Below are 112,872 nucleotides of genomic sequence, written 5' to 3'. Positions count from 1 at the left end.
ACCAGGCCCGCGTCGCCCGGCGCCGCGCCGGATGTCGCCAGGGAGGCCAGCGGGGTCATCGCGCAGCCGGCGCCCGCCATCATCACGATCCCGGGCAGCATGATCGTGGTGACGTAGGCGCCGTCCGCGGTCATCGTCGACTGCCACAGGAAACCCGCCGCGGTCACCACGACACCCACCGCCGCCACGTTCCGCGCGCCGTAGCGCGGCATGAGGCGCGGCGCGAACTTCGAGCCCGCGACGACCGCGAGCGAGCTCGGCACCAGCGCGAGTCCGGCCTCGATCGGCGTGTAGCCGAGCACGTTCTGCGCGTACAGCGTCATGAAGAACCACATGGCGAACGAGCCCATGCCGCACACGAACATCGCCGCGTTGGCGACCGCCACCGAGCGCACCTTGAAGAGCGCGAGCGGCATCAGCGGCAGTCGCGTACGGGCCTCCACCAGCAGGAACGAAGCGACCAGCAGCAGCCCGGCCGCCAGCGGCACCAGCGTCGCCGCGTCGCCCCAGCCCCGCTCCTCCGTCTGCACGATGCCGTACGCGAGGACCGCCGTGCCCGCCGTCACGAGCACCGCGCCGGGCAGGTCGAGCCGGCGTTCGCCGCCCGCGCGGGACTCCCGGATCCAGCGGGCCGCCGCCGCGAGGACGACCGCGCCCAGCGGAACGTTGATCAGGAGCACCCAGCGCCAGTCGAGCCCCTCGGTGAGCACGCCGCCGACGAGCCCGCCGGCCGCGCCGCCGCCCGCGCCGACCGCCGTCCACGTCGCGATGGCCCGCGCCCGCGCGGCCCCCTCCGGGACGGCGGAGGTGAGGATCGTGAGGGTCGACGGGGCGAGGACCGCGGCGCCGAGGCCCTGGACCGCCCGCGCCGCGAGCAGCTGCCAGCCCTCGTGCGCGAGCCCGCCCGCGAGCGACGCGAGCGTGAACAGGCCGAGCCCGACCAGGAACATCCGCTTGCGGCCGAAGAGGTCGCCGGCCCGGCCGCCGAGCAGCATGAATCCGGCGAACGCGATCGAGTACGCGTTCACCACCCACTGCAACCCGCTCGCGCTCAGCCCGAGGTCGGCGCGCATCGAGGGCAGCGCCACGTTCACCACGGACACGTCGAGGACGACGAGGAACTGTCCGGCGCAGGCCACGGCCACCACCAGCCAGGCGGGCGGGGCGGCGGGCGCGCGGCCACGGGAACGTATCGCGTCGTCGGAGGCCGCTGCGGAGGCGGCGTCGGAGGGAGTCTGGGCCATGCGTGTCATGGTCTCAGTCGCCCGGCACCCCGTACATCCGGATTTCGCCGCAGCAGGGGTGGGTCGCCGGGCATAGGTCCACAGTCCTAGGTCCCCCGCTCGCGGGCCTCACGCCCGCCGCAGCATCGTCACCACCGCCGCGCCGCCGAGGCCGATGTTGTGCGCGAGGCCGACCCGTGCGCCGTCCACCTGGCGCGGGCCCGCCTCGCCCCTCAACTGCCAGGTCAGCTCGGCCGCTTGGGCGATGCCGGTCGCGCCCAGCGGGTGCCCCTTGGAGATGAGGCCGCCGGAGGGGTTCACGACCCACTTCCCGCCGTACGTCGTCGCGCCCGACTCGACGAGCTTGCCGGACTCGCCCTCCGCGCACATGCCGAGCGCCTCGTACGTGAGGAGTTCGTTGACCGAGAAGCAGTCGTGCAGCTCGACGACGTCCACGTCCTCGATGCCGAGGCCCGACGCCTCGAACACCTGCCGGCCCGCCTCCCGGGACATCGGCCGGCCGACCACGTCGATGCACGATCCGGAGGCGAAGGACTCCTCCGTGTCGGTCGTCATCGACTGGGCGGCGATCTCGACCGCCTTGTCGCCCAAGTCCCGCTCCTCCACGAAGCGTTCGGACACGACGACCGCCGCCGCCGCGCCGTCCGATGTGGGTGAGCACTGGAGCTTGGTGAGGGGCGAGTGGATGGTCTTGGCGGCGAGGATCTCGTCGACCGTGTACGCGTCCTGGAACTGGGCGTACGGGTTGTTCACCGAGTGCCGGTGGTTCTTGGCGCCGACCGCCGCGAGCTGCGCCTCGGTCGTGCCGTACTTCTCCATGTGCTCGCGCGCCGCGTCGCCGAAGATCTGGGCGGTCGGCGGGCTCATCTCGAAGCCGTGGCGGGCGGCCATGATCCCGTAGTGCCGGGCGACGGGCGAGGTCTTGAAGTCACCCCCGTCGGCCCCGCCGCCGAGCGCGCCGCGCTGCATCTTCTCGAAGCCGAGCGCGAGCACGCAGTCACTGATGCCGCCCTCGACGAACTGGCGGGCCATCATCAGCGCGGTCGAACCCGTCGCGCAGTTGTTGTTGACGTTGTAGACCGGTATGCCGGTCAACCCCAGTTCGTACGCGGCGCGTTGGCCGGCCGTCGACGCCTGGAAGCAGTAGCCGACGGGGGCCTGTTCGACGTCCGTGTAGGAGATCCCGGCGTCGGAGAGGGCCGCGCCGCCCGCCTCCTTCACCATGTCCCAGTACTGCCAGTCCCGGGTCTCGGGCTTCTCGAACCTGGTCATGCCGACGCCGACGATGTACGACTTCATGGCTGCGCGCCCTCCTGCCACTGCCTTCACTACCTGACGGTTCACTACCTGACGGTTCGTCAGATAGTGGCAGGGTGAGCCGACGAGCGGAAGGCCTACGCAGCGCCTCCGGGGCCCAGCAGGCGGTCGATCTCCGCCTCTCCGTAACCGATTTCCGCCAGTACCTCCCGGCTGTGCTGACCCAGGGTCGGCGGCGCGGAGCGCACCGGCGGGCGGGCGCCGCGGAACGTGACGGGGAACGCGACCTGCTCCAGCGGTCCCACGTCCGGGTGGTCGACCTTCTGCACCATGTCGAGGGCCGCCGTCTGCGGGCAGTCGTAGACCTCGTCGAGCGTGCGAATGGCCGTGACGGGCACGCCGAGCGGCTTCAGGAGACCCACCCAGTGGGCCACCGGTTCGTCGACGAGGACCGCCTCCAGCTTGGCGTTCAGGGCCGTACGGTGCGTCACCCGGTCCCGGTTGCTCGCGAAGCGCTCGTCGTCCGCCCACTCGGGACGGCCGAGCGCGGTGACCAGGCGCCGGAACAAACTGTCGTTGCCGACCGCGATCACGAAGTGCCCGTCGGCTGCCCGGTACGCCTGGTACGGGACGAGGCTGGGGTGGCCCGAACCGAGGCGCGTGGGCCGCTCGCCCGTCGCGAAGTAGCCGGTCGCCCAGTTGATGTGCAGGGCGAGTTGGGACTCGTAGAGGGAGGTCGTGACGTACTGGCCGCGGCCGGTGCGCTCGCGTTCGACGAGGGCCGCGTTGACGCCGATGAGGCCGAAGAGGGCGGCGCCGAGGTCGCCCATCGCGTAACCCGCCTTGACCGGGGGCCCGTCGGGCTCACCGGTCAGCGACATCAGTCCGGCGCTCGCCTGCGCCACCATGTCGTAGCCCGGTTCGTCGCGCAGCGGTCCCGTGTCGCCGAAGGCCGAGATGTGCAGGATGACCAGGCGCGGGTAGCGGGCGCTCAGCTCCTCGTAGTCGAAGAGGCGGGCGAGGGACGAGCCCGGGCGGAAGTTCTCCACCATGACGTCCGCGTCGGCGAGCATCCGGTGCACGGCCTCCTGCCCTCCATCGGACTTGAGGTCGAGGGCCACGGAGCGCTTGTTGCGGTTGGCCGCCAAGTAGTAGGTGGCGTCGGGGCCGTTGAAGGGCGGGCCCCAGGAGCGGGTGGGGTCGCCGCCCTCGGGGTGCTCGACCTTGATGACGTCGGCGCCGAGGTCGGCGAGCGACATGGTGACGTACGGACCTGCGAGGATCTTCGACAGGTCGACGACCTTCATGCCGGTCAGCGGCGTGGTGTCAGGCACGGTGGGCCTCCTCGGACGAGAGATCGGCGAGCGGGACCCGTCCACCATCGGCGAGCGCGGCGAAGTGGTCCAGGGCGGGGCGGGGCAGCGCGGCCTGGTCGTCGGTCAGCGCCGTGTACGCGCGGGCGACGAGGAGCGCGCGGCCGTCACCGCTCGTACGGGTCTCGTGGTCCGCCTGGTCGTACAGGAGGGTCTCCATGACGGCGCGGGTGAGCTCGTCGGCGTACCGGCCGATCCTCATCTCCTGCTCGTCCTGCGGGAGTTGGAGGAGTTCGTCGCCCTTCTTGCGGAGCAGCGCCCACCGGTCCGCGGTCCGCGGGCGGTCGCCGTAGGTGTCGGCGAGGGTGGCATGGGCGTTCTGGCGGCGCATGCAGCGCAGCACGTCGAGGGCGATGACGTTCGATGAGCCCTCCCAGATGGAGCCGAGGTGGGCGTCGCGGACGAGGCGCGGGTTGACCCAGTCCTCGATGTAGCCGTTGCCGCCGCGGATCTCCATGGCCTCGCCGGTGACGGTGCGGGCGCGCTTGCACAGGGTGTGCTTGGCGAGCGGCGTGAGGACGCGGACGAGCGCGCGGGCGGCCCCGTCACCCGCATCGGCGGCGGTGAGCCGAGCCGCCGCTTCGAGCACGAGGTGCAGCGCGGCCTCCGTGTCGAGGATCATCGGGAGCAGCGTCGCCCGCATCAGCGGCTGGTCGAAGAGCGACTTGCCGAAGACGTGGCGCGCGCGGGTGTGGTCGACGGACTCGCGGACGGCGCGGCGCATCAGGGCGGTGGCGCGCATGGCGTTGGAGAGCCGGGAGACGTTGAGCATCTCGGCCATCTGCCGGAACCCGTTGGCGAGTTGACCGACGGGCGTCGCGTACGCCTCGTCAAGGGTGACCTCGCCGCTGGCGATGGACCGGGACCCCAGCTTGTCCTTGAGGCGGTCGATGCGGATGGCGTTGCGGGTGCCGTCGGGGCGAAATTGGGGCACGAGGAACATCCCGAGGCCGCGCGTCCCTTCGCCCTGCCCCGGTACGCGGGCGAGGGTGAGAATGACGTCGGCGGACGGGTTCGAGGCGAACCACTTCTTGCCGGTGAGGGTCCAATGGCCACCCCGGTCGGTGGCGACGGTCTCGGTCAGCCCTACGTCCGTTCCGCCCTGCTTCTCCGTCATGAACATCGCACCGGTGGACCGGAGTTCGGGGTCCGTGGACGACAGGGCCGCGATCTCGTCGGCGTACCGCTCGGGGTCGAAGAGGCGCAGGATGCGGGCGGCGGAGTCGGTCATGGACAGCGGGCAGGCCATGCCGAACTCGGACTGTACGTAGAGGTAGGACAGGGCGTACTTGACGGTGTGCGGGACCTTGGTGGGCCAGCCGAGGACGCCGGGTCTGTGGGACATCGCGGCGAGGCCGAAGCGCTCGTAGGCGATGGCGGCGGCCTTGTCGTGGGCGGGGTGGAAGGCGACCTCGTCTACGCGTTCGCCGTCCGGCGCGTACTGGACGAGGCGAGGCGGGTTGGCGTCGGCGAGGGCAGCCTGCCGGTCGAGCTCACCACCGGCCAGCTCTCCGAGTTCGACCAGGTGGGGTTCGATCCGGTCGCGGTCCTCGACGGACAGCACGCGGTCGAGGAGGGGGCGGAGGGCGGGGTCGCGATCGGCGAAATTCATGCGTCGACTCCAAGTGTCAGGTTGGAAGTGGTCACGGCCACGGGGCGCTGCCCCGATCTTTCAAGCCCCTCCGGCGATTGAGGAGCGGGGTCCGGGGCGGAGCCCCGTGGCGTCAAGCACGGGTGGGCGCAAGGGAGCCGGTCCGAGCCAAGAGCGGCAGCACCCCCGCCAAGGTGATCGCCGTATACGCCAGACCGAGCCCGACCACCGGCCAGATCGACCCGACGGACGTCAACAGGTACTGCGACACGATCGGCGCGGTACCGGCGAAAAGCGTCGTACACAACTGGTACGACAGCGACATCCCGGTGTACCGCACCTCGACGGGGAAGACACGCGCGAGGATCCCCGCGAGCGCCGCGTAGTACATGGCATGCGGGAACGTGGCCAGCCCCATGCCGAGCACAGCGAGCCAGAAGTTCCCCGTGCCGACCAGCATGAACATCACCGGCAGCACCACGAATTCGGGGAGCAGCATCCACAACACGGCCTTGCGCACCGGCCACTTGCTCGCGAGCACCGCGCCGAAGGGCTGCACGATCACCTGCACCACAAGCGCCAGCGAGATGACGGTGAGGAACGTCGACCGGTCGAAGCCCAGGTCGGACGTGGCCCACGACAACGCGAACGTCGTCTTCACGTAGGTGATGGCGACACCCGCCGTCCCCGCGAGCACCCCCAGGAACACCAGCAGCGGATAGCGACTGAGCACGACCTTGATGGGCAGCTTGACCGGCTTGTTCCGGGCGAGCGCGGCCCGCATCTCGGGCGTCTCGGCGAGCTTGAGCCGAATGAAGAGCCCGACCGCGACCAGCACCGCCGAGAACAGGAACGGCACCCGCCACCCCCACGACTCGAAGGCGGAGTCCGGGAGTTGGGCGATGCCGAGGAAGGAGAGCGTGGCGAGCAGATTGCCGACCGGCGAGCCCTGCTGGGCGAACGCCCCGTACAGCAACTTCCGCTTGGGCGGCGCGTATTCGGTGGCGATGAGCACGGCGCCGCCCCACTCACCGCCCATGGCGACCCCCTGGATCATGCGCAGCAGCACGAGCAGGATCGGCGCGGCGGCGCCGATCCTGTCGTAGCCGGGGAGCAGCCCGACGCAGAAGGTGGCGCCGCCCATCATGGTGAGCGTGGTGATCAGGGCCTTCTTGCGGCCGTACTTGTCGCCGAAGTGCCCGAAGATCAGGCCGCCGAGGGGTCGGGCGAGGAAGCCGACCCAGAACGTGGCGAAGGCCGCGAGCGTGCCGACGGCGGGCGAGGCGTCGGCGAAGAAGATCTTGCCGAGGACCAGCGCGGAGGCCGATCCGTAGATGTAGAAGTCGAACCACTCGATGGTGGTGCCGACGAACGCGGTGACTCCGGCGCGGCGGGCGTCCTTGGCGAGAGCGGGGTCCGGTGCGGAGTCGGTGGCGGGCTGGGCGGGGGCGTCTTGCTGCATGCGAGCGTCCTCTCGGTGCGGCGGGTCCCGCCCTTCCGGCGCGGACACCGCGGCCCGTGCACGCTCCGTCGCGAGACGTGGATCACTCTGCCCGCACGCATTAGGCGCTGTCCAAGACCAATTCCGGGGCCGATTGAGCTGCGATCGCGCACAATCAGCTCCCGGAGGCCGGGGCCACCGGAGCGTCCTCCGGTGTCGGCAGCACGTCCTCCGCCACGCGCAGCACCGCCCGCAGCGCGGCCGACGGATTGCCGGCGCGCCAGCCGAGCGCGATCGGCAGCACCGGCACGTCGTCGTCCCCCGCCAGCGGCCGGAACACCACATGCTCCAGGTGGATGTTGCGCGCCGACCCGACGACGACCGCGACGCCGACACCCGCGCCGACGAGCGCCAGCATGTTGTACGAGTCCGGGGCCTCCTGCGCGATCCGCGGCGCGAACCCGGCGTCGTGACACGCCTGCACCATGGCGTCCCGCACTGCCGACTCGCGGGAGAGCGGGAAGGTGATGATGGGCTCGTCGGCGAGCGCGCGCACGGGGACCTCGGCGCGGTCCGCGAGCGGGTGACTGTCGGGCAGGGCGAGGACGAGACGCTCCATGCGGACGACGCGGGCGGTGATGCCGCGCCGCACCGGCAGCGCCACGAAGCCGATGTCGAGGGTGCCGTCGGTGATCCGCCGCAGCGCCTCACCGCTGTAGGTCTGCCCCTCCAACACCAGCTCGATACCGGGCAGTTGAGACGTGACGGCCCGCGTGAGCAACGGCAACGCCGCATAACTGCTCGCCCCGGCGAAGCCGACCGAGACCCGCCCGACCTCCCCCAGATGCGCGGCCCGCACCGTCCTGCGCACGGCGGAGGCGTCCGCGAGCAACCGCCGGGCCGGCTCCACGAGCGCCTGCCCGGCGGAGGTGAGCCGGACGGTACGCGTGGTCCGATCGAACAGCTTCACCCCCAGATCCCGCTCCAGCAGCTTGATCTGCTGACTGAGCGGCGACTGCGCGATGTGCAACCGCTCCGCGGCGCGCCCGAAGTGCAACTCGTCTGCGACGGCTACGAAGCCGGTGAGATGTTTCAGTTCCACAGGCCCATTCAAGCCCCTGCGGCGATTGAGCAGCGGGGTGCAGGGGCGGAGCCCCGCCGGGTGACCTAATCCCTCGGCAGCCCCAGAATCCTCTCCGCCACCACGTTCAACTGCACCTGCGTCGTGCCACCCGCAATCGTCAGGCACCGCGACAACAGGAACCCGTGCAGCGCCCGCTCCCCCGGCCCCTCGCGGAGCGCCCCCGCCGGGCCGAGGAGTTCGAGTGCCAGTTCCGCGACCTTCTGCTGGTGCGGGGTCTGCACCAGTTTGCGCACCGAGGCGCCGGCCCCCGGCTCCTCCCCCGCGACCTGCTGCATCGTCGTCCGCAGGCCGATGCAGCCCAGCGCGTGCGCCTCCGCCGCGAGGGCGCCGACGCGGGCCCGGTACGCGCCGTCCAGGTCACCGGCCCGCGCGAGCAGCGCCTCAAGGCCGGTGTCGAAGGTCAACTGGTCGGCCATGTGGACGCGTTCGTTGCCGAGCGTGTGCCGGGCGACCCGCCAGCCGTCGTCGACCTCGCCGACCACGGCGTCCGCGGGCAGCACGACGTCGTCGAAGTAGACCTCGTTGAAGAGGGAGTCGCCGGTGATCTCGCGCAGCGGCCGGATGTCGATGCCGTCCGTGTTCTTCATGTCGACGACGAAGTACGTGAGGCCCTTGTGTTTCGGGGCCTCGGGGTTCGTGCGGGCGAGCAGGATGCCGTGGTCCGCCCACTGCGCGGCGCTCGTCCACACCTTCTGCCCGTTGATCCGCCACCGCCCGTCGGGCATCCGCTCCGCCTTCGTACGCAGCGAGGCGAGGTCGGATCCGGCGCCGGGTTCCGAGAACAGCTGGCACCACAGCGTCTCGCCGCGCAGGGTCGCCGGGAGGTGGCGGTCGCGCTGCTCCTGGGTGCCGTAGGAGATGAGGGAGGGGACGACCCATGTGGCGATGCCGAGGTCGCTGACCTTCACTCCGGCGGCCTTCAACTCCTGCTGTACGGCGAGCTGTTGGACCGGGCCCGCGCCGAGTCCGTACGGAGGCGGGAGGTGTGGCGCCGCGTATCCGGTGGGGGCGAGGGCCCTGCGTGCCGCCTTCGGGTCGAGGCCCCGCGCCGCCTCGATCACCGTGCGGGCCGCCTCTCGGTGACCGTCCGCCTCGGCGGGCAGCGCGAACCGCAGCTCGCGGCGCACGCCGGACTCGGCGAGCCGCACGGCGCGCAGCCGGTGCGCGTCCCCGGCGCCGAGCAGCTGGCGGGCGACGACGGCCCGGCGCAGATAGAGGTGGGCGTCGTGCTCCCAGGTGAAGCCGATGCCGCCGAGGACCTGGATGCAGTCCTTGGCGCAGGAGTACGCGGCGTCGAGCGCGGCCCCCGCGGCGAGCGCGGCGACGAGCCCGCGCACATCCTCGGACTCGCCCTCCTCGAAGGCCCGCGCCGCGTCCCACGTCAGCGCCGCCGCCTGTTCGACCCGCACCAGCATGTCGGCGCACAGGTGCTTGACCCCCTGGAACTGGCCGATGGGCCGCCCGAACTGCTCGCGCACCTTGGCGTGTTCGGCCGCGGCGTGCAGCGCCCAGGCGGCGGTGCCGCAGGCGTCGGCGGCGAGCAGCACGCCCGCGAGGTCGCGCACGAGGGTGCCGTCGACGTCGAGGATCCGGTCGGCGGGCACGACGGCGCCGGCCGCCGTGACCTCGGCGGTGGGCCGGGTCGGGTCACCGCTCTCGTGCACGCGCACGGTGAGGCCGGGAGCCTCGGCGTCGACGGCGAGCCACACCACGCCGTCGGCGCTCTCCGCCGCGAGCACCAGCAGATCGGCGTCGGCCCCGGTGAGGACGGGCGGCGCCACGCCGTCGAGCACGAGCCCGTCGGGCCCCGCGACGGCACTGAGCCCGCCGGGCCCGAACGCGACGGCGCCGACCCGCTCCCCTTCGGCGAGAGCGCGGGTGAGCTCGCGCCGCCCGGCCCTGTGCAGCACTTCGGCGGCGAGCACGCTGCCGAGGAACGGTCCGGGCAGCGCCGCGCGACCGGCCTCCTCCACGACCACCGCGAGGTCGAGCAGGGTCCCGCCCCCGCCCCCGTACGACTCGGGGAGGTGCACCCCGAGGAGACCCTGCCCGGCGAGACCGTCCCAGGAGGAGGGGCGGCGACCGGGGGCGGCCGGGGCGTCGAGCAGCTTGCGCACCTCGTCGGGCGGTACGGCGCGCGCGATCCAACCGCGCACGGCGTCCGCGAGTTCCCGCTGTTCCTGCGTGATGGCGATGCCCATGCGGCGCACGGTAGAACACGTTCCAGTAGACCGGAAGAGGAAATCTGACACTGGGTCAGATCGAGGCGGGGCGGACCGGAAACAACCGTTCACCGGCCGGTGACGTAATGAAGAGGTAAAGGATTCCGCTCGTACGACGAACGTCGGAATAGTCGCCCCAGCCGACCGGTTCGACATACACACAACCTGCCCGCACTCAGGCCGTCACACCGACCGCACAACGCGCGCCCCGACCCCGGCGGCGCGCGTTCGCCGTCCCGAATATGGGGACCCAGACCGCCTTCCGGAGGCCTTCCTTCATGTCCCAGCCGACGACTCAAGCCCGCCCGTCAGGCGGCGTCGTCCCCGTCCTCGCCTTCGCCGGCATCACCGTGGCGGTCATGCAGACGCTGCTCGTGCCGGTGATCAAGGACCTGCCCGAGCTGCTGAGCACCGCGCCGTCGAACGCGACCTGGGTCATGACCTCGACCCTCCTCGCGGGCGCCGTCGCGACCCCCATCATGGGCCGCCTCGGCGACCTGGCCGGCAAGCGCCGGATGCTGCTCACCAGCCTCGCCATCATGGTGTTCGGCTCCCTGATCTGCGGCTTCACGGACAACCTGCTCGTCATGATCGTGGGCCGTGCGCTTCAGGGCTTCGCCATGGGCGCCATCCCGCTCGGCATCGGCCTGATGCGCGACATGCTGCCGCGCGAGAAGCTCGGCTCGGCGATGGCCCTGATGTCCTCCTCCATCGGCGTCGGCGGCGGGCTCGCCCTGCCGCTCGCCGCGCTCGTCGCGCAGCACGCCGACTGGCACGCGCTGTTCTTCGGCGCCGCGGGCCTCGGCGTCGTCGCGATCGCCCTCACGCTCGTCTTCGTCCCGGAGAGCCCGCTGCGCGCGCAGGGCACCTTCGACGTCGCGGGCGCCATCGGCCTCACCCTCGGCCTCATCCTCTTCCTCCTGCCCATCACCAAGGGCAGCGACTGGGGCTGGAGCTCGGGCACGACGCTCGGCCTGTTCGCCGCGGCGCTCGTCGTCCTCCTCGCCTGGGGCGCGATGGAACTGCGCCTGAAGGCCCCGCTGGTCGACCTGCGCACGACGGCCCGCCGCGAGGTCCTGCTCACGAACCTCGCCTCGATCATGGTCGGCGTCGCGTTCTACGCGATCTCCCTGGTCCTCCCCCAGCTGCTCCAGCTCCCGAAGGAGACGGGCTACGGCCTCGGCCAGTCGATGGTCGTCGCCGGTCTGTGCGTGGCGCCGCTCGGCCTGACGATGATGCTGACGGCTCCGGTCTACGCCCGGCTCTCCGCCAAGTTCGGCCCGAAGGTCACCCTGCTCCTCGGCCTGCTGATCATCGCGATCGGCTACGGCGCCGGGCTCGGCCTGATGAGCGCCGCCTGGCAGACCATCATCATCGCGGTCCTCGTCGGCGCGGGCATCGGCCTCGCCTACTCCTCCCTCCCCGCCCTGATCATCGGCGCGGTCGACGCGTCCGAGACGGGCGCGGCCAACGGCCTGAACACCCTGATGCGCTCCATCGGTACGTCGGTGTCCTCCGCGGTCATCGGCATGGTGCTGGCCAACACGGCGAACAACGTCGGCGGCGTCGCCATCCCGACGATGCACGGCTTCCGCGTCTCCTTCCTCATCGCCACGGGCGCGGTCGCGGTCGGCGTGCTGCTCGCCATCGGCCTGCCGGGCCGCCGCAAGCCCGCGGTCCAGCTCCGCGCCAGCAGCGAGGAGGACGTCGTCCTCGAGCGCGCGGAGGAGACCCTCGCCGCGCAGTTCCACGGCCGCGTCCTCGACCCGGAGGGCCTGCCGGTCCCCCGCGCCAAGGTCACCCTGATCGACCGTCGCGGCCGCCAGGCGGGCTCGGCCCTCACGGACACCGCGGGCCAGTACGCCCTGACGGTCCCGGCGGGCGGCTCCTACGTCCTGGCCGCCACGGCCACGGGACACGCCCCGCGCGCCTCGGCCGCGACGCACCACGGCGAGAACCGCCCGGTCGGCGTCGACCTGGCCCTCGAGTCGCTCGCCGAGTCGGTCCGGTAGCCGGTCGCGGGGCTGCGGGCAGCTTCGGCGGAGGGCGCGTCACGCGGGTGCGTGGCGCGCCCTCTTCGCATGGCACTCGAACCAGACGGTCTTCCCGCTATGGGGCGCCCGGTGCGGCACCACACCCCACCGGTCGACGACGGCCGCCACGATGGCGAGCCCCCGGCCCGACTCGGCGCACTCACGGCGCTCGCGCGGCTCGGGCAGCGCGGGGTGCGCGTCGGCCACCTCGACCCGCACCCCGGCGTCCGCCCGCGTCATCCGCACGGTGCAGCTCCGCCCCGGCACATGGCGGACGACGTTGGCGATCAGCTCGGTCAGCGCGAGCTCGGCATCGTCGGCGAGCCCCGGCATCCCCCACTCCCCGAGGTGGATCCGCAGGATGCGGCGCAGGTGGCGGGCGCTGTGCTCACCCACGGTGAGACCGAAACCGTAGGACCCGGCAAGTCCCGCCTCCGGGGCATCAGTTGCGTGATTCATGTCACCAGCGTGGGACGGTTCGATTACTCTCGGCTACGTCGTGATCGAAACGCCGCGAGGCGTTGCACGTCTGGGGTGACCGCCCATGCCGAACATCCGCCGCGATCTGGACCCGGGCGCTTCGCCGCTCGACTACTACGGGTTCGAGCTGCGTCGCCGAAGAGAGGAAGCGGGCCTGAGGCTGGGCCAGCTGGGCGACTGTGTCTTCTGCACGGGTTCGCTGATCGGCCAGATCGAGTGCGCGAAGAAGGTGCCCACGCGGGACTTCAGCGAGCGGGTGGACGCGGCGCTGGGCACGGACGGCTTCTTCTCGGGCCTCGTGGGCCTGGTCCTGCGAAGCCAACTTCCGACCTGGTTTCAGGCGTACGCGGAACTTGAGGCGCGGGCCACGTACATCTCCACGTTCCAGTGCCAGCTGGTGTACGGGCTGTTGCAGACGGAGGAGTACGCGCGGGCCGTGCTCTCCGCCGAGGACCAGGGCAGCCTGGAAGGCGCCGTCGCCGCCCGCATGGAGCGCCAACTCATCTTGCAGCGCCCCGAACCACCAGCCCTGTGGGCGGTGTTGGACGAGTCGGTGCTGCACCGGGAGATCGGCGGCCCCGACGTCATGCGAGGGCAACTGGCGCGGCTGCTGGAGTGCCGCGAGCTCCAAGTCCTGCCGTTCGCCTCGGGCCAACATGCGGGCATGATGGGTACGTTCAACCTGCTGCGCTTCGACGGCGACCCGGATCTCTACTACAGCGAGTGCTACATGTCGGGGCACATGACCGCCAACCCGCAAGTAATCAGGGAACGTTCGGTCGGTTACGCTCGCCTTCAGGCGGACGCCCTCTCCCCACGGGAGTCGGCAGCCCTGATCACTCGCGTAATGGAGACCAGGTATGGAAACCACAACGTGGCGTAAGTCGTCCTACAGCGGCAGCAACGGCGGCGACTGCCTCGAAGTCGCCACGCCCACCCCCACCGGAACCGTCGCCATCCGCGACTCCAAGGACCCGGACCTGGGCCACCTCCGGATCACGCCAAGCGCGTTCAGCGCATTCGTGGCGGGCGTCGTCGGCGGACAGGTCTAGCGGAAACCCGCTAACGTCACCGCTCATGAGCTGGCTTCCGCACGACTTCGTCCACCCCACCCACGTACCCGTACCCGGAACCGGCCTGCACCTGAGGCCGATCCGGGAAGCGGACACCGCGATCGACCACCCCGCCGTGATGGGCTCGCGCGAGCGCCTGTGGGAGATCTTCGGCCCGGCGTGGGGCTGGCCCGCGGAGACCATGACGTACGAGGCGGACCGCGTGGATCTCCTGCGGCACGAGAAGGAGATCGCGGCCCACCAGTCGTTCAACTACGCGCTCCTGAACGAGGCGGAGACGAAGCTGCTGGGCTGCGTCTACATCGACCCACCGGAGCGCATCGGCGCCGACGGCGAGATCTCCTGGTGGGTGGTCGACGAACTCGCCGGCGGCGCCGAGGAGCGGGCGCTCGACGCGCTCGTCCCCGAGTGGATCGCCGCCGACTGGCCGTTCCGGCAGCCGCGCCTCATCAGCCGCGAGATCAGCTGGCAGGAGTGGCTGAAGCTGCCGGAAGTCCCGTAGGAGCGTCAGCACCCCACGTCGAACTTCGCCTCCACACCCAGAAGTTCGGACACGTCAGAGCCCGCCGCCAGCTCCCGCGGCTCCGCTCCCCGCCGGAACAGCCGCGCCGCATGCGCGCCCTCCACCGACGCCCGCTCCCCGGAAACCCGCAGCCACGAGCCCTCCCGGAGGCCGAGCACCGGCACGTCGTTCTCCTCCAGGAACTCGGTCAGCCGCTGCTCGCGGGTCTCGCCCTTGTGGGTGGAGGACGGGTCCGGGTCCAGGTAGTGCGGGTTGATCTGGAACGGGACGAGGCCCAGCGTCTCGAAGGACGGGGGCTGCACGATCGGCATGTCGTTGGTCGTACGGAGCGTGGGCGCGGCCATGTTGGTGCCCGCGCTGGCGCCCATGTACGGGAGACCGCCCCGGACCGCCTTCGCCACCGCGTCCCGCAGCCCGGTGCGGTACAGCGCGCTCAGCAGCCGGAACGAGTTGCCGCCACCGATGAACACCGCGTCCGCCGCCGCGAGTTCGGCGAGCGGGTCGTCCCCCTCGTGCACGCCGCGCACCTCGATCCCCGCACCCTCCAGGGCGCCGCGCACCTTCGCCGTGTACGCGTCGTGGTCGGCGAGCGCGTACGGCACGAACGCGAGGCGGGCGTTCGGCGGCAGGAAGCCGGTGACCGTGTCGAGCGCGTGCTCCAGGTAACCCTGGCCGTGCTGGGTGGAGTTGGAGAGCAGCAGAAGGTTCACGACGGGGTCGCTCCGATCAACGTAATCAACAGGCTGTGCACAAAGGTCAGTTGGTGGCGGTACGGGTGCGGCGCGCCGGCTGCGGCGGGTGCGTCAGGCGCCGCTCCAGGAGGCGGGCGGCCTTGCGCAGGACGTCGAGGCGGTCGCCGGGCCCGTCCGGGAAGCGATCCTTCGCGGCGCCGAGGCTGAGGCTCCCGTAGGGCTCGCGGCCGAGGAAGACGGGTACGGCGACCGTGCCGATCCCGGCGTCGTACTCGCCGACCGTCCAGGCGTACCCCTGGGCGCGGACAGTACGGAACTCCCGCTCCAGCTCGTCCGGATCGGTCACCGTGCGCTCGGTGAAGCGGGCCATGGGGCGGCCACGGAAGAGCCGGTGGCGCTGCTCGTCGGGCAGGAACGCGTAGTACGACTTGCTGGTGGCCCCCGCGTGCGCGGGATACAGCTCACCCACCAACGGGTAGTAGCGCAGCGGCCCTTCCTCGCCCTCCACGGCCGCGACGCAGCGCATGTGGAAGCTGTCGGGCAGGCAGAACAGGACGGTGTCGCCGGTCGCCGCCCGCAGTTCCTCCAACACCGGTCCGGCAAGCAGCTCCAGGGACCCCGAGCGCTCCCAGAGCCGACCGAGCCGGAGCACCGCCGGCCCGATCCGGTAGCGCCGCGTCACCGGGTCGGAGACCAGGAAGCCGCGCCCCGCCAGCGTCGAGAGCAGCCGCTGCGCGACCGACGTGTCCCAGCCGAACTCGGCGGCGACCTCCGTCACGCCCCAGTCCGGCCGCGTCCGCTCGAACGCGAGCAGCACGAGAAGGGCCCGGTCGACGGTCTGAAGCGCGCCGGCCGGGGTCTTCCGGTCGAGCGGGATCTCCGGCACGCCATCTCACCATCCAGACCTGTATTGCAAATAACGGGAAATGCTTGCCGACAACGCTATCCGATCCCGAATCTGCTGTCAGTACCGGTGGAAACCGCGACCGGGCGCAGCGCAGTGAGCGCGGCGCGGTGAGCAGTGAGAGGGATCCCGCATGCTGAAGCACGTCCTCGATGTCGTCGATCTGCTGGACGACCCCGACGCCGACGGCAAGCGCGCCGTCGCGTACCTCGACTCGCTCGCGGGCCCGGAGGGCTCCGGCGCCGAGATCACCACGGTCGAGGGCGAGCGCGGCTCGACCGACTTCGTGCTCGTCCGGATCCCGGGCGCCAAGGGCCGCAGCCGGGGCGGCAGCGCCCGCACGCTCGGTGTCGTGGGCCGCCTCGGCGGGGTCGGCGCCCGGCCCGAGATGACCGGCCTGGTCTCCGACGCCGACGGCGCCGCCGCCGCGCTCGCCACCGCCGCGAAGCTCCTCGACATGCGCCGCCGCGGCGACGTGCTCGAAGGGGACGTGGTGATCGCCACACACGTCTGCCCGGACGCGCCGACCGCGCCGCACGACCCGGTGCCGTTCATGGACTCGCCGGTCGACATCGCGACGATGAACCGGCACGAGGTGACGGACGACATGGAGGCCGTGCTCTCCATCGACACCACCAAGGGCAACCGCATCATCAACCACAAGGGCCTCGCCCTGTCCCCCACCGTCAAGGAGGGGTGGGTGCTGCGGGTGAGCGAGGAGCTGGGCGAGCTGCTGGCCGTCGTCACCGGTGAGCCGTTGGTCACGTATCCCGTGACAACCCAGGACATAACGCCTTACGGTAACGGCGCCCACCACATCAACTCGATCCTCCAGCCGGCCACCGCGACCGCCGCCCCGGTCGTCGGCCTCGCGGTCACCTCGGCCTCGGCGGTCCCCGGCTGCCAGACCGGCGCCAGCCACGAGACGGACATCGCGGCCGCGGCCCGGTTCGCCGTCGAGACCGCGAAGGCGTACGGCGGCAGTCGCCTCGACTTCCACGACGCCGAGGAGTTCGACGCCCTCGTGAGCCGCTACGGCTCGCTCGCCCACCTGCAGACCCTCGGCAACGCACCCACGGAGTCGTAAGCCATGGCCACCACCAAGAAGAGCGTGGGCAGCGACGACTACGCGCTGTCCAGAGTCCCGAAGGACAAGCGGCTCGGCTTCTGGACGATGCTGCTGCAGTGGCTCGCCCAGTCCGGCTCCATCTCGCAGTTCACCCTCGGCGCCACCATCGGCGTCGGCATGACCTTCGGCGACGCGTTCTGGGCCTTCACCCTCGGCGCGGTCATCCTCGAAGTCGTCATCTTCCTCATCGGCATGGCGGGCATGCGCGAAGGGCTCGCGACCCCGCTCCTGACCCGCTGGGTCGGCTTCGGCCGCAACGGCTCCGCGCTGGTCAGCTTCATCATCGCGGTCAGCCTCGTCGGCTGGTTCGGCGTGCAGAACACGATCTTCGGCGACAGCGTCTCTTCGCTGGTCGGCGGCCCGTCGTGGCTGTGGTGCATCGCCGCGGGCCTCGCCATCACCGTCCTGGTGATCTTCGGCTTCCGCTACATGGCCATCTTCGCGAAGATCGTCACACCCCTCTTCTTCGCGATGGTCGCCTGGTCGGTCATCGACGCCCTCAGCGACCACTCCATCGGCGACCTCATCAGCTCCCCGCCGCCCGGCCAGGCCATCCCGCTCTCGGTCGCCGCCACCGCCATCGCGGGCGGCTACATGACCGGCGCGATCGTGGCGCCGGAGATGACCCGCTACAACAAAAAGGGGTCGCACGTCTTCCTTCAGACGGCGTCCTCGATGATCCTCTCCGAGTACATCGTGGGCCTGACGGGCGTGCTCCTCGGCCACATGGTCAAGAGCGACCAGGTCTCGCAGATCGTGCTCTCCACGTCCGGCGTCTTCGGCGTCCTCGTCGTCCTGATGTCGACCGCGAAGATCAACGACTGGAACCTGTACGGCTCCTCGCTCGGCGTCGTCAACTTCTTCCAGGTCGTCTTCAAGAAGCGCCTGCACCGCGGCGCCGTCACGATCGCCCTCGGCGTCGCCGGAACGGCCCTCTCCGCAGTGGGCATCATGACCCACTTCACCGAATTCCTCTCGGTCCTCGGCGTGGCCATCCCGCCCATCGGCGGCATCGTCGTCGCCGAGTACTGGGTGGTCCGCAAGATGCGCAAGCCGCTCGACGAGACACGCGAAGCAGGCACCCTCCCGGCCACCTCCCCCACCTGGGTCCCGCTCTCCCTCGTCATCTGGGCCGCCGCCTTCTGCGTCGGCAAGTTCTACGACGGCGGCATCCCGGCCCTGAACTCCCTGGCCACCGCGTTCGTCCTCTACACCGTGCTCGGGCTGCTCGGCTGGATCAGGACGTACGGCACCACGACCCTGGCCGACGACGAGGACACCGTCCCCGGCGCGGCCGAGCAGACCCCCGTAGGAGCGGCATGACCACCCTTGCTTCCGAGGACGCGCAGCACGAAGTCGTCGAGCTGTGCGCCGAATTGATCCGCTTCGACACATCCAACCCGACGAGCGACGAGCGGGCCTGCGCGGACTGGGTCGTGTCCCGCCTCGCCGAGGCCGGCATCACCTCCGAACTCGTCGAGAGCGCGCCGGGCCGCGCCAGCGTCATCGCCCGCATCGAGGGCGCGGACCGCTCGCGCGGCGCCCTCCTCGTCCACGGCCACCTCGACGTGGTCCCGGCCGACGCGACCGAGTGGCAGGTTCCTCCCTTCTCGGGCGAGATCCGCGACGGCTACCTCTGGGGCCGCGGCGCGATCGACATGAAGGACACGGTGGCCGTCATGCTGGCCACCGCCCGCCACTTCGCGCGTACGGGTACGAAGCCGTCCCGCGACCTGGTGCTGGCGTTCCTCGCCGACGAGGAGGCAGGCGGAAAGTTCGGCGCACACTGGCTGGTGGAGCACCGCCCGGACCTCTTCGACGGCGTGACGGAGGCGATCGGCGAGGGCGGCGGCTTCAGCTACGCCCTGGACGACACCCGACGCCTCTACCCGATCGAGAACGCCCAGCGCGGCATGGCCTGGATGGAGCTGACGGCGAACGGCCGGGCGGGCCACGGCTCGTCCCCCAACGACGAGAACGCGGTCACGGACCTCGCCGAGTCCCTGACCCGCATCGGCCGCCACACGTTCCCGGTCCACCTCATCGAACCGGTACGGGCCCTGCTCTCCGAGGCCGCCGTCCTCATGGGCGCAGAGGTCGACTTCGATGCGGCGGACCTCGACGCGGAACTGGCCAAGCTCGGTCACGTCGCCGACTTCATGCAGGTGGTGCTCCGCAACTCCGCGAACCCCACCATGTTCACGGCCGGCTACCAGACCAACGTGATCCCCGGAAAGGCGACGGCCCGCGTCGACGCCCGCTTCCTCCCCGGCCACGAGCAGCAACTCGTCGACGCCATCGACGCGTTGCTCCTCCCGTCCGTCTCCCGCGAGTGGGTCAATCACGACATCGCGATGGAGACGACGTTCGACGGACCGCTCGTCGACGCCATGTGCGACGCCGTGCGCGCCGAGGACCCGGACGGCCACCCGGTCCCGTACTGCAACCCGGGCGGCACCGACGCCAAGGCCTTCACGAAGCTGGACATCCGCTGCTTCGGCTTCAAGGGCCTGAAGCTGCCCGCCGATCTGGATTACGGGCGCCTCTTCCACGGCGTGGACGAGCGGGTCCCGCTGGAGGGGCTGCGCTTCGGGGTGCGGGTGATGACCCGGCTCTGGCAGGCCTGCTGAACGTCTCCGTCGTGCGGGACTGTGGCGTGTGATGACGGTCCCGCCGTCATTGCACGCCACAGTCCTCCCCTACCCCCGGGCCGGGTCGCCGTCCACGTAGGGCAGAGTGAGCGGCATGAGCATCACAAGTCGCAGCCACACCCCCGCCCCGGACGTCCTCGCCGCCTTCGAGGGGGCCAAGGGGTTCATGCCGCGCGGTGAGGGGCTCGCGCTGTACGCCGCCGCCGTGGAGGCCGGGGCGCTCGGGCTGCCGATCCTGGAGGTCGGTACGTACTGCGGGCGGTCCACGATCCTGCTCGCCGACGCCGCGCGCGCCGCCGGGGTGACCGCGCTCACCGTCGACCACCACCGGGGCAGCGAGGAGCAGCAGCCGGGCTGGGACTTCCACGACCCGGAGACCGTCGACCCGGCGGTGGGGCTCATGGACACGCTCCCCACGTTCCGGCGCACGCTGCACGCGGCGGGCCTGGAGGATCACGTGGTCGCGCTCGTCGGGAAGTCGCCGCAGGTCGCGAAGGCGTGGGGCGGGGCGCTCGGGTTCGTCTTCATCGACGGCGGGCACACCGACGAGCACGCGAACGCCGACTACGAGGGCTGGGCGCCGCACGTCGCCGACGGCGGTTACCTCGTCTTCCACGACGTCTTCCCCGTGAAGCACGACGAGTGGACGGGGCAGGCGCCGTACCGCGTGTACCAGCGGGCACTCGCGTCCGGGGCGTTCACCGAGGTCTCGGAGTGCGACTCGCTGCGCGTCCTGCGTCGAAGTGGCGCAGGGATCTGAGCGCACGGTTAAGGTCAGGAACGTGTCGTATGTAGGTCCGGAACCCGATGGCTTCGATCCCGATGGGTGGGACGACCGGAGCGGGGCGGGACGCCGCCGCTTCGGCGGGCGTCCCGTACTCGTCACCTTCGCCGCGCTGGTGCCGACGGCGCTCGCGGCGTGGCTCGTGTGGCAGGTCGTGAGCGGGCCGGGTGACAGCGAGCCGCCGAAGGTGCTGCCCGCGCCCGGCCAGTCCTCCACCACCTCGCCCTCGCAGGGCGGGACGTCGCAGGACGCCAAGGAGTCGAAGGCCGCGAGCCCCGACCCCTCGAAGTCCGCGGCGGCGTCCGCCTCGCCGTCCCAGTCGAAGTCCCGCAAGGCCCCCGCGAAACCGGCCGGCGGCTCGGGCCCCCTCAAGGGCAAGGTCGTCGTCATCGACCCCGGCCACAACCCGGGCAACTTCCAGCACGCCACCGAGATCAACCGGTCCGTGAACGTGGGCAACGGCTCCAAGGAGTGCGACACCACCGGTACGTCGACGAACGCGGGCTACACCGAGGCCCGGTTCACGCTGGACGTGGCGAAGCGGATGCGGACGATCCTCGAACAACAGGGCGCGACCGTCCAATTGACGCAGGACGGCAATCGCGCCTGGGGGCCGTGCGTCGACGAGCGGGCCCGGATCGGCAACGCCGCGAAGGCCGACGCCGTCGTCTCCGTCCACGCGGACGGCTCGGGCGAGGGCAACCGCGGCTTCCATGTGATCCTTCCCGCATCCGTGCGCGCGGGAGCCGCCGACACCACCCCGATCGTGAAGCCCTCGCGGGACCTCGGCGAGCGCATCGCGGGCCTCTACCTGAAGGCGACGGGCCAGGCCCCGTCGAACTACATCGGTGGCGGCACGGGCCTCGACACCCGCAGTGACCTGGGCGGACTCAACCTTTCGAAGGTGCCGAAGGTCTTCATCGAGTGTGGCAACATGCGGGACTCGCAGGACTCCCGGCGACTGACCTCGGGCGCGTGGCGGCAGAAGGCGGCGCAGGGCATCTCTGAGGGAATCGTGAGTTTCCTGGGCGGGTAACTGTCACCCTATGGATCTCGGCAGACACTCCCCGAACCCGGGCGATAGTGTCCTCCGTACGATGTGGGGCCGCCCCTGCGCTTCTGCGTCACCTCCACCCGATGACCAGACGACTGACTGACGACTGACTAAGGACTTGCAGTGAATATCCGCTCCCTCACTCGAGGCGACGGCGTGGTGATCGGAGCAGCGGTATTGCTGTTGATCGCCTCGTTCCTCGATATCTACTCCGTCGACGGGGCACCCGACAGCGTCGAGTTCCCGAATTCCTGGGAGAGCGGCCCGCTTCTCATGAGCGTGGTGCTCGCGGGCGTCATCGGCGCCGTGCTCATCGTTCTCAGCCGCGGTACGGCGCAGCCCCGTAAGGTCGCGGGGATCGACCTCGGCCAGTTCGGCATCGCGGCCACGGTGCTGGCGGCGTGGGCGGCGCTCGGCAACGTCTTCGACCCTGCGGGCGGCATCGACAACGTCGGCAGCAGCGCCTCCGACGGTCCGACCGCCGGTATCGGCCTCATCCTCAGCCTCGTCGCCACGCTGATCATGGCCGCCGCCGCGATCGCCACGCCCCTCGTCCCGGCCCTGAAGGGCGCCCTCCTCGGTGCCCCGCGCCCGCAGCAGCCGCAGCCGTACGGCGGCCAGCCGCAGCAGGGTTACGGCTACCCCGGCGCCCAGCAGCACCCCGGTGGCCCCGGCCAGCAGCAGCCCTACGGCGCGCAGCAGCCCGGTGGCCCGGGTCAGCAGCAGCCGTACGGCGGCCAGCCGCAGCAGCACGCGGGCGCCCCGGCGCCGCAGGCCGCCGCGCAGCCGCCGGCCGCGGACTTCTCGCCGTTCTGGTTCGCCGTGCCGGTGCCGCGCCCGCTCTTCGCGGAGGACGGCTCGCAGGCGCAGATCGCGGAACTGGCGCCCGGCACCTGGTACTTGGCGGTCGAGCAGCGGGGCCCCGGCCTCGTCGCCCAGACGCAGGACGGGCGCCGCGGCGTCCTCCAGGACACCTCGGGGATCCAGCGCGGCTGACCCCCGCCCCGTACAGGGGGATCAAGGCCCCTCGCCCGTCTTCCGGGCGAGGGGCCTTTCGCGTACAGTCGCGCACCGGACCTGAACTGACGGGCCATCAGGTATGGCCATCCGACAGGGGGCGCGCATGCGGCTCGGAATCGCACTCGGCTACTGGGGTCGCGGACCGAACCCCGACCACCTTCAACTCGTGCGCGACGCGGAAGAGTTGGGCTACGACTCGGTGTGGACGGCGGAGTCCTGGGGCAGCGACGTCTTCACCCCGCTCACCTGGTTCGCCGCGCACACCTCACGGATCCGGCTCGGCACGGCGATCGCACAGATGGCCGCCAGGTCACCGACGACGACCGCGATGCACGCGCTCACCCTGGACCACCTGTCCGGCGGCCGGATGATGCTGGGCATGGGCCTGTCCGGGCCGCAGGTCGTGGAGGGCTGGTACGGGCGCCCGTTCCCCCGCTCCCCGCTCACGGCCACCCGCGAGTACGTCGACGTCGTACGGCAGGTGCTGCGGCGCGAGGGACCCGTAGAGGTCGACGGTCGGTTCCACTCGCATCCGTACCGAGGCGAGGACGGCACCGGGCTCGGCAAGGCCCTGAAGCCCATCACGCACCCGCTGCGGTCGGATCTGCCGATCCTGCTCGGCGCGGAGGGGCCGAAGAACATCGCGCAGACCACGCGGATCGCGGACGGCTGGCTGCCGCTGTACTGGTCGCCGACCCGGACGGACGTGTACGAGGCGTCGCTGACCGAGCTGCCGGAGGACTTCGTCGTCGCGCCCATGGCCCGCGTGAAGGTCTGCGACGACGTCGCCGAGGGGCTGCTCCCGGTGAAGGCGATGCTCGGCTTCTACATCGGCGGCATGGGCCACGCGACCCGCAACTTCCACGCCGATCTCATGGCGCGCATGGGGTACGAGGCCGAGGCCCGGCACATCCAGGGCCTGTTCGCCGAGGGCCGCAAGGAGGAGGCGGTGCTCGCCGTGCCGGACGCGTTCGCCGACGAGATCTCGCTCGTCGGACCGCGTGAACGGATCGCGGAGCGCCTGGAGTTGTGGCGCAAGGGCCCGGTGACCGACCTCCTCGTCCTGTCACCGGACCCGCACACGCTGCGCGTCCTGGCCGAGCTGAACTCGTAGACCGACTAAGGCGCTACGAGCCCTTCGTGAGCTGTGACGCCGACGGGATCTTGTTCGTCACGTCGGCGCCCGCGCTCTTGCCCGCGTCCTTGACGCCGTTGATGACCTCGTCGAAGGAGGAGGTCACGTCGCCGAGGCCCTCGCCCTTGCGCAGCTTGGTCGACAGGCCCTTCAGGGACGCGATGCCGGCCGACAGCGGGCCGACCGCCTTCGAGAGCGTCGGGTCGCCCTCGGCATTCTTCGACGCGGCTTTGAGCCGGTTGTACGTGAACGCGCCCGCGAGGCCCGCCTTGACGAGCGCGAACCTGCGGCCGTCCGCGCCGGCCTTGAACTTGCCCGCGCGGTACGGCTTCACGATCCACTGGTACGTGGCCCCGGCCGCGAGCCCCGCGTTCGCCGCGAACCGGGTCTTGGCGAACTTCTGCTTCTCGGCCTTCGTGGTGGCGCTCGACGACGCCTTGGTCGCGGACACCGAGTCGCTGTCGGAGCCGCACGCGGTCGCGCCCGCGAGCAGCGCGCCGCACAGCATCAGGGCCGTGAGCAGGCGTCGTACGGGAAGAGGGGAACGGGTTACCACCGACTACCTCCGTGGCTGAAGTGGCACTCGAGGCAGCGTGACCCGGCCGCTGCGCATGCGCCACTTGAGGAAGCCCGTCCGGGTTTCACGGAGGTCGGCGGGGAAACCCGGAACGACATGTCTGCGAATCGGCATTACCGAGGGACCAACGAGGCCGCCCGGACCGTGGCGATCGTCGCCGATGTCCTGGCCCTGATCCTGGGTCTGTGGATCCTGATGTACCTACTGGGCGCGAACCGCGGCAACGACCTGGTGCAGGTCGTCCACGACACGTCCGCCTGGCTGGCCGGCTGGTCCCATGACCTGTTCACGTTCGACGAGGGCTGGGCCCGCGTCGTCGCCGGCTACGGCCTCGCGGCCGTCGTCTACCTCTTCGTCGGCCACGCGGTGGCGAACCGGCTGCGCCGGTACTGAACTCCTCCCTCAGCGGCAGCAGTCGGGCTCGACGCCGGCCGGCAGCAGTCCGCCGCCGAACACGGAGCACGTGGCCTCGTCGCCGCCGAGGGCCGCCACCGCGAGCAGCACGGAGCCCGCGGTCCACGTGGTCAGCTCCTCCGGCCAGATCGCCTGGTCGTCGAAGACGTAGCCCGTCCAGTACAGGCCGGTCTTCGGATCGCGCAGGTGCTGGATGTCCTGGAGGATCTCCAGCGCCCAGTCGGACTCGCCCATCGCCCAGAGCGCGAGGGCGAGTTCGGCGCTCTCGCCGCCGGTCACCCAAGGGTTGGGGACCACGCAGCGCACTCCGAGGCGGGGGACGACGAACGTGTCCCAGTCGGCCTGGATGCGGGCCTTCGCCTCGGCTCCGCGCAGGGCGCCGCCGAGGACCGGGTAGTACCAGTCCATCGAGTAGCGGCCCTTGTCGAGGAACCGCTCGGGGTGGCTGCGGATGGCGTGCCCGAGCGCGCCGACCGCCAACTCCCAGTCGGGCTGCGGCTCTTCGCGCTGATCCGCGATGGCGAGCGCGCAGCGCAGGGCCTGGTGGATGGACGAACTGCCCGTGAGGAGCGCGTCGCCCACCGGCGTGCCGTCAGGCTCGCGCTTCCAGCCGATCTGGCCGCCGGGCTGCTGGAGGCGGAGCACGAACTCCGTCGCCGCGCACACGACCGGCCACATGCGATCGAGGAACGTGTCGTCGCCGGTGGAGAGGTAGTGGTGCCAGACGCCGACGGCGATGTACGCGACGAAGTTGGACTCGCGGCCGTGGTCCGTCACGTCGTTCGGGTCGCCGTCGCGGTAGGCGGCGAACCAGGCGCCGTCCTCGCCCTGGTTCCTGGCCAGCCAGTCGTAGGCGCGCTCGGCGGCCTCGTGCTCGCCGGCCACGTCGAGGGCCATGGCGGCCTCGGTGTGGTCCCACGGGTCGAGGTGGTGCCCGCGGAACCACGGGATGGCCCCGTCGGGGCGCTGGTCGCCGAGGATCCCGGCGACGGTCTGCGCGGCCTGATCGGCCGTCAGAACGCCGGGGAGTACGAGGAGTTCGGTGCGCTCGGGGCTGCTCACTCAGCGGCCCCGCCGGCCGTCGTCGGCAGGTGCGGCTTGGTGGCGTAGGCGACGAAGCTCTTGCCGACGACGGGGTTGAGGAGGCCCTCGGCGACCCGCGTGAGGGCGGGCTTCTTCATGATGTCCCAGACCAGGAGCTTGTGGTACGCCTTCACCGGCAGCGCCTTGTCGTTGTCGACGCCGAAGGCGCACTTGAGCCACCAGTACGGGGCGTGCAGCGCGTGCGCGTGGTGCGTGCCGTACGGCTTGAGGCCCGCCTCGCGCATCTTGCCGAGGAGTTCGTCGGCCTTGTAGATGCGGATGTGGCCGCCCTCGACCTCGTGGTACTCGTCGGAGAGCGCCCAGCACACCTTCTCGGGCCCGTAGCGCGGCACGGTGACGGCGATCCGGCCGCCCGGCTTCAGGACGCGCACCATCTCGGCGAGCACACCCTTGTCATCGGGGATGTGCTCCATCACCTCGCTGATGATGACGACGTCGAACGACTCGTCGGGGAAGGGGAGTTGGAGCGCGTCACCCTCCATGGCGGTCGCGGTGGCGCCCGCGGGGGCCTCGCCCGCCTCCTTCATCGCGGCGAACCACTTGGCGACCTCGGCGATCTCTTCCTTGTTCTGGTCCAGCGCGACGACCTGCGCCCCGCGCCGGTAGCACTCGAACGCGTGCCGTCCGGCCCCGCACCCGAGATCGAGGACGCGGTCGCCCGCGGCGAGCGGGAAGCGGGTGAAGTCGACGGTCAGCACGTGGCCCTGCTTTCCTGGGGGGTTTCGGTGACAACTGTGTTGCTGGCGGGGGAAGTCGGCCGCGGCGCGGCCGCCATCGCCTCGCGGTAGAGCTCGGCGGTGCCCTGCGCGGCGCGCGCCCACGTGAAGCGTTCCAGGACGCGGGCGCGGCCGTCGGCGCCGAGCCGGGCGCGCAGTTCACGGTCGCCGAGGAGCCGGCCGAGCGCCCCGGCGAGGGCGCCCGCGTCGCCGGTCGGCACGGCGAGGCAGGTCTCGCCGTCGCGGCCGGCGACCTCGGGGATCGCGCCGCCGGTGGTAGCGACGAGCGGGGTGCCGGTGGCCATGGCCTCGGCCGCGGGCAGCGAGAAACCCTCGTAGAGGGAGGGCACGCAGGCGACCTGCGCGGAGCGCACGAGGTCGACGAGCTCCTGGTCGGTGATGCCCTTGACGAACTCGACGGCGCCTTCGAGGCCGTAGCGCGCGATGGCCTGCGCGACCGGGCCCTCCTCGGGCCGCTTGCCGACGACGACGAGATGCGCGTCGGGCTGCTCGGCCCGCACCTTGGCGAGCGCCTCGACGAGGAACACGAGGCCCTTGAGCGGGACGTCGGCGCTGGAGGTCGTCACGATGCGGCCCGGCACCTCGGCGACGGCCGGATCCGGCGAGAACAGGTCGGTGTCGGCGCCGATGTGCACGACGTTGATCCGCCCGGGACGCACGCCCAGGTGCTGGACGATCTCGTCGCGGGACGTGCCGGAGACGGTGACCACGGAGGGCAGCCGGCGCGCGACGCGCTTCTGCATGCGCGTGAAGGAGTACCAGCGGCGCTTGGACATCCGCTGCTGCCAGTTCTCGGCGGCGTCCAGCTCCAGCTGGCGGTCCACGGTGATCGGGTGGTGGATGGTGGTGACGAGCGGGGCGCCGACGTCCCCCAACAGCCCGTAGCCGAGCGTCTGGTTGTCGTGCACGACGTCGAACTCGCCGCGTCTTGCCCGCAGATGCCGGCGGGCGCGCAGCGAGAACGTCAGCGGCTCGGGAAAGCCGCCGGTCCACATGGTGCCGACCTCGAGGGCGTCGACCCAGTCGCGGTACTCGGCGAGCTTGGGTGTACGAAAGGGGTCGGGGCTGCGGTACAGGTCGAGGCTCGGCAGCTCGGTGAGCGAGAGCCCTTCCAGGGCGGCGCCGTCGACGGCCTCGTCGAGCACGGGGTACGGCTGCGAGCCGATGACCTCGACGCGGTGCCCGAGCCGGACCAGCTCCCGCGAGAGGTGCCGGACGTATACGCCCTGGCCACCGCAGAACGGGTTGCCTTTGTACGTGAGGAGAGCGATACGCAAGGACTCCGCGGTCACTCCAGGCCACCCTTCTTCCTGCTTGCCCGTGGACACTACGTGGGGACGCTAATCTAGAACAAGTTTCAGACTTGATCGTTCAAGAGCATCGAATCTACCGGCTGGTAGCCGGGCCGTGAGAGGTGGATCAGGTGATTCACGCCACGGCGGGCTCCACGGGACACGGAAAGCTTTCTGATGACAGCTCCGGACGCGAGAACCACCACCCGCCCGACCCCCGCGCTCACCGAGCGTCAGGAGGCGCGGCGCCGCCGGATCCTGCACGCGAGCGCGCAGCTCGCGGCGCGCGGTGGCTTCGACGCGGTGCAGATGCGGGAGGTCGCCGAGTCGTCCCAGGTCGCGCTCGGCACGCTGTACCGCTACTTCCCGAGCAAGGTGCACCTCCTGGTCGCCACCATGCAGGACCAGCTCCAGCACATGCACACGACGGTCCGTAAGCGGCCGCCGTCCGGCGACACCCCGGCCGAGCGGGTGGCCGAGACGCTGATGCGGGCCTTTCGCGCGCTGCAGCGGGAGCCGCATCTCGCGGACGCGATGGTGCGGGCGCTGACCTTCGCCGACCGCAGTGTGAGCCCGGCGGTCGACCAGGTGTCCCGGCAGACCACCGCGATCATTCTCGACGCGATGGGGCTCGACGACCCGACGCCGGAGCAGTTGTCCGCGGTGCGGGTCATCGAGCACACGTGGCACTCCGCGCTGATCACGTGGTTGTCCGGCCGCGCCTCCATCGCCCAGGTCAAGATCGACATCGAGATGGTGTGCCGGTTGATCGATCTGTCCGCTCCCCGTCGTTCGTAGCCTGCACCGGCATCGGCGTTGCGGCCGCGGGGCTTGATTTTTCAAGCCCCTGCGGCGATTGAGCAGCGGGGTCCGGGGCGGAGCCCCGGGAGCGCAACCATGGTGCAGGCCGCGGGTCAGTCCTCCGGGGGGAAGACGACCTCGCCCGTGTCGGCCAGTGTGAGCGTGATCGCCTCCACGGGGCAGCCCTCCGCCGCCGCGAGGACCTTCTCGTTCGCGTCGGCCTCCGGATCCGTCGGATGCGACTGCCGCGCGCTGTCCAGGCGGAACCCGTCCGGCGCGGCGTTCACACACATCGCCGAGCCGATGCACACACTCCGGTCGACCTCCACACGCCACCGGTCACCCATGCTCAGCTCGCCTCCGGCTCGTACCCCGCGGGCAGGTGGATCATCTTGTGCTCGAAGTACTCGCCGTACCCCTCGGGCCCGAACTCGCGGCCCAGGCCGGAGTTCTTGTAGCCGCCGAACGGCCCGAGCATGTCGAGGCTGAAGGTGTTCACGCTGTACGTGCCCGTGCGCACCTGGCGGGCGATGTCGACGCCGTGCGCGGTGTCGGCGGTCCAGACGCTGCCGCTGAGGCCGTACTCGGAATCGTTGGCGATCTTGATGGCCTCGGCCTCGTCGCCGTACGGGAGCAGGCAGATGACCGGGCCGAAGATCTCCTCGCGGGCGATGCGCATGGAGTTGTCGACGTCGCCGAAGAGGGTCGGCTCGACGTACCAGCCCCGCTCGAAGCCCTTCGGGACCCCGCCGCCGGTGAGGATCTTGGCGCCCTCGTCCTGGCCGATGCGGATGTAGTCGAGCGAGCGCTGCTGCTGGCGCTTGGCGACGAGCGGGCCGAGTTCGGTGGCCGGGTCGAGCGGGTCGCCGACCTTGAGCGCGGAGGCCGCGCCGGCGAACGCGTCGGCGAACTCGTCGTAGCGCGAGCGCGGGACGAGGATGCGGGTCTGCGCCACACAGGCCTGGCCGTTGATCATCCAGGCGAAGGGGACGATGCCGGAGACCGCGGCGCTCGCGTCGGCGTCCTCCAGGATGACGGCCGCGGACTTGCCGCCGAGTTCGAGGGTGACGCGGGTGAGGTTGCGCGAGGCGACCTCCATGACGCGCTTGCCCGCGGCGACAGACCCGGTGAAGGAGACCTTGTCGACGCCGGGGTGCCCGACCAGGTACTCGCTGACCTCGCGGTCGGCCGGAAGAATGGAGAGCACGCCCTCCGGGAGCCCGGCCTCCGTGGCTATCTCGGCGAGCAGATACGCGTCGAGCGGCGTCTCCGGGGACGTCTTCAGGATCACCGGGTTCCCGGCGAGCAGCGCGGGCGCGAGCTTCGCGGCGGCGGTGAACTGCGGGACGTTCCACGGGACGATCGCCGCGACGACGCCGACGGGCTCGCGGCGCACGAGGAGCTTGCCGAGTGCGCCGTCGCGCGTCTCCTCGTACGTGAAGCCGCGGGCGACGTTGATCGCGGAGTCCCAGACCATCATCGCCGCGAGCGCCTGCACCATGACGCCCGAGGTGTACGGGGTGCCGTTCTCGCTGCTGATGACGCGGGCGATCTCCTCGTGCCGGACGGCGAACGCGTCCTTGATCTTCGTGATGATCTCGATGCGCTCGTCGAGGCTCATCCGCGGCCAGGGGCCGTCCTCGAAGGCGCGGCGGGCGACGGCCACGGCGCGGTCGACGTCGGCGGGCGCGGCGTGCGGCACCCGCCCGAAGACCTCTCCCGTGTGCGGCGAGACGACCTCGATGACGTCCTTGCCGAGGGGGTCGGTCAACTCCCCGCCGATGAACAGCTGTCCGTGTTCCACGAGCTCGGTCATGGCTGGCATCCTCACGCACGACATTTCTGACGGTGTTTCAGAACTGATACCAGTTCTAGTTGCGATCCGGAAGGGTGATGCGGTGCCGGGGCGCCCTCGCGGATACGGTTCGCCCGGGCGACCATTGAAACGAGTTCTACAAGTTCCCGTACAGTGGCGGCAGTTCGGGCTGGAGCGGCGGAGGGCGACCGATGGCAGAGGCGACAGAGGCGACAGGGCCCGCGGAGACTCCGCGGGTGACCGACCACGGCGGCGGCGTGCAGAGCATTCGCGTGCCGATCCCCGACAATCCGCTCGGCTACACCCTCGTCTACCTGGTCGACACCGACGCGGGCCCCGTCCTCATCGACACGGGCTGGGACGACCCGACGTCCTGGGACGCGCTGACGAGCGGCCTCACGGCCTGCGGCACCGGCGTCAACGACCTCACCGGCGTGCTGATCACCCATCACCACCCGGACCACCACGGCCTGTCGGCGAAGGTGCGGGAGGCGTCCGGGGCCTGGATCGCGATGCACGAGGCGGACGTGGCGGTGGTCCGGCGCACCCGGGAGAACAAGCCGGCGCGCTGGTACGCGTTCATGGTGGCGAAGCTGGTCGCGGCGGGCGCGCCCGAGGAGCACATCGCCCCGCTGCTCGCGGCCCGCGACTCCGGGAAGCAGCGCGAACTGCCGGGCTTCGCCCCCGCGTTGCCGGACCGCACCATCACCCCCGGCGACCTCCTCGATCTGCCGGGCCGCAGGCTGCGCGCGATCTGGACGCCGGGCCACACCCCGGGTCACGTGTGCCTGCACATGGAGGAGGAACACCCGTCGGGCCTGGCGGGCAACGGCCGCCTCTTCTCCGGCGACCACATGCTGCCCGGCATCACCCCGCACATCGGCCTGTACGAGGACCCGGACGACGCCACCGTCACGGACCCGCTCGGCGACTACCTCGACTCGCTGGAACGGGTGGGGCGGCTCGACCCGGCGGAGGTCCTCCCGGCACACCAGCACACGTTCACCGACGCCCCGGCGCGCGTAGCCGAGTTGCTGGACCACCACGAGGAACGCCTGACCGGCCTGCTCACCCTCCTCGCCTCCCCCCTCACCCCGTGGCAGCTCGCCGAACGCATGGAGTGGAACCGCCCCTGGGCCCAAATCCCCTACGGATCACGGACCATCGCGGTCTCGGAGGCGGAGGCCCACCTGCGGCGCCTGCAGAAGTCGGGCCGGGTGGAGCAGGTTTCGGGCAGCGATCCAGTGACGTACGTAGCTGCCGACTGAGACATTTCAAGCCCGAGTGGCGCTTGAGCATTTCAAGCCCCTGCGGCGATTGAGCAGCGGGGTCCGGGGCAGCGCCCCGCGACCGCAACACCGGCACGGCGAAACAAGAACCCGCCCCGGGAGGATCTTTGCCGCGCCCTGATGGAAGGGGCGCCCGCAGAGGCGTATCTTCGGCCCCCAAGAGCTCGCACGAGCTGGAGCAACAAGGGGGCGCCCGCCGATGACGCCGGACGAGGCAGTGGTCGGCCGAACGGGGAAGCTGGTCGTCGGCACACGTGGGGCCGATGGTCCGGGTGAGGTGTTGGTGCAGGTCAGGGGCGGTACCGAGACCTTTCTCGCGTACTCGGACGACCCCCTGGAGCGGGGCGCCACCGTGCTCGTGATCGAATCCCGCGGATGCCGGCAGGTCGTGGTCATGGCCTGGTCCGATCCTCTTCTCTCCGGTGGCGTGGGCGACGCCCGCTAAGGAGACGTACAGGCATGTTCGGATATCGCGTTCCCGCGCCCGACGAGGCGATGCTGATCTCGGGCGGCAGGCGGGGACTTGGGGGAGCGCCGTTCCGCGTCGTCACCGGGCACGGGAAGTTCGTGCTCCCCGTGTTCCGCAAGACCCGCTTCCTGTCGCTCGCGATGAGCGAGGCGGAGGTCGTCGAGAAGTGCGTGACCAAGCAGGGCATCGCCCTGACCGTGCGCGCGGTGATCGCCTTCAAGGTCGGCAACGACAACGAGTCGATCGTCAACGCCGGCCAGCGTTTCCTCTCCGACCAGGACCAGATGTCGGTCCTGACCGGCCGGATCTTCGCCGGTCACCTGCGCTCGATCATCGGCTCGATGACGGTCGAGGAGATCGTGACCGAGCGGCAGAAGCTCGCCACGGAGGTCCTCGACACGTCGAAGGCCGAGATGGCGAAGATCGGCCTGCACGTCGACTCGCTCCAGATCCAGTCCATCGACGACGGTCAGACCGGCTACATCGAGGCCATGTCGCAGCCCCACAAGGCGGCCATCCAACGGCAGGCGCAGATCGCGCAGGCGCAGGCCACCCAGGCCTCCGCGGAGGCGCAGCAGGCGGCGACGCGCAAGCAGGCCGAGTACGCGCGGGAGACCGCGGTCGTGCAGGCCGAGTACAACGCCGAGGTCGACCGGGCCAAGGCGCAGGCCGAACAGGCGGGCCCGCTGGCGCTCGCGCACGCCCAGCAGGAGGTCCTCGCGGCGCAGACCGAACTGGCCATGAGGCAGGCCGAGTTGCGGGAGAAGCAGCTGGTGTCGGAGATCGTCAAGCCGGCCCAGGCCGACGCGGAGCGCATCCGCGTCCTCGCCCTCGCCGAGGCCGAGCGGATGAAGATCCAGGCGGAGGCGGCGGCGTCGTACGACCGGGTCGCCCTCGACCGCATGCTCATCGACCAGCTCCCGCAGATCGTGAAGGAGGCCTCGGCGGGCCTCGCCGGCGCGAACGTCAACGTCCTGAACGGCGCGGACGGCCTGGGTGAGATCGCGGCGGGCCTGGTCGGCCAGGGCCTCACGATCCTGGACTCGGTGCGGAAGAACCTCTCCGGTGGCGGGGCGGACGGATTCGGCTCGGCGGTCGAGCCCTACGTGGGCGCTCCGCGCCGCAACGACGACGGCCCGGTGGACGTCCGCTGACGTCTCGGGGCGCTGCCCCGGACCCCGCGCCTCAATCGCCGGCGATCAAGCCCCTGCGGCGATTGAGCAGCGGGGTCCGGGGCAGCGCCCCGCGGCCGCAATACCGGCGCCGGGTACAGTAAAGACGTCGTCAGAACGTACGCGGAGCCGGAGCCGCTCCCCGCAGGGAGAGGCATCCGCCCCACCATGAACATTCGCCGCAGCGCCGCGCTCGTCGCCGCGACCGTCGCGATCGGCGCCGCGGGCGCGCACACCGCTGTCGCGGACAGCGCCTCCCCCTCGCCGAAGCCGAAGCTCGTCGTCCCCTCCGGCCTCTACGGCAAGGGCGACCCCACGTACGACGGAGTCTGGCGCCAGTCCCTCGCGCTCGTCGCGCAGGACACCGTGGGCGTCGAGCCCGCCGCGAAGGCCGTCGACTGGCTGGCCGGCCAGCAGTGCGAGAACGGCGGCTTCGCCGCCTACCGCGCCGAGCCCACCAAGGCCTGCGACAGCAAGACGAAGATCGACAGCAACGCCACCGCGGCCGCCGTCCAGGCGCTCGCCGCGGTCGGCGGACGCGACGGCGAGGTCGCCAAGGGCGTCGACTGGCTGAAGAAGAGCCAGAACGCCGACGGCGGCTGGGGCTACAGCCGCGGCATGGACAGCGACGCGAACTCCACGTCCGTCGTCATCGGCGCGCTCGCCGCGGCGGGCGAGAAGCCGTCCGACGTGAAGTCGGACAAGGGTAAGACCGGCACCGACGCCCTCGCCTCCCTCGCCCTCCCCTGCGCCGAGGGCAAGGACGGCGGCGCGCTCGCCTACCAGCCCGACAAGAAGGGCGAGCTCGCCGCGAACGCCGACGCCACCGCCGCGGGCGTGCTCGGCGCCCTCGGCACCGGCTTCGCGCCCGGCAAGGGCAAGGCCCCGGACGCGTACACCTGCGAGGACGGAAAGAGCCCGGAGGCGGTCGCGCACAACGGCGCCGTCTACCTCCAGAACCAGCTCGACACCCACCTCTACCTGAAGTCCCAGCTGGCCGGCGCCACCGATCAGCCCGACTACGGCAACACCGCCGACGCGGTCACCGCCGTCGCCGCGGCCGAGGGCATCAAGGCCACGAAGGACCCGTACACCTGGCTGGAGAAGAACGCGAAGGGCTGGGCCGCGCAGACCGGACCCGCCGCCTACGCCGAGCTGATCTTCGCCGCGCACGCCACCGGCAACGACCCGCGTGACTTCGGCGGTACGGACCTGGTGAGCGCCCTCAACAAGACGGGCCCCGAGCCCGCCTCGACCAAGTCGTCCGCGTCGGACTCGGACGAGAAGAAGGACGACGGCGGCAGCGGCGCCAACTGGTGGATCATCGGCGTGATGTTCATCGCGGCCGTCGGCGCCGGTTTCCTGCTCAGCGGCCGCAAGAAGAAGCAGCCGTGACCGCGCGCAGGTCTGCCGGGCTCGGCGCCCTTTTCCTCGGGCTGCTCGTCGCGCTCCTCGCCATGACCGTCGCCCCCGCGCAGGCGGCCGGGTACCGGTACTGGTCGTTCTGGGAGCGGGACGGCGCCCAGAAGGCATGGACGTACGCGACGTCGGGGCCCTCGCAGACCAAGCCGTCGGACGGGGACGTGCAGGGCTTCCGGTTCGCGGTGAGCGAGGACTCGAAGGACGCGAAGCAGCCGCGCGGCTCGGCCTCCTTCAGCGACATCTGCGCCGATACGCCCGCCATGGACGGCAAGAAGCGGATCGCGCTCGTCATCGACGCCGGGACGTCGGTCGACGCCCCGGCCGGCGAGACGCCGCCGAAGCCGCGCACCGCGTGCGCGCAGGTCGCCGAGGACGCGACGAGCGCCGACGCGCTCGCCGCCGTCGCGAAGCCGCTGCGCTACGACAGCAGCGCGATGCTGTGCGCGATCTCCGGATACCCGAAGTCGGGCTGCGGCGAGCAGGTCGCCGCCAAGCCCACCGAGGCGTCGCCGCGGTCCACCTCCGCGAAGGACTCCGCCACTCAGTCGCACGACGACGGCGGCGGCCCCTCCGTCGGTCTCATCGCGGGCATCGCCGTGGTCGTCGTGCTCGGTGTCGCGGCGGGCGTGCGGGCCCGGCGCCGCCGCGGCTGACGCATGGCCGCCACCCGGTTCCGCGCCCCCCGGGCCCACCGCTCCAACTCCCTTCATCCGGGAGCCTGGTGGATCTGGGCGCTCGGCCTCGGCACGGCCGCGTCCCGCACCACGAACCCGCTGCTGCTCGCGCTGCTGATCGGCGTCGCCGGGTACGTGGTGGCGGCGCGCCGCACCGAGGCGCCGTGGGCACGTTCGTACGGCGCCTTCGTGAAGCTGGCCCTCGCGGTCCTCGGCATCCGCCTGGTCTTCGCGACGCTGCTCGGCTCGGCGATCCCGGGCACGCACCTGCTGTTCACGCTGCCCGAACTGCCGCTGCCGGACTGGGCGCAGGGGGTGCGGATCGGCGGCCCGGTGACGCTGGAGGGCCTGATCTTCGCGCTCTACGACGGCCTGAAGCTGGCCACCCTCCTCATCTGCGTGGGCGCCGCGAACGCGCTCGCCTCCCCGTCCCGGCTGCTCAAGTCGCTGCCGGGCGCGCTGTACGAGGCCGGGGTCGCGGTCGTCGTGGCGATGACGTTCGCCCCGAACCTGGTCGCGGACGTCCGCAGGCTCCGGGCCGCGCGACGCCTGCGCGGTCGCCCGGACAGCGGCCTGCGCGGACTGGTCCAGGTCGGACTCCCGGTCCTGGAGGGCGCGTTGGAGCGCTCGGTGGCGCTCGCAGCGGCCATGGACGCGCGTGGCTACGGCCGCACCGCCGACGTACCGCCCGCCGTCCGCCGGGCCACGGCCGCGCTCACGCTGGGCGGCCTGATCGGGGTGTGCGCGGGAACGTACGGGCTGCTCGCGGCGTCCGGGGCCGGGTACGGGCTCCCGGTGCTGCTCGCCGGGGTCGCCGCCGCGCTCGGCGGGCTGTGGCTCGGCGGCCGGCGCACGGTCAGGACCCGCTACCGGCCCGATGTGTGGGGGGTGCGGGCCTGGCTGGTCGCGGCGTCCGGGGCGACGGCCGCCGCGGTGATGATCTGGAGCGGCGCCCGGGACCCGGCGGCCCTCCAGCCGCCGGTGGTACCGCTCGCGGCGCCGGAACTGCCGCTGTGGCCGGCGGCGGGCATCCTGCTCGGCCTGCTCCCGGCCTTCCTCGCACCCGTTCCCGACAAGCCGACGGAGGCGTCGCCATGATCCGCTTCGAGAACGTCTCCGTGACGTATGACGACGCGCCCCGCCCCACCGTCCAGGGCATCGAACTCCACGTCCCGGAGGGCGAGTTGATGCTCCTCGCCGGCCCGTCCGGAGTCGGCAAGTCGACCCTCCTCGGCGCGGTGAGCGGGCTCGTGCCGCACTTCACGGGGGGCCGGCTTGCCGGCCGGGTCACGGTGGCCGGGCGTGACACCCGTACGCACAAGCCGCGCGAACTCGCCGACGTCGTCGGCACGGTGGGCCAGGACCCGCTCGCGCACTTCGTGACGGACACGGTGGAGGACGAACTCGCCTACGGCATGGAATCGTTGGGCCTGACGCCACCGGTCATGCGCCGCCGCGTGGAGGAGACCCTCGACCTCCTCGGCCTCGCCGACCTGCGCGACCGCCCCATCTCCACGCTCTCCGGCGGCCAGCAGCAGCGCGTCGCGATCGGCTCCGTCCTCACCCCGCACCCCCAGGTCCTCGTCCTCGACGAGCCGACGTCGGCCCTCGACCCGGCGGCAGCGGAAGAGGTCCTCTCGGTCCTGCAACGCCTGGTCCACGACCTGGGCACCACGGTCCTGATGGCCGAGCACCGCTTGGAGCGGGTCATCCAGTACGCGGATCAGGTGGCGCTGCTGGCGGGTCCGGGCGAGCCATTGCTGGTGGGCACCCCGGCGGAGGTCATGGCGGTGTCCCCGGTGTATCCCCCGGTGGTGGGCCTGGGCCGACTGGCGGGCTGGGCCCCATTGCCACTGACGGTGCGCAATGCACGGCGCGCGGCGGGCCCCCTCAAGGAACGCCTCCGACAGGGCCGGGCCCAGCCGAATAGAGCCCCTGCGGCGATTGAGCAGCGGGGTCCGGGGCAGAGCCCCGCGAGCGCAACCACGTTGGCCGCAACGAAAAACCTGGGCATACGCAGAGGCCGCATCGAAGCCCTCCGCCACATCGACCTCACGGTCACCACCGGCGAGGTACTCGCCCTGATGGGCCGCAACGGCGCCGGCAAATCGACGTTGCTCTCGACCCTGGTCGGCCTGATCAAACCGACCACCGGCACGGCCACCGTCAGCGGCACCGTGCCGACCAGGACCAAACCCCGCGACCTCATCCGCAAGGTCGGCCTCGTCCCCCAGGAACCCCGCGACCTGCTCTGCGCGGACACGGTCGCGGCGGAGTGCGCGTCGGCCGACAGGGACGCGGCCGCCGCCCCCGGCACCTGCCGCGCCCTCCTCACCGACCTCCTCCCGGGAATCGCCGACGACACCCACCCCCGCGACCTCTCCGAGGGCCAGCGCCTCACGCTCGCGCTCGCCATCGTGCTGACCGCGGCCCCGCCGCTGCTCCTCCTCGACGAGCCGACCCGCGGCCTCGACTACGCGGCCAAGTCCCGCCTCGTCGCGATCCTGCGGAACCTCGCGGCCGAGGGCCACGCCATCGTCATGGCGACGCACGACGTGGAACTGGCGGCGGAGCTGACCCACCGGGTGGCGATCCTCGCGGACGGCGAGATCGTGGCGGACGGCCCCACCCCCGACATCGTCACGTCGTCCCCGTCGTTCGCCCCGCAGGTCGCGAAGATCCTGGCGCCGCAGCGCTGGCTCACGGTGTCCGAGGTAGAGAAGGCCCTGGCATGACGGGACCTTCTCTACCTCGGACGCCGTCGCCGACCGCGGGCCGCGCGAACCCCGTACGCCTCGGCCCCCGCTCCATCACGGCGCTGCTCCTGGTCAGCGCCGTGGGCGTGGTCGGCATCGGCTGGCCGCTGATCACCGGGCCCGGGTCCGAGGTGAACGCGCACGCGCAGGACGCGCCGTGGCTGTTCGCGGCGCTGCTCGTGCTGCTGGTCGCCGTGGTCGCGGCCACGATCTCGGAGTCCGGCATGGGCCCGAAGGCGGTGGCGATGCTCGGTGTGCTGGCCGCCGCGGGGGCGGCCCTGCGCCCCATCGGCGCGGGGACGGCCGGCCTGGAGCCGATGTTCTTCCTGATGGTCCTGAGCGGCCGGGTCCTCGGTCCCGGCTTCGGCTTCGTCCTGGGGTCGCTCAGCATGTTCACCTCGGCCCTGCTGACCGGGGGCGTGGGCCCCTGGATGCCGTTCCAGATGCTGTCGATGGGCTGGTTCACGATGGGCGCGGGGCTGCTGCCGGGCGCGTGGGGGCTGCGGGGCCGCGCCGAGCGCGTCATGCTCGCCGCCTACGGCTTCGTCGCCGCGTTCGCGTACGGGACGATCATGAATCTCGCGGGCTGGCCGTTCATGAACGCGCTGGCCTCCTCCGTGGCGTACCAGCCGGACGCCGCGCTGCACGAGAACCTGGCCCGCTTCCTCGCCTACTGCGCGGCCACCTCGCTCGGCTGGGACCTGGGGCGGGCCGCGCTCACCGTCGTCCTGACGCTGGTCGCGGGCGGCGCCGTCCTCAAGGCGCTGCGCCGGGCCACGCGGCGGGCCGCGTTCGAGACCCAGGTCACATTCGACGACCCGCGGGCGTGAAGCCCCCCACATGACCCACGTCACGTACTAAGCGGGACCGTAGTCCCTTCGTGTACCTCCCCTTGACCACACAACGGACATTTAGCCCATAGAGCACAGAGTCCGACTTTCCTTAGTAAAAGCCAACATTGCCCTCACCCGCCGGTCTTTGTTTCTGTGGAGCCACCGCAAGGCACCACGCCCTGCGACCCCCTGCCTCCCACGGAAGGTTCCGTTTTGACCGCCACGCTCCTGCGCCGCATCGCCACTCCGAAGAAGGCCATCGCCGGCGTCACCCTCGCCGCCGCGACGACCGGTTTCCTCTTCGCATCGGCTCCGGCCCAGGCCGCGTCGACGTCGGGCTCGGCGAAGGCCATCGCCCAGCAGAAGATCTCGAACTCGGCCCAGTTCAGCTGCTTCGACAAGATCGTGTCCCACGAGAGCGGCTGGAACCCGAACGCGACGAACGCCTCCACCGGCGCCTACGGCCTCGTCCAGGCGCTGCCCGCCAACAAGATGGCGTCGGCCGGCTCCGACTGGAAGTCGAACCCGGAGACGCAGATCGAGTGGGGCGTGAAGTACATGAACGACCGCTACGGCAGCGCCTGCGGCGCGTGGAGCCACTGGCAGTCCAACGGCTGGTATTGATCGGCTCCGCCCCTCAAGCCCCTCCGGCGATTGAGCTTTTAAAGCCCCTCCGGCGATTGAGGAGCGGGGTCCGGGGCGGAGCCCCGGGAGCGCAACCCGCACCGGGGCTGGGGTCTCGGGGCTCCGCCCCGGATCCCGCCGCTCAATCGCCGCGGGGGCTTGAGTTGCTACAGCCGCTGGATGATCGTCGCTGTCGAGAGCGCGCCGCCCGCGCACATCGTGATGAGCGCGAACTCCTTGTCCCTGCGCTCCAGTTCATGAAGCGCCGTCGCGATCAGCCTCGCCCCCGACGCCCCCACCGGATGCCCGAGCGCGATCGCGCCACCGTTCACGTTCACCTTCTCCAGGTCCTGCTCGAAGACCTGCGCCCAGCTCAACACCACTGACGCGAACGCCTCGTTGATCTCGACGATGTCGATGTCCTTCAGGGACATCCCCGCCTTGCCGAGCACCGCCCGCGTCGCGTCGATCGGCCCGTCCAGGTGGAAGTGCGGATCCGCCCCGACCAGCGCCTGCGCGACGATCCGCGCCCTCGGCTTCAGCTTGAGCGCCCGCGCCATCCGCTTCGACGCCCACATGATGGCGGAGGCGCCGTCGGAGATCTGCGAGGAGTTGCCGGCCGTGTGCACGGCCGTCGGCATCACCGGCTTGAGCTTCGCGAGGCCGTCCATGCTCGTGTCACGCAGCCCCTCGTCACGGTCGACGAGCCGCCACATGCCCTGCCCCGCGGCTTGCTCCTCCTCCGTGGTGGGCACCTGCACGGCGAACGTCTCGCGCTTGAAGCGCTCCTCGGCCCACGCGATCGCGGCCCGCTCCTGGGATATGAGACCGAGCGCGTCCACGTTCTCCCGGGTCAACTCCCGCTTGCGCGCGATGCGTTCCGCCGCCTCGAACTGATTGGGCAGGTCCACGTTCCACTCGTCGGGGAACGGCTTCCCCGGCCCGTGCTTGGACCCGGAGCCCAGCGGCACCCGCGACATCGCCTCGACACCGCACGAGATGCCCACGTCGATGACGCCCGCCGCGATCATGTTCGCGGTCATGTGCGAGGCCTGCTGGGACGAACCGCACTGGCAGTCGACCGTCGTCGCGGCCGTCTCGTACGGCAGGCCCATCGTCAGCCACGCCGTGCGCGCCGGATTCATGGACTGCTCGCCCGCGTGCGTGACCGTGCCGCCGACGATCTGCTCGACGCAGTCCGGCTGGATGCCGGTGCGGCCGAGGAGTTCGCGATATGTCTCGCCCAGTAGATAGGCGGGATGGAGATTGGCCAGCGCGCCGCCGCGCTTGCCGATCGGAGTGCGTACGGCTTCGACGATGACGGGCTCGGCTGCCATGACCTACGTCCTCTCCAGGATTCCCGGACCAGCACGACCAGAACTGGACAGATCTCGCGAACCTCTCGAACCTCGCGGGCACGAAACTAGAACGCGTACCAGTTCTGCTTGCAGTCTCGGGTCCCTTACCCCCGGTACGCAAGGGGCGTGCACGCACAACGCACCGAACGGATACGACCGCGGGCCTTGCTACTTCTAGAACCCGTTATTACCTTCACAGCCACAACTGACGGTTCGTCAGACCACCACGGGAGTGACTCCATGCCGTGCCCCGCGCTGCCCGACGGGTTCGACTTCACGGACCCCGACCTCCTCCAAAACCGCGTGCCCTACCCGGAGTTCGCCCAGCTCCGGCAGGCCGAACCGGTCCGCTGGATCCAGCAGGAGACCGGCATCTCCGGCTTCGCCGACTCCGGCTACTGGGCCGTGACCCGACACGCGGACGTCAAATACGTCTCCACGCACCCGGAGATCTACTCGTCCAACATCAACACAGCCGTGATCCGCTTCAACGAGTCGATCCAGCGCGACCAGATCGACATCCAGAAGATGATCATGCTCAACATGGACCCTCCTGAGCACACCCGCGTGCGCGGGATAGTGCAGCGCGGATTCACTCCGCGCGCCATCCGCTCCCTGGAGGAGAAGCTGCGGAGTCGGGCCCACAACATCGTGGCCGAAGCGGTCCGACAGGCGGGCCCCGACGGCTCGTTCGACTTCGTCACGAATGTCGCCGTCGAGCTGCCGCTGCAGGCGATCGCCGAACTCATCGGCATCGAGCAGAAGGACCGCGCCAAGGTCTTCGACTGGTCGAACAAGATGGTGGCGTACGACGACCCGGAGTACGCGATCACCGAGGAGATAGGCGCCGACGCCGCCATGCAGGTCATCGGCTACGCGATGAACCTCGCGGCCGACCGCAAGAAGTGCCCGGCCAAGGACATCGTGACCCAGCTGGTCGCGGCCGAGAACGAGGGCAACCTGTCCTCCGACGAGTTCGGCTTCTTCGTGATCCTGCTCGCCGTCGCCGGCAACGAGACGACCCGCAACGCGATCACCCACGGCATGCACGCCTTCCTCACCCACCCCGACCAGTGGGAGCACTACAAGCGGGAGCGGCCGAGCACCACGGCCGAGGAGATCGTGCGCTGGGCGACCCCGGTCGTCTCCTTCCAGCGGACCGCCACGCAGGACACCGAACTCGGCGGACAGAAGATCAAGGCGGGCGACCGGGTCGGTCTCTTCTACTCCTCCGCCAATCACGACCCGGAGGTCTTCGAGGACCCCGACACCTTCGACATCACCCGCGACCCGAATCCGCACCTCGGCTTCGGCGGCGGCGGTCCGCACTTCTGCCTCGGCAAGTCCCTGGCGATCCTGGAGATCGACCTGATCTTCAACGCGCTGGCGGACGCGGTACCGGATCTGCGCCTCGCGGGCGACCCCCGACGACTGCGCGCGGCCTGGCTGAACGGCGTCAAGGAACTTCAGGTGGCGACCACTTAAAGTCCCTCGGGCGATTGACGGGTGGGCCTTTAAAGTCCCTCGGGCGATTGACGAGTGGGCCTTTAAAGCCCCTGCGGCGATTGAGCAGCGGGGTCCGGGGCAGAGCCCCGCGACCGCGACACCGGCGCAGCCACAGAGGCCCGCGGCCCCGACAACACATACGTAAGGCCGAACCCGACACCGACGACCACCGCACCCCCCACCGCGTCGAGCACCCAGTGGTTCCCCGTCGCCACGATCGCGGACACCGTGAAGAAGGGGTGGACGAGGCCGAGCGCCTTCATCCACCACTTCGGGGCGAGGACGACGATGACGATGCCGCACCACAGGGACCAGCCGAAGTGCAGCGAGGGCATCGCCGCGTACTGGTTGGTGACCGCGGTGAGCGTCCCGTAGTCCGGCTTGGAGAAGTCCTGCACGCCGTGGACCGTGTCGATGAAGCCCAGCGTGGGCATCAGGCGCGGCGGCGCGAGCGGGTACAGCCAGAAGCCGACGAGGGCCAGGACCGTCGCGAAACCGAGGGAGGCGCGCGCCCAGCGGTAGTCCGCGGGGCGGCGCACGTAGAGGACCGCGAGGACCGTCAGCGGCACCACAAAGTGAAAGGACGTGTAGTAAAAGTCGAAGAAATCGCGCAGCCATCCCACCTGGACGACCGCATGGTTCGCCCAGTGCTCGATGTCGATGTGCAGGAACCGCTCCAGCGCGTGCACCTGCGCCCCGTGCTGCTCGGCGCGTGGCCTGCCGCCCGCGGCGACGATCCTGACCTGCTGATACGCGGAGTATCCGACGCGGATCAGGAGCAGTTCGAGCAGCAGATTGGGGCGGGCGAGCGCACGCCGCCACACCGGCAGCAGCGGCACCCACGCCCAGCGCGCGGGGGCCTGCTCCGGGTAGACGGTGGGCCGCGCCGCCCCGAAGGCCGGATCCGTGCGCCGCAGGAAGGGGACGGCGCAGGCCGCGGCGAGCACCGCGACCAGGACGAGGTTGTCCCGCAGCGGCGCGAGCACCGGCAGCTTCGGCAGGAGCGCGTCGGCCGGGAGCGTCATCACCAGCACGACGGCGACCGGCCACACCGCGCGGTCGGCGGTCTTGGCCCCCACCCTGCCGACGACCGCGAGCAGCACCCATAGAAGCTGGTGCTGCCACGTCGTCGGGGACACGGCGACCGCGACACAGCCGGTGACCGCGACGGCGAGCAGGAGCTGTCCGTCGCGCGCGTACGCGATGGAGCGGCGCAGGCCGAGCACGGTCACGGCGGCGCCGAGAGCCAGGAAGAGGGCGATCTCCAGCGGCCCGCTGAGACCCAGGCGCAGCAGCATGCCGTGCAGTGACTGGTTGGCGGTCGCGGCCGGATCGGTGGCGAGGCCGGTGCCCGCCAGGTGGTGCACCCAGTACGTCCACGAGTCCCGCGGCATCGCGAGCCAGGCGACGCCCGTGCCCGCGACGAAGACGGCCCCCGTCGTGGCGGCGGCCCTCCTGCGCCCCGTACTGCATTGTCCCGGGGATAACCCCCGGACCCCCAGCCGGACAAGCCGGTCGACCGGGGTGCCGGCTCCGGCATCGCGCGGCGAGCGTCGGTGAACCAGAGGAGCGGTGCGAACAGCAGCACGGTCGGCTGGAGCGCGGCGGCGACGCCGATCAGGACGCCCGACGCCGTCTGCCCGCGCACCGCGAAGCAGCCGAGCAGCACGAGCAGGACCGGGAGGATGCTGGTCTGGCCGAGCGTGAACGCGTTGCGAACCGGCAGCGACAGCATCAGCAGGCTGATCGCGACGGGCGCGGCGAACTGCGCCGTACGCCGGGACACGGGCCGCGGCAGGGCGCGCGCGGCGACCACGCCGAGCGCGACGACGAGGGCCAGCGAGCCGAACGTCCAGCCCCAGCCGAGCGCCTGCTCGGCCGCGCGCGCGAGCGGCTTGAGGACGAGCCCCGCGAACGGCGGCCCGGTGAACCGGTCGGGCGCGTCGTACAGCGAGCCGCTGACATGCAGCACCCCGTCGGGGCCGATCCAGGTCTCCAGATCGGTGAGTCGTTCACCCGGAGGAGCGCTCAGCACCGCCACGAGTTGACGCGCGCCCAGCACGGCCGCGATCAGCCACAGGCCGACGCGCAGCACGCCGAGCCGCCCCGTCACCGGATCCGTGGATCCCGGCGCCGCCCCTCCATGCTCCACGTTCGCCACGCCTTTCGGACCTCCCGCTCGACTCGGCCGGTTCACCGACATTCGCCGCACATTCGGTAAGACGCAGGCAATCGCTCCTTCACCTGTCTGTCCACCGGAATTTGACGGTTAGGCAGTGTCTTCGGCCACTTTGTCCCGGCCTTCACATGTGCGGTTCCGCGACATAGATCACAAGAATTTGCATCAGCACCGTGTGAAGGCTTTGACGTTTCCCCAGGCCGGAGAGGGTTTCCTCACGGAGTGGAGTTAACCGCACACTACCCGTTGTCGGCGCGGGCGCCCCTATGGTCGATCCGTCGGCCGTTCCGCGTGAACGGCCGTTGCTCTTGTCCCCCACGAAAGGAAGGCGAAGGACCCGTGTCCAGCGCCACTTCCATCGCCCCCAGTACCGTCCGGTCCTCCGCTCCTGCGAAGGACCGCACCTCATCCGAGCCCACCACCACCGACCCCGCGCTGGTCAAGCGCGCGGTCAAGGCGGCAGCCCTCGGCAACGCGATGGAGTGGTTCGACTTCGGCGTCTACGGCTACCTGACCGCGACGCTCGGGCACGTCTTCTTCCCGTCGGCGTCGAGCACGGCACAGGTCCTGTCCACGCTCGGCACCTTCGCCGCCGCCTTCCTCGTACGCCCGCTCGGCGGCGCCTTCTTCGGCCCGCTCGGCGACCGCATCGGCCGGCAGCGCGTCCTCGCCATCACCATGATCATGATGTCGGCGGGCACCTTCGCGATCGGCCTGATCCCGTCGCACGCCTCCATCGGCGTCTGGGCGCCGGTGCTGCTGATCGTGGCCCGCATGGTGCAGGGCTTCTCGGCCGGCGGTGAGTACGGCGGCGCCTGCACGTTCATCGCCGAGTACGCGCCGGACAAGCGCCGCGGCTTCTTCGGCTCGTTCCTGGAGCTCGGCACGAACGCCGGTTACGTCGCCGGCGCCGCGCTCGCGACGGTGCTGACGACGACGATGGCCGACGACGCCCTGTACAGCTGGGGCTGGCGCATCCCGTTCCTGATCGCGGGCCCGATCGGCCTCGTCGGTCTCTACGTCCGGATGAAGCTCGAGGAGACCCCGGCGTTCAAGAAGCTGGCGGACGAGGCCGAGGCGAAGGAGAAGTCCTTCCCGAAGCCGAAGCTGAAGGAGATGTTCGTCGGCAACGCGAAGCCGATGTTCCTGTGCATCGCGCTGGTCCTGGTCTTCAACGTGACCGACTACATGCTGCTCTCCTACATGCCGACGTTCCTGAGCGAGGAGCTGAGCTACGACGCCACGCACGGCACTCTGATCCTGATCGGCGTGATGCTGCTGATGATGGTCGTGCAGCTCCCGATGGGTATCGCCAACGACCGCTTCGGCCACCGCTGGGTGATCGGCATCGGCTGCGCCGGCTTCCTCGCGCTGTCCGTCCCCGCCATCCTGCTGATCCAGCAGGGCTCCACGTGGGCGATCGCGCTCGGCCTGGCCGCGCTCGGCCTGCTGCTCGTCTCGTTCACCTCGTCGATGCCCTCGACGCTGCCCGCCCTGTTCGACACGAAGGTCCGCTACGGCTCCCTGGCCGTCAGCTTCAACCTGTCCGTCTCGATCTTCGGTGGTACGACGCCGCTGGTCGTGGCCTCCCTCATCGCGGCCACGGGCAACCTCATGATCCCGGCGTACTACATGATGGCCGCAGCCGTCATCGGCGGTATCGCGGTGTGGCGCATGAAGGAGTCGGCGGGCAAGCCGCTGCCGGGTTCGCCGCCCGCGGTGTGACGTAGCGACACCGAACGTAGCGACACCCGTACGTGAGCGGGGCCGGAGCGATGCGTATCGCTCCGGCCCCGCTCGCGTTCCGGCGCCTACGCTGGCGGCCATGACGACTCACTCCGAAGAACGTCAACCGGCCGCCGTCGACGCCTACCTCGGCGGCCTCCTCGCCCCCGCCGACGAGGCCCTGGCCGCGGCCCTCTCCGACAGCGAGGCGGCGGGCCTGCCCGGCATCAACGTCTCGGCCACCAACGGGAAACTGCTCCACCTCGTCGCCCGCATCCAGGGCGCCCGCCGGATCCTGGAGATCGGCACGCTCGGCGGCTACAGCACCATCTGGCTGGCCCGCGCACTCCCCGCCGACGGGTCGCTTGTCACCCTGGAGTACAGCGCCCGGCACGCGGAGGTGGCCCGCGCCAACATCGCCCGCGCGGGCCTGGACAAGGTGGTCGAGGTCCGGGTCGGCGCGGCGCTCGACTCGCTGCCGCGCCTCGCCGAGGAGGGCGGCGACTTCGACCTCGTCTTCATCGACGCGGACAAGGCCAACAACCCGCACTACCTGGAGTGGGCCCTGCGCATGACGCACCCGGGCAGCGTGATCGTCGTCGACAACGTGGTGCGCGGCGGCCGGGTGACGGACCCCGACTCCACGGATGGCGACGTCGTCGGCACCCGCGCCGCCCTCCAACTCCTCGCGGACCACCCGAGGCTGGACGCGACGGCGATCCAGACGGTGGGCGCGAAGGGGCACGACGGCTTCGCGCTGGCCTACGTGAGTTCGTGACAGAAGCCGACGTTCACGCTGCGCGGCCCGCTCCGGTCGGCCACGAGCACCTCACCTGAGGAGCCGCGCGGCAGCGCCGCCACCCCGCCGTACGCGACGGGCTGTCCCGGCCCCCGCTCCCGCGGCCCGAACCGCACCCGTACCTCGGAGGCGGGGTCGTCCTGTGAGCCGCGCAGCCAGAACAGGATCCAGTCGCCCTCCGGTCCGCACCGGAACTCCAGGTGCACCCGCGACACGAACAGCCAGTCCTCCGGGGTGACGAGCCGGCACACGCTCGCGTCGCGGCCCACCCGCAGCACGGCTCCCGGCTCGCTCCGGGCCTCGGCCATGGCCATCGCGGCCGTCGCCCCCGCGTCGCCACCGGCCATGGTGGCCATGGTCAGTTCGAGCACCGCGCTCCCCCTCCTGCCACCACCACCGGCCTGCCTTCGCCACGCGCAGCCTATGGCGCCACGATCCGCTCTGGGACACTTGCTTCATGACCGAACGCAAACCGCCCGGAGTCAGCTTCGAGTCATTCGTCGACAAGCAGATCCGCGACGCGGAACGACGCGGCGACTTCTCGTCGCTGCCAGGCGCGGGCAAGCCGCTCGAATCCTCGGCCGACACCACGTACGACGAAAACTGGTGGATCAAGGGAAAGCTGGCCCGCGAGGGCTTCTCCGTCCTGCCGCCCTCGCTCGCCCTTCGCAAGGAGGCCGAGGACACCTTGGCGGCGCTGCCGAAGGCGCCGTCGGAGCGGATCGTGCGCCGCATGATCACGGAACTCAACGACAAGATCCGCGACATGATGTTCAAACCGCCGCCCGGGCCGCCGCTCGGCCTGAAGCCGTACACCTCGGACGAGATCGAGGAGATGGTGCGGGAGTGGCGGGAGGCGCGGCCGGGGCGCGAGTCGGCCTGATCGGGCGCTGAGGCACGATGGACGCATGAGCATCGTGAAGATCAACGCACTGACCGTCCCGGAAGAGCAGCGGGAAGTCCTGGAGAAGCGCTTCGGCGCGCGGGCCGGCGCCGTCGAGAACTCCGACGGGTTCGAGTGGTTCGAGCTGCTGCGCCCGATCGAGGGCACCGACCAGTACCTCGTCTACACCCGGTGGCGCGACGAGGCCGCCTTCCAGGCCTGGATGGAGGGGCCCATGAAGGCGGCCCACCAGGGCCCGCAGGGCGGCGACCGCCCGAAGCCGGCGTCGAGCGCGTCCACGGTGTGGTCGTTCGAGGTGGTCCAGCAGGCGGCGCCCAAGTCGGCGTAGCGCCGGACCGGGCCCCGCCCGGCGCGGGACCCGGTCCGCCTCGGAGGTGCCTTCGCTCAGAGGCTCAGGAGGCGCTCCGCCGTCTCCCGGTAGTCGCGGAGCGCGAGGCGCAGCCGCTCCGTGTCCTCCGTCGAGCCCTGCCACGTCGTGCGCAGGGTGCGGCGGTGGCCCGCGAGGGTCTCGGTGAGGCGGGCCGTCAGGTCCTCCAGGACGTGGTCGGCCTCCTCCACGGCGGCGCGCGGCTCGTCGACGAAGCCGGTGAGCGCGTGCCGCAGCCGGCCTTCGAGCGCCTCGCGCTCACCCGCCGGGACGAGATCGGAGCGCCGCCCGGCACGCGTTCCTGGCTCGGGGGCGACCTTGCCATCCGCCTCGCGGCCCGCCATGGAGCCCGGCGCGTGGTCCGGCTCGCGCCGCGTCGTGGGGACTGCGGGGTCCATCGCGACGCCCTTGTCGACGCCGTCGGCCTCGGCTCGTTCGATGTCCGTCATGTGTCTCAACTCCCCTTCGCCAGACGCCCCTTGAAGACGCCGTTCCGCTTGTCGCGGTGATGGTGGGCGGGCCGGTCCGAGGTGTGGGCGCGGGCCGTCGCGCGGTCCGGGCCGACCAGTTCGTCGAAGAGCGGCCGCGCCTCGACCATCGCCTCGCGCAGCTCCTCCGTCCCGGCCCTGCTCTCGTCCGCGCGGCCCGTGCGGGCGTGCGCCGCGCGGTGCACGCGCCGGTAGCCGTGCACGTGCGGGCCGTGGTGGACGGAGAGCGCGTCGAGCTGCTCGTCGTAGCGGTCGCCCTCCGGGAAGCCGCGCTCGTGCGCCAGGTCGGCGAGGAGCAGGTCCGCCTCGGCGACGGCGACGTCCGGGGACTCGACGAAGTGTTCCTGGGCGTCGGCCCAGCGGGCCAGGTAGCGCTCGCGGGCGGCGGGGTCCAGCGGCTGCTCGCGCAGCGCACCGTGGCGCCGCACGCGCTCGGCCAACTCCCGCTCGGCGGCCTTGGTGTCACCGTCGTGCCGCGCCACGGCCCGCTCGTACTCGGGCCCGAAGCGGCGCCGCAGCCCGCGCCCGCCACGGGGTGTGGACCGCGCGGCGAAGAACCCGGCCGCGACCACGATCACGACCCCCACCACGATCAGAGCGATGATCAAGCCTGTGGACATGACTGCCTTCCCTCAACTGTGGCTGTTGCGGGCCGGGTTGCCCCGGCGGGCCGCCTGAAACGGACCGGGCCCCGGCACGGCGAATTCCGGTTGCGCCCGTCCGCCCCACCGGCCTCACCATGTCCCATGAACACCACCACGTCCTGGACCGTCTCCCCGGAGCCGTACGACTCCCCCGCCGCGGCCGTGCTCTGGCGCGCGTACTACACGGAGGTCAGCGACCGCTGGTATCTGCTGCACGAGGGGCACGCGTCGGACCCGGCCGAGCTGGAGCGGGCGATCGCCGCCGAGTCCGGCAGTGAACTGGCGCCGCCCCACGGCCAGTTGCTGCTCGCGCGCTTCGCGGGCGAGCCCGCGGGGACGGCGGGCGTACGCCTTGTGGACGCGGTGACGGCCGAGCTCACGCGCGTCTACGTACGCGAGGAGTTGCGCGGCAAGGGCGGCGCCGCGCTCCTGGTGGCGGCGGCCGAGGGCGCGGCCCGCGCGCTCGGCGCGACCGCGATCCGCCTCGACACCCGCGACGACCTGGTGGAGGCACGGGCCCTGTACGCGCGGCTCGGCTACGAGGAGACGGCGCCGCACAACGACGACGTCTACGCCGAGCACTGGTTCAGGAAGGCACTGGCGTCGACCCCGCGCTCGCGTGCGGACGCTCCTCGTCCGAGCCGCACATCTCCATGTTGAGGTCCCTGACCAGCCGGACGAGGTCGCGGGGGCGGTCCGGGCCCCACCAGTCGCCGAGCAGTTCGGCGAGGGACTCCTCGCGGGCCCGCGCGAGGCGTTCGGCGACGACGCGGCCCTCGTCGGTGAGGATCAGGTCGGGGCCCTCGCGCACGGCGAGGCGGCGCTCCTCGACCTGCCGGGCCGCGTCGAGGATCACGGGCAGCGGGATCGCCGTGTACTCGGCGAGCACGCCCGGCTCGGCCCACCCGTTGCGATGGGTGCGCAGGACCAGCCAGCTCGCGGCGGGCAGCAGGTCGTAACCGGCCTTCGCGGTGATCTTCTCGTACACCTCGCGGCGCCCCTCGCGGCTCCCGAGCGTGGACAGGGCGCGCACCGCCTCGTCGTACGAGGAGCGCTCGACGGGGTTGCTGGCGAGCGTCTCGGTGACGTCGGGCGCGGTGACCGAGCCGCGCAGCGGGTCCTCGTGCAGGAGCAGCGCGAGCGCGAAGGCGAGCAGCGTGACGGGGACCGCGTACAGGAAGACGTCCGTGATGGACGTGGAGTAGGCGTGGATCACCGGCGCCCGCACGTCCGGCGGGAGCGAGGCGATGCCGCGCGGGTCGGCGCCGAGCGAGTCCGGAGTGACGCCCGGCGGCAGCTGCCGTCCGGTGAGAGCGTCGCCGAGCCTGCTGCCGAGCTGGTTCGCGAAGATCGTGCCGAAGATCGCCACACCGAACGAGGCGCCGATGGACCGGAAGAACGTGGCGCCCGATGTGGCCACGCCCAGATCCTCGTAGGGGACGGCGTTCTGCACGATCAGGACCAGGACCTGCATGACGAGGCCGAGGCCCGCGCCGAAGACGAAGAAGTACAGGCTCATGACGCCGGTGGCCGTGTGCTCGTCCATGTTGTGCAGGAGCAGCAGCCCGATCAGGGTGATGGCCGTGCCGGCGACCGGGAACATCTTCCAGCGCCCGGTGCGGCTGACGACCTGCCCGGACAGCGTGGTCGACAGCAGGATGCCGAAGACCATGGGGAGCATGTGCACACCGGACATGGTCGGTGTGACGCCCTGTACGACCTGGAGGAACGTCGGCAGGTACGTCATCGCGCCGAACATCGCGAAGCCGATGACGAAGCTGATGATCGCGGAGAGAGTGAAGGTGCGGACCCGGAACAGGCGCATCGGCAGGACCGGTTCCGACGCCCGGAACTCCACGAAGACGAAGGCCACCCCGAGTACGACGCCGAGCGCCGCGAGACCGATGATCTGCGGCGAGCCCCAGGCCCAGGTGGTGCCGCCGAGCGAGGCGACCAGGACGAGGCAGGTGGCGACGGAGGCGACGAGGAACGTGCCGAGGTAGTCGATGCGGTGCTTGGTGGAGCGGACCGGGATGTGCAGGGCCGCGGCGATCACGAGGAGCGCGACGACGCCGATCGGCAGATTGACGTAGAAGACCCAGCGCCAGCTCAGGTGCTCGGTGAACAGTCCGCCGAGCAGCGGTCCGAGGACGCTCGTCGCGCCGAAGACCGCGCCGAACAGGCCCTGGTATTTGCCGCGTTCACGCGGCGAGACGATGTCGCCGACGATCGCCATGGACAGCACCATGAGGCCGCCGCCGCCGAGTCCCTGGAGGGCACGGAAGCCGATCAACTGGCCCATGTTCTGGGAGAGTCCGCAGAGCGCGGAGCCCACCAGGAAGATGAGGATGGCGAGTTGGAAGAGCTTCTTGCGCCCGTACTGGTCGCCGAGCTTTCCCCACAGCGGGGTCGCCGCCGTCGCGGCGAGCATGTACGCGGTGACGACCCAGGACAGATGCTCCAGGCCGCCGAGGTCGCTGACGATGGTCGGCAGGGCCGTGGAGACGATCGTCTGGTCGAGCGAGGCCAGCAGCATGCCGAGCAGCAGCGCGCCGATCGACACGAGGACGCCGCCGGACTTGGCGTTCTCCTTGGGTGCGGCGGGCGCTCCGCGACCGCTGTCTCCCGGTCCCACGGCGTCGACGTCCTGGCTGCTCATGGCCACCTCCGAAGCCGGCCCGGCCCGGAAGGGACCGGGTGCTTGGTACTTCCCATCCTGGTAGGTGTGACCAGGTTTGGCCTGTTGAGTCATGCGGCGCTCGAAGTTTTTCGCGGCGGTTTCCGGTCACTCCGTGCACACCGGTGCTGACGAGCGTTTATGGGACCGGCGCTGCGGCCGGGGCCCGCGGGTCTGCATAATGCGCTGGAGCGACCGGCGGGGGGCCGGGACGCTCGGAGGGGGTTCTCGGCAGTGAGCGAAGAACGTCGTACGTGTCCGGAGTGCGGGACCGGGGAAGGCCCCGACGGCGCACCGTCCTGCGCCTGCGATCCGGAAGCCTTCGCTCCGCTCCGTGTCCGCCCCTACGTCTCGCTCTCGGAGCCCTCGCAGCCCGCCCCGCCGCGGGCCGCCGACCCGTACGCGTACCCGCCGCCTCCCGCGCACACCGCGGACGACGACGCCGACGAGGGACCGGAGCCGGACGAACCGGCCAGGCACGGCCGGATGCTGCTGCTCTCCGCGGTCACGGCCGTGCTGAGCGTGGCGACCCTGGTGACGGTGCTGATCACGTCTCCGGGCGACGACGGGGCCTCGGCCTCCGACAACACGGCCGCGAAGGCGACGGCGATGCCGTTCACCCCGTCCCGCTCGGCGACCTCCTCCGCGACACGCTCCGCGTCCCCGTCGGCGAAGGACACCCCGCCCCCGTCGCCCTCGCCGACGCACTCACGGACGGTCACGCCCTCACCCAGCGCGACCGGCGAGAAGCCCGCCACGGAGCAGAAGGAGCACAAGAAGAGCCCGTCGGCCTCCCCCTCCCGCTCCACGTCGTCGACGCCGAGGGACGCGACGACACTGCGCAGGGGCGACCACGGCCAGGACGTCGCCGAACTCCAGTGGCGCCTCAAGCAGTTGAACATCTACGTGGGCGACGTCAACGGCGACTTCGACAGCTCCACGGAGACCGCGGTCGGCACCTACCAGTTCTCACGCGGCATCAAGGACGACAAGCACGGCGAATACGGCCCCCCGACCCGCACAGCCCTGGAACGCGAGACCGGTGGTCAACGGATACGGAGGCACGGATAGCCAAGGGGCGCGGGGAACTGCGCGCCCGACCCCATCACGGCGCGATCCGCACCGGACCCAAACCAATGTGGCCCAGGGCAGAACGTCACCCCAGATGCAGCGCAACCTCACCATCGGCCAGAACCTCGACCCGCACCCCCGAAAGATCCGCCACACAGACGGTGGGCCCGTGCCGAAGAGCACGAGGCCCAACCCCCACCACCCGCATCCCCGCGGAGCGCCCCGCCGCGATCCCCGCCCCCGAGTCCTCGAAGACGACGCAGTCCGCCGGATCGACTCCCAGCTCGGCCGCGCCCTTCAGGAACCCCTCGGGGTCGGGCTTGCTGGCCCCCACGTTCTCCGCGGTCACCCGCACCGCCGGGTACGCGAGCCCCGCCGCCCCCATCCGTGCCGTCGAGAGCGCGAGATCGGCGGAGGTGACGAGGGCGTGCGGAACGCCACCCGTGACGAGCGACTCCAGGAACCGCGGAGCGCCCGGCACGGCGACGACGCCCTCCACGTCGGAGGTCTCCTCGGCGAGCATCCGCGCGTTGTCCGCGTAGTTCTCCTCCATCGGCCGCTCGGGGAGCAGCTCGGCCAGCGTGGCGTGGGCCTGGCGGCCGTGCGCGACGGAGAGGACCTCCTCGGCGTCGAATCCGTGGGCGGCGGCCCAGCGGCGCCAGATCCGCTCGACGACGGCGTCGGAGTTGACGAGGGTGCCGTCCATGTCGAGGAGGAGTGCGCGCGCCTTCAGAACAGTGGGGACAGTGGGCGTGGCCGTCATCGGCGGGCTCCAGACTGCGGAGGGCTGCGGAGGCAGAAGAGGGACAAGGCGGCCCCGCCCGCTGGTCAGGGTTGAACGGGCGGGTGCCACTTTGTTTCTCCACGATACAAAAACTCTCCCGAAGATCGCCACCCGCCCCCCTCGCACCGCGCCGACCACCCCCTGCGCCGCAGGTCAGCGCGTCGTGGGCGGCGATGACGGGAACGTCTTCGTGTACGGATTCTCCAACCCCGGCGGCGCGATCAGCGCGACCTGCGGCGCTCCGGGCTGCGGCGCGGGCGGGGTCATCTGCGCCTTCGGGAGCGGCGGCGGGCCGGTCTGCTGGGCGAGGGCCTGGTCCATGTTGACGAGGCCGGTCTTCTCCAGGACCTCCATGTGGTCGCGCACGACGTCGTTGGCCTCGTTCGCGAGCCGCCGTATCTCGGTGTTCCGGGTGGTGGCCCGGATGTTGCTGATGGCCGGGAAGATCTGCCCGTGCGTCACGCGCATGATGTTCGACGCCGTGGAGTCGAACTCCGTGCCGCGCTTGGACTCCACGGTCACCACGAACTGCTGTTGCTGCGCCGTGGGTTGGTTGGGCAGCGTGATGCCCAGATCCTGGGAGATCTTGCGGCAACTGGCGTCCAGCAGGGAGTGCCCGACGACGAGGTGCCGCCCGGCCGTCTTCATCGCCGGCGTCGTCCCCCGCTTCAGGACCTCCTGACCCAGGGGGAATTCCCACAGCCCCGCCGACCTGACCTTGACCACGAAGTCCCGGTCGGCCTCGGTGAGCGGACCCCAGCGGGTGCTGCCGACGACGCGCGCCTGCGTCGTGGTCGTGTTCTGCACGCCGAGCATGGCCGGATAGGCCAGGGCCGAGACGGTGACGATCAACGCGCCGATCACGAAGAAGTTTCCGGCCGTGGAGCGCGAGAGCCGCATGGTGCCTCCAGTAGCGAACGAGGGACACCGGAGAGTACGGACGCGGACCCCGGACCGATCAGCACTCGGCGAAAATCCCCTCGTTCTTTTTCGCGTCCGGCCCCCGCCAACTCCCGTTTCACCGGGCCCACTTGTGATCGACCCCCGGGCCCGCCACCATATTGACGCGACCCTGCCACACCGAACACCCCACGGCACCCAGCACGCCCACCGCACGGCAGGTCCCACGTAACTCCACCCCACACCAAGGGAGTTCACATGCGCCCCAGCTCGACCCCGCGCCGCATACGCCCGGTCTACGCGCGTCGATCCTCGTTCGCCGCGGCGGCCACCGGCGTCACCGCCCTCGCCCTGCTGCTCGCCGCCCCGTCCGCCCAGGCCTCCCCGCCCACCCCCGTCAGCGCCGCCACCGCCCGTACGTACCTCGGCGAGCTGACCGAGAAGGCGGAAGGTTCCTCCGACGGCTACAGCCGCGACAAGTTCCCGCACTGGATCACCCAGTCCGGCACGTGCAACACCCGCGAGGAGGTCCTCAAGCGCGACGGGAAGAACGTCGTGACGGGCTCCGACTGCGCGGCGACGTCCGGCAGTTGGTACTCCGAGTACGACGGCGCGACGTGGACCGCGGCCTCCGACGTCGACATCGACCACGTCGTCCCGCTGTCCGAGGCGTGGAAGTCGGGCGCCAGTTCCTGGACCACCGCCGCACGCCAGGGCTTCGCCAACGACCTCACTCGGCCGCAACTCATCGCGGTCACCGACAACGTCAACCAGTCCAAGGGCGACCAGGACCCGGCCGAGTGGATGCCCTCGCGCACCGCGTACACCTGCACGTATCTGCGGATGTGGGTCCAGGTGAAGCACTACTACAAGCTCAGCGTCGACCCGGCGGAGAAGTCGGCGATCCAGTCGGGCCTCAGCGGCTGCTGAGGCCCCGGGGCCGGGCTTCCCGGAACCTGCCCGCCCTCCCCGACGTTCCGTACCGTACGGTGCCGGAACGTCGGGGATACGAGCGGAGGCGATCACGTGGCGAGGCTGCGCCTTGGACCACTGCTGCGGTACGTGGACGAGGAAACGGCGACGGTGTGGGTCGAGGCGAGCCGGCCCTGCGTCGCCGAGGTGCGCTGCGCGGACGGCGCTTCGGGCAGCGCGGCCACGTTCCAGATCGACGGGCACCACTACGCGCTGGTCCCGGTCACCGGGCTCACTCCCGGCACGGAGACCACGTACGAGGTGGTCCTCGACGGCGGCGGGGTCTGGCCGCTGCCGGACTCGCCGTTCCCGGCCAGCACCATCCGCACCCCGGCGTACGGGGCGGACGCCCCGGTCCGCGTCACCTTCGGCTCCTGCCGCTGGGCGGCGCCGCCCGCCGCCGAACACGACCCCGTCGGCCCCGACGCCCTCGACACCCTGGCCGCCCGCATCGCGGCCGACCCGGACGCGGAGCGCCCCGACGTCCTGGTCCTCCTCGGTGACCAGGTCTACGCGGACGAGACCTCCCCGGCGACGCAGGCATGGCTGGCCCGCCGCCGCGACCTCTCGGAACCCCCCGGCACCGAGGTCGCCGACTACCAGGAATACACGCACCTCTACTACGAGTCATGGCTCGACCCGGAGGTCCGCTGGCTGCTCTCCACGGTCCCCAGCTGCATGATCTTCGACGATCACGACCTGATCGACGACTGGAACACCAGCGCCTCCTGGCTCGCGGACATGCGCGCGATCCCGTGGTGGCGCGAGCGCCTGCTCAGCGGCCTGATGTCGTACTGGGTGCACCAGCACATCGGCAATCTGTCGCCCGCCGCCCTCGCGACCGACCCCGTCTACGCCGCCGTGCGCGCGACCCCCGACGGGACGGACGCCCTGCGGGAGTTCGCGGCGCGCGCCGACGCGGACCCCGACTCCGTCCGCTGGAGCTACCGCCGCGACTTCGGCCGCGTACGGCTGCTGATGGTGGACTCGCGGGCGGCCCGCGTCCTGGACGAACAGCACCGGTCGATGCTCTCGCCCAGCGAAGCGAAATGGCTGCGCGAACAGGCCCTGGCGGACCACGGCACGTACGACCACCTCCTCATCGGCACCTCACTTCCGTGGCTGCTCCCGCACCTCATCCACGACGCGGAGGAGTGGAACGCGGCGCTGTGCCGGGGCGAGCGGGGGCCGCGCTGGGCGCGGTTCGGGGAGGATCTGCGGCGGCGGGCGGACCTGGAGCACTGGGCGGCGTTCCCGACGTCGTTCGCGGCGCTCGCGGACCTGATCGCGGAGGCCGGCTCGGGCGACGCGGCGCCGGCGACCATCTCGGTCCTCTCCGGTGACGTCCATCACGCGTACGTCGCCGAGCCGACCTGGCCCGCGGGCGCGGCGGCGCCGAGCGCCCGGGTCCTGCAACTCACCTGCTCCCCGGTCCACAACTCCGTCCCGGCGTCCATACGCGTCGGCTTCCGCTTCGGCTGGAGCCGGTTCGGCCGGCTCATCGGCCGCCGCTTCGCCCGCCACGCACGCGCGGGCGCACCCCACATCACCTGGCGCCGCACGGGCGGCCCCTGGTTCGGCAACCAACTGATGACCCTGACCCTCCACTCCCGCGCCGCCCACCTGACCCTCACCCAGGCAACCCCCCACAACACCCTGACCCAAACCGACACCCGAACCTTGACGTAAACACCGAGACACCCCCCATCGCACCAATCAAGCCGCTGCGGCCTATCAAGCCCCGCCGGCGCTTGAGGCGCGGGGCCCGGGGCAGAGCCCCGATCTTTCAAGCCCCGCCGGCGATTGAGGCGCGGGGTCCGGGGCGGAGCCCCGTGGCGTAGGAACGTCGGGCCAGGTGAGACGGACCACACCCCCACCACCCCACACCACTCCCGGCAGGGAAACGGCATGATGAGGCGGTCCATCCGCTTCCCAGCACCCCCACATGCCTCGGGAGTCCCCCTTGCCCGTCCCCCACCCCGCGCTCGCCGTCGCCCTCGTCGGCGCGGGCCCCCGCGGCACCAGCGTCCTGGAGCGCCTCACCGCGTCGGCGGACGAGCTCCTCCCGCCCGGGGCCCACCTCACGGTCCACGTGATCGACCCGCACCCCCCTGGCGCCGGCGCCGTCTGGCGCACGGACCAGGCGCCGGAACTCCTCATGAACACGGTCGCCTCGCAGGTCACCCTGTTCACCGACGACAGCGTCGACTGCTCGGGCCCGATCCGCCCGGGCCCGAGTCTGTACGAGTGGGCGCTGCGGCACGACACGCCCGTCGGCCCCGACGCGTACCCGACCCGCGCCCAGTACGGGCGCTATCTGCGCTGGGTGCACGCCGAGACGGTGGCGGCCGCCCCCGCGTCCGTCGAGGTCGTCACGCACGCCACCCGCGCCGTCCGCCTCGACGACACCGAGGGCGGCCATCAGGCCCTCACCCTCGCCGACGGCCACCGCCTCACCGGCCTGCACGCGGTCGTCCTCACCCAGGGCCACCTGCCCGCCGTCGCCACCCCGGCCGAGCGCTGCCTCACCGAGTACGCCGGGCGGCACGGCCTGCGCCACCTCCCGCCCGCCAACCCGGCCGACCTCGACCTGAGCCCCCTGGCCCCCGGCGAACCCGTCCTCCTGCGCGGCCTCGGCCTCAACTTCTTCGACCACATGGCCCTGCTGACGGAAGGCCGCGGCGGACGCCACGTACGCACGGCGGACGGCGGCCTGCGCTACCTGCCCTCGGGCAACGAGCCCCGCCTGTACGCGGGTTCACGCCGCGGCATCCCGCACCAGGCGCGCGGCGACAACGCCAAAGGGGCGTACGGCCGCCACCAACCCGCCGTACTGACACCCGACTTGATAGCCGGATTCCGCAAAAGAGCCGACTCCGCGGACGCCCCCGACTTCCTCGCCGACATATGGCCGCTGGTCGCGAAAGAGGTCGAGACGGTCTACTACGAGGCGCTCCTGCGGGCCACCGACGCCCGCCCCCGCACCGAAGCCCCCTTCCGCGAGCGCTTCCTCGCCACACCCCACCGCTCCCGCCAAGAGGCCACCGTTCTCCGGGAGTTCGGGATTCCCGAGGACCTTCTGTGGTCCTGGGACCGCGTCTCCCGCCCGACCTCGGGCCGCACATACACCTCGCCCGCCACATGGCACACCTGGCTTCTCGGCCATCTCCGCGAGGACGCCGCACACGCCGCGCTCGGCAACGTGGACGGGCCGGTGAAGGCCGCCCTCGACGTACTGCGCGACCTGCGCAACGAGCTGCGGCTCGTCGTCGACCACGGCGGCCTGACCGGCGCCTCGCGCCGCGATCACCTCGACCGCTGGTACACCCCGCTCAACGCGTTCCTGTCGATCGGGCCGCCCCGGCGCCGTATCGAGGAGATGACCGCGCTGATCGAGGCCGGCGTCCTGACCGTCGTGGGGCCACGCATGGAGGTGAGGGCGCAAGGCGGCCGTTTCGTGGCGCACTCGCCCGACGTGCCCGGTTCGACCGTGAGGGTCACCACACTCATCGAGGCCCGACTGCCCGAGCCCGACATCCGCAGGACCGCCGACGACCTGCTCGAACGCCTCCTCAAGACCGGCGGCGCCCGGCCGCACTCGGTCGACGGGCACGAGACCGGCGGCCTCGACGTCACACCTCGCCCGTACCACCTGATCAACCGTCAAGGCCGGGCACACGCACGGCGGTTCGCCTTCGGCGTGCCCACCGAGGGGGTGCACTGGGTGACCGCCGCGGGCGCCCGTCCGGGCGTCGACTCGGTCACCCTGTCCGACGCCGACGCGGTGGCCCGCGCCGCCCTGCGCACGGCCGGGTCGAACCCCGCGCCGGCCGAAGCGGAGGCGGATCCGGAGGGCGATCATGGCCGGATGTTGAACTTGCAAGCACTAATTAGGTTCCCCTAATCTTTGGCGCCCCACACCGGTGGCGGCAGCGGCGACGAAGGCGCTCCTCGCGCCGGTGCTCTCGGTTTCGTCCCCACCGACCGAAGGAGCCCCACCATGACTGGACGTCTGAACAGCGCCCAGCCCTACGCCCTCGGCCTCTTCCGCATCGTCATAGGCCTGCTCTTCACCTGCCACGGCGCCTCCTCGCTCTTCGGCGTCCTCGGCGGCGCGATGGGCAATGGCGGCACCATCCCGACCGGCACCTGGCCCGGCTGGTACGCGGCCGTGATCCAGCTCGTCGGCGGCGCCCTCGTGCTGCTCGGCCTCGGCACCCGCTTCGCCGCCCTGATCGCGTCGGGCTCGATGGCCTACGCGTACTTCAAGGTCCACCAGCCCGAGGCCCTGTGGCCGCTCCAGAACGGCGGCGAGGCCTCCGTGCTGTTCTGCTGGGCGATGCTGCTGCTCGTCTTCACCGGCTCCGGCGCGCTGGGCCTCGACCGCCTCTTCGCCGGACGCGGCGAGCGGGTCGAGGAGACCGCACCGGCCGGCGAGGCCGTCCCGGCCTGACGCACCCCGCGCGTACGGCGGCGGCCCGCTCCCCACGTGAACCGTGGAGGGCGGGCCGCCGCCGTACGCACCGGGCCCCTGGAAACGGAGCCTCAGAGAATCGAGCCTCCGGAGATCGAGGCGAACGGCACCGTGAAGCACGCCACCCGGTCCCCCGACGTGCCCGGCTTGTCATGGATCACGATGGAGCCCGCGCCGCCCGGCCGCAGCCCCCACGACTTGTGCACCTTCGCGCTGCCGTTGCCGTCCGCGTCGGCGGTGAAGTCGAGCCAGAGCTCGTTCTCGGCGGTCACCCGCTTCGGGTCCACCACGTTCTGGTAGTGCCCGCCCGCCGCCTTCGGGTCGGCGCCGCACGCCTTCTGGTGCACGTGCGCGCCGTACTTGTGACCTGGGACGAGCCCTCTCACGTACAGGCTCACGGTCATGCCCGATTCCGTTCCGTGCTGCGCCACCTGGATCGACGACGCCGGGGGCACGAGGCCCTTGTCGTACGTGAGCGCCGACGACGCCACGAACGCGTTGGGCGGCGAGAAGTGCCCCGCCGCCCGCACCCAGTAACTCGTCGTCGCGCTCGCCGTGCCGCTCGTCACCGCGAGCATGGCCGCAGCCAACACACCCGTCACGATTTTTGCTTTCATTTCCGGTTCCTCCGCTCACTCGGGGTCACGGGACCCGTCCACTACTGGCTTTTTGGTACGGGACGTGACCGACCCATCACGGCAGGAACACGCGGGAACGTGAGATCGGGAACATCTGTGCCCCTTTCGCCACTTCAGCCACTTCCGAGGCGTACGCTGTAGAGCTGTCATGTCAGCCGCTCCTGCCTGGAGGGAACGGCCGGGAAACACCGGAACGGTCCGTACGGGAGTAGGCGAACAGTGCTGCAGAGTGTCCTGGGGTCGCTGACCGACAGCTCATGGATCTACGCGATCGTGGCGCTCTCCGTCGTCTTCGACGTCTTCGTGCCCGTGCTGCCCAGCGGCTTCCTCGTGATCGCCGCGGCCACCGCGACCGCGGGCGGCGCCGCCGCCACCGGCGGCGTGCCGCACCCCGACCTCCCCGACCTGCTGGCCCTCACCCTCTGCGCCGCGACGGCCTCGGTCCTCGGCGACCTGGTCGCGTACCGGATCGCCTGGCGCGGCGGCGAGCGCCTGGACCGCGCCCTGGCCCGCTCGCGGCGCCTGAGCACCGCGCAGGAACGTCTCGGCGGGGCGCTCGCGCGCTCCAGCGGCGGACTGCTCGTGATCATCGCCCGGTTCGCGCCCGCGGGCCGCTCGGTCGTCTCCTTCGCGGCCGGCACGGCGCACCGCCGGGTCCGCGAGTTCCTGCCGTGGTCCGCGCTCGCGGGCGTGGCCTGGGCCGCGTACAGCGTGGCGCTCGGCTACTTCGGCGCGCAGTGGCTCGGCGCGAGCTGGCTCTCCACCGTCGTCTCGGTCCTCGCCCTGGTGGGCGCGGGCGCGGTGGCGGCGTATGTGATGCGCAGGCCGGTTCCGGCGGCTCAGGAGGCCTGAGCGGCCTTCGGGTGCCCGCGCACCTCGAGTCCGTCGAGCAGCTCGGCGGTCGCGCGGGCGATGTCGTCCACCGCCCGTTCGAACACCTCGCGATTGTGCGCGGCCGGCGCCCGGAAGCCGGACACCTTCCGCACGTACTGAAGGGCGGCGGCCCTGATCTCGTCCTCGGTGGCCTCTTCGGGGAGGACGGGCGGGCGAAGGGTCTTGATGCTGCGGCACATGCCTCCAGTCTGCCGCCACGGCCCGCCCGGCACCCGGCGATCGACCACACGTTCGCGTGAACTGCCCGACGAAGTAGCCGAAGTTGCTCGCACCCCAAATTCGAACAGACGTACCATTGCCGGGTGGCAGCGATCGATGATTCCGACTTCGACTTCCCCGACGACCTCCTCGCGGGCCAGGCAGAGCTGCATCAGATCAGGGCCGAACTCCTGGCCCTGCTGAAGCGGCTCCCCTGGTCGGTCGAGCCCCACGATGCCGTCATGGACACGCAGGGCTGGCGCAAGATGGAGCGCGCGGCCTCCCCCGGCTGGAGCGAGGACGAACAGGCGGAGGTCGAGAAGCTCCGCAGGCGCGAGCTGGAGCTGGCCATCTTCGTGACGTGCCACCGGTACTGGTCCGAACTGTCGGGCGCCGACGCGGTGCGGGCCCGCGCACGCCTCAAGCACGTACACGACAAGCCGACGAACGACGAACCGGGGAACGACGAGCCGGGGAACGACGAGCCGGGGAACGACGAGCCGGGGAACGACGAAGGCCCCCGGGCTTGATCGCCTGAGGGCCTTCGTTCATCGTGCTTCACGCATCGCGGTGGGCGCGGACGGTTTCGAACCGCCGACATTCTGCTTGTAAGGCAGACGCTCTACCCCTGAGCTACGCGCCCGTGATCCCGGCGTACCGCCAGGACGAGTCGACAGCCTACCTTGCCGGTGCCCATGCTCGGCAAACAGGTAACCCCCAGGCCGACGCCGACGCGACGCGGACGAAAGTCACCCGGCGAACCGCGAACTAACGGACCCGTGTGTTCGTCATTAACCGATGGGAGAATGGACCGGGCAGAGCTGATGACGGCACGGACAGCGCGGGAGAGGTTAGTGACGGCGACGACGACCACGAGGAACGCGCGTCAGTCGTCCGCCCCCGGTTCCCGACGCCCCGCGGCGTCCTTCGGACGCGCCCTCAAGGACACCCTGACGCTCGTCGCCCTCCCGCTCCCCCTCCTCACGGCCACGCTCACGGGCGCGTTCAACGCCGGAGGCACCCGCCGGTGGTTCGGGGGCCGCGCCGAATCGCAGCGCGCGCAGGCCCAGGCCGCCAAGGACGACGCGGCCGCGGCCTTCTACGAGCTGGACACCGCGCAGCGCGACCTGCGCATCTCGATCGAGACGATCACCGCGGTCGACGACTCGCCGGCCGCCCGCCGCGCCGTGGACGACTTCGCGGGGCTCGGCCGCCGCATCGACGAGGCCAGCGGGCAGTACATCACCGCGGTCGACGCCACCGACCTGGACCGCGACGACCTCGAAGCGTCGGCCGCCTCCCGCGCGCACACCCAACTCACGCAGGCGAAACAGCAGTTGACGCAGGTCAAGCAGGACCTGGACCGCTTCGCACAGGGCATCGGACCGCTGCTCGGCAAGGCGGAGACGCAACTGGCGCGGGTCGCCCCGTCCGTGGAGCGCGCCCGGCAGGCCCTGCTCGCGGCGACGACCGCGCTCGACTCCGTACGGCAAGCGGGCCTGAAGGCCGACGACCTGGCGGGCCGGCTCGCCGCCCTCGGCCCCGAGCTGACCAAGCTCAACCAGGGGGCGGGGCAGCACGGCGTACCGGAGACGCTGGAGCGCGCGGAGCGGGTCGCGCGTGACGCCGAGTCCGTGCGGGCCGAGGCCGAGCGGCTGCCCGAGCGGGCGGCCGAGATCGACCGCAGGCTCGTCTCCCTGCGCACCCGCGCCCAGGCGCTCCAGACGCGGGCGGGGCAGGTCGAGCCGGTGCTGAGCGAGCTGCGGCGCCGGTTCACCGCCGCGTGCTGGCAGGACCTCCAGTCCGTGCCGGACACGGCGGCGGAGAACGTGCGGCAGGCCGAGTCCAAGCTCGCCGAGGCGCGGGCGGCCCGCGAGAGCCAGGACTGGCCGAACGCGACGGCACTGCTGTCCACGGTCCGCGCGCTGCTGAACGCGACGGACGAGTCGGTGTCGGCGGCCTCCGACCGCCTCCAGCGGCTGAACGCGGTGGCGAAAGATCCGCGGGCGGAGATCGACCGCACCCGGTTCGCGATCCGGGACGCGCAGCGCCTCGCGATGGCAGGCCGCTCCACACCCGACCCACGGCACGCCCGCCCCCTCGACGACTCGGTGGCACGCCTGGACCGCGCCGTCGCGGGCCTGGAGGGACGGCACCCCGACTACTGGCACTTCCTGACCGAGACGGAGAGCGTGCGCCGGACGGTGGCCCGCGTGGTCACACAGATCCGCGAGGACCGCGGCGGCGGCGTCTGACGTTGGCGTTCGCCGGGGGACGGGCGGATCCTGGAGGTACGTACGTTCCTCAGGTGCACACGTGCCGCGTGCTGGGAAGCGAGGCGATCATGTCCACGCACGTACTCCACCCCAGGCCCCGACGCCATGTCACGCTCGACGAGCATCTGCCCCTCGACCACCGCCTCAGCAAGGTGTACCGCACCGGGGCGGGCCTCATGGGACTCGTCCTGCTCGCCTTCGGCATCCTCGGGCTCATCGACAAGATCGGCTTCTTCGACACCCGCGGGGACACCGTCGCGGGCCTGAACACGAACGGCGCGCTGAGCGTCCTGTCCATCTGCGTCGGCCTGCTGCTCTTCGCCGGAATGCTGATCGGCGGCAACTTCGCGTCGACGCTCAACATGACGCTGGGCATCCTGTTCATCCTCAGCGGCTTCGTGAACCTGGCCCTGCTGGACACCGACCTCAACTTCCTGGCGTTCCGCATCCAGAACGTGCTGTTCAGCTTCGTCGTCGGCGTACTGCTGATGTTCTTCGGCATGTACGGCCGGGTCAGCGGGACGCTGCCGCACGACAACCCGTACTGGCAGGCCAGGCACGCACCAACTGACCGGGCCTGACCGTACTCTTGGCGCATGCCACGCTACGAGTACCGCTGCCGCAGCTGCGCCACAATCTTCGAACTCAGCCGCCCCATGTCCGCCTCCGCCGCCCCGGCCACCTGCCCCGAGGGCCACGAGGACACAACCAAGCTCCTCTCAACGGTCTCGGTGGCAGGCACGGCCACGTCTCCGGCCCCGAGCGCCGCTGCCGGTGGCGGCGGATGCTGCGGGGGCGGCTGCTGCGGCTGACCCGGGGCCGGACGGCCGCCACCGGCGTTACGGCCTCGGGGCTCCGCCCCGGCCCCCGCGCCTCAATCGCCGGCGGGGCTTGATATTGCCGCCCGAGCCTCGGGCAACCTGCCGCGGGGCCGGTCCCCCACCCGCAACGACACACCCGGCGCCGCCCGCCTCGGGCGATCTGCCGCCGGGACGGTCCCCCACCCGTGGCGGTCGGCCGCCACCGCCTCGGGCAATCTGCCACCGTCCGGTGCCGCCCGCCTTGGGCAATCTGCCACCGTCCGGTGCCGCCCGCCTTGGGCAATCTGCCGCCTTGGGCGGCAGGGTGGGCAAGGCGGCCCCCGGTGCCGCGCACCCACGACGACGGGCGCCGACCCCGGCACCGGCCCGGGGCCCCGGCGCCGCCCCGCGCTCACAGCGACCCGAGGAAGCCCCGCAACACCGCCTCCCCCGCCACAACCCCCCGTTCAGCCAGCACCGTCACCCGGGGCGACACCCACCCCACATCCGCCAACTCCCCGTGCCCCGGCCGCCACCCCCGGTCCACCACGCGGAGCAGATCCGCGTCCAGCAGCGAATCCCCCGCCCCCAACGTCAACCCCGCCCCCACCCTCCGCGCGACCTCGGAAACCGCCGCCCCCTTGGTCAACGGCTTCGGCACGGCGTACACCTTCCGCCCCTGAAGCGACACCCCCCAGCCGACCCCGTCGGCCCACTCCCCGAGCTCCTTGACCCACCCCTCCGGCAACGCCGCCCGGTCGACGACCAGATACGCGAACAGATCCTCCGCGACCCGCTCCTTCAGCAGCCACGCCGGATCCGCCGCGGCGACCATCCGCTCCCGCACCTCCCCGAGCGGCGCACACTCCGAGTCGAGCCGCTCCCCGACCGCACGCCGCCACTCCGGGTCGGACACCCCGTCGACCAACAGGTGCCCACCGTTCGCACAGATCGCGTACGCCGGCGCCGCCCCCGGCAACCGCACCCGCGCGTACTGCTCCCGCGTCCGCGTGGTCGTGGGCACGAACACCGCACGCCGCCCCAGCTCGACCAACAGCTCGGCCGCGTCCTCAGTGACGTACGACAGGGGTCTGCCCTCGTACACCTCGACGCAGAGCAGCCGCGGCGCCCGCGCGTCCGGCATGGTGAGGCCGAGCGCACCGGCGGAGTAGATGAGCGTACGGTCGAGGTCACTCGCGACGACGACGGTGGGGGTGGTGGTCACTTGGCCGCCACCGCCTTGCCGTCCGTCCCCGTCGCCCCGCGCGTGAACTTCGGATGGATCAACCCGACGCAGGTGTACGGGAGTTCACCGACCACCTCCACCGGAACCCCACGCTGCTCCGCCAGCAGCCGCACATGGTCGAGATCGGCCCCGGCGTCCTCGCACGCGAGGATCTTCCAGGGGACCCGCCGCAGCAGCACCCGCGTCGTCTCGCCGACCCCCGGCTTCACGAGGTTCACGTCGTGGATCCCGTACTCCTCGCTGATCCGCTCGACGGCCGCCCACCCTTCCCACGTGGGCGTGCGGTCGATCCCCTGCAATTCCTTGGCCTCGGCGTCGACCGCATCGGCGACCTCCGCGAACCGCTCCTCCACCGCGTCGAGGAACCGCCCGGAGACGTCCGAACCTGCCAGCTCGGAGTAGAACTTCGCGCCGTGGAAATCGTCGGGCCCGACCAGGTCCGAGCGCAGCACCGTCCGCGAAATCAGCCCGGACACCGTGGAGTTGAGGCAGGCCGAGGGGATGAGGAAGTCCTCCCGCGTCCCGTACGTCCGCACGCACGACCCCGGGTCGGCGAGCACGGCGATCTCCGGGTCGAACCCTTCGAACTCGGCGACCGCGGCGGCGAGTTCGCGCGTGATGGCGCCCTTGCCGGTCCACCCGTCGACGAACACCACGTCCGCCGGATCGTGGTGCGCGGCGAGCCAGCGCAGCGCGTTCGCGTCGATGCCCCGCCCGCGCACGATCGACACGGCGTAGTGCGGCAGCTCCAGGCCGTGCCGCCGCAGCGCCCAGCGTCGCATCAGCACCCCCACCGGCGTCCCCGCGCGCGCGAGCGACACGAGGACCGGGCGCGGCGAACGCTCGGCGAGCACCGTCTCGGTGACGACGCCCACCGCGTGCGCTATTCGTCCCGCCGACGCGTCGAGCGCCGCGTGGAACAGCTCCTGGTACCGCGCGCTGGGCTGGTACTCGACGGGCAGCGACTCCGCGTAGTGCGCGCCACCGCCCTGAATGGCCTCCTCGCGCTCCTCGGTCGGCGCCTCCAGCTGTACGTCCGAGAGGTCCTGGAGCAGCCAGCCCACCTCGTCCGGCGCGTACGAGGAGAACGCGGGGCCGCGCAGCGGCTCGGGCAACGGCATGGGGGACCTTTCCTGAGGAACGTACGACGGCACCACGACCACGACGACCCGCGACGCGTGCTCGGCGACCTGCTCCAACAGCCCGCCGGGGCCTTCGAGTTCGACCGTGTCGCCCACCGAGTCGAGCACGACGACGACCGTGTCGAAGCCGCCGCCCGCGACGTTGTACGCGAACCGCTCCCCCGGCCCGTCGGCCGGCGCGTCGTGCGCGGGGAAGACGAGGCGGCTGCGGATCGCGTAGCCGGGGTCGTCGACGGCGAGGACGGGCGAGCGGGTCGTGGTGGAGTACGCGACGTCGGCGCCCGCCGCCTCCAGCTCGGTGGCGAGGCGCAGTGGCGCGTACATCAACTCCTCGTTGCCGAGCACGAGTACGCGTCCGTCGCCGAGGTGCGGCGCGAGGCGCGCGGCCATGCCGGGCAGCGCCGCTTCGAGGCGCTCCCGGTGCTTTGGCGTGAACCCGTGCCGTCCGCCGTCCGGCAGGCCCCGCGGCCAGCCGATGTCGTCGAGGCGTACGACCTGGGCGCGCTCCTTGCGGGGTGCGGGCAGTCGGCCGCCCTCGTGCGCGGCGACGAGCGCCTGCCCCTTCTCCAGCACTCCGTCGGGCAGCTCCACCGTGCCGCGCGCGGCGACCACCAGGTCGACCCGGGCCCCTATCTCGCTCGCGAACCCGGCGAGCCGCCCCTGGTCGCCCGGCGAGCGCATGTCGACGAGCGCGACGATGACGTAGTGCTCGCGCGCGTGCAGTTCGTGCAGCGCCCGGATGGTGTTCAGGACCGTGTTCCCCGTGGAGAACTCGTCGTCGACGAGGACGAGCGGGCCGTCCCCCGCGAGCAGGTGCGGGTCCTCGGGCAGCAGCAGGTGCGAGGTGGCGTGCGAGTGGGACTCCTCGAAGCCGCCCGCGCGGGCCACGCCCTCGACGGGCCTGCGCGTGGAGTGCAGATAGGTCGCGAGGGCGAGACCGTCGGCGACCGAGTGCCCGAGTCCCGTCGCCGTCTCGGCGTAGCCGAGGACGACCGCCCGGCGCGCCGCGTCGTCGCCCAGCAACTCCCGTACGCGTACGCCGAGTTCGCGCCCCGAACTCCACACCACCGACGGGCGCTGCGGGACGTGCTTGCCCAGTACGTTCGACACCAGCAGGTGCGCGCGCTTGGGGTTGCGCCGCAGCGCGAGGCCGAGCAGCCCGGGCAGTTCCCGGTCCCCGGTCAGCCCGACCCCGAGCCGCTCGGCGACCCACTCCCCTGACCACACCACGTTCCCGCTGCCTCTCGCCTCTTCACGCACCCCGACCTCACGCACCCCGAATTCACGCACCTCGAAAGCCCGACTCTCCTCGTCACTCATCCCGGCAACCCGGCCGTCAGCAGCTCCACGAACCCCACGTCCTCCCGCGCCACCCCGAACGCCTCCGCGCGCCGCAGCGTGCGCTCGGCCCACGCGCGGTGCGGCTTCACCTCGTTCATCTTGTTCGTGTACGCCGACCGGAGCACGCCGCCACCGCCCCGCTCGGGCCGCAGTATGTCGCAGGCGTCGCTGTACTCCTCGTGGCTGACGACGGAGAGCGCGTGCACGGGCAGTACGTGCGTGGGGTGGATGCAGGTCTTGCCCAGCAGGCCATTGGCCCGGTCCAGCTCGATCTCGCGCAGCAGGCCGTCCATGTCGTGCCGGATGAGCGCCTGCCGCAGGTCGTCGGCCCGCCCCTCCAGGAAGGGGCTGCGGCGCAGCTGCGGCTTGAACATGCGCTCCTGGTGGCGGAAGTATTCCCAGACGGGCCCGGTCACCGTGAACCCGGTGCCGTCCGCCCGGCCCAGCAGGTTGACCACGTCGGCGATGACGGAGGCCACGATCTGGACGTCGTACGCCGTCATGTCCGCCGGCCTGCGCAGCCCGTACGCCGAGCAGAAGTCGGTGACGCCGAGGCGCAGCGCGAGGACGCGGTCGCGGTACTTGTCGACGGTGCGGGCGATGCCGGCCAGCGTCTCGCCGCGCGTCTCCAGGTACAGCAGGTCGGGGGACTCCAGGACCGGCATGGCGAAGAGCCGCCGTCCGGTGGCCGCCTCGGCCGCGGTGAGGGCCTCAAGGAACGGAACGCCGCGCTCCTCGGTGAACTTCGGCAGCACGAATCCGGACAGCATGTCGACGGCGCCGCCGAGCCGCGCCACGAGGTCGGTGATCTGCTCCGGGTCCCGTACCCGGATGAAGAGCAGGGGCGGCTCGGCCCCCTCGGTGTGCCTGCGCGCGAGCTCGGTGAACTGCCGCACCAGGTTCTCCTCGGCGCCCGGCACCTCGCCGTCGTGTATGGAGTCCTCAAGGCACAGCACCATGGAGACGACGCCTCGTCCGGCCTGCTTGAGCACGTCGTCGGCGAGGTGCGGGCGGGTCGCCGGACTGTAGAGCGTCGCCCCGAGTGCCGCAGCGAGCATGCGGGGCGGGGAGTCCGCGGTGAAGTCCCGCGGCTCCTCGTGGAACAGACGCTCCCGCACCTCAGGGGCGATGTGCCCGAAATGACGCATAAGACTCCCCCGTACCGCTGGGCCACCCGAAATGATGTGGCCGGTAATAGTACGTACAAGGGTGTGTCAAAGGTTCCCGTGTGTAATGAAATTCTGGTAACTGGCGCGTGTCGCGCACCGCTTACCGGTCTCGCGCACGGCGGACGATGCCTGCGCACAGAGATGTCGATCTTTGCACCCCGCGTTGTCCCGGCCAGGATCGGGGAGGCAGGATGACCGCATGACGCACGCGATGCTCAAGGGGGCGAACGTCCCGCTCGACGCCACAGCGGTGCGCGCCGTGCTCCACTGGTCTCCGGGGCAGGGCGTGTCGGCCGTTGACGCTTCGGCGCTGTTGCTCACCGCGGACGGACAGGTCCGTTCCGACGAGGACTTCGTCTTCTACAACCAGCCGCGCCACCCCGGCGGGAAGGTCTGGCGGCTCGGCCAGAAGCGCGTGGCCGACGGCATGACGGACACCGTCCAGGCGGACCTCTCGGGCGTCCCCGCGGAGATCACCCGGATCCTCGTGACGGCCTCCACGGACCCGGAGGGCACCCCGTTCGAGAACGTGCGGTCGCTGCGGCTGTCCGTCCACGACGCCGGGGCCGAGTCCGCCGAGCCGATCGCGTACTTCGACATCAAGCCGGAGACCGGCGCCGAGACCGCCCTTATCTGCGGCGAGCTGTACCGGCGCGGTGACGGCTGGCGGCTGCGCGCGGTCGGCGAGGGCTACTCGGACGGCCTGGTGGGCCTCGCCACCGACTTCGGCATCTCGGTCGACGAGTCCGCCGAACCCGATGCCGCGCCCGCCGCCGAGCCCGAGCCCGAGCCCGTGCCCGCCGCACCCGCCCCGGCCACCGAGCCCGCGCCGCCCCTCGCGGCTCCCGGCCCGATGCCCGAGGCGGCGCCGGTCTCGGCGACGTCGTTCCCGCTGCCGCCCCAGCAGCCGCCCGCGTACGGGTATCCGCCCGCGGCCGCCACCCAGCAGCAGCCGCCCGCGTACGGGTATCCGCAGCCGGTGTCGGCGTGGCCCGATCCGGCCTTCAAACTCCCGCCGCAGGGGCCGCAGTTCATCGGCCAGTGACGGACTTGTAGCCCCGGCCCCACTGCAGGCCCCACCCGTAGAGCCGGTCGAGCTCGGCCTGGAACCCGTACACGAAGCGCACCTCGCGCCGCACGACGAGGTCGCCCTTCACGTTCTCGATGGAGACCACGGCGCACGAACGGGCCTGCGGCGCCCGTTCGTCGAGGCTGATCTCGATCCGGGGGCCGTTGCTCGGGTACAGCGTCACGTGGGCGTGCGTACGGTCGAACGCCGGCGTCTGGTCGTAGATGTACACGAACACCAGCAGACGCTTGATGTCGTCGCGGTGATCGAGATTGACGTAGATCGTCTCACCGGACGCCGAGCCGAACCGGTCGTCACCGCTGAGCTTCACGTACGGCGCTTCGTTGATCGCCCCGAAGAAACTGCCGAGCGGCTGTACGACACCCTTCGTGCCGTCCTTCAGCTCGTACAGACAGCCGAGGTCGAGGTCCACATTGACCATCGACTGGGTGTGGGCCTGCACCACATCGGGTTTGAACATGCTGAACGGATGCCGCACCAGGCTGTTCCGCTTGGGACCGCCGATGTCCGAAGTCCGCATCCGCCACGACAGGTTGACCCGCAGGTTGCCGGTGGCCGCGCCCTGTTTGGAGAGCGAGACGACCGGATGTCGCTTGGTGAGTTCGATGGAGTTGGTCGCCGCACTGCCCGAATCGAACTCGAACTGCGGGGAGTTCCCGCGCCATACCCTGTCCCAGAAGGACATACCGCCCCCAAGTGCCGCCGTCCATGCCGACGGGGCGGCCGCTGAGGACTCGTCCTCGTACAACCGCCCCGCTCACAGCGTTCCAGGAATGCCCCAGGGGTCAAACCCGCGAATCAGACTCCTGATGACACCTCGGCCTTGTCCGAACTCCCGGACTCGCCCCCGGCCGCCGCGATCCGCTTGTTGCGCCGCACCGAGGACAGGAAGGACCAGGCGATCAGCACGACGCCGATCATGCCCGTGATGAGCTCGCTGATCTCGTACTGGATGGTGACCAGAAGGATCACGGCGAGCGCGCCGATCGCGTAGTGCGCGCCGTGCTCCAGGTACACGTAGTCGTCCAGGGTGCCCTGGCGGACCAGGTAGACCGTGAGCGAACGGACGTACATGGCACCGATACCGAGGCCGAGCGCCATCATCACGATGTCGTTGGTGATCGCGAAGGCGCCGACCACACCGTCGAAGGAGAAGGACGCGTCCAGGACCTCGAGGTAGAGGAACATGAAGAACGCGGCCTTGCCGGCCATCACCACGGCCGACTGCGACTTGCCCTCACGCTTGGCCTGTTCCTCGGCCTCGTGCTCGCGCTCCTCCTCTTCCTCGAGACGGTTCTCGAAGAAGCCCGAAAGGCCGTTCACCACGAGGTACGTGATGAGGCCCGCGACGCCCGCGAGCAGCACGGTGGCCTGCTTGTCCGCGTGGTGACCGCCGTGCTGGTACGCGTTGACCGCGACGGTCATGGAGGCGATGAGCAGCACGATCAGGGCGATGCAGACCGACAGCATGTCGACCTTGCCGAGCTTGGCGAGCGGGCGCTCCAGCCAGCCGAGCCACTTGATCTCGCGCTCCTCGAAGATGAAGTCGAGGAAGATCATGAACAGGAACATGCCACCGAAGGCGGCGATGGACGGGTGCGCGTCCGTCACCAGCTGCTGGTAGCGGTCGGGCTGGTTGAACGCGAGGTCGAGCGCCTCGATCGGCCCCAGCTTGGCGCTGATGGCGACGATCACGACGGGGAACACGAGCCGCATACCGAAGACGGCGATCAGCACACCGACCGTGAGGAAGATCTTCTGCCAGAAGGCACTCATCTTCTTCAGGATTCCGGCGTTGACCACCGCGTTGTCGAAGGACAGCGAGATCTCGAGGACCGCGAGGATCGCGACGACCCCGAAGGCCTCCCATCCGCCGTAGAAGACAGCGGCGATCAGGCCGAGCACGGTGATCGCGAACGACCAGCCGAAGGTTTTCAGAAGCACTGGCTACCCCATCGTGTGAACGGTGCAGGAAAACCCCGGAACCGCCCGAGCTTGAACCTCACCAGGAGAACGCTTTAGGAAACGTTGACTCCGAAGTCTAGAGCGATGCCCCGGAGCCCGGACGCATACCCCTGGCCAACTGCCCGGAACTTCCACTCTCCTCCGTATCGGTACACCTCGCCAAAGATCATGGCGGTTTCGGTGGAAGCATCCTCAGAGAGGTCGTAACGGGCGAGTTCCTGACCGTCCGCCTGGTTCACGACGCGGATGAACGCGTTGCTGACCTGGCCGAACGTCTGGCTCCTGTTGTCCGCGTCATGGATGGAGACCGGGAAGACGATCTTGTCGCAGCCCGCCGGCACCTTGGGGAGGTCGACCAGGATCGACTCGTCGTCCCCCTCCCCCTCGCCGGTGAGGTTGTCCCCGGTGTGCTCGACCGAGCCGTCGGGGCTCTGGAGCTGGTTGTAGAAGATGAACCACTCGTCGCCCATGACCCGGCCGCCGCTGCAGAGCAGCGCGCTGGCGTCGAGGTCGAAGTCGGCTCCGGTGGTGGAGCGTGCGTCCCATCCGAGCCCGACCAGGATCTGCGTGAGGTTCGGTGCGGCCTTGGAGAGGGAGACATTGCCTCCCTTGGCGAGTGTGACGCCCATGATCGTGTTCCTCCCCGAGGTGTGGTGGTGCGGTGGTCGAGCGCGTCCGGCGCCGCACTGCGGGAGTGCGGCGCCGGACGGGATGAAACGTGCTGCGGTGCTTCGGCTCAGACGTTGACGCCGAAGTCCTGCGCGATGCCGCGCAGACCCGACGCGTAGCCCTGGCCGACAGCGCGGAACTTCCACTCCGCCCCGTTGCGGTACAGCTCACCGAAGACCATGGCGGTCTCGGTGGAGGCGTCCTCGGAGAGGTCGTAGCGGGCGATCTCGCTGCCGCCCGACTGGTTCACGACGCGGATGAAAGCGTTGCGCACCTGGCCGAAGGACTGCTGGCGGTTCTCGGCGTCGTAGATCGAGACCGGGAACACGATCTTGTCCACATCGGCCGGGACCGACGCGAGGTCGACCTTGACCTGCTCGTCGTCGCCCTCGCCCTCACCGGTGGTGTTGTCGCCGGTGTGCTCGACCGAGCCGTCCGCGCTCTTCAGGTTGTTGAAGAACACGAAGTCCTGGTCGTTGCGGACCTTGCCCTCGGCGTTCGTCAGGATGGCGCTGGCATCGAGGTCGAAGTCCGTACCCGTGGTGGTACGGACGTCCCACCCGAGGCCCACGACCACGGCCGTGAGGCCAGGGGCCTCCTTGCTCAGCGATACGTTGCCGCCCTTGCTGAGGCTGACTCCCACGAATCCTCCCTATGGTCTCTAGGGGCGGGGAGCCCCCGTGCTGCTCTGGTATCGGATCAACGTCTGGATCCTAGTAAGGGGTTCCCGCCCCGGCGAGGGATCCTGCACGGTGTCGTCCGTCGGTACTCGTCCTACAGCGCGTCGATCGCCTTGATGTACTCGTTCAGGTCACGCGCGTCCGGCAGGCCGTTGACGACGGTCCAGCGGACGACGCCCTCCTTGTCGATGATGAACGTGCCACGCACCGCGCAGCCCTTCTCCTCGTCGAAGACGCCGTACGCGCGCGAGGCCTCGCCGTGCGGCCAGAAGTCGCTCAGGAGCGGGTACTCAAGGCCCTCCTGCTCGGCGAAGACGCGCAGCGAGAACGGGGAGTCGTTCGACACGGCGAGCAGCTGCACGTCGTCGTTGACGAACTTCGGCAACTCGTCACGCAGCGCGCACAGTTCTCCGGTGCACACCCCGGTGAAGGCGAACGGGTAGAAGAGCAGCACCACGTTCTTCTCGCCGCGGAAGTCCGAGAGCTTCACGGTCTCGCCGTGCTGGTTCTTGAGCTCGATCTCCGGAGCCTGGGTGCCGGCCTCGATCGCCATGGTGAAGCTTCCCTTCGGTGGGGCTGTTCGGGTGGCTTCAGCCTAGTTGGCCGCGTACATGCGCCGCCGAGCAGGTGGGTGCGGGGCGTGCGGTCACGCGTGAGGGCCCCCGCGGGCGCTGTGGCGCACCTGCAGGGGCCCTCACGACGGTTTCTCGTTCCGCTGGGACTGCTATCGCTTCTTGGCGGCTGCCTTCGGCGTGGCCAGACGGCTTGCGGTCCAGTCCTTACCCGCGCTGACGCTCTTGCTCGCGGTCAGGCCCGCCGTAGTGGCGGCCTCGCCGATCTCACTGGCCTCGACGTAACCGTCGCGGCCGGTCTTCGGCGTCAGAAGCAGGATGGAGCCGCCCTCCTCCATGTAAGCGATGGCGTCCACCAGCGCATCAGTAAGGTCCCCGTCGTCATCACGGAACCAGAGCACCACGGCGTCAGCCACGTCGTCGTAGTCCTCGTCGACGAGCTCGGAGCCGATGGCCGCCTCGATGGTCTCTCGGAGCTCCTGATCGACGTCGTCGTCGTAGCCGATCTCCTGGACCACCTGGTCGGTCTGGAAACCAAGCCTCACGGCAAGGTTCGTTTCCGCGTGGTCCGCGGTCGCGCTCACGGATTGCCTCCTGATCGTGTTTACGAAGTTGTCTACAAGCCTCGCGTACGCGCGAAGCATTGGCCGTAGTCCACACGTGCGCGACGGATCGCGCAAGTACCCGGCCGTCAAGACCGCCGAAACGGTGACTTTCCAGGCTGTGTCACCGCAACTCCTGTCAAGGATCCCCGTGGGCCAGTGATGTATGCCACAGCGATCTGTCAGCTTTGCCCGTCACTGCCCGAGCACCGAGCGCGACCGGGGGGCCAGCCACCCCCACGGAACACGTGAGCGAAATCAGCGTATCGTGGCGATTTGAGCGCGACGGCTGGCGGGATGCGGACCGGACCTCGAATTACCTCTCGGTAGAGATGACGATTCCGAATTCGAGGTACACGATGGACAACGGCGCACCCGACAGTGGAACAGTGGCATCACCGACAGTGAAGGAACAGCGTGGTTTCCGGATCCGATCGCACCCCGATCATCATTGGCGGTCTTCCCAGCCAGGTCCCGGACTTCGATCCCGAAGAGACCCAGGAGTGGCTCGACTCTCTTGACGCCGCAATCGACGAGCGCGGCCGCGAGCGGGCCCGGTACCTGATGCTCAGGCTGATCGAGCGGGCCCGCGAGAAGCGCGTGGCCGTGCCCGAGATGCGCAGCACGGACTACATCAACACGATCGCCACCAAGGACGAGCCGTTCTTCCCCGGCAACGAGGACATCGAGCGCAAGGTCCTCAACGCGACGCGGTGGAACGCGGCGGTGATGGTGTCCCGGGCCCAGCGGCCCGGTATCGGCGTCGGCGGCCACATCGCCACCTTCGCCTCCTCCGCGTCCCTGTACGACGTGGGCTTCAATCACTTCTTCCGTGGCAAGGACGAGGGCGACGGCGGCGACCAGGTCTTCTTCCAGGGCCACGCCTCTCCGGGCATCTACGCCCGCGCCTATCTGCTGGACCGGCTCAGCGAGGAGCAGCTCGACGGCTTCCGCCAGGAGAAGTCGAAGGCGCCCAACGGGCTGTCCTCGTATCCGCACCCCCGCCTCATGCCGGACTTCTGGGAGTTCCCCACCGTCTCCATGGGCCTCGGCCCGCTCGGCGCGATCTTCCAGGCCCGGATGAACCGCTACATGGAGGCCCGCGGCATCGCCGACACCTCCAAGTCGCAGGTGTGGGCCTTCCTCGGCGACGGCGAGATGGACGAGCCCGAGTCCCTCGGCCAGCTCTCCATCGCCGCCCGGGAGGGCCTCGACAACCTCACCTTCGTCGTCAACTGCAACCTGCAGCGCCTCGACGGCCCGGTGCGCGGCAACGGCAAGATCATCCAGGAGCTCGAGTCCCAGTTCCGCGGCGCCGGATGGAACGTCATCAAGCTGGTCTGGGACCGCAGTTGGGACCCGCTGCTCGCGCAGGACCGGGACGGCGTCCTGGTCAACAGGCTGAATACGACGCCCGACGGTCAGTTCCAGACGTACGCCACGGAGACCGGCGACTACATCCGCGAGCACTTCTTCGGCGACGACCACCGCCTGCGCGCGATGGTCGAGAACATGACCGACAAGGAGATCCAGCACCTGGGCCGCGGCGGTCACGACCACAAGAAGATCTTCGCCGCGTTCCAGGCCGCCCGGGAGCACAAGGGCCAGCCGACGGTCATCCTGGCGCAGACGGTCAAGGGCTGGACCCTCGGCCCGAACTTCGAGGGCCGCAACGCCACGCACCAGATGAAGAAGCTGACGGTCGACGACCTCAAGGGCTTCCGCGACCGGCTGCACATCCCGATCACCGACGCGCAGCTGGAGAGCGGCGCCCCGCCGTACTACCACCCCGGCCGGGACTCCGAGGAGATCCAGTACATGCACGACCGCCGCAAGGCGCTGGACGGGTACGTCCCGACCCGTGTCGTGCGCGCGAAGCCTCTTCAGCTCCCGGACGACAAGGCGTACGCGGGCGTCAAGAAGGGCTCCGGACAGCAGTCGATCGCCACCACGATGGCGTTCGTCCGGCTGCTCAAGGACCTGATGCGGGACAAGGAGATCGGCAAGCGCTTCGTGCTGATCGCTCCCGACGAGTACCGCACCTTCGGCATGGACTCCTTCTTCCCGAGCGCGAAGATCTACAACCCGCTCGGCCAGCAGTACGAGTCCGTCGACCGTGAACTCCTGCTCGCCTACAAGGAGTCGGCCACCGGCCAGATGCTGCACGACGGCATCTCGGAAGCGGGCTGCACGGCGTCCCTGATCGCCGCCGGCTCCGCCTACGCGACCCATGGCGAGCCGCTGATCCCGGTCTATGTCTTCTACTCGATGTTCGGTTTCCAGCGCACCGGCGACCAGTTCTGGCAGATGGGCGACCAGCTGGCGCGCGGCTTCGTCCTCGGCGCGACCGCCGGCCGCACGACCCTGACCGGCGAGGGCCTTCAGCACGCGGACGGACACTCGCAACTGCTCGCCTCGACCAACCCCGCCTGCGTCGCCTACGACCCGGCGTACGCCTACGAGATCGCGTACATCGTCAAGGAAGGGCTCCGCCGGATGTACGGCCCGACCGCCGACGGCAAGGCGGGCGAGGACGTCTTCTACTACCTCACCGTCTACAACGAGCCGATCCAGCACCCCGCCGAACCGGCCGATGTCGACGTCGAGGGCATCCTCAAGGGCATCCACCGCATCAGCACCGGGACTTCGGGCTCGATCCCCGCCCAGATCCTGGCGTCGGGCGTCGGCGTCCCGTGGGCGATCGAGGCGCAGCAGATCCTCGCCCAGGACTGGAACGTCCGGGCGGACGTCTGGTCCGCGACGTCGTGGAACGAACTGCGCCGCGAGGCGGTGGAGGTGGAGCGCCACAACCTGCTTCACCCAGAAGAGGAGCAGCGCACGCCCTACGTCACGCAGAAGCTGTCGGGCGCGCAGGGGCCGTTCGTCGCGGTCTCCGACTGGATGCGCTCCGTGCCCGACCAGATCGCGCGCTGGGTGCCGGGCACGTACCAGTCGCTGGGTGCGGACGGTTTCGGTTTCGCGGACACCCGGGGCGCCGCGCGTCGCTTCTTCCACATCGACGCCCAATCGGTCGTGGTCGGGGTGCTCACGGAGCTGGCCCGTGAGGGCAAGGTCGACCGCTCGGTCCTCAAGCAGGCGATCGACCGCTACCAGTTGCTCGATGTCTCGGCCGCCGATCCCGGCGCGGCCGGGGGCGACGCCTGACAGATCGAGCTCGACGGAGGGCGGCGAGAGCTTCGGCCTCGCCGCCCTGTGGAGTCGACCTCTCGGAACGTCAGCGGTTCGTGCTCAGAACGCTCCTCCCGCGAAGGGCCCGGCCGCCGAGGCCAGCCAGACCACCGCGAGGAGTGTGTCGATCGCGCCGAGCACGACCGCGACGAGTGCCGGTACCGACTGTGTGCCGGTCCAGCGTCGGCCCATGGCCAGCCAGCCGCAGACGACGGCTACCGGTCCGAGCACGATCCTCAGGATGAAGAAGCCTGCGATCGCGCAGACGAGGCCGATGATTCCGAGCGACGCGCGGTCCGGCCCGGTCCGTGGCCGTGCGCGGCCACGTGAACGGGGGTGCTTGCGCGTGGTGTGTCCGAAGCCCGCCATCATCACTCCCTGAGTTCTTCCGGTACTTCCGGACTCGGGCGATGCTTCGGGTACCCCCGCTTGCCGCGGTCTATCGCGCGCGGTACTCCACTGTCCCTGCCGGGGCCCCTATTGCTCCCAGACCTTGAACGCCCTTGCGCGGTACGGGGATTCGGGCTCCCATGTCCCGCTGCCGGGGTACGTCTGGAACTCTCCGGTCTCCGCGCACTCCGCGGATTGATACGTGGTGACGGGACGGCCGGTGCGATTGGCGAGGGACACCGCGCTGCTCCCCTCCGGCAGCGCGATGCAGCTCTCGATGTCGATATCGGCCAGCTCATAGGCGTGCCGGGACCCCTTGAACCCGCTCTTGCCCCAGAGACACAGCTCTCCGGTCGCGCAGTCGCCCAAGGTCGGTGGCGCCGCCGCGGTGGCGAGGCCCGGAGTGAGTGCCACCGCGGCGAGTGCGGTCGCGGCGGCAGCCGTGGTCATGAACGTACGCATGTGATTCAACCCCCGTGTCGTGTCGACCAGTTGCGTTCGCGACTGATCGCTTGCCAGACACTCTGGCCCGGAAGCTCCGGTTCCGGGAAGGGCTGCCGGGGGACGTCACCCTGATAAGCGAAAGCCCCCGGATAGTTCCCCGGGGGGCTTCCCTCACAAGAGCGGTTTCGCGCGATATCAAGACGGATACGCGCGATCCGTGCCGGTGGCCGGCCGTCAGATGTGCGCCGCGCCCGCGCCCGCCTCCGCGTTCTCCCCGCGCTTGGTCAGCAGCGCGACGAAGATGGCGACGACGGCGACACCCGCGGCGACCAGGCAGGCCATGCTCATGCCCGAGATGAAGGTGTCCTGCGCGACGCCCGTGATCTTCTCGGCGAGCGCCGACGGGGTGCCCGGAGGCACCGGCGCGACACCGACCTGGACCGCCTCCGACGCCTGGCCCAGCTGGCCGTGCGTGAGCGGCGGGAGCCCGGCGCCCGTCCAGTTCCCGGCGAGGTCGCTGTCGACCTTCGATGCCATGACGGCGCCGAGCACGGCGGTGCCGAGGCTGCCGCCGATCTGCATCGCGGCCTGCTGGAGTCCGCCGGCCACGCCGGAGAGCTCCAACGGAGCGTTGCCCACGATGACTTCGGTGGCGCCCACCATCACGGGCGCGAGGCCGAGCCCCAGCAGGGCGAACCAGAGGGACATGATCCCGCTGCCCGTTCCCGCGTCCAGCGTGGACATCCCGTACATGGCGGCGGCGGTGAGCGTCATGCCGCCGGCGAGCGGGACGCGAGGGCCGAACTTCGTGATCATCGCTCCCGCCAACGGCGAGCCGACGATCATCATGCCGGTCAGCGGCAGCAGGTGCATGCCGCTCTCGACGGGGCTCATGCCGTGCACGTTCTGGAGGTAGAACGTGACGAAGAACAGTCCGCCCATGAACGCGATGGCCATCAGCACCATCAGGACCACACCGGCCGACAACGGCACGGACCGGAACAGGGCCAGCGGGATGAGCGGTTCGGTGACGCGGTTCTCCCAGAACGCGAACACCACGAAGCACAGCACCGAGCCGGCGATGAAGCTCCAGGTCATGCCGTCGCCCCAGCCCCACGTCGGCGCCTTGATGAGCGCCCAGACCAGGCAGAACATCGCGGCGGACAGCAGCACGATGCCGAGGACGTCGAAGGACCGCGGCGCGTTCTCGGCGCGGTGGTCCAGGAGGATGAAGAGCCCCAGGACAAGGGCGAGGACGCCGATGGGGACGTTGATGAAGAAGACCGACTGCCAGCTGACGTGCTCGACGAGCAGGCCGCCGACGATCGGGCCGCCGGCGGTCGAGGCGCCGATGACCATGCCCCAGATGCCGATCGCCATGTTCAGCTTCTCGGCGGGGAACGTGGCGCGCAGCAGGCCGAGCGCGGCAGGCATGAGCAGCGCTCCGAACAGGCCCTGGAGCACGCGGAAGGTGATGACGAAGGCGATGCTGTCGGACAGGCCGATGGCCCCCGACGCGGCGGCGAAGCCGATGACACCGATGAGGAAGGTCTGCCGGTGGCCGAATCGGTCACCGAGCTTGCCCGCGGTGATCAGCGTGACCGCGAGGGCGAGGAAGTAGCCGTTGGTGATCCACTGAACGTCGGCGAAGGTGGCGCCGAGGTCCTTCTTAATAGTCGGGTTGGCGATGGCGACGATGGTGCCGTCGAGGGCGACCATCATGACGCCGATCGCGACGGAGAAGAGTGTCAACCAGGGGTGACCGCGCAGCCCCTTGGCCGGTGCCGGGACGTGCTCGGGCTCCGGAACCCGATCCGCCTTGTCGACAGTGGTCTGACTAGTCATGTGTTCGAGGCTAATGACAGCCACTGACAGTTGACTAACCATTTCACAAGTCAGTAACTGTCACGTCGCTCACACTATGGTGAGCTGCACAAACGGCAAGAAAGAGGGCCATGACGGATCGAATCAACCTGCGTGAACTCAAGAAGCAACGCACGCGAAACACCTTGTTGCGCACCGCACTTGAGCTTTTCACGACCCAGGGGTTCGACCGGACGACGGTCGACGAGATCACCGAGGTCTGCGAGGTGTCCCAGCGCACGTTCTTCCGGTATTTCGCGAACAAGGAGGATGTCGCGCTCGCGGTGCAGCAGACGGTGGAGTCCCACTTCGTCGCCGCGCTGCGCGAACGGCCCTTGGAGGAGAGCCCGTTCGAGGCACTGCGACGGACCGTACTCGGCGCCTGGGACGCGCTGAGCCGTGTCGTGGAGGAGCTCATCCCCCTCGAACTCCACATGCGCGCCTATCAGATGATCGAGTCCACGCCCTCCCTGCTCGCCGTCCACCTGCGCCGCTCCATCGAACTGGAAGAGGAGCTCGCGCGCGTGATCGCCGAACGCGAGGGACTCGACGTGGACAGCGACCCGCGCCCGCGCGTGGCCGTGGCCGCGTTCGGTGGCGTCATGCGGACGACCGGGCGGCTGTGGGGCGCGGGAGAGGACGCGAGCGTCGAATCGATCCGCGCGCTCACCGAGTCGTACCTGGATCACTTGAGGCCTTCACTGGCCGGGCAATGGCGCCGCGACCAGGAGTGACCACCGCGAGCGCGGCCCCCTACGCAGCGTGAGGCAGTACTACAGTCACGTCCGGTTTTACCCAAATACACCACAAGAAACGTGATCCGCCTCACCTCATTCACGGTGCTGGATGCGCTTCTCCTAGGGTGTCCCGCAGTGACTTCCTTCGATACCTCTCCCCAACTCAACGTCTGGCGCGCACTGCTTGCGCTGGTCGTCGTGTTCGTCATGCTGGCCACCACCGGCTGGACCGCGGTACGTCATCAGCGAGGCGTCACATCGCCGCTCCGGACCGCGCTCACCGCTTGGGACCACGGCCGGATAAACGGACATGCCCTGCCCGCGCACGACGGCTCCCCCACCCGCCTCGCGCATTTCTTCGGCTCGCTGAGCGCGCACCAGCGCGGCGAACTCGCCGCCCGGTACCCGCTCGCGGTCGGCAACATGAACGGTGCCCCTGTAGAGCTGCGATATCGCGCCAACCGCGTCGCGCTCGACCAGGCCCGCCAGGTCGAACACAAGCGCATGTACGACCACCGGTTGTCGTCCGTCGGTCACGCCGACGCGAAGAAACGCATGAACAGGTTCACGTCCCTGGCGAAGCCCGATCGCAAGATCCTCGCCTTCGACCCCTTGGGCGCCGGCCGGGTCGCCGAGGTCTTCGGTGACCTCGACAAGGCCCAGCGGGTGTCCGTCGTGGTGCCGGGTGTCGACACGAACGTGCTCACCTTCGAGCGCACGTCCCGCCAGTACTCGGCGCCCGTGGGCATGGCGCGCTCCCTGTACGGCGCCGAGCGCAGCGCCAGCCCGCACACGCGTACCGCGGTCGTCGCGTGGGCCGACTACACCGCGCCGGCCGGCCTGGGTGTGGACGCCGCGACGGCGATGCGCGCCGACGAGGGAGCGGTACGGCTCAACGCCATGCTCCGCGGTCTGCCCGGCCGGTCCTCCGTCGCCCTGTACTGCCACAGCTACGGCTCGGTGGTGTGCGGCGTCGCGGCGCACCACATGCCGGGGCGGGTCAGCGACATCGCGGTGGCGGGCAGTCCCGGCATGCGCTCACAGAGCGCCGCGGGCCTGGGCACGCACGCGCGCGTGTGGGCCACCCGCGACAGGGACGACTGGATCCAGGACATTCCCTACATGGAGGTGGGTGGCCTCGGTCACGGGGCCGACCCCGTCTCCTCCGCGTTCGGCGCGCGCGTCATGGCGGCAGGCGACTCCAAGGGCCACACCGGCTACTTCGTACCGGGCACCGAGAGCCTCGCCAACTTCGCCGACATCGGCACCGGCGGCTACAAGACAGTGCACTGTGCCGGCGGAGGTCAGGGCTGTCTGGACGGTTTCTCCGGGAACGTCTCCGCCTGACGCGCGTAGAAAGTGCTGAAACAGCGGTCTGCCGCGACAGGCGACGGAGACGCGCGCGCCGCCTACGATGAGCCACATGGGTGACGTACTGGCCGGATTTCATGCCGCCTGGGAGTTCGAGTCCGACTCCGTGCTCATCCGCTTCGAACGGGGGATCCGCACGCCGAAGCTCCTTCAGGCGCTGGGCGAACGCCGCATCCCCCTGGAAGCGGTCGCGGCGGTGACCCTGACGCCTGGGAAACGCGGGACCGTCGTGCTGCACGCGGTGCCGCGGCCGGGCGCGGACCCTCTGATGGACGCTGCCGCGGGCCAGCTCAAGGAGGGCAGCGACCCGTACCGCCTCGTGCTGCCCGCCGAGCGGGAGACGCTCTGCGAGTACTACGCGGACGAGCTGCGGGCGAAGCTCTGCGACCAGGAAGACGTGCGTCCGGAGAGCTATCTGGTGGCGCCTCCCGAGGCGCCCCGCCAGTTCAAGGCCTACGACGGGAAGGCCACCTTCGACGGAGACGCGGTGGCCTTCCGCTGGTTCTGGACCGGAGCGTCTTCCGCGAAATGGAAGGCCGGGGACAAGACGTTCCCGATCTCGGACCTGAGCGGCGTCGAATGGCGCTCGCCCGAACTCTTCGAGGGGCACCTGCGCCTGCTGCCCCGGGACGCTGCCGGGGAGCAGCCCGGTCAGGCGGACCAGGACCCGGCCGCGGTCGTCTTCGGTCTCGGCTACGGCCCGGTGCACGAGTCGCTGCCGTTCGCCGCCTCGGTGCTGGCGGCCGTGCGCGCGTCCGGACCCGCGCCATCGCAGGGCGGGGCCCTGTGCACCGAGTCGGCGGGGCCCGGGAGGCGCGATCCCGCGGACATCGCCGACCGCATCCGGCACCTGGGCGAGCTGCACCAGGCGGGTCTGGTGACCGATGCGGAGTTCACGTCGAAGAAGGCCGAGCTGCTCGCCGAGCTGTGAGGGCAGGCCGCGCCCTCCGATACCGGGAAAACGCTCGGCCACCGGTTCTCTCATACCTGGGTAGGGGGTGCGGTTGAGCACTCCGGTATGACGGCGCGAGCGGGTCCGGGTGTCTACGCTGATCTGGCCATGAGCACCGCACCGCCATCCCCCGAGAAAACGCCCCGGCCGCCGGACGACGGCACCGGCCGGGCGGACTCTCGGCGTGTGACCGGGGCGGTGCGGCGACTGGGCGACCGGCTGGCCTCGGCCGGGGCGACGCTGACCGCGGCTCTGGGCGACGACCGGTCGGAACCCCTGCTGGCACACGCGCCCCGCCGTTGGATGCGGCTGCTGCCCTATCTGATCGCGCTGGGTTTCACGGCGTCGCTGATTCCGGTCACGACCCAGGTGCTGGCGAACGACTACGGGGTCGGCGGCGGCCTCGCCGCGGCGATCGGCGTGGCGCAGTCCGCCCCTCTGGTCCTCGCGGTGAGCCGGCCGCTGACCGCCTGGTACATCATGATCACCGCGGCCGTGCTGGGCACGATCCCGCTCTTCCAGGGGGACGCGCACCGCGCGTCGCCCTGGACGCCCATGGTGATCGTCGCGTACCTGGTGCTGTGCGTCGCGCTGGCTCTGCGAGAAAGCCGTCGCACTCTCATCAACATCTGGCTGGTCACCGTCGCCGCCAGCATCGCGGTCGGCATCTTCCGCGACAGCACCAGCCAGGACACGGGGGTGCTGCTCATCGTCCTGAGCGGTGGGGTGCTGCTCCTGGGCGCCCTGTTGCGGGAGCGCGGCGAGACCAGACGCAAGCTCGTCGTGCAGGAGACGATCAGCGAGGCCGAGCGGACCCGCAGGACACTGCTCGAAGAGCGGGCCAGGATCGCGCGCGAACTGCACGACGTCGTCGCCCACCACATGTCGGTGATCACCGTGCAGGCGGACTCCGCGCCCTACCGGCTGCGGGACCTGCCCGGCGAGGCGCGCGAGGAGTTCGAGTCGATCGCAACGGGCGCTCGCGCCTCGCTGACCGAGATGCGCCGTCTCCTCGCGGTCCTGCGCAGCGAGGAGGCCCAGGGCGACCTCGTGCCGCAGCCGGGTCTCGCGCACCTGCGTCAGCTGGTCGAGGCGACCGTACGAGGCGGGGTGCCGGCCGACCTGTCCGCTCCGGAGCTGGCTCTCGTCGGGGAACTGGCCCAGGTGCCCCCGGCGGTGGACCTCTCCGCGTACCGCATCGTGCAGGAGGCCCTGTCGAACGTGGTGCGGCACGCTCCGGGTGCACGGACCCAGGTCTCGATCGGCCTCGACGGCGACGCCCTGCTGGTGGTCGTGGTCAACGGGCCGGCGCCGGAGCCGGTATCGCCCGTCGAATCGACCGCCGGTACCGGACACGGCCTGATAGGGATGAGCGAGCGCGTACGGTTGGTCGGCGGCACGCTGGACGTGGGCCCGCTGCCCGACGGAGGTTTCCGTGTCGCGGCCCGGCTCCCGTTGACCGTGCCCGACTCCACGACGGCATAAAGGAATTCGGCACGCATGACCATCCGCGTGATCATCGTCGACGACCAGAGCATGGTGCGGGCGGGTTTCGCCGCGCTGCTGAACGCGCAGAGCGACATCGACGTCGTGGGCGAGGCCCCGGACGGCAGGGAGGGCGTCCAGGTGAGCCGCTCCACGCATCCCGATGTCGTCCTCATGGATGTGCGGATGCCCGAGATGGACGGGCTGGCCGCGACTCAGGAACTGCTGGACCCACCGCCCGGCGTGGTGCACCTGCCGAAAGTGCTGATGCTCACCACGTTCGACGTCGACGACTATGTGTACGCGGCGCTGCGGGCGGGCGCCTCCGGGTTCCTGCTCAAGGACGCGCCGCCGGCCGATCTGATCGCCGCGGTGCGCGTGATCGCGGCCGGTGAGGCACTGCTCGCTCCGACGGTCACCAAGCGGCTCATCGCGGACTTCGCCAAGACCCGACCCGCGCACCGCAAGAGCCACTCTCCGCTGCTGAAGAGCCTGACACCGCGTGAGGCCGAGGTGCTCGAGCTGATCGCCCGCGGGCTGTCCAACCAGGAGATCGCGCAGAAGTTGGTGCTGGCCGAGCAGACGGTGAAGACCCATATCGGCCGTGTGCTGGCGAAGTTGGGCTTGCGTGACCGGGCGCAGGCCGTGATCTTCGCGTATGAATCGGGCCTTGTCTCGCCCGGCGACCAGTGAATCACCGCCCCTGAGGCGCCGACCCCCTACTGCGGTATCAGTCACGAATACCCAGGTATCAAGGGTTAGTTGGCTCCGCAGTGTGACGCCCCGGCCGCGTCCGTCCTCCTACCTTCCCCTCGTCACACCACTGGACGAAGGGGATACGGGCAATGGGCCTGAGCTCTTGGAAACAACGCGGCCGTCGTGCCGTCGCAGCAGCCGCGCTCACGGCACTCGCCGTGTCCGGCACGGCGGGCTGGGCATCGGGCCAGGAGCAGCGCCCGCTCACCGGCCCTCCCCCGGGCACCGCCTCATGGCGCGCGGACGATTCACTTGGCCGCGCGCTGCCTGACCCGGCGACGGCGAAGCCATCACAAGTCGCGTCCTTCTTCGGAGGGTTGAGCGGACCGGAGCGGCATGAACTGGTCGCGCGACACCCATCGGTCGTCGGCAATCTGGACGGCGCCCCGATCGCTCTGCGGTACGAGGCAAACGCGTTGTCCCTGCGGGCCGAGCAGGCCCGGGCGCGCGCCGACGCAAAGAACCGATCGCTGACCGAGCGGCAGCGGATCTCGGCGCGTGCGCTCGCCGACCGCTGCTCCCAACTGCTCGCGCAGGACCGCCGGATACTCGCCTTCGACGCCCGTGGGCGTGGCCAGGTGGCTGAGGTCTTCGGCGATCTGGAGACGGCTCGGCATGTCTCCGTGATCGTGCCGGGTTCCGATATCGACCTGGGCACGTTCGACCGGACCAAGGATGTGTACGGCACACCGGCGGGGATGGCGCGCTCGCTGCACCAGGCGGCGGGCGGGCGGACGGCCGTGGTGGCGTGGGCCGGATACACCACTCCGGTGGGTCTGGGCCCGGACGCGGCCACGGGCCGGCTCGCCGAGGCGGGAGCCCCCAGGCTGGTCCGCTTCGTGCAAGGACTCACCGCGGCGGGCGCCCCGAAGCCCACCGTCTTCTGCCACAGCTACGGGTCGGTGGTGTGCGGGCTCGCCGCGTCCCGGCTTCCCGCAGCGGACCTGGTGGCCCTCGGTTCACCCGGACTGCACGCCGACACGGTAGCCGACCTGCACACCCGCGCCAGGGTGTGGGCGACCCGGGACGACAGCGACTGGATCGGCAAGGTGCCGAACGTCGAGCTGTTCGGTCTTGGGCACGGAACCGACCCGACAGACCCGTCCTTCGGAGCCCGGCGGATTCCTTCCGCGCAAGCACAGGGACACACGGGCTACTTCATGCCGGGCACGGACTCGCTGCGTGCCTTCGCCGACATCGCCACCGGAGCTGCGTCATGACCGCCACTTCTCTTCGCGCTTCCGTGTCCTCGGCCATCACCTCGATCGACGCGAAGACCCCGGCGCACCGGGACCGTGCGGTGGACGGGCTGCGGGCATTGGCCCTGCTCGCCGTGCCCACCGGCCACTGGCTGCTCGCCGGCTTCACGCTGGACCCGCAGGGCGCCCTGCACAATGCGAGCCCACTGAGCAGCTTCGGTTTCTTCGCGCCTCTCAGTTGGGTGTTGCAGATGCTCGGGGTCTTCTTCCTCGTCGGTGGATACGCGTCGGTCCTGTCGTTCCGGCGGGCACGGGAGCGTGGCACATCGACGGCCGGCTGGCTCCGGGGCAGGCTCGCCCGGCTGGGCCGGCCCGTGCTGGGCGTGACCGCGGTGTGGGCCGCGATGGCCCCCTTGCTGTACGCCTTCGGGGTGCCCATGGCGACACTGCGCACAGCTTCCACCCTGGTGATACAGCCCCTGTGGTTCGTCGGCATCTACACCGTGATCACCGCGCTCACACCGTGGTGCATCAAGGCGGCGCACAGGCTCGGCGCCTGGTCCGCGGTCCCACTGCTCGGATCGGTCGCCGTCGTCGACTTCCTTCGGTACGGCCCCTTCTCCTCGGCCATGCCGTCGTGGCTGAGCCTGCTCAATCTCCTGCCGGGCTGGCTGTTCGCCTATCAACTCGGCGTCTGCTGGGGCGAGAAGAGGCTCGGAAAGCGGGGCGCCTGGGCGCTGCTCGCCGGTGGCACGGCTCTGTTCGCGGCCTTGCTACTGCTCTTCCACTACCCGGCGTCGATGGTCGGGGTGCCGGGCGAGGCGCGGACGAACTCGCACCCTCCGTCGCTGTTGGTCCTCGCCCTCGCGGCCGCACAGAGCGGTGCGGCGATACTGGTGCGGGACCGCCTGGCCAAGCTGCTGCGCCGCCCGGCCCTGTGGGCGCCGGTCGTGGTCATCAACCTGTCAGCGATGACCATCCTGTGCTGGCACCAGACAGCGCTGCTGGCGGCGGCGATACCCGGCTCCTTCGCCGGCGCGATACCGGGCCTCACGACGGCACCGGACACGCTCGCCTGGATAGCCATCCGCCTTGCGTGGCTGCCGCTGTTCGCGACACTGCTCGTCCTGATAGGCCGCTATGCGCGGGGCTTCGAGTCACCGTGGAAGCGGGTGAGTCGGGGGCGCAGGGCGCTGGCAGGACTGCTCGCGGCCGGGTTCGCGGTGTTCGCGCTGGGGCTGGCGTGAGGCACACCAGCCCCAGGAGCCTGAAGCATCCCCGTGGGCTCCCGGCTACTCGCGGCCCGCCGACGTGAAGCTCATGTCCGCGTAGCGGTCGCCCGAGACCTTCGAGGCGATCGGCTCGAGGAGCGTCAGTTCCTCGTCGGTGAGGACGATGTGGGTCGCGGCGGTGTTCTCCTCGACGCGCGTGCGCTTGCGTGTACCGGGAATGGGGACGACACCGAGGCCGAAAATCCCGGCCTGCTGCTGCACCCAGGCCAGGGCGATCTGACCGGGTGAGGCGTCGTGGGCGTCGGCGACCTGCCGGAGCGGTTCCAACAGGGCCGCGTTGGCGGCGGCGTTGTCCCCGGTGAACCGGGGCTGTTGGCGCCGGAAGTCGTCGTCGGCGAGTTCCTTGTCGGCGGAGACGAAGGCGCCGGTGAGGAAGCCACGGCCGAGCGGGGAGTACGGGACGAGCGCGACGCCGAGTTCCGCGGCGGCGGGCACGACCGAGCGTTCGATGTCGCGGCTGAACAGCGACCACTCGGACTGGACGGCCGCGATCGGATGGACGGCGTGGGCGGCGCGCAGTTCGGCGGCGGTGACCTCGCTCAGGCCGAGGTGCTTGACCTTGCCGGCGGCGACGAGTTCGGCCATCGCGCCGACCGACTCCTCGATCGGCACCTTCGGGTCGCGGCGGTGCATGTAGTACAGGTCGACCGAGTCGACGCCCAGCCGCCCGAGGCTGGCGTCGATGCAGGTCCTGATGTAGGCGGGGTCGTTATTGATGACGCGCTTGTACGGGTCGCTCGGATCGGACCCGATGGCGAACTTGGTCGCCAGGATGATCTCGTCCCGGTGCGCCTTGACGAAAGGAGAGAGGAACTTCTCGTTCTCACCGGCACCGTAGGCGTCGGCGGTGTCGTACAAGGTGACGCCGAGTTCGAGGGCCCGCTCCAGGGTGGCCCTTGCCTCATCGGCGTCCGTCGGTCCATAGGCCCAGCTCATCCCCATGCAGCCGAGGCCCTGAATGCCCACCACGGGCCCGTTGTTTCCCAACTCAACAGTGGAAATGCGCCGCTGCCCGCCCGCTCGCGGCGTCCGCTCCGTGCTGCTCATGCGGTTCACGCCCTCTCCGGCGCCGGTCGGGCGCCCGCATAGAAGTCGATCTTGTAGTCCAGTACGGCCAGGGTGTCCTGCAGCTCCGCCACCCGGTTCAGGACGTCGCGGCGGGTCGCTTCGAGCAGTTCCCGGCGCTCGTCGAAGGTCTGCTCACCCCGGCGCACGAGTTCGGCGTAGCGCACCATGTCGGCCACCGGCATCCCGGTGAGCCGGAGCTTGCCGACGAGGGACAGCCAGTCCAGGTCACGGTTGCTGTAGCGGCGCTGCCCGGTGTGCGAGCGGTCGACGTCGGGCATCAGGCCGATCCGCTCGTACCAGCGCAAGGTGTGAGCGGTCAGTCCGGTGAGGGCGACGACCTCGCTGATGGTGTAGTGGTCCTGGCCCTCCCGGCGGGGGTGCGAAGGGGGCGCCGAGGCACAGTTGTCGGTCTTCCGGGTCGCCGCGCGGGGCCGGGACGTGGTCTCCATCACCGTCATGCCCCCACGCTAGAACCTTGGAGTGCACTCCAAGCAAGCACGGCAGAGAAAATCGGGGAGACACCTCGAAGACGGTCCGGTTACGGTGCGGGCCATGACTGTCGTACGCCGCGCCACGCCCGCCGATGCCGAGGAACTGGTCCGCCTGCGCAAGATCATGCTGGACTCGTTGAGACCGAGCGACGACGTGACATGGCAGCCGGGCACCGAGAAGGCACTGCGATCTCATCTGGCCGACGAGTGCGGCCCGTTGGCGGTGTTCGTGGTCGAGGCGCCGGACGTTCCAGGCACGCTCGCGGCCTGCGCGACCGGCACGATCAACCTCAGCCTGGGCAGCCCCGGAAACCCCGGGGGCACTTCGGGTCACGTCTTCAATGTGTGCACCGATCCGGCGTTCCGCCGCCGCGGTTACTCGCGGGCCTGCATGGATGCGCTGCTGGCCTGGTTCAAGGAGCGAGACATCCGCCGCATCGATCTGCACGCCTCCACCGAGGGCGAGCCCCTGTACTCCTCCCTCGGCTTCGCCCGTACTCCCGCGCCCTCGATGAGGCTGACGCTCTGACGCCGTCGGCGAGGATTTAGGCTCGTACGCATGCAGAGCCTCGCGTTGATCGAGAACTGGCCGGTACCGACCGCCGCAGCAGCCGTCGTCCGTGCGGACGGCACGGTACTGGGGACCCGGGGACCCACGGCCCACCGTTTCCCGCTGGCCTCGGTCACCAAGCCGCTCGCGGCCTACGCGGCACTGGTCGCGTACGAGGAGGGGGCGATCGAGTTCGAGGAGCCGGCGGGCCCCGAGGGCGCGACGGTCCGGCATCTGCTGGCCCACACCAGCGGGCTCGCCTTCGACGAGCACAGGACGATGTCGGAGCCGGGCACCCGGCGGCTGTACTCGAACGCGGGCTTCGAGGTGCTCGGGGACCACATCGCGAAGGCGACGGACATTCCGTTCGGCGAGTACCTGCGCCAGGCCGTGCTCGAACCGCTGGGGATGACGGCGACAACGCTCGACGGATCGCCTGCCAAGGACGGTGTGTCGACGGTGGACGATCTGGTGCGGTTCGCCGCCGAGGTGCAGGCGCCAAGGCTGCTCGACCCGCGGACCGTGGCCGAGGCGATGACCGTGCAGTACCCGGGCACGAAGGGCGTGCTTCCGGGGTACGGGCACCAGAACCCGAACGACTGGGGCCTCGGCTTCGAGATCCGGGATCACAAGTCGCCGCACTGGACGGGGAGTTCGTCGTCGCCGCGGACGTTCGGGCACTTCGGGCAGTCGGGCACGTTCCTGTGGGTGGACCCGGATGCGGGGGTGGCCTGTGTGGCGCTGACGGATCGGGCGTTCGGGCCGTGGGCGGCCGAGGTGTGGCCGCCGTTCACCGACGCGGTGCTCGCGGAGGTCTGACCGCGGACCGGGGCCGGCCAGGTCACCGCCTCGGGCCAGCCGCCCACCGCTCCCAATCAGCCGCCCATCTCCCAGATCAGCAGCTGTGCCTCCGTCGCCGCGAGCACCTCGAGGTCGGTCTCGGCGGTGATGCGGGCGGCGTCTCCGTCGGCCAACTCCGTGCCCCCGAGCCGCACTTCGCCCTGCACCACGTGGATGTAGACATGTGGGGCGGCCGGCACCTCCCCTCGCTCGCCCGCCGCCAGGCGCCGGACGTGCAGCATGGCGCCCGCCGCCGGGACGTCGTAGGGGGTGGAGTCCGCGATGCCGTGCACCACCTCGTACGCCGGGTCGCCTCCCGGGTCGAGGGGGGCGAGCCACATCTGAACGAAGGTGAGGGGCTCGACGCCGTCGTTGCGTTCGACGTGGCGGACGCCGCCACCGGAGCTGAGGCGCTGCACATCGCCGGGTCGGACCACGGACTCGTGGCCGGTGGAGTCGCGGTGGGTGAGCTCACCGGTGACGACCCAGGTGACGATCTCCGTGTGGCTGTGGGGGTGTTCGTCGAAGCCGGCGCCCGGTGCGAGGCGTTCCTCGTTGCAGGCGAGGATCGCGCCGAAGCGCAGGTTGTCCGGGTCGTAGTGCGGGCCGAAGGAGAACGCGTGGAGGGATTCGATCCCCTCCTCGGGTTCGCCGCCGGGATAGCGGTCGCCGGAGCGGCGTACATCAATCACGCGGTACACGGTAGCCCTGGTTTCCGGCCGTTCGACGGGCTCACCTCGGACCCTCCACTCCGCTGAGGCGTCCCGATAAGGCAGTCTTGTCCCGTGCCCCAATCGGAATCAGAGCAGCCCTCAGCGAACGAACCAGCGGACCGTCAAGGCGGCCCCGCGGAGCCTCACCCGCACTCGGCGACCCTGAAGCGCCTGGAGAAATCGTCCGGGGCACTCGCCGCGCAGGCGATCACGCGCATGGACGAGACGTTGCCCTGGTACCGGGCGATGCCTCCGGAGAACCGGTCGTGGATCGGTCTGGTGGCGCAGGCGGGTATCGCGGCGTTCACCGAGTGGTTCCGGCACCCGGACGCCCCGCAGGCCATCTCGACGGATGTGTTCGGCACCGCGCCCAGGGAGCTGACCCGGGCGATCACGCTGCGCCAGACCGTGGAGATGGTGCGGACGACGATCGAGGTGATGGAGTCCGCCATCGACGAGGTGGCGGCGCCCGGCGACGAGAGCGTGCTGCGGGAGGCGCTGCTCGTGTACGCGCGGGAGATCGCCTTCGCGACCGCCCAGGTGTACGCGCAGGCGGCGGAGGCGCGGGGCGCGTGGGACGCGCGGCTCGAATCGCTCGTGGTGAACGCGGTCCTGTCCGGGGAGGCCGACGAGGGCGCGGTCAGCCGGGCCGCGGCGCTCGGCTGGAACTCCCCCGAGCACGTGTGCGTGGTGCTCGGCACGGCGCCCGACGGCGACAGCGAACTGACGGTGGAGGCGATCCGGCGGGCCTCGCGCCACGCCAAGCTGCAGGTCCTGACCGGGGTGCTCGGGAACCGGCTCGTGGTGATCGCGGGTGGCAGCGACAATCCGCTGGCCGTGGCGAAGTCGCTGATCGGGCCGTTCGCGGCGGGACCCGTGGTCGCCGGGCCCGTGGTTCCGGACCTCTTGGCCGCCACGCGGTCCGCCCAGGCCGCGGCCGCCGGGCTCAAGGCGTGCGGCGCCTGGCAGGACGCTCCGCGTCCCGTTCTGGCGGACGATCTGCTTCCGGAGCGCGCGATCGCGGGAGACCCCGCCGCGCGAGAGCAGTTGGTGGAGGAGATCTACAGACCGCTCGAGGAGGCGGGCTCGGCGCTCCTCGAGACGCTCAGCGTCTATCTGGAACAGGCAAGCAGTCTGGAGGGCGCGGCCCGGATGCTCTTCGTGCATCCGAATACCGTCCGCTACCGGCTTCGACGTGTGACCGACGTCACCGGGTGGTCGCCCTCGGATGTCCGCTCGGCGTTCACCTTGCGCATCGCCCTCATCCTGGGGCGTCTGGCCGAGGCCGATCCCCAGTCGTAGGCTTTTGTCGGGGGTCTACAATTCCCCCTTCGGTTCTTCGTCCCTGTCCCCACCGGCGGCCCGACCCGTCCCCAAGAGAGAGTGTGAGAGTGCTCGTACTCGTCGCTCCCGGCCAAGGCGCCCAGACGCCCGGCTTCCTGACTCCCTGGCTCGAACTCCCCGGTGCCGCGGACCGCGTTGCCGCGTGGTCCGACGCCATCGGACTCGACCTTGCCCACTACGGCACGCAGGCCGACGCGGACGCGATCCGTGACACGGCCGTGGCCCAGCCGCTCCTTGTCGCGGCCGGGCTGCTCTCGGCTTCCGCGCTCGGCGATGTCTCGCCGGGTGCCGTGGCGGGGCACAGCGTCGGTGAGATCACCGCCGCGGCGTTCGCGGGGGTGCTCGACGAGACCACCGCGCTGAAGCTCGTGCGCACGCGCGGTCTGGCCATGGCGGAGGCCGCGGCGATCACGGAGACCGGGATGTCGGCGCTGCTCGGCGGCGACCCCGAGGTCACCGTCCCGCACCTGGAGAAGCTGGGCCTGACTCCGGCGAATGTGAACGGCGCGGGCCAGATCGTGGCCGCCGGCACGCTGGAGGAGCTGGCCGCCCTTGAGGCCGACAAGCCCGAGGGGGTGCGCCGCGTGGTGCCGCTGAAGGTGGCGGGCGCGTTCCACACCCGGCACATGGCGCCGGCCGTGACGAAGCTGGAGGAGGCCGCCAAGGAGCTGGCCCCGGCCGACCCCACGGTCGCGTATGTCTCGAACAAGGACGGCAAGGCCGTCGCGACGGGCGCCGAGGTGGTCTCCCGCCTGGTCGGCCAGGTCGCGAACCCCGTCCGCTGGGACCAGTGCATGGAGACGTTCCAGGAGCTCGGTGTGACCGCGCTCATCGAGGTGTGCCCTGGCGGCACCCTCACCGGGATCGCCAAGCGCGCGCTCCCCGGCGTCAAGACCCTCGCCCTGAAGACCCCCGACGACCTCGACGCAGCCCGCGCCCTGATCGCCGAAGTAGCCGCAGCAGCCACGGCCTGACAAGGAGATCCGAGCAGCATGTCGAAGATCAAGCCCAGCAAGGGTGCCCCGTACGCGCGCATCCTCGGCGTCGGCGGCTACCGTCCGACCCGGGTCGTGCCGAACGAGGTGATCCTCGAGAAGATCGACTCGTCCGACGAGTGGATCCGCTCGCGTTCCGGCATCTCCACCCGTCACTGGGCCAGTGACGAGGAGACCGTGGCGATGATGTCGATCGAGGCGTCCGGCAAGGCCATCGCCAACGCGGGCATCCGCCCGGAGCAGATCGGCTCCGTGGTCGTGTCGACCGTCTCGCACTTCGCGCAGACGCCGGCCATCGCGACGGAGATCGCGGACAAGCTCGGCACGGACAAGGCCGCCGCGTTCGACATCTCCGCGGGCTGCGCCGGCTTCGGCTACGGCCTCACGCTCGCCAAGGGCATGATCGTCGAGGGCAGCGCGGAGTACGTGCTGGTCATCGGCGTGGAGCGGCTGTCCGACCTGACCGACCTGGAGGACCGCGCGACGGCCTTCCTGTTCGGTGACGGCGCCGGTGCCGTGATCGTCGGCCCGTCCCAGGAGCCCGAGATCGGCCCGACCGTGTGGGGCTCCGAGGGCGACAAGGCCGGCACCATCAAGCAGACCGTGCCGTGGGACACGTACCGCATCGGCGATGTCTCGCAGCTGCCGCTGGACTCCCAGGGCAACGTCAAGTTCCCTGCGATCACGCAGGAGGGCCAGGCGGTCTTCCGCTGGGCCGTGTTCGAGATGGCGAAGGTCGCCCAGCAGGCGCTGGACGCGGCCGGGATCAACCCGGACGACCTGGATGTCTTCATTCCTCACCAGGCCAACGAGCGGATCATCGACTCGATGGTGAAGACTCTGAAACTGCCGGAGCATGTCACGGTCGCCCGTGACGTACGCACCACCGGCAACACGTCGGCCGCCTCGATTCCGCTCGCGATGGAGCGGCTTCTGGCGACCGGCGAGGCGAAGAGCGGCGACACCGCGCTCGTCATCGGCTTCGGGGCGGGTCTCGTGTACGCCGCCACGGTCGTTACCCTCCCCTAGGCAACTCGTCCGGATCTTCGGATCCGAACAGCTGCCGCCACACCCTCTGGATACACACCGAAGGAGCGCCACAATGGCCGCCACTCAGGAAGAGATCGTCGCCGGTCTCGCCGAGATCGTGAACGAGATCGCCGGGATCCCCACCGAGGACGTCCAGCTGGACAAGTCCTTCACCGATGACCTGGACGTCGACTCGCTGTCCATGGTCGAGGTCGTCGTCGCCGCCGAAGAGCGCTTCGACGTCAAGATCCCGGACGACGACGTCAAGAACCTCAAGACCGTCGGCGACGCCACGAAGTACATCCTCGACCACCAGGCCTGAGCCACAGTCTCTGCCTCATGGTCAGTCGCTCCGCCACCCGGCGGTGGCGCCGCTGAATCCCTCGGATCCGTTGGAGAAAGAATTCCTGTGAGCTCGACCAATCGCACCGTGGTCGTCACCGGTATCGGCGCAACCACACCGCTGGGTGGCGACGCGACATCCACCTGGGAGGGCCTCGTCGCCGGACGTTCCGGCGTCAAGCCCCTCGAGCAGGAGTGGGCCGCCGACCAGGCGGTCCGCATCGCGGCGCCGGTCGCCGTGGAGCCGGGCGAGGTCATCCCCCGCCCGCAGGCCCGCAAGCTGGACCGCTCCGCCCAGTTCGCGCTGATCGCCGCGAAGGAGGCGTGGGCCGACGCCGGTTTCACCGACAAGGCGGGCGACGACCCGGCTGTCGACCCCGACCGTCTGGGCGCCGTCATCGCGTCCGGCATCGGCGGCGTGACCACGCTCCTCGACCAGTACGACGTGCTGAAGGAGAAGGGCGTACGCCGCGTCTCCCCGCACACCGTGCCGATGCTGATGCCCAACGGCCCCTCGGCCAACGTGGGCCTGGCCGTGAACGCCCGCGCGGGTGTGCACACGCCGGTCTCCGCCTGCGCCTCCGGCGCCGAGGCCATCGGCTACGGCATCGAGATGATCCGCACCGGCCGCGCCGACGTCGTCGTCTGCGGTGGCACGGAGGCGGCCATCCACCCGCTGCCCATCGCCGCGTTCGGCAACATGATGGCGATGTCCAAGAACAACGACGACCCGCAGGGTGCCTCGCGCCCCTACGACACGGCCCGGGACGGCTTCGTCCTCGGTGAGGGCGCAGGCGTCGTCATCCTGGAGTCGGCCGAGCACGCCGCGGCGCGCGGTGCCCGCGTCTACGCGGAGGCGGTCGGCCAGGGCATCTCCGCCGACAGCCACGACATCGTGCAGCCGGAGCCGGAGGGCCGCGGCATCGCGCACGCCCTGCAGAACCTGATGGACAACACCGACCTGGACCCGGCCGAGATCGTGCACGTCAACGCGCACGCGACGTCGACGCCCGCCGGTGACATCGCCGAGCTGAAGGCGCTGCGCAAGGTGTTCGGTGACGACACCGACCACTTCGCCGTCTCCGGCACCAAGTCGATGACCGGGCATCTGCTGGGCGGCGCCGGTGGTGTCGAGTCCGTGGCGTCGGTGCTCGCGCTGTACAACCGCGTGGCTCCGCCGACCATCAACGTCGAGAACCTCGACCCGGAGGCCGAAGGCACCGCCGACGTCGTCCGCGGCGAGGCGCGCAAGCTGCCGGTCGACGGCCGGATCGCCGCGCTGAACGACTCGTTCGGCTTCGGTGGGCACAACGTGGTGTTGGCCTTCCGCACGATCTGACACGTTCTGACGCTCCGCTGAACGTGGGAGTGGGCCCGCCCCGGGTTTCCTGGGCGGGCCCACTCCGTTTTCGCCTGCTGGTGTGCCCCTTGTGTGCTGCTCGCGAGTGCGGTTCCGCGGTGGTTTGCGCAGTTCCCCGCGCCCTCAAAAAAACCGATCTTTGCGCCCACGCGGCGGAGCCGCAGATTGGCACAGCCCCGCGCCCCCAAATGCCCCTCCCGGAGCCCATCCGGAGCCGTTGCGGGCTCACACCACCTGGTGGAGCCACCTCACCGGGGCGCCTTCGCCGGCGTAGCGGAAAGGCTCCAGTTCGTCGTCCCAGGGCTTGCCGAGGAGGCCGGCGAGTTCGGCCTCCAGGTCGGTCTCGCCGGCCTTGGAGCGGGTCAGTGCGGCGCGCAGGCGGTCCTCCGGGATGAGGATGTCGCCGTGGATGCCGGTGATGGCGTGGAAGATGCCGAGTTCGGGGGTGGCGCTGTAGCGCTCGCCCTCGGCGGCGGCGCAGGGTTCGGCCGTCACCTCGAAGCGCAGCAGCTGCCAGCCGCGCAGCGCGGAGGCCAGCTTGGCCGCGGTGCCCGCCTCGGCCCGCCAGGAGAACTCGGATCTCCAGGTGCCGGGCGCCGCGGGCTGCCTGATCCAGTCGAGGCTGACGCGCGCGCCGAGTACGCCCGCGACCGCCCATTCGACGTGCGGGCACAGCGCGCGCGGAGCGGAGTGCACGTACAGAACTCCACGTGTCGTCACCGGGACCTCCAGTGTGGGTCGAGGTTCGCCTTCCCCAGCGGCCTCGCGCCCGTGCCGAGCCTTCTTCCCTCTTGTCCTGAACGACCTCGTCCGGAACGAAAAGGTCCAGACAAAAAGGGACACATCTGACGTGTAGTAATTTAGCGGAACCGGTACAGCGGGCCCCCAGTGGGTCGACCGGGGATCCCGGGGCGAGGCTATCGCGCAGCAGCGCAAGGAGTGTGACGTACTGTCGGTCCCGGGGCTCACAAACACCGACCTTTCACCCGGCGGGACGCAACCCCGCCCCCGCGTACGACGTCAGACGGGTCGGGATCGGTGACGGCGAGCGAGAGGGCAGGAGGGCTGATGCGGGAGCGCAGCAAGCGGCCGTTCGCCGTTCGGGCCGCTGTCGCCGCCGTGACCGCGGCCGTGTGCGGTGTCGCCACGCTCGCCGGGTGTGACGCCACGGGTGACAACTCCCCCGGCCCTTCCGGTTCCCCGAGCGCCGCGAAGCCTTCGCCGAAGCCCACTCCCACGTGGGACACGAAGCCTCGGTCGGTTGCCGCGGTGGGTGACTCGATCACGCGTGGCTTCGACGCGTGCTCGGTGCTCTCCGACTGCCCCAAGGTCTCGTGGGCGACGGGTACCGACAAGTCGGTCAAGAGCCTCGCGGTGCGGCTGCTCGGCGAGAGCCGTGCCCGGACGCACAGTTGGAACCACGCGCGGACCGGGGCGCGGATGGCCGATCTGCCCGCGCAGATGAACCGGGCGGCGGCCGAGAAGCCGGACCTGGTGACGGTCATGGCCGGTTCGAACGACGCGTGCAGGCCGTCGGCCGCCGCGATGACCCCCGTCGCGGATTTCCGGGCCGATTTCCAGGAGTCCCTGCGGCAGTTGCGGCGCACGGCGCCCAAGGCGCAGGTGTACGTACTGAGCGTGCCGGACCTGAAGCGGCTCTGGTCGCAGGGGCGGGCGAATCCGCTGGGCAAGCAGGTGTGGAAGCTCGGCATCTGCGCGTCGATGCTGGCCGATCCGGACGACCTGAACTCCGCGGCCGCCGCGCGGCGGGACTCCGTGCAGGCGCGCGTGGTGGCGTACAACGAGGTGCTGCGTGAGGTCTGCGCGAAGGACAAGAAGTGCCGGTACGACGACGGGGCCGTGTTCGGGTACAAGTTCGGGCAGGCGCAGTTGAGCGAGTGGGACTGGTTCCACCCGAGTGTGAACGGGCAGGCGCGGATCGCCGCGCTCGCGTACCGCGGGGTGACGGCCGAGCGGCCGTAGCCACCTCCCGGCCGGGGCACGGGCGCGCGGGCGTAGGGTCGCGATCATGAGCAGCGAACTCTTCGGCACCCTACCCGATCCCGACCGCACTCCCGTCCACCGCTGGACCCTGGAGCGGGACGGTGTGCGGGTACGCGTCCTGACGTACGGCGGGATCCTTCAGTCGGTCGAGGTGCCCGACCGGGACGGTGCCGTGGCCGACGTGGTGCTCGGGTTCGCCGATCTGGACGGGTATCTGACGCACCCGGAGCCGTATCTGGGCGCGGTGGTCGGGCGGTACGCGAACCGGATCGCCGGCGGCCGGTTCGCTTTGGACGAGCGGATCTACCACCTCGCGCAGAACAACGGGCCGAACTCGCTGCACGGCGGCGAGCGGGGTTTCGACAAGCGGGTGTGGGACGCGGAGGCCGTCGGGGAGCACGGGGTGCGGCTGAGCCGTGTGTCGCCGCACGGCGAGGAGGGGTTCCCGGGGCGGGTCGAGGTCTCGGTGACGTACGGGCTGGAGGCGGGCGGTGTGCTGCGGATCGCCTACGAGGCCGTGACCGATGCGCCGACGCCGGTGAACCTGACGAATCACACGTACTGGAATCTCGGCGGGGCCACGTCCGGGAGTGCGGGCGGGCATGAGCTGCGGATCGACGGTGGGCGGGTGACGGCCGTCGACGAGGGGCTCATTCCGACCGGTGAGCTGATGGACGTGGCGGGGACGCGGTTCGACTTCCGGGAGAGCCGGAAGGTGGGGGCCGGGTACGACCACAACTATGTGCTCGACAAGGGGCTGGGCGACGAGGCGGTGGAGGTGGCGGAGCTGCACGATCCGGTGACCGGGCGGGTGCTCGGTGTTGCCACGACCGAGCCGGGCGTGCAGCTCTATACGTCGGATCACTTCGACGAGACGTTGCCGTTCGCGCCCGGGGACGGGGTCGCGTTGGAGACGCAGCACTTTCCGGACTCGCCGAACCGGGTGGAGTTTCCGTCGACCGTGGTGCGGCCGGGGGACGTGTATCGGTCGGAGACGGTGTACCGGTTCGGGGCCCGGGGCTGACGTCTCGGGGCTCCGCCCCGGGCCCCGCTGCTCAATCGCCGCAGGGGCTTGATTTGCCCGGGCCCCGCTGCTCAGTCGCCGCAAGGGCTTGAGAGGCGGATGTCCGTGAGGGAGCGGCCTGCTGTGGCCTCGTAGGGGCCCGGGACGAGGGACCACGCGTGGGTGGACTCGTTCCAGGTCTCGAAGGCGCGGCGGGGCAGCTCGACGGTGGCCGTGACGGATTCGCCGGGGGCCGCCGTGACGGTGGCGAAGCCGGCGAGCCAGCGGGCGGGGCGGGTCGCGTCGGGGGCGGTCGGGGACAGGTAGAGCTGGACGATCTCGCGGCCGGGGCGGGAGCCCGTGTTGCGGACGCGGACCGTCGCCGTGGTGCCGTGGACTTCGAGCGACTCGTACGTCCAGTCGGTGTAGCCGAGGCCGTGGCCGAAGGGGTAGACGGGGGTCGCGCCCGACTTCTCCCAGGCGCGGTAGCCGATGAAGACGTCCTCGGTGTACGGGAGTTCGCCGTCCACCGGCGTCACCTGGGTGACCGGGGCGTCGGCCAGTGAGCCCCAGGTGGTGGGTAGGCGGCCGCCCGGTTCCTCGGCTCCGGTGAGGACGTCGGCGAGGGCGGCGCCGCCCTCCTGGCCGGGGAACCACGACAGGAGCACGGCGGCGACGTCCTCGCGCCACGGAAGCTCCACCGGTGAGCCGGAGTTGACGACCACCACGGTGTTCGGGTTGGCGGCGGCCACCGCGCGGACGAGCTCGTCCTGGCGGCCGGGGAGGCGCAGGTCGGTGCGGTCGAAGCCCTCGGACTCCACGCGGTCCGTCGTGGCGACCACGACGACGGCGACCTCGGCGTCACGCGCGGCGGCGACGGCCTCGGCGAGCAGCGCGTCCTCGTCCTGGCGCGGGTCGAGGTGCACGAGGCTGAACAGCACGGCGGGCAGCGGCATGGCAAGGGACTTGTCGAGGGTGTGGAGGAGGGAGACCTCGACCGGCCGCCCCTCCGTCAGGGACACCCTGCCGCGCTCCTGCGGGGCGCCGAAGAACGCCTCGAAGGGGTCGGACTCGGGGCCCATGGCCTGTACGCCCTCGTACAGGACGGTGTCGTCGACGGTGAGGGTGAAGGCGCCGAGGCCGCGCGTGCCGAAGGCGTGGTCGCCGCTCTCGCGCGGGGTGAACGTGCCCTTGATCTCGATGCTGTGCAGCGCCTCGTGGGTGACACCGGCAGGCAGGTCGCTGCCGAGCCACTGGACCTGGCCGTTCGGGAGGGTGCCCTCGCCGAGGACCGTGCCGTCGGCGTCGCGGCAGACGGCGCGGAGCGTGAACCCCTTGTCGGCGACGGCGAGTTCGTCGCTCGGGTCGGCGCCGACGCTGTAGGTCAGGGACGGCAGCGCGGCGCTCATGCCGTCGAGCGGCGAGACGATCCGGGACGGGAAGACGGTGGCGGAGCCGCCGCCGAGGACGCGGGCGTCGCGGGCCGCGGCCCCGATGAGGGCGACCCGGGCGTCCGGACGCAGCGGCAGCACACCGGAGTTGCGGACGAGGACGAAGCCGCGGTGGGCGATCTCGCGGGCCAGGGACTCGCCGTCGATCTCGGACGGCGGTGCGGCGACGACGGGGTCCGCGCCTTCCAGGGCGCCCACCCGCGCCGCGAGTCGCAGCACGTTGCGTACGGCCGCGTCGACCTCGGACTCGTCGACCTCGCCGGAGCGGACGGCCTCCACCAGCGCCGGGCCGTACACGGTCAGCGGGCCGGGCATCGCGACGTCCAGGCCGCCCTTGATGTCTCCGACGGTGGAGCGGGCGGCCATCCAGTCGGAGACGTTGAAGCCGTCGAAGCCCCACTCGCCGCGCAGGATGTCGCCCACGAGGTGGCGGTGTTCGGTCATCGAGGTGCCGTTGACCTGGTTGTAGGCGGTCATGACGCCCCACGGGTGGGCGTTCTTGACGATGGCCTCGAAGGGGGCCAAGTACAGCTCGCGCAGGGCCCGTTCGGAGACGAGGTTGTTCACCGTGAAGCGGTCCGTCTCGGCGTCGTTCGCCACGTAGTGCTTCATGGTCGTGCCGACGCCGCCGGACTGCACACCCCGGACGTAGCCGGTGCCCATGAGCCCGGCGAGGTACGGGTCCTCGCTGTACGTCTCGAAGTGGCGGCCGCCGAGCGGGGAGCGGTGCAGGTTCACGGTCGGGGCGAGCAGCACGTGGACGCCCTTGCGGCGGGCCTCCTGGGCGAGCAGGACGCCGGCGCGGCGGGCGAGCTCCGGGTCCCAGGTGGCGCCGAGCGCGGTCGGGGACGGCAGCGCGATCGACGGGTCGTCGGCGCTCCAGCGCACGCCGCGCACGCCGATGGGGCCGTCGGACATGACGAGGGACTTCAGGCCGATGTCGGGGACCGCGGGCAGCGACCACATGTCCTGGCCGCCGAGCAGCCGGGCCTTGGTGTCCAGATCGAGCTTGCCGAGCGCGGCCTCGACCGCCGCCTCGCGGGCCCGGTCGGCCCGCTCCTTGTCGCCGTCCACCTGCTGCGCCATACCGGCACCTCCTCGTCGAAGTCTGGGCGCCTCCATCCTGCACCCGGGACTTGTGAAGCGGTAGGTTTCGTTATCTTGACGTTATCCGAGAGGTCTGGGCCCGCCCCTGCCGTGTCGTACGGTGACCGCATGAGCAGCACCAGGACCGCCAGGGGCCAGGGACGTCGGGCCGAGATCTTGCGGGCCGCGCTGGAGGTCATCGCCGAGCGCGGGTACCGGGGCGCGAGCCTGGCGGCGGTCGCCGAGCGCGTGGGGCTGACCCAGCAGGGGCTGCTGCACCACTTCCCCACCAAGGAGGCGCTGCTCGTCGCCGTCCTCGAGGAGCGCGACCAGTGGGACTCGGTGCCGAGCAGCCAGTGGCGGCTCGATCTGCTCGGCACGCTGGTCGAGTACAACGCGATGCGGCCCGGGATCGTGCAGACCTTCTCGGCGCTGCTCGGCGAGTCGGTGACCGAGGGGCACCCGGCGCGGGAGTTCTTCACGCGGCGCTACGTCGGCGTACGGGAGTCGATGGCGGAGGTGCTGCGCGCCGAGTACGGGGAGCGGCTGCCGGGCGGGCTCACCCCTGAGCGGGCCGCGCCGCTGCTCGTCGCCGTACTGGACGGCCTTCAGTACCAGTGGCTGCTCGACCCGGAGGCCGTGGACATGCCCGGCGCGGTGCGCGACTTTCTTGAACTGCTGGCGGGCGACGCGTAGTTACGGCCGGGCCTGCGGCACCTGCCGTGCCCCCGCGACATCTTCCGGGCGCCGCTCGGCGTCCTCCAGTTCGCGCACCATCAGCGTCGCGCCGGCCACCGCCCCCGGCATCAGGAACACCGCGACGACCGGGATCAGGAACGCGAGGGCCAGCGGCGTGCCGAAGCCCCACGCCAGGCCCTTGCGCGAGCGCAACAGAGCCAGTCGCTCGCGGAGTTGGCGGTTCCGGCGCTGCCAGGCCACCGCCACCAGCTCCTCCGTGAGGAAGAAGCCGGTGACGAAGAAGCCGAGAACCGGGATGACGGTCTGCCCGACGAAGGGGAGGAAGCCGAGGGCGAAGAGCAGGATGCCCCACAGGGCCGCCCGGCACAGGACGCGGATGCTGTCGCGCGCGGAGATCCACAGTTCACGCCAGAGCGGGAGGCCGGACTCCGGCGCGTGGCCGCCGCTCTCGACGCGGTCGACCTCCTCGGACAGCGACTCGTAGAAGGGCTGCCCGATCAGGAGCGTGACCGCCGTGAAGGTCAGGACCGCGAGCAGCAGCCCAAGCGCGAAGAGCACCGCCGTGAGGAAACCGCGGAACAGGCCCTGCCACGGGGACGACCAGTCGTCGGCGAACGGGGTGGCCCAGGAGGTGAAGTCGCCGCCCCAGACGGCGAGGCAGACCAGCGCCGCCGCGTAGAGGACGAGGGTGATCAGCCCCGGCAGCAGGCTCCAGCCGTACCGCTTTCCGTGCTGGGCAACCCAACGCTGCCCCTTCATCAAATAGCCGAAGCCCGCCCCGAGATCACGCATGGCGCAACCCTACGGGACGGGCCCGACCGGGCATCAAGCTCAGACGGAGAGCGTGACCGTGATGTTGCCGCGGGTCGCCTTGGAGTACGGGCAGACCTGGTGGGCCTTCTCGACCAGGGACTTGGCGGCGGCCGCGTCCACGTTCGGGATCGCGGCCGAGATCTCGACGATGATGCCGAAGCCGTCGTCGTTCTTGCCGATGCCGACGTTGGCGGTGACGGTCGAGCCGGAGACGTCGACGCCCTCCTGGCGGGCGACGACGGCGAGCGCGCCCTGGAAGCAGGCGCTGTAGCCGGCCGCGAAGAGCTGCTCGGGGTTGGTGCCCTCGCCCGAACCGCCCTGCTCCTTGGGCGGGTTGACGACGAGGTCGAGCTTGCCGTCGCTCGTGGAGACGCGGCCGTCGCGGCCGTTCTCCGCGGTGGCGGTGGCGGTGTAGACGACGTCGGACTGCGTGATGGCCATGACCGGCTCCCTCGTTCGCGCGGGTGACTGTCTTTCGTGTTGCGGAACGAGGCTACCGAATCATGGAATCCACCGGTGTGGCGGGGGTCACTCGCCGGTGCGCGAAGGCGTCAGAGCTTCACGATCATCTTTCCGGTGTTGTCGCCGCGCAGTACCCCGAGGAACGCCTCCAGGTTGTTCTCGATGCCCTCGACGAACGTCTCGCGGTACTTCAGCTCGCCGGAGCGCACCCACGCGCCGACCTCCTGCACGAACTGCGGCTGCAGGTCGTAGTGGTCGCCGACGAGGAAGCCCTCGATGCGGCCGCGGGTCTGGATCAGGCGGGAGAGGTTGCGCGGGCCGGGGGCCGGCTCCGTGGCGTTGTAGACGGAGATCGCGCCGCAGATGGCGATGCGGCCGTCGCGGTTCAGGCGGGCGATGGCGGCCTCCAGGTGGTCGCCGCCGACGTTGTCGAAGTAGACGTCGACACCGTCGGGAGCGGCCTCCTTCAGGAGCGTGTGCACGTCGCCCGTCTTGTAGTTGAAGGCGGCGTCGAAGCCGTACTCCTCCAGGAGCAGCTTGACCTTCTCGTCCGAGCCGGCCGAGCCGATGACCCGCGAGGCGCCCTTGAGCTTGGCGATCTGGCCGACCTGGCCGCCGACCGCACCCGCGGCGCCGGAGACGAAGACGCTGTCGCCCTCCTTGAAGGAGAGCGTGCGCAGCAGGCCCGCGTAGGCGGTGAGGCCCGTCATGCCGAGGACGCCGAGGTACGTGGACAGGGGCGCGGCGTCCGGGTCGACCTTCACGGCCTGCTTCGCGTCGAACGTCGCGTACTCGCGCCAGCCGTTGAAGTGCAGGACGTGGTCGCCGACGGCCACACCCTCGTCGTTCGAGGCGAGGACGACGCCGACGGCACCGCCCTGCATGGGCTTGCCCAGCTCGTACGGGGCGACGTAGGACTTCGCGGCGCTCATCCGGCCGCGCATGTACGGGTCCACGGAGACGTACAGGTTCTCGACCAGCACCTGGCCGGGGCCCGGCTCGGCCACCGGGGCCTCGCGCAGCTCGAAGTCCTCGGGCTTGGGCCAGCCGACGGGGCGGCTGAGCAGGACCCACTCGCGGCCGGTGGCGGGGATCTGGGGGGTGTCGGCGGTCATGCGCTGATCCTTTGTCGAGGGGGCGGAAGCACGTGGGCCGAAGCATGCGAAAAATACTTCAGTACCTGAAACAACAATGCTCCTGAATATTTCATCATGTCAAGCAACTGGGTACGCTGGGAGACATGGCCGCACCGAGTACCCCCCGCACGGACCCCCTCACCCTCGAGGTCGTCGAGCTGATCGGGGAGGTCGTCGCGCGCTACCACCAGGAGTACGAGGAGGCCGCCTCCCGGCACGGGCTCACCGGGGCGCAGGCGCGGGTGCTCGGGCTGCTGTCCCTGGGGCCGCTGCCGATGCGGCAGGTCGCGCAGCGGTTGAAGTGCGAGCCGTCGAACGTGACGGGGATCGTGGACCGCCTCGAGGCCCGCGACCTCGTGGAGCGGCAGCCCTCGCCGGGCGACCGGCGGGTGAAGGTGGCCGCCGCCACCGCGGAGGGGCGGCGGATCGCGCGCGCCCTGCGCGAGTCGCTCGACTTCGCGCGGGAGCCCCTGTCCGGGCTCTCACAGGAGGAGCGGGTGGCGTTCCGGGACATGCTGCGGCGGATGCTCGGGGAGGGCTGACCGCCCCCTGGAGGCTCGCTTACGTACACCACCACAGGACGCGCTCGCACGTCTCGGACGGACTCGGCGCGGTGGTGGGTGTGGCGGTGGCGGACGGCGTGCGGGAGGCCGAGGGGGCCGGGCGAGGGCTACCCGAGGAGCGGGCGCCTGATGTGGCCGGGGACGGTTCCGCCGACCGCGTCGCGTCGGCGTCCACCGGACCGGAGGCCCGCGTGTGCTCCGGCCGCGGCGGCGTCGAGGCGGGGGCCTGCGACGTACGCGAGGCGCGGGACGCGGGTGGGGTGGAGCGAGCGGCCGTGACGGACGGGGATGTCGCCTCGGTGGCTTTCGTGGGGGCGGCGGGCGTGTCGGGGGCGGCCTGTGTTTCGGCGCCGCCGCCGGAGGGCCCACCGCCGAGCCGTGCGACACCGAGTCCGACGCCGGTCACGGCGAGTGCGAGGCCCGCACCCGCGAGGAGGGCGCGACCCCGCCGCCGCGAGCGCGCGGAGCGGCGCGTCGAGCGGTGCGCGCGGCGCCGGCCCCGCGTCCCGACCGGCGCGTCCGCCCGGCCCGAGCCCTCCCCGGCCGCCCCCTCGTTCGCGGCGACCCACTCCCCGTACGCACGCACGGCGTCGACCGGCGTGCCGCAACCCGGGCAGGCCAGGGCGCCGTTGAGATGTCTGCGGCACGGATGGCAGTAGTCGTCCATAGACCAAGGGAGGCTAGGCGCAGGGGCGGTGCGGGAAAAAGCCCGTCCTGTGAAACTTCTGCACGGAACGCGACGACGATCGACCGATAACGGCTTGCCCATCGACTGACGAGACCCATTGACACCCCCGTGGGGCCGCCTTACTGTCACGCCAGCATTTCGAACGTGTGACGAAATTTCGAACAGCACAGGGGGCAACTGCCTTGCGGATCACGGGAATCAGCACGCACGTGGTCGGGACTCCGTGGCGGAACCTGACCTACGTACAGGTGCACACCGACGAAGGACTCACCGGTGTCGGCGAGACCCGGATGCTGGGCCACACCGACGCGCTCGTCGGTTACTTGCACGAGGCCCAGACCAACCACATTGTCGGCTCAGATCCGTTCGCCGTCGAGGACCTCGTCCGGCGGATGAAGTACGGCGACTACGGCCGCGCCGGCGAGATCGTCATGTCCGGGATCGCCGTGATCGAGATGGCCTGCTGGGACATCAAGGGCAAGGCCCTCGGCGTCCCGGTGTGGCAGCTGCTCGGCGGCAAGGTGACCGACAAGGTCAAGGCGTACGCGAACGGCTGGTACACCACCGAGCGCACACCGGAGGCGTACCACAAGGCCGCGCAGACGGTGATGGAGCGCGGGTACAAGGCGCTGAAGATCGACCCGTTCGGCACCGGGCACTTCGAGCTGGACCACGAACAGTCCCTGTACGCGGTGTCGTTGATCGAGGCCGTGCGCGACGCCATCGGGCCCGAGGCCGAGCTGATGCTGGAGATGCACGGGCGGTTCTCCCCCGCGACGGCGATCCGGCTGGCCCGCGACCTGGCGCCGTTCAATCCCGCGTGGCTGGAGGAGCCGGTGCCGCCGGAGAACCTCAAGGCGCTGGAGAAGGTGGCCGCGAAGGTGGAGATGCCGGTGGCGACCGGTGAGCGGATCCACGACCGGATCGAGTTCCGGGAGCTGTTCGAGAGCCAGGCCGTCGACATTCTCCAGCCGGACGTCGGGCACATCGGCGGCATCTGGGAGACGCGGAAGCTGGCCGCCACGGCGGAGACGCACTACATGCTGGTGGCCCCGCACAACGTGGGCGGGCCCGTGCTCACGGCCGCCTCTCTCCAAGTCGGCTTCACCTCGCCCAACTTCAAGATCCTGGAGCACTTCAACGACTTCGCGGACGCGGAGATCAAGAAGGTCGTGAAGGGCGCGCCGAAGGTCGTCGACGGCTACTTCGAGCTGTCCCACGAGCCGGGCCTCAGCGTCGAGCTCGACGTCGACGCGGCGGCCGAGTTCCCGCAGCAGCAGGCCCGGTTCGACCTGTGGGCCGAGGGCTGGGAGAAGCGCGACCCGAAGGCGACGTCGTGAGTTCCGCCGTCGTCGTCGAGGCGCCCGGCAAGCACCGGGTCGTCTCCCACGAGCCCACAGCGCCGGGCCCCGGCGAGGCGTGCGTGCGCGTGCACGCCGTGGGCATCTGCGGCAGCGACCGCGAGGTGTACCAGGGCAACCGCCCCGAGGGGTACGTGCGTTACCCGCTGACGCCCGGGCACGAGTGGTCCGGCGTCGTCGACGCGGTCGGTGACGGGGTGCCGGATTCCCTGGCCGGACGCAAGGTCGTCGGCGAGGGGTTCCGCAACTGCCAGGTGTGCGAGCGGTGCCACGCGGGTGAGACGACCCTGTGCACCCACGGGTACAAGGAGACCGGGTTCACCCAACCGGGGGCCATGGCCGCCACGTTGACACTTCCGGCCCGGCTGCTGCACACGCTGCCCGACGACGCCGACCTCACCGCCGCCGCGCTGCTCGAACCGGCCGCGTGCATCGCCGCCGCCGCTCTCAAGGCGGAGGCGAGGCCCGGGGAGCGGGTGGGGGTGGTCGGGACCGGGACGCTCGGGATGTTCGCCGTGCAGTTCCTCGCGGCCGCGTCTCCTGCGGAGCTGGTCGTGGTCGGGACGCGGGGCGAACGGGAGGCCCTGTCACGGAAGTTCGGGGCCACCGACTTCCGGCTGCGCAGCGAGGAGCTGCCGGACGACCTCGACGTCGTCATCGAGACCGCCGGGTCCGCCTCTGCGGCGCGCACGGCCGCGTCGTTGCTGCGGCGGGGCGGGCGGCTCGTGCTCACCGGGATCCCGGCGGCCGGATCGGCGGAAGGGCTCGACCCCACGGATCTCGTGGTGCGGCAGCTGGAGGTGCGGACCGTGTTCGGGGCGGCGGCGGATGCGTGGGCGCATGCGGTGCGGATGTTCGGGGCGGGGTTGCTCGATCCGTTGCCGCTTGTGACGCACCAGGTGCCGTTGGAACGGTTCGCCGAGGCGATCGAGTGGGTGGGGGCGGGTGACCCTGCGGTGGGCAAGGTGCTGTTGAGGCCTTAGGTCACCGGTGTCGGAGCGGCCCCCCGGGGTTTGCGGGGCTCTGCCCCGCACCCCGCTGCTCAATCGCCGCAGGGGCTGGATAAGACCGAACTTCGTCCGAAATGTCGAACAACCCGAAAAGGACCACCGTGACCGACCACTCACCCCGCCGACCCGGCGAACCCGCCCTCTCCTCCCTCGGGCTCGGCGCTCCCGAGCCCGAGCCCGCCGACGCCTCGCCCCACACCTTCCCCGACGGCGGCACCTGGCGTACCGAGATTCCGTCGGTCGAGGGGCCGGAGGCGGTCGCCGTCGTGCTCAAGGAGTCCTCGCGGCTCGACGTGCCCATCCACCGGATCAGCCAGGGCAGCGGCATCTGGATGCTGCGGGACGCCGAGATCCAGGAGATGGTCGAGGCGACCGCCGAACGCGACATCGAGCTCTGCCTGTTCACCGGGCCGCGCGGCAGTTGGGACACCGGCGCCTCCGTGCGGACCGACTCGGGCGGCGCGGGACTGCGCGCCCGTGGGCACGACGCCGTCGCCGGATGCGTCGAGGACGCCGTGCGGGCGACGGAGCTGGGCGTGAAGTGCCTGCTCGTCGCCGACGAGGGCGTGCTGTGGACGCTGCACAGGGCGCGCACCCAGGGGATCATCCCGGCCGACACCACCCTCAAGGTGTCCGCGCTCGTCGGGCCCGTGAACCCCGCCTCGTACGCCGTGTACGAGCGGCTCGGGGCCGACTCGCTGAACGTGCCGAGCGACCTCACGCTCGCGCATCTCACGGAGATCCGGCGGGTCTCGGCCGCGCCCATGGACATGTACGTCGAGGCGCCCGACGACCTCGGCGGCTATGTCCGGATGTACGAGATCGCCGAACTGGTGCGCCGCGGCGCCCCGTTGTACCTGAAGTTCGGGCTCGCCAAGGCGCCGGCCATCTACCCGTACGGGGCGCAGCTGCGCGACGTCACGCTGGACACCGCCCGCGAGCGGGTGCGCCGGGGCCGGCTCGCGCTCGACCTGCTGGAGCGGCACGGGGCCGACGGCGGGATGTCGCCGCTGGGCTCGCGGCTGCCCGGAGTGCTGAGCCGGTTCGACACGGGCCAATAACGTTCCGGGCACGCAACTTCCCAGAACTGGACAGGGCCGCGCAGAATCCAACGCATCTCCACTCGTTCAACCCACGCTCCGCGCAAGGGACTTCGCACCACCCGCATTTGTGCAACTCACACATCAAGGATGATGACCATGCGAAACCGTCGAGCCGTGCTCACCGCGATAGCCGCCTCCGCCTCCCTCGCGCTCGCCCTGTCCGCCTGCGGCCAGAGCGGCGAGGGCGGAAGCAAGGACGAGAAGAAGAGCGCGAAGGGCTCCACCGTCGGCATCGCGATGCCGACCAAGTCCTCCGAGCGGTGGATCGCCGACGGCAACAACGTTGTCAAGTCGCTGAAGGCGAAGGGGTACAAGACCAAGCTGGCGTTCGGTGAGGACGACCCCGACCAGCAGGTCTCGCAGATCGAGAACATGATCACCCAGGGCGTCTCGGCGCTGATCATCGCCTCGATCGACAACAAGTCCCTCACCAACGTGCTCCAGGAGGCGAAGGACGCGAACATCCCGGTGATCGCGTACGACCGCCTGATCCTGGACTCGAAGAACGTCGACTACTACGCGACGTTCGACAACGAGAAGGTCGGCGAACTGCAGGCCGGCGCCATCGTCAAGAAGCTGGGCCTCGACAGCGGCAAGAAGGGCCCGTTCAACCTGGAGCTGTTCGCCGGCTCCAACGACGACAACAACACCAAGTACTTCTTCAACGGCGCGATGTCGGTGCTCAAGCCGTACATCGACAAGAAGCAGCTGGTGATCAAGTCCGGTCAGACCAAGCTCAACCAGGTCACGACCCTGCGCTGGGACGGCGCCACCGCGCAGAAGCGCATGGACGACATCCTCACCTCCACGTACAAGAGCGAGAAGGTCGACGCGGTGCTCTCGCCGTACGACGGCATCTCCATCGGCATCCTCTCGGCGCTGAAGTCCGACGACTACGGCACGAAGGCCAAGCCGCTGCCGGTGGTCTCCGGTCAGGACGCCGAGGTCGCCTCCGTGAAGTCGATCATCGCGGGCCAGCAGTACTCGACCGTCTACAAGGACACCCGCAAGCTCGCCGAGGTCTCGGTGGACATGGTCGACGACGTACTGAACGGCAAGAAGCCCAAGGTCAACGACACCAAGACGTACGACAACGGCGCCAAGGTCGTCCCGTCGTACCTGCTGACCCCGGTCAGCGTCGACAAGACCAACTACCAGAAGACGCTCATCGACAGCGGCTACTACACCAAGTCCGACCTGGGCCTGAAGTAGACCGACCGTAC

General features: G+C 70.7%; 108 protein-coding genes, 1 tRNA gene and 1 pseudogene (1 of these 110 running past the window's edge). 62 read left to right on the top strand and 48 right to left on the bottom strand.

Going from position 1 to position 112,872, the window contains the following annotated elements; all coding sequences use genetic code 11:
• From ACP4E5_RS31320 to ACP4E5_RS31290, 7 genes are all read right to left on the bottom strand, one after another.
• On the bottom strand, positions 1-1,244 hold the 5' portion of the coding sequence (locus tag ACP4E5_RS31320) for an MFS transporter (protein WP_425834521.1). The gene continues 226 nt to the left of window position 1, outside the view; the window shows 1,244 of its 1,470 coding nt (coding positions 1-1,244); its start codon is at positions 1,242-1,244; its stop codon lies beyond the left edge, outside the window.
• Positions 1,245-1,352: 108 nt separating this feature from the next.
• Positions 1,353-2,543 carry a lipid-transfer protein gene (locus tag ACP4E5_RS31315; RefSeq protein ID WP_425834519.1) on the bottom strand — a complete coding sequence of 397 codons (1,191 nt, stop codon included), beginning with the start codon at positions 2,541-2,543 and terminating at the stop codon, positions 1,353-1,355.
• 95 nt (positions 2,544-2,638) lie between these two features.
• Positions 2,639-3,835, bottom strand: coding sequence for a CaiB/BaiF CoA transferase family protein (locus ACP4E5_RS31310; RefSeq protein WP_425834517.1), 1,197 nt, complete (start codon positions 3,833-3,835; stop codon positions 2,639-2,641).
• Positions 3,828-5,486: an acyl-CoA dehydrogenase family protein gene (locus ACP4E5_RS31305; protein WP_425834515.1), complete on the bottom strand. Its 1,659-nt coding sequence runs from the start codon at positions 5,484-5,486 to the stop codon at positions 3,828-3,830. The genes ACP4E5_RS31310 and ACP4E5_RS31305 overlap by 8 nt, the downstream gene beginning before the upstream one ends.
• A 112-nt stretch (positions 5,487-5,598) precedes the next feature.
• Positions 5,599-6,927 carry an MFS transporter gene (locus ACP4E5_RS31300; protein WP_425834513.1) on the bottom strand — a complete coding sequence of 443 codons (1,329 nt, stop codon included), beginning with the start codon at positions 6,925-6,927 and terminating at the stop codon, positions 5,599-5,601.
• Between the two features lie 154 nt (positions 6,928-7,081).
• Positions 7,082-8,008 (bottom strand): LysR substrate-binding domain-containing protein, encoded by a 927-nt coding sequence (locus ACP4E5_RS31295; protein WP_425834511.1) that lies wholly within the window; start codon positions 8,006-8,008, stop codon positions 7,082-7,084.
• Between the two features lie 65 nt (positions 8,009-8,073).
• Positions 8,074-10,251: an acyl-CoA dehydrogenase family protein gene (locus ACP4E5_RS31290; protein ID WP_425834509.1), complete on the bottom strand. Its 2,178-nt coding sequence runs from the start codon at positions 10,249-10,251 to the stop codon at positions 8,074-8,076.
• A 299-nt stretch (positions 10,252-10,550) separates the two neighbouring features.
• Here ACP4E5_RS31290 and ACP4E5_RS31285 point away from each other — a divergent pair, with 299 nt between their 5' ends.
• Complete coding sequence (locus ACP4E5_RS31285; protein WP_425834507.1) at positions 10,551-12,284, top strand: MFS transporter; 1,734 nt, start codon at positions 10,551-10,553, stop codon at positions 12,282-12,284.
• 39 nt (positions 12,285-12,323) lie between these two features.
• Here the strand turns inward: ACP4E5_RS31285 and ACP4E5_RS31280 are convergent, their stop codons facing one another.
• A complete protein-coding gene (locus ACP4E5_RS31280) occupies positions 12,324-12,764 on the bottom strand; it encodes an ATP-binding protein (protein WP_425834505.1) in 441 nt (146 codons plus the stop codon).
• A gap of 85 nt (positions 12,765-12,849) precedes the next feature.
• On the opposite strand from ACP4E5_RS31280, the gene ACP4E5_RS31275 reads away from it, so the two are divergent.
• From ACP4E5_RS31275 to ACP4E5_RS31265, 3 genes are read left to right on the top strand one after another with little or no spacing between them, the layout of a single operon-like run.
• Positions 12,850-13,668: a helix-turn-helix domain-containing protein gene (locus ACP4E5_RS31275; protein WP_425834503.1), complete on the top strand. Its 819-nt coding sequence runs from the start codon at positions 12,850-12,852 to the stop codon at positions 13,666-13,668.
• Complete coding sequence (locus tag ACP4E5_RS31270) at positions 13,646-13,837, top strand: DUF397 domain-containing protein (protein WP_425834501.1); 192 nt, start codon at positions 13,646-13,648, stop codon at positions 13,835-13,837. Before ACP4E5_RS31275 ends, ACP4E5_RS31270 begins: the two co-directional genes overlap by 23 nt.
• 25 nt (positions 13,838-13,862) lie before the next feature.
• A complete protein-coding gene (locus tag ACP4E5_RS31265; protein ID WP_425834499.1) occupies positions 13,863-14,360 on the top strand; it encodes a GNAT family N-acetyltransferase in 498 nt (165 codons plus the stop codon).
• A gap of 5 nt (positions 14,361-14,365) precedes the next feature.
• On the opposite strand, the gene pepE is transcribed toward ACP4E5_RS31265, so the two are convergent.
• Positions 14,366-15,091 (bottom strand): dipeptidase PepE, encoded by a 726-nt coding sequence (gene pepE / locus ACP4E5_RS31260; protein ID WP_425834497.1) that lies wholly within the window; start codon positions 15,089-15,091, stop codon positions 14,366-14,368.
• A 46-nt stretch (positions 15,092-15,137) separates the two neighbouring features.
• Entirely contained in the window at positions 15,138-15,959 is an 822-nt protein-coding gene (locus tag ACP4E5_RS31255) for an IclR family transcriptional regulator (RefSeq protein ID WP_425834495.1), read from the bottom strand.
• 151 nt (positions 15,960-16,110) lie between these two features.
• On the opposite strand from ACP4E5_RS31255, the gene ACP4E5_RS31250 reads away from it, so the two are divergent.
• The 7 genes from ACP4E5_RS31250 to ACP4E5_RS31220 all read left to right on the top strand — a co-directional run bounded on the left by ACP4E5_RS31250 (position 16,111) and on the right by ACP4E5_RS31220 (position 23,729).
• Positions 16,111-17,064 carry a DUF1177 domain-containing protein gene (locus ACP4E5_RS31250; protein ID WP_425834493.1) on the top strand — a complete coding sequence of 318 codons (954 nt, stop codon included), beginning with the start codon at positions 16,111-16,113 and terminating at the stop codon, positions 17,062-17,064.
• Positions 17,065-17,067: 3 nt separating this feature from the next.
• Positions 17,068-18,429 carry a cytosine permease gene (locus ACP4E5_RS31245; protein WP_425834491.1) on the top strand — a complete coding sequence of 454 codons (1,362 nt, stop codon included), beginning with the start codon at positions 17,068-17,070 and terminating at the stop codon, positions 18,427-18,429.
• Positions 18,426-19,736 (top strand): M20/M25/M40 family metallo-hydrolase, encoded by a 1,311-nt coding sequence (locus tag ACP4E5_RS31240; protein ID WP_425834489.1) that lies wholly within the window; start codon positions 18,426-18,428, stop codon positions 19,734-19,736. The genes ACP4E5_RS31245 and ACP4E5_RS31240 overlap by 4 nt, the downstream gene beginning before the upstream one ends.
• Before the next feature lie 115 nt (positions 19,737-19,851).
• Entirely contained in the window at positions 19,852-20,517 is a 666-nt protein-coding gene (locus ACP4E5_RS31235; protein WP_425834487.1) for a class I SAM-dependent methyltransferase, read from the top strand.
• A 22-nt stretch (positions 20,518-20,539) separates the two neighbouring features.
• On the top strand, positions 20,540-21,577 hold the full coding sequence (locus ACP4E5_RS31230) for an N-acetylmuramoyl-L-alanine amidase (protein WP_425834485.1): 1,038 nt from the start codon (positions 20,540-20,542) through the stop codon (positions 21,575-21,577).
• 141 nt (positions 21,578-21,718) lie between these two features.
• A complete protein-coding gene (locus ACP4E5_RS31225) occupies positions 21,719-22,591 on the top strand; it encodes a hypothetical protein (RefSeq protein ID WP_425834483.1) in 873 nt (290 codons plus the stop codon).
• Positions 22,592-22,718: 127 nt separating this feature from the next.
• Positions 22,719-23,729, top strand: a complete 1,011-nt coding sequence (locus ACP4E5_RS31220; RefSeq protein WP_425834481.1) for an LLM class F420-dependent oxidoreductase — start codon at positions 22,719-22,721, stop codon at positions 23,727-23,729.
• Between the two features lie 13 nt (positions 23,730-23,742).
• Here ACP4E5_RS31220 and ACP4E5_RS31215 read toward each other — a convergent pair whose 3' ends face one another.
• Positions 23,743-24,258 carry a hypothetical protein gene (locus tag ACP4E5_RS31215; protein WP_425841776.1) on the bottom strand — a complete coding sequence of 172 codons (516 nt, stop codon included), beginning with the start codon at positions 24,256-24,258 and terminating at the stop codon, positions 23,743-23,745.
• Between the two features lie 165 nt (positions 24,259-24,423).
• On the opposite strand from ACP4E5_RS31215, the gene ACP4E5_RS31210 reads away from it, so the two are divergent.
• Positions 24,424-24,720, top strand: coding sequence for a hypothetical protein (locus ACP4E5_RS31210; protein WP_425834479.1), 297 nt, complete (start codon positions 24,424-24,426; stop codon positions 24,718-24,720).
• 9 nt (positions 24,721-24,729) lie between these two features.
• Here ACP4E5_RS31210 and ACP4E5_RS31205 read toward each other — a convergent pair whose 3' ends face one another.
• The 3 genes from ACP4E5_RS31205 to ACP4E5_RS31195 are packed head-to-tail and all read right to left on the bottom strand — an operon-like array spanning position 24,730 to position 27,859.
• On the bottom strand, positions 24,730-25,803 hold the full coding sequence (locus tag ACP4E5_RS31205; protein ID WP_425834477.1) for a prenyltransferase/squalene oxidase repeat-containing protein: 1,074 nt from the start codon (positions 25,801-25,803) through the stop codon (positions 24,730-24,732).
• Positions 25,800-26,543: a class I SAM-dependent methyltransferase gene (locus ACP4E5_RS31200; RefSeq protein WP_425834475.1), complete on the bottom strand. Its 744-nt coding sequence runs from the start codon at positions 26,541-26,543 to the stop codon at positions 25,800-25,802. The genes ACP4E5_RS31205 and ACP4E5_RS31200 overlap by 4 nt, the downstream gene beginning before the upstream one ends.
• Complete coding sequence (locus ACP4E5_RS31195; protein ID WP_425834473.1) at positions 26,537-27,859, bottom strand: glycosyltransferase family 4 protein; 1,323 nt, start codon at positions 27,857-27,859, stop codon at positions 26,537-26,539. The genes ACP4E5_RS31200 and ACP4E5_RS31195 overlap by 7 nt, the downstream gene beginning before the upstream one ends.
• A 192-nt stretch (positions 27,860-28,051) precedes the next feature.
• Between ACP4E5_RS31195 and ACP4E5_RS31190 the strand changes: the two genes are divergently transcribed.
• Positions 28,052-28,672 (top strand): TetR family transcriptional regulator, encoded by a 621-nt coding sequence (locus tag ACP4E5_RS31190; protein ID WP_425834471.1) that lies wholly within the window; start codon positions 28,052-28,054, stop codon positions 28,670-28,672.
• Between the two features lie 116 nt (positions 28,673-28,788).
• Here the strand turns inward: ACP4E5_RS31190 and ACP4E5_RS31185 are convergent, their stop codons facing one another.
• Complete coding sequence (locus ACP4E5_RS31185; RefSeq protein ID WP_425834469.1) at positions 28,789-29,022, bottom strand: ferredoxin; 234 nt, start codon at positions 29,020-29,022, stop codon at positions 28,789-28,791.
• Positions 29,023-29,024: 2 nt separating this feature from the next.
• A complete protein-coding gene (locus ACP4E5_RS31180; RefSeq protein WP_425834467.1) occupies positions 29,025-30,491 on the bottom strand; it encodes an aldehyde dehydrogenase in 1,467 nt (488 codons plus the stop codon).
• Between the two features lie 191 nt (positions 30,492-30,682).
• On the opposite strand from ACP4E5_RS31180, the gene ACP4E5_RS31175 reads away from it, so the two are divergent.
• From ACP4E5_RS31175 to ACP4E5_RS31135, 9 genes are all read left to right on the top strand, one after another.
• On the top strand, positions 30,683-31,759 hold the full coding sequence (locus tag ACP4E5_RS31175) for a Strvi_7410 family MBL fold metallo-hydrolase (protein ID WP_425834465.1): 1,077 nt from the start codon (positions 30,683-30,685) through the stop codon (positions 31,757-31,759).
• A gap of 220 nt (positions 31,760-31,979) precedes the next feature.
• Complete coding sequence (locus ACP4E5_RS31170) at positions 31,980-32,225, top strand: hypothetical protein (RefSeq protein WP_425834463.1); 246 nt, start codon at positions 31,980-31,982, stop codon at positions 32,223-32,225.
• Positions 32,226-32,239: 14 nt separating this feature from the next.
• Positions 32,240-33,403, top strand: a complete 1,164-nt coding sequence (locus ACP4E5_RS31165) for a flotillin family protein (RefSeq protein WP_425834461.1) — start codon at positions 32,240-32,242, stop codon at positions 33,401-33,403.
• A gap of 186 nt (positions 33,404-33,589) precedes the next feature.
• On the top strand, positions 33,590-34,816 hold the full coding sequence (locus ACP4E5_RS31160) for an SCO2321 family membrane protein (RefSeq protein WP_425834459.1): 1,227 nt from the start codon (positions 33,590-33,592) through the stop codon (positions 34,814-34,816).
• Entirely contained in the window at positions 34,813-35,496 is a 684-nt protein-coding gene (locus ACP4E5_RS31155; RefSeq protein ID WP_425834457.1) for an SCO2322 family protein, read from the top strand. Before ACP4E5_RS31160 ends, ACP4E5_RS31155 begins: the two co-directional genes overlap by 4 nt.
• Before the next feature lie 3 nt (positions 35,497-35,499).
• On the top strand, positions 35,500-36,615 hold the full coding sequence (locus ACP4E5_RS31150; protein WP_425834455.1) for an energy-coupling factor transporter transmembrane component T: 1,116 nt from the start codon (positions 35,500-35,502) through the stop codon (positions 36,613-36,615).
• A complete protein-coding gene (locus ACP4E5_RS31145) occupies positions 36,612-38,252 on the top strand; it encodes an ABC transporter ATP-binding protein (protein WP_425834453.1) in 1,641 nt (546 codons plus the stop codon). Before ACP4E5_RS31150 ends, ACP4E5_RS31145 begins: the two co-directional genes overlap by 4 nt.
• Positions 38,249-39,103: an ECF transporter S component gene (locus ACP4E5_RS31140; protein WP_425834451.1), complete on the top strand. Its 855-nt coding sequence runs from the start codon at positions 38,249-38,251 to the stop codon at positions 39,101-39,103. Before ACP4E5_RS31145 ends, ACP4E5_RS31140 begins: the two co-directional genes overlap by 4 nt.
• Positions 39,104-39,319: 216 nt before the next feature.
• The gene (locus tag ACP4E5_RS31135; RefSeq protein WP_425834449.1) at positions 39,320-39,730 is read left to right on the top strand and encodes an aggregation-promoting factor C-terminal-like domain-containing protein; all 411 of its coding nucleotides are present in this window, start codon (positions 39,320-39,322) and stop codon (positions 39,728-39,730) included.
• A gap of 167 nt (positions 39,731-39,897) precedes the next feature.
• Here the strand turns inward: ACP4E5_RS31135 and ACP4E5_RS31130 are convergent, their stop codons facing one another.
• Entirely contained in the window at positions 39,898-41,067 is a 1,170-nt protein-coding gene (locus tag ACP4E5_RS31130; RefSeq protein ID WP_425834447.1) for a steroid 3-ketoacyl-CoA thiolase, read from the bottom strand.
• Between the two features lie 261 nt (positions 41,068-41,328).
• Between ACP4E5_RS31130 and ACP4E5_RS31125 the strand changes: the two genes are divergently transcribed.
• A complete protein-coding gene (locus ACP4E5_RS31125; protein WP_425834445.1) occupies positions 41,329-42,573 on the top strand; it encodes a cytochrome P450 in 1,245 nt (414 codons plus the stop codon).
• 62 nt (positions 42,574-42,635) lie between these two features.
• Here ACP4E5_RS31125 and ACP4E5_RS31120 read toward each other — a convergent pair.
• Positions 42,636-44,755, bottom strand: a pseudogene (locus tag ACP4E5_RS31120) (bifunctional glycosyltransferase 87/phosphatase PAP2 family protein).
• 357 nt (positions 44,756-45,112) lie between these two features.
• Between ACP4E5_RS31120 and ACP4E5_RS31115 the strand changes: the two are divergent.
• Positions 45,113-46,498: an MFS transporter gene (locus tag ACP4E5_RS31115; RefSeq protein ID WP_425834443.1), complete on the top strand. Its 1,386-nt coding sequence runs from the start codon at positions 45,113-45,115 to the stop codon at positions 46,496-46,498.
• A 100-nt stretch (positions 46,499-46,598) separates the two neighbouring features.
• A complete protein-coding gene (locus ACP4E5_RS31110; protein WP_425834441.1) occupies positions 46,599-47,276 on the top strand; it encodes an O-methyltransferase in 678 nt (225 codons plus the stop codon).
• On the opposite strand, the gene ACP4E5_RS31105 is transcribed toward ACP4E5_RS31110, so the two are convergent.
• The gene (locus ACP4E5_RS31105; RefSeq protein WP_425834439.1) at positions 47,261-47,668 is read right to left on the bottom strand and encodes a hypothetical protein; all 408 of its coding nucleotides are present in this window, start codon (positions 47,666-47,668) and stop codon (positions 47,261-47,263) included. The two genes, ACP4E5_RS31110 and ACP4E5_RS31105, sit on opposite strands and share 16 nt — an antisense overlap.
• 86 nt (positions 47,669-47,754) lie before the next feature.
• Between ACP4E5_RS31105 and ACP4E5_RS31100 the strand changes: the two genes are divergently transcribed.
• Positions 47,755-48,180: a DnaJ family domain-containing protein gene (locus ACP4E5_RS31100; protein WP_425834437.1), complete on the top strand. Its 426-nt coding sequence runs from the start codon at positions 47,755-47,757 to the stop codon at positions 48,178-48,180.
• A 25-nt stretch (positions 48,181-48,205) separates the two neighbouring features.
• Positions 48,206-48,529 (top strand): antibiotic biosynthesis monooxygenase family protein, encoded by a 324-nt coding sequence (locus ACP4E5_RS31095; RefSeq protein ID WP_425834435.1) that lies wholly within the window; start codon positions 48,206-48,208, stop codon positions 48,527-48,529.
• Positions 48,530-48,585: 56 nt separating this feature from the next.
• On the opposite strand, the gene ACP4E5_RS31090 is transcribed toward ACP4E5_RS31095, so the two are convergent.
• Both ACP4E5_RS31090 and ACP4E5_RS31085 read right to left on the bottom strand, forming a co-directional pair.
• Positions 48,586-49,017, bottom strand: a complete 432-nt coding sequence (locus tag ACP4E5_RS31090; RefSeq protein ID WP_425834433.1) for a hypothetical protein — start codon at positions 49,015-49,017, stop codon at positions 48,586-48,588.
• 5 nt (positions 49,018-49,022) lie between these two features.
• Positions 49,023-49,676, bottom strand: coding sequence for a hypothetical protein (locus ACP4E5_RS31085; RefSeq protein ID WP_425834431.1), 654 nt, complete (start codon positions 49,674-49,676; stop codon positions 49,023-49,025).
• A 126-nt stretch (positions 49,677-49,802) separates the two neighbouring features.
• On the opposite strand from ACP4E5_RS31085, the gene ACP4E5_RS31080 reads away from it, so the two are divergent.
• Entirely contained in the window at positions 49,803-50,360 is a 558-nt protein-coding gene (locus ACP4E5_RS31080) for a GNAT family N-acetyltransferase (protein WP_425834429.1), read from the top strand.
• Here ACP4E5_RS31080 and ACP4E5_RS31075 read toward each other — a convergent pair.
• A complete protein-coding gene (locus ACP4E5_RS31075; protein WP_425834427.1) occupies positions 50,287-52,359 on the bottom strand; it encodes an MDR family MFS transporter in 2,073 nt (690 codons plus the stop codon). The two genes, ACP4E5_RS31080 and ACP4E5_RS31075, sit on opposite strands and share 74 nt — an antisense overlap.
• 252 nt (positions 52,360-52,611) lie before the next feature.
• On the opposite strand from ACP4E5_RS31075, the gene ACP4E5_RS31070 reads away from it, so the two are divergent.
• A complete protein-coding gene (locus ACP4E5_RS31070) occupies positions 52,612-53,448 on the top strand; it encodes a peptidoglycan-binding domain-containing protein (protein WP_425834425.1) in 837 nt (278 codons plus the stop codon).
• 85 nt (positions 53,449-53,533) lie between these two features.
• On the opposite strand, the gene ACP4E5_RS31065 is transcribed toward ACP4E5_RS31070, so the two are convergent.
• Positions 53,534-54,211 carry an HAD-IA family hydrolase gene (locus tag ACP4E5_RS31065; RefSeq protein WP_425834423.1) on the bottom strand — a complete coding sequence of 226 codons (678 nt, stop codon included), beginning with the start codon at positions 54,209-54,211 and terminating at the stop codon, positions 53,534-53,536.
• Positions 54,212-54,385: 174 nt separating this feature from the next.
• Positions 54,386-55,132 carry a DUF4142 domain-containing protein gene (locus ACP4E5_RS31060; RefSeq protein ID WP_425834421.1) on the bottom strand — a complete coding sequence of 249 codons (747 nt, stop codon included), beginning with the start codon at positions 55,130-55,132 and terminating at the stop codon, positions 54,386-54,388.
• 285 nt (positions 55,133-55,417) lie between these two features.
• Here ACP4E5_RS31060 and ACP4E5_RS31055 point away from each other — a divergent pair, with 285 nt between their 5' ends.
• The 4 genes from ACP4E5_RS31055 to ACP4E5_RS31040 all read left to right on the top strand — a co-directional run bounded on the left by ACP4E5_RS31055 (position 55,418) and on the right by ACP4E5_RS31040 (position 60,557).
• Positions 55,418-56,062: an HNH endonuclease family protein gene (locus ACP4E5_RS31055; protein ID WP_425841773.1), complete on the top strand. Its 645-nt coding sequence runs from the start codon at positions 55,418-55,420 to the stop codon at positions 56,060-56,062.
• Between the two features lie 96 nt (positions 56,063-56,158).
• The gene (locus tag ACP4E5_RS31050; protein ID WP_425834419.1) at positions 56,159-57,793 is read left to right on the top strand and encodes an alkaline phosphatase D family protein; all 1,635 of its coding nucleotides are present in this window, start codon (positions 56,159-56,161) and stop codon (positions 57,791-57,793) included.
• Positions 57,794-58,049: 256 nt separating this feature from the next.
• Entirely contained in the window at positions 58,050-60,008 is a 1,959-nt protein-coding gene (locus ACP4E5_RS31045) for an FAD/NAD(P)-binding protein (protein WP_425834417.1), read from the top strand.
• Between the two features lie 96 nt (positions 60,009-60,104).
• The gene (locus ACP4E5_RS31040; RefSeq protein ID WP_425834415.1) at positions 60,105-60,557 is read left to right on the top strand and encodes a DoxX family protein; all 453 of its coding nucleotides are present in this window, start codon (positions 60,105-60,107) and stop codon (positions 60,555-60,557) included.
• A gap of 92 nt (positions 60,558-60,649) precedes the next feature.
• Here the strand turns inward: ACP4E5_RS31040 and ACP4E5_RS31035 are convergent, their stop codons facing one another.
• A complete protein-coding gene (locus ACP4E5_RS31035; protein ID WP_425834413.1) occupies positions 60,650-61,195 on the bottom strand; it encodes a superoxide dismutase family protein in 546 nt (181 codons plus the stop codon).
• Between the two features lie 240 nt (positions 61,196-61,435).
• Here ACP4E5_RS31035 and ACP4E5_RS31030 point away from each other — a divergent pair, with 240 nt between their 5' ends.
• Positions 61,436-62,068 carry a DedA family protein gene (locus ACP4E5_RS31030; protein ID WP_425834411.1) on the top strand — a complete coding sequence of 211 codons (633 nt, stop codon included), beginning with the start codon at positions 61,436-61,438 and terminating at the stop codon, positions 62,066-62,068.
• On the opposite strand, the gene ACP4E5_RS31025 is transcribed toward ACP4E5_RS31030, so the two are convergent.
• Positions 62,056-62,289, bottom strand: coding sequence for a DUF2277 domain-containing protein (locus tag ACP4E5_RS31025; protein ID WP_425834409.1), 234 nt, complete (start codon positions 62,287-62,289; stop codon positions 62,056-62,058). The genes ACP4E5_RS31030 and ACP4E5_RS31025 overlap by 13 nt on opposite strands.
• A gap of 132 nt (positions 62,290-62,421) precedes the next feature.
• Here ACP4E5_RS31025 and ACP4E5_RS31020 point away from each other — a divergent pair, with 132 nt between their 5' ends.
• Complete coding sequence (locus tag ACP4E5_RS31020; RefSeq protein WP_425841771.1) at positions 62,422-62,838, top strand: hypothetical protein; 417 nt, start codon at positions 62,422-62,424, stop codon at positions 62,836-62,838.
• A gap of 41 nt (positions 62,839-62,879) precedes the next feature.
• Here ACP4E5_RS31020 and ACP4E5_RS31015 read toward each other — a convergent pair.
• Positions 62,880-62,951, bottom strand: a tRNA-Val gene (locus tag ACP4E5_RS31015).
• 181 nt (positions 62,952-63,132) lie between these two features.
• Here ACP4E5_RS31015 and ACP4E5_RS31010 point away from each other — a divergent pair.
• The 3 genes from ACP4E5_RS31010 (at position 63,133) to ACP4E5_RS31000 (ending at position 65,396) form a co-directional block, all read left to right on the top strand.
• Positions 63,133-64,563, top strand: coding sequence for a coiled-coil domain-containing protein (locus tag ACP4E5_RS31010; protein ID WP_425834407.1), 1,431 nt, complete (start codon positions 63,133-63,135; stop codon positions 64,561-64,563).
• Between the two features lie 89 nt (positions 64,564-64,652).
• Positions 64,653-65,165 carry a DUF4383 domain-containing protein gene (locus ACP4E5_RS31005; RefSeq protein ID WP_425834405.1) on the top strand — a complete coding sequence of 171 codons (513 nt, stop codon included), beginning with the start codon at positions 64,653-64,655 and terminating at the stop codon, positions 65,163-65,165.
• A 15-nt stretch (positions 65,166-65,180) separates the two neighbouring features.
• The gene (locus tag ACP4E5_RS31000) at positions 65,181-65,396 is read left to right on the top strand and encodes an FmdB family zinc ribbon protein (RefSeq protein WP_425834403.1); all 216 of its coding nucleotides are present in this window, start codon (positions 65,181-65,183) and stop codon (positions 65,394-65,396) included.
• Between the two features lie 400 nt (positions 65,397-65,796).
• On the opposite strand, the gene ACP4E5_RS30995 is transcribed toward ACP4E5_RS31000, so the two are convergent.
• The 3 genes from ACP4E5_RS30995 to ACP4E5_RS30985 form a co-directional block, all read right to left on the bottom strand.
• The gene (locus tag ACP4E5_RS30995) at positions 65,797-66,609 is read right to left on the bottom strand and encodes an HAD family hydrolase (RefSeq protein WP_425834401.1); all 813 of its coding nucleotides are present in this window, start codon (positions 66,607-66,609) and stop codon (positions 65,797-65,799) included.
• Positions 66,606-69,002 carry a phosphoribosyltransferase gene (locus ACP4E5_RS30990; RefSeq protein WP_425841768.1) on the bottom strand — a complete coding sequence of 799 codons (2,397 nt, stop codon included), beginning with the start codon at positions 69,000-69,002 and terminating at the stop codon, positions 66,606-66,608. The genes ACP4E5_RS30995 and ACP4E5_RS30990 overlap by 4 nt, the downstream gene beginning before the upstream one ends.
• 86 nt (positions 69,003-69,088) lie before the next feature.
• Entirely contained in the window at positions 69,089-70,261 is a 1,173-nt protein-coding gene (locus ACP4E5_RS30985; RefSeq protein WP_425834399.1) for an HpcH/HpaI aldolase/citrate lyase family protein, read from the bottom strand.
• 220 nt (positions 70,262-70,481) lie between these two features.
• Between ACP4E5_RS30985 and ACP4E5_RS30980 the strand changes: the two genes are divergently transcribed.
• Positions 70,482-71,327 carry a TerD family protein gene (locus tag ACP4E5_RS30980; protein ID WP_425834397.1) on the top strand — a complete coding sequence of 282 codons (846 nt, stop codon included), beginning with the start codon at positions 70,482-70,484 and terminating at the stop codon, positions 71,325-71,327.
• Here ACP4E5_RS30980 and ACP4E5_RS30975 read toward each other — a convergent pair.
• The 6 genes from ACP4E5_RS30975 to ACP4E5_RS30950 all read right to left on the bottom strand — a co-directional run bounded on the left by ACP4E5_RS30975 (position 71,314) and on the right by ACP4E5_RS30950 (position 75,842).
• A complete protein-coding gene (locus ACP4E5_RS30975) occupies positions 71,314-72,057 on the bottom strand; it encodes a TerD family protein (RefSeq protein ID WP_425834395.1) in 744 nt (247 codons plus the stop codon). The genes ACP4E5_RS30980 and ACP4E5_RS30975 overlap by 14 nt on opposite strands.
• 113 nt (positions 72,058-72,170) lie before the next feature.
• Positions 72,171-73,316: a DUF475 domain-containing protein gene (locus ACP4E5_RS30970; RefSeq protein ID WP_425834393.1), complete on the bottom strand. Its 1,146-nt coding sequence runs from the start codon at positions 73,314-73,316 to the stop codon at positions 72,171-72,173.
• 74 nt (positions 73,317-73,390) lie between these two features.
• On the bottom strand, positions 73,391-73,966 hold the full coding sequence (locus tag ACP4E5_RS30965) for a TerD family protein (protein WP_425834391.1): 576 nt from the start codon (positions 73,964-73,966) through the stop codon (positions 73,391-73,393).
• Positions 73,967-74,073: 107 nt separating this feature from the next.
• Positions 74,074-74,649, bottom strand: coding sequence for a TerD family protein (locus ACP4E5_RS30960; protein WP_425834389.1), 576 nt, complete (start codon positions 74,647-74,649; stop codon positions 74,074-74,076).
• Positions 74,650-74,780: 131 nt separating this feature from the next.
• Positions 74,781-75,239, bottom strand: coding sequence for a peroxiredoxin (locus ACP4E5_RS30955; protein ID WP_425834387.1), 459 nt, complete (start codon positions 75,237-75,239; stop codon positions 74,781-74,783).
• A 171-nt stretch (positions 75,240-75,410) separates the two neighbouring features.
• Complete coding sequence (locus tag ACP4E5_RS30950; protein WP_266720038.1) at positions 75,411-75,842, bottom strand: DUF3052 domain-containing protein; 432 nt, start codon at positions 75,840-75,842, stop codon at positions 75,411-75,413.
• A gap of 435 nt (positions 75,843-76,277) precedes the next feature.
• Between ACP4E5_RS30950 and aceE the strand changes: the two genes are divergently transcribed.
• A complete protein-coding gene (aceE, locus tag ACP4E5_RS30945; protein ID WP_425834384.1) occupies positions 76,278-79,025 on the top strand; it encodes a pyruvate dehydrogenase (acetyl-transferring), homodimeric type in 2,748 nt (915 codons plus the stop codon).
• An 84-nt stretch (positions 79,026-79,109) separates the two neighbouring features.
• Here aceE and ACP4E5_RS30940 read toward each other — a convergent pair whose 3' ends face one another.
• From ACP4E5_RS30940 to ACP4E5_RS30930, 3 genes are all read right to left on the bottom strand, one after another.
• Positions 79,110-79,418 (bottom strand): small hydrophobic protein, encoded by a 309-nt coding sequence (locus ACP4E5_RS30940; RefSeq protein WP_425834382.1) that lies wholly within the window; start codon positions 79,416-79,418, stop codon positions 79,110-79,112.
• A gap of 108 nt (positions 79,419-79,526) precedes the next feature.
• Positions 79,527-79,901: a peptidase inhibitor family I36 protein gene (locus ACP4E5_RS30935; protein WP_425834380.1), complete on the bottom strand. Its 375-nt coding sequence runs from the start codon at positions 79,899-79,901 to the stop codon at positions 79,527-79,529.
• A gap of 216 nt (positions 79,902-80,117) precedes the next feature.
• Positions 80,118-81,728, bottom strand: coding sequence for an MFS transporter (locus ACP4E5_RS30930; protein WP_425834378.1), 1,611 nt, complete (start codon positions 81,726-81,728; stop codon positions 80,118-80,120).
• Between the two features lie 110 nt (positions 81,729-81,838).
• Here ACP4E5_RS30930 and ACP4E5_RS30925 point away from each other — a divergent pair, with 110 nt between their 5' ends.
• The 7 genes from ACP4E5_RS30925 (at position 81,839) to ACP4E5_RS30895 (ending at position 89,493) form a co-directional block, all read left to right on the top strand.
• Positions 81,839-82,480, top strand: a complete 642-nt coding sequence (locus ACP4E5_RS30925; protein ID WP_425834376.1) for a TetR/AcrR family transcriptional regulator — start codon at positions 81,839-81,841, stop codon at positions 82,478-82,480.
• Positions 82,481-82,618: 138 nt separating this feature from the next.
• A complete protein-coding gene (locus tag ACP4E5_RS30920) occupies positions 82,619-83,830 on the top strand; it encodes an alpha/beta hydrolase (RefSeq protein ID WP_425834374.1) in 1,212 nt (403 codons plus the stop codon).
• Positions 83,831-83,906: 76 nt separating this feature from the next.
• Complete coding sequence (locus tag ACP4E5_RS30915) at positions 83,907-84,785, top strand: DUF4429 domain-containing protein (RefSeq protein ID WP_425834372.1); 879 nt, start codon at positions 83,907-83,909, stop codon at positions 84,783-84,785.
• Positions 84,786-84,914: 129 nt separating this feature from the next.
• Entirely contained in the window at positions 84,915-86,291 is a 1,377-nt protein-coding gene (locus ACP4E5_RS30910; RefSeq protein ID WP_425834370.1) for a sensor histidine kinase, read from the top strand.
• A 15-nt stretch (positions 86,292-86,306) separates the two neighbouring features.
• A complete protein-coding gene (locus tag ACP4E5_RS30905) occupies positions 86,307-86,984 on the top strand; it encodes a response regulator (RefSeq protein WP_425834368.1) in 678 nt (225 codons plus the stop codon).
• A 152-nt stretch (positions 86,985-87,136) separates the two neighbouring features.
• Positions 87,137-88,267, top strand: a complete 1,131-nt coding sequence (locus ACP4E5_RS30900) for an alpha/beta hydrolase (protein ID WP_425834366.1) — start codon at positions 87,137-87,139, stop codon at positions 88,265-88,267.
• Positions 88,264-89,493 carry an acyltransferase family protein gene (locus ACP4E5_RS30895; protein ID WP_425834364.1) on the top strand — a complete coding sequence of 410 codons (1,230 nt, stop codon included), beginning with the start codon at positions 88,264-88,266 and terminating at the stop codon, positions 89,491-89,493. The genes ACP4E5_RS30900 and ACP4E5_RS30895 overlap by 4 nt, the downstream gene beginning before the upstream one ends.
• 45 nt (positions 89,494-89,538) lie before the next feature.
• Here the strand turns inward: ACP4E5_RS30895 and ACP4E5_RS30890 are convergent, their stop codons facing one another.
• Positions 89,539-90,585: an aldo/keto reductase gene (locus tag ACP4E5_RS30890; RefSeq protein ID WP_425834362.1), complete on the bottom strand. Its 1,047-nt coding sequence runs from the start codon at positions 90,583-90,585 to the stop codon at positions 89,539-89,541.
• A gap of 5 nt (positions 90,586-90,590) precedes the next feature.
• A complete protein-coding gene (locus ACP4E5_RS30885; RefSeq protein WP_425834360.1) occupies positions 90,591-91,064 on the bottom strand; it encodes a MerR family transcriptional regulator in 474 nt (157 codons plus the stop codon).
• 94 nt (positions 91,065-91,158) lie between these two features.
• On the opposite strand from ACP4E5_RS30885, the gene ACP4E5_RS30880 reads away from it, so the two are divergent.
• Both ACP4E5_RS30880 and ACP4E5_RS30875 read left to right on the top strand, forming a co-directional pair.
• A complete protein-coding gene (locus ACP4E5_RS30880; RefSeq protein ID WP_425834358.1) occupies positions 91,159-91,626 on the top strand; it encodes a GNAT family N-acetyltransferase in 468 nt (155 codons plus the stop codon).
• Between the two features lie 30 nt (positions 91,627-91,656).
• Positions 91,657-92,466 (top strand): serine hydrolase domain-containing protein, encoded by an 810-nt coding sequence (locus ACP4E5_RS30875; protein WP_425834356.1) that lies wholly within the window; start codon positions 91,657-91,659, stop codon positions 92,464-92,466.
• Positions 92,467-92,522: 56 nt separating this feature from the next.
• Here the strand turns inward: ACP4E5_RS30875 and ACP4E5_RS30870 are convergent, their stop codons facing one another.
• Complete coding sequence (locus tag ACP4E5_RS30870) at positions 92,523-93,188, bottom strand: pirin family protein (RefSeq protein WP_425834354.1); 666 nt, start codon at positions 93,186-93,188, stop codon at positions 92,523-92,525.
• An 84-nt stretch (positions 93,189-93,272) separates the two neighbouring features.
• Here ACP4E5_RS30870 and ACP4E5_RS30865 point away from each other — a divergent pair, with 84 nt between their 5' ends.
• From ACP4E5_RS30865 to ACP4E5_RS30845, 5 genes are all read left to right on the top strand, one after another.
• Positions 93,273-94,502 (top strand): PucR family transcriptional regulator, encoded by a 1,230-nt coding sequence (locus tag ACP4E5_RS30865; protein ID WP_425834352.1) that lies wholly within the window; start codon positions 93,273-93,275, stop codon positions 94,500-94,502.
• An 89-nt stretch (positions 94,503-94,591) separates the two neighbouring features.
• On the top strand, positions 94,592-95,518 hold the full coding sequence (locus ACP4E5_RS30860; RefSeq protein WP_425834350.1) for an ACP S-malonyltransferase: 927 nt from the start codon (positions 94,592-94,594) through the stop codon (positions 95,516-95,518).
• A gap of 18 nt (positions 95,519-95,536) precedes the next feature.
• Complete coding sequence (locus tag ACP4E5_RS30855; RefSeq protein WP_425834348.1) at positions 95,537-96,568, top strand: ketoacyl-ACP synthase III; 1,032 nt, start codon at positions 95,537-95,539, stop codon at positions 96,566-96,568.
• Positions 96,569-96,641: 73 nt separating this feature from the next.
• The gene (locus ACP4E5_RS30850) at positions 96,642-96,890 is read left to right on the top strand and encodes an acyl carrier protein (protein ID WP_018530896.1); all 249 of its coding nucleotides are present in this window, start codon (positions 96,642-96,644) and stop codon (positions 96,888-96,890) included.
• Positions 96,891-96,977: 87 nt separating this feature from the next.
• The gene (locus ACP4E5_RS30845; protein WP_425834345.1) at positions 96,978-98,249 is read left to right on the top strand and encodes a beta-ketoacyl-[acyl-carrier-protein] synthase family protein; all 1,272 of its coding nucleotides are present in this window, start codon (positions 96,978-96,980) and stop codon (positions 98,247-98,249) included.
• A gap of 246 nt (positions 98,250-98,495) precedes the next feature.
• Here the strand turns inward: ACP4E5_RS30845 and ACP4E5_RS30840 are convergent, their stop codons facing one another.
• On the bottom strand, positions 98,496-98,990 hold the full coding sequence (locus ACP4E5_RS30840; protein ID WP_425834343.1) for a DUF3145 domain-containing protein: 495 nt from the start codon (positions 98,988-98,990) through the stop codon (positions 98,496-98,498).
• Between the two features lie 348 nt (positions 98,991-99,338).
• Here ACP4E5_RS30840 and ACP4E5_RS30835 point away from each other — a divergent pair, with 348 nt between their 5' ends.
• A complete protein-coding gene (locus ACP4E5_RS30835) occupies positions 99,339-100,253 on the top strand; it encodes an SGNH/GDSL hydrolase family protein (RefSeq protein ID WP_425834341.1) in 915 nt (304 codons plus the stop codon).
• 46 nt (positions 100,254-100,299) lie between these two features.
• Positions 100,300-101,298: an aldose epimerase family protein gene (locus tag ACP4E5_RS30830; RefSeq protein ID WP_425834339.1), complete on the top strand. Its 999-nt coding sequence runs from the start codon at positions 100,300-100,302 to the stop codon at positions 101,296-101,298.
• Positions 101,299-101,369: 71 nt separating this feature from the next.
• Here the strand turns inward: ACP4E5_RS30830 and ACP4E5_RS30825 are convergent, their stop codons facing one another.
• Entirely contained in the window at positions 101,370-103,814 is a 2,445-nt protein-coding gene (locus tag ACP4E5_RS30825) for a beta-glucosidase family protein (RefSeq protein WP_425834337.1), read from the bottom strand.
• 111 nt (positions 103,815-103,925) lie between these two features.
• Between ACP4E5_RS30825 and ACP4E5_RS30820 the strand changes: the two genes are divergently transcribed.
• A complete protein-coding gene (locus tag ACP4E5_RS30820) occupies positions 103,926-104,510 on the top strand; it encodes a TetR/AcrR family transcriptional regulator (protein ID WP_425834335.1) in 585 nt (194 codons plus the stop codon).
• Here ACP4E5_RS30820 and ACP4E5_RS30815 read toward each other — a convergent pair whose 3' ends face one another.
• The 3 genes from ACP4E5_RS30815 to ACP4E5_RS30805 form a co-directional block, all read right to left on the bottom strand.
• Positions 104,511-105,305 carry an EI24 domain-containing protein gene (locus ACP4E5_RS30815; RefSeq protein WP_425834333.1) on the bottom strand — a complete coding sequence of 265 codons (795 nt, stop codon included), beginning with the start codon at positions 105,303-105,305 and terminating at the stop codon, positions 104,511-104,513.
• 39 nt (positions 105,306-105,344) lie between these two features.
• Positions 105,345-105,767, bottom strand: a complete 423-nt coding sequence (locus tag ACP4E5_RS30810; RefSeq protein ID WP_425834331.1) for an organic hydroperoxide resistance protein — start codon at positions 105,765-105,767, stop codon at positions 105,345-105,347.
• Between the two features lie 110 nt (positions 105,768-105,877).
• Positions 105,878-106,903, bottom strand: coding sequence for an NADP-dependent oxidoreductase (locus ACP4E5_RS30805; RefSeq protein WP_425834329.1), 1,026 nt, complete (start codon positions 106,901-106,903; stop codon positions 105,878-105,880).
• A gap of 125 nt (positions 106,904-107,028) precedes the next feature.
• Here ACP4E5_RS30805 and ACP4E5_RS30800 point away from each other — a divergent pair, with 125 nt between their 5' ends.
• On the top strand, positions 107,029-107,466 hold the full coding sequence (locus ACP4E5_RS30800) for a MarR family winged helix-turn-helix transcriptional regulator (protein WP_425834327.1): 438 nt from the start codon (positions 107,029-107,031) through the stop codon (positions 107,464-107,466).
• 19 nt (positions 107,467-107,485) lie between these two features.
• Here the strand turns inward: ACP4E5_RS30800 and ACP4E5_RS30795 are convergent, their stop codons facing one another.
• Positions 107,486-108,154 (bottom strand): SCO2400 family protein, encoded by a 669-nt coding sequence (locus ACP4E5_RS30795; protein ID WP_425834325.1) that lies wholly within the window; start codon positions 108,152-108,154, stop codon positions 107,486-107,488.
• Positions 108,155-108,357: 203 nt separating this feature from the next.
• On the opposite strand from ACP4E5_RS30795, the gene ACP4E5_RS30790 reads away from it, so the two are divergent.
• From ACP4E5_RS30790 to chvE, 4 genes are all read left to right on the top strand, one after another.
• Positions 108,358-109,515 (top strand): mandelate racemase/muconate lactonizing enzyme family protein, encoded by a 1,158-nt coding sequence (locus tag ACP4E5_RS30790; RefSeq protein WP_425834323.1) that lies wholly within the window; start codon positions 108,358-108,360, stop codon positions 109,513-109,515.
• Positions 109,512-110,519, top strand: coding sequence for a zinc-dependent alcohol dehydrogenase (locus ACP4E5_RS30785; protein WP_425834321.1), 1,008 nt, complete (start codon positions 109,512-109,514; stop codon positions 110,517-110,519). Before ACP4E5_RS30790 ends, ACP4E5_RS30785 begins: the two co-directional genes overlap by 4 nt.
• A gap of 128 nt (positions 110,520-110,647) precedes the next feature.
• Positions 110,648-111,607, top strand: coding sequence for a hypothetical protein (locus ACP4E5_RS30780; RefSeq protein ID WP_425834319.1), 960 nt, complete (start codon positions 110,648-110,650; stop codon positions 111,605-111,607).
• A 138-nt stretch (positions 111,608-111,745) separates the two neighbouring features.
• Positions 111,746-112,861 (top strand): multiple monosaccharide ABC transporter substrate-binding protein, encoded by a 1,116-nt coding sequence (gene chvE, locus ACP4E5_RS30775; RefSeq protein ID WP_425834317.1) that lies wholly within the window; start codon positions 111,746-111,748, stop codon positions 112,859-112,861.
• The last annotated feature ends 11 nt before the right edge of the window (positions 112,862-112,872 follow it).

It is taken from the genome of Streptomyces fractus, assembly GCF_049844455.1.
Classification (GTDB): domain Bacteria; phylum Actinomycetota; class Actinomycetes; order Streptomycetales; family Streptomycetaceae; genus Streptomyces; species Streptomyces fractus.
This window is presented reverse-complemented; position numbering and strand designations above follow the sequence as displayed.

Coding starts and splice junctions, on each gene's coding strand:
- ACP4E5_RS31315 (WP_425834519.1), bottom strand. CDS start 2,543: ATGAAGTCGTACATCGTCGGCGTCGGCATGACCAGGTTCGAGAAGCCC.
- ACP4E5_RS31305 (WP_425834515.1), bottom strand. CDS start 5,486: ATGAATTTCGCCGATCGCGACCCCGCCCTCCGCCCCCTCCTCGACCGC.
- ACP4E5_RS31300 (WP_425834513.1), bottom strand. CDS start 6,927: ATGCAGCAAGACGCCCCCGCCCAGCCCGCCACCGACTCCGCACCGGAC.
- ACP4E5_RS31290 (WP_425834509.1), bottom strand. CDS start 10,251: ATGGGCATCGCCATCACGCAGGAACAGCGGGAACTCGCGGACGCCGTG.
- ACP4E5_RS31285 (WP_425834507.1), top strand. CDS start 10,551: ATGTCCCAGCCGACGACTCAAGCCCGCCCGTCAGGCGGCGTCGTCCCC.
- ACP4E5_RS31280 (WP_425834505.1), bottom strand. CDS start 12,764: ATGAATCACGCAACTGATGCCCCGGAGGCGGGACTTGCCGGGTCCTAC.
- ACP4E5_RS31275 (WP_425834503.1), top strand. CDS start 12,850: ATGCCGAACATCCGCCGCGATCTGGACCCGGGCGCTTCGCCGCTCGAC.
- ACP4E5_RS31270 (WP_425834501.1), top strand. CDS start 13,646: ATGGAAACCACAACGTGGCGTAAGTCGTCCTACAGCGGCAGCAACGGC.
- ACP4E5_RS31265 (WP_425834499.1), top strand. CDS start 13,863: ATGAGCTGGCTTCCGCACGACTTCGTCCACCCCACCCACGTACCCGTA.
- ACP4E5_RS31250 (WP_425834493.1), top strand. CDS start 16,111: ATGCTGAAGCACGTCCTCGATGTCGTCGATCTGCTGGACGACCCCGAC.
- ACP4E5_RS31245 (WP_425834491.1), top strand. CDS start 17,068: ATGGCCACCACCAAGAAGAGCGTGGGCAGCGACGACTACGCGCTGTCC.
- ACP4E5_RS31240 (WP_425834489.1), top strand. CDS start 18,426: ATGACCACCCTTGCTTCCGAGGACGCGCAGCACGAAGTCGTCGAGCTG.
- ACP4E5_RS31235 (WP_425834487.1), top strand. CDS start 19,852: ATGAGCATCACAAGTCGCAGCCACACCCCCGCCCCGGACGTCCTCGCC.
- ACP4E5_RS31220 (WP_425834481.1), top strand. CDS start 22,719: ATGCGGCTCGGAATCGCACTCGGCTACTGGGGTCGCGGACCGAACCCC.
- ACP4E5_RS31215 (WP_425841776.1), bottom strand. CDS start 24,258: ATGCTGTGCGGCGCGCTGCTCGCGGGCGCGACCGCGTGCGGCTCCGAC.
- ACP4E5_RS31210 (WP_425834479.1), top strand. CDS start 24,424: ATGTCTGCGAATCGGCATTACCGAGGGACCAACGAGGCCGCCCGGACC.
- ACP4E5_RS31190 (WP_425834471.1), top strand. CDS start 28,052: ATGACAGCTCCGGACGCGAGAACCACCACCCGCCCGACCCCCGCGCTC.
- ACP4E5_RS31185 (WP_425834469.1), bottom strand. CDS start 29,022: ATGGGTGACCGGTGGCGTGTGGAGGTCGACCGGAGTGTGTGCATCGGC.
- ACP4E5_RS31180 (WP_425834467.1), bottom strand. CDS start 30,491: ATGACCGAGCTCGTGGAACACGGACAGCTGTTCATCGGCGGGGAGTTG.
- ACP4E5_RS31175 (WP_425834465.1), top strand. CDS start 30,683: ATGGCAGAGGCGACAGAGGCGACAGGGCCCGCGGAGACTCCGCGGGTG.
- ACP4E5_RS31170 (WP_425834463.1), top strand. CDS start 31,980: ATGACGCCGGACGAGGCAGTGGTCGGCCGAACGGGGAAGCTGGTCGTC.
- ACP4E5_RS31165 (WP_425834461.1), top strand. CDS start 32,240: ATGTTCGGATATCGCGTTCCCGCGCCCGACGAGGCGATGCTGATCTCG.
- ACP4E5_RS31160 (WP_425834459.1), top strand. CDS start 33,590: ATGAACATTCGCCGCAGCGCCGCGCTCGTCGCCGCGACCGTCGCGATC.
- ACP4E5_RS31150 (WP_425834455.1), top strand. CDS start 35,500: ATGGCCGCCACCCGGTTCCGCGCCCCCCGGGCCCACCGCTCCAACTCC.
- ACP4E5_RS31145 (WP_425834453.1), top strand. CDS start 36,612: ATGATCCGCTTCGAGAACGTCTCCGTGACGTATGACGACGCGCCCCGC.
- ACP4E5_RS31140 (WP_425834451.1), top strand. CDS start 38,249: ATGACGGGACCTTCTCTACCTCGGACGCCGTCGCCGACCGCGGGCCGC.
- ACP4E5_RS31130 (WP_425834447.1), bottom strand. CDS start 41,067: ATGGCAGCCGAGCCCGTCATCGTCGAAGCCGTACGCACTCCGATCGGC.
- ACP4E5_RS31125 (WP_425834445.1), top strand. CDS start 41,329: ATGCCGTGCCCCGCGCTGCCCGACGGGTTCGACTTCACGGACCCCGAC.
- ACP4E5_RS31110 (WP_425834441.1), top strand. CDS start 46,599: ATGACGACTCACTCCGAAGAACGTCAACCGGCCGCCGTCGACGCCTAC.
- ACP4E5_RS31100 (WP_425834437.1), top strand. CDS start 47,755: ATGACCGAACGCAAACCGCCCGGAGTCAGCTTCGAGTCATTCGTCGAC.
- ACP4E5_RS31095 (WP_425834435.1), top strand. CDS start 48,206: ATGAGCATCGTGAAGATCAACGCACTGACCGTCCCGGAAGAGCAGCGG.
- ACP4E5_RS31090 (WP_425834433.1), bottom strand. CDS start 49,017: ATGACGGACATCGAACGAGCCGAGGCCGACGGCGTCGACAAGGGCGTC.
- ACP4E5_RS31085 (WP_425834431.1), bottom strand. CDS start 49,676: ATGTCCACAGGCTTGATCATCGCTCTGATCGTGGTGGGGGTCGTGATC.
- ACP4E5_RS31080 (WP_425834429.1), top strand. CDS start 49,803: ATGAACACCACCACGTCCTGGACCGTCTCCCCGGAGCCGTACGACTCC.
- ACP4E5_RS31075 (WP_425834427.1), bottom strand. CDS start 52,359: ATGAGCAGCCAGGACGTCGACGCCGTGGGACCGGGAGACAGCGGTCGC.
- ACP4E5_RS31065 (WP_425834423.1), bottom strand. CDS start 54,211: ATGACGGCCACGCCCACTGTCCCCACTGTTCTGAAGGCGCGCGCACTC.
- ACP4E5_RS31060 (WP_425834421.1), bottom strand. CDS start 55,132: ATGCGGCTCTCGCGCTCCACGGCCGGAAACTTCTTCGTGATCGGCGCG.
- ACP4E5_RS31045 (WP_425834417.1), top strand. CDS start 58,050: ATGCCTCGGGAGTCCCCCTTGCCCGTCCCCCACCCCGCGCTCGCCGTC.
- ACP4E5_RS31040 (WP_425834415.1), top strand. CDS start 60,105: ATGACTGGACGTCTGAACAGCGCCCAGCCCTACGCCCTCGGCCTCTTC.
- ACP4E5_RS31035 (WP_425834413.1), bottom strand. CDS start 61,195: ATGAAAGCAAAAATCGTGACGGGTGTGTTGGCTGCGGCCATGCTCGCG.
- ACP4E5_RS31025 (WP_425834409.1), bottom strand. CDS start 62,289: ATGTGCCGCAGCATCAAGACCCTTCGCCCGCCCGTCCTCCCCGAAGAG.
- ACP4E5_RS31010 (WP_425834407.1), top strand. CDS start 63,133: ATGACGGCACGGACAGCGCGGGAGAGGTTAGTGACGGCGACGACGACC.
- ACP4E5_RS31005 (WP_425834405.1), top strand. CDS start 64,653: ATGTCCACGCACGTACTCCACCCCAGGCCCCGACGCCATGTCACGCTC.
- ACP4E5_RS31000 (WP_425834403.1), top strand. CDS start 65,181: ATGCCACGCTACGAGTACCGCTGCCGCAGCTGCGCCACAATCTTCGAA.
- ACP4E5_RS30985 (WP_425834399.1), bottom strand. CDS start 70,261: ATGCGTCATTTCGGGCACATCGCCCCTGAGGTGCGGGAGCGTCTGTTC.
- ACP4E5_RS30980 (WP_425834397.1), top strand. CDS start 70,482: ATGACGCACGCGATGCTCAAGGGGGCGAACGTCCCGCTCGACGCCACA.
- ACP4E5_RS30975 (WP_425834395.1), bottom strand. CDS start 72,057: ATGTCCTTCTGGGACAGGGTATGGCGCGGGAACTCCCCGCAGTTCGAG.
- ACP4E5_RS30965 (WP_425834391.1), bottom strand. CDS start 73,966: ATGGGCGTCACACTCGCCAAGGGAGGCAATGTCTCCCTCTCCAAGGCC.
- ACP4E5_RS30955 (WP_425834387.1), bottom strand. CDS start 75,239: ATGGCGATCGAGGCCGGCACCCAGGCTCCGGAGATCGAGCTCAAGAAC.
- ACP4E5_RS30940 (WP_425834382.1), bottom strand. CDS start 79,418: ATGGCGGGCTTCGGACACACCACGCGCAAGCACCCCCGTTCACGTGGC.
- ACP4E5_RS30935 (WP_425834380.1), bottom strand. CDS start 79,901: ATGCGTACGTTCATGACCACGGCTGCCGCCGCGACCGCACTCGCCGCG.
- ACP4E5_RS30930 (WP_425834378.1), bottom strand. CDS start 81,728: ATGACTAGTCAGACCACTGTCGACAAGGCGGATCGGGTTCCGGAGCCC.
- ACP4E5_RS30925 (WP_425834376.1), top strand. CDS start 81,839: ATGACGGATCGAATCAACCTGCGTGAACTCAAGAAGCAACGCACGCGA.
- ACP4E5_RS30915 (WP_425834372.1), top strand. CDS start 83,907: ATGGGTGACGTACTGGCCGGATTTCATGCCGCCTGGGAGTTCGAGTCC.
- ACP4E5_RS30910 (WP_425834370.1), top strand. CDS start 84,915: ATGAGCACCGCACCGCCATCCCCCGAGAAAACGCCCCGGCCGCCGGAC.
- ACP4E5_RS30905 (WP_425834368.1), top strand. CDS start 86,307: ATGACCATCCGCGTGATCATCGTCGACGACCAGAGCATGGTGCGGGCG.
- ACP4E5_RS30900 (WP_425834366.1), top strand. CDS start 87,137: ATGGGCCTGAGCTCTTGGAAACAACGCGGCCGTCGTGCCGTCGCAGCA.
- ACP4E5_RS30895 (WP_425834364.1), top strand. CDS start 88,264: ATGACCGCCACTTCTCTTCGCGCTTCCGTGTCCTCGGCCATCACCTCG.
- ACP4E5_RS30890 (WP_425834362.1), bottom strand. CDS start 90,585: ATGAGCAGCACGGAGCGGACGCCGCGAGCGGGCGGGCAGCGGCGCATT.
- ACP4E5_RS30885 (WP_425834360.1), bottom strand. CDS start 91,064: ATGACGGTGATGGAGACCACGTCCCGGCCCCGCGCGGCGACCCGGAAG.
- ACP4E5_RS30880 (WP_425834358.1), top strand. CDS start 91,159: ATGACTGTCGTACGCCGCGCCACGCCCGCCGATGCCGAGGAACTGGTC.
- ACP4E5_RS30875 (WP_425834356.1), top strand. CDS start 91,657: ATGCAGAGCCTCGCGTTGATCGAGAACTGGCCGGTACCGACCGCCGCA.
- ACP4E5_RS30855 (WP_425834348.1), top strand. CDS start 95,537: ATGTCGAAGATCAAGCCCAGCAAGGGTGCCCCGTACGCGCGCATCCTC.
- ACP4E5_RS30850 (WP_018530896.1), top strand. CDS start 96,642: ATGGCCGCCACTCAGGAAGAGATCGTCGCCGGTCTCGCCGAGATCGTG.
- ACP4E5_RS30835 (WP_425834341.1), top strand. CDS start 99,339: ATGCGGGAGCGCAGCAAGCGGCCGTTCGCCGTTCGGGCCGCTGTCGCC.
- ACP4E5_RS30830 (WP_425834339.1), top strand. CDS start 100,300: ATGAGCAGCGAACTCTTCGGCACCCTACCCGATCCCGACCGCACTCCC.
- ACP4E5_RS30825 (WP_425834337.1), bottom strand. CDS start 103,814: ATGGCGCAGCAGGTGGACGGCGACAAGGAGCGGGCCGACCGGGCCCGC.
- ACP4E5_RS30815 (WP_425834333.1), bottom strand. CDS start 105,305: ATGCGTGATCTCGGGGCGGGCTTCGGCTATTTGATGAAGGGGCAGCGT.
- ACP4E5_RS30810 (WP_425834331.1), bottom strand. CDS start 105,767: ATGGCCATCACGCAGTCCGACGTCGTCTACACCGCCACCGCCACCGCG.
- ACP4E5_RS30805 (WP_425834329.1), bottom strand. CDS start 106,903: ATGACCGCCGACACCCCCCAGATCCCCGCCACCGGCCGCGAGTGGGTC.
- ACP4E5_RS30800 (WP_425834327.1), top strand. CDS start 107,029: ATGGCCGCACCGAGTACCCCCCGCACGGACCCCCTCACCCTCGAGGTC.
- ACP4E5_RS30795 (WP_425834325.1), bottom strand. CDS start 108,154: ATGGACGACTACTGCCATCCGTGCCGCAGACATCTCAACGGCGCCCTG.
- chvE (WP_425834317.1), top strand. CDS start 111,746: ATGCGAAACCGTCGAGCCGTGCTCACCGCGATAGCCGCCTCCGCCTCC.